Raw genomic sequence first — 115,343 nt, 5'->3', positions numbered from 1 at the left:
GATCGCGGCCAGCGAGTCGTCGTCGACCGGTTTTCCGGCCCAGCCCCACAGCACGGTCCGCAGCTTGTCGTCGGTGTGCAGGCTCACACCGTGATCCACGCCACGCACGCTGCCGTCGACCCCGGCCAGGATGTGGCCGCCCTTGCGGTCGGCGTTGTTGATCAGCACGTCGAAGATCGCCATCCGGCGCAGCCGGTCGTCGTCGGCGTGCACCAGGGTGACCGGGTCGCCGGCGTAGTCGTAGGCCTGCAGGATCGCCAGGTAACCGGGCGGCACATGGCCGGCGGGCAGCAGGTCCACCAGGTCGGGTTCGCCCGGGTCGTCGTCGGCCCCCGCCTCGTCGTCCTGGACGTCTTCGGTGAGCGCGTCGCCGGGCTGGTCCACCCAGCGTTGCACCATCCCGGGCCCGGCCGGTCCTTCACGGATGATGGTGTGCGGCACGACATCCCACCCCAGCGCGGCCGACACCAGATAGGCGCTGCGCTCGCGGCCGGCCAGCGTGCCGTCGGGGAAGTCCCACAGGGGGGCCTCGCCGGCGATCGGCTTGTAGACGCAGTGCACCTGCTGGTCCCCCACCTGCGCCTCGCACAGGAAGGTGGCATTGCTCGCGGAGCGGATACGGCCGATGACGGTGAGGTCGCCGTCGGTCAGTACCTGCTCCTCAGAACGGGGGTTCATCTTCTTCGACCGCACCGAACGCGCCGCGCCGGTAGCCGTTGGTGCGGACGCAGATGTGCCCCTCGGGGTCCAGTGGCTCATCGCACAGCGGACACGGTGGCCGGCCCGCCGAGATGACGCGGTTGGACCGGGTGGCGAACTCGCGCGCCGATTCCGGGCTCAGGAACACCCGGACCGCGTCCGGACCGTCTTCGGCATCATCGAGCACCACGGAGGCGTCGAACTCGGTTTCGGAGACCGCGAGCAGTTCGACCACCACGGTCTGTGCCTCGGAGTCCCAGCCGAGCCCCATCGTGCCGACCCGGAATTCGGAATCGACCGGGGTGAGCAGCGGATGCAGGTCGCCGACCTCGCCGGTGTCGGGCGGGATCGGGGTGCCGAATCGCCGGTTGATCTCCACCAGCAGCGCCGAGATCCGTTCGGCGAGCACCGCCACCTGCTGTTTTTCCAGCATCACCGACACCACCCGCTTGTCGTGTACCGCCTGCAGGTAGAACGTTCGGTTCCCGGGCTGCCCGACGGTCCCGGCCACGAAGCGGTCGGGTGTGCGGAAGACGTGGATTGCGCGGGCCATGGCACCTTTCAAAATACCGGTAGCGGGGCTACCTCAATCGGTGGAGCCGCCGACAACCGCATCCGATTCCGGAGCGGCGGCGGGCTTGGCGCTCAATGCCGCGGTCAACCCGCTGCCGGTGTGGTTGACATGCAGCACGAACGGACGGGTGTCGGTGTAGCGGATGACGCTCATGGAGGCGGGGTCGGCGGTGATGCGCTGAAAGGTGTCCAGGTGGGTCCCCAGCGCGTCGGCCAGCACCGCCTTGATCACGTCACCGTGCGTGCAGGCCACCCACAGCACGTCCCCGCCGTGTTCGGCGGCCAGATTGCGGTCGTGCTCGCGGATCGCGGTGACCGCCCTGGCCTGCACCTGCGCCAGTCCCTCACCGTCGGGGAAGACCGCTGCGCTGGGTTGCTGCTGAACCACCTTCCACAACGGCTCCTTGACCAGTTCACCGATCGTGCGACCGGTCCAGCTGCCGTAGTCGACCTCGATGATGCGGTCCTCGACGACCGGCTGCACCCCGAGTGCCGCCGCCAACGGCTCCACGGTCCGCTCGCAGCGCAGCAGCGGCGAGCGGACGATGGCCTTGACCGGCAGGTCACCGATCCGGGTGACCACGGTCTGGGCCTGTTCGCGGCCCTTGTCATCGAGATCGACGCCTTCGGAGCGGCCGGCCAGGGTGTGCGCGGTGTTCGATGTCGAGCGGCCGTGCCGCAGCAGGATGACGGTCATGAAGGTCCTTTTTCCGTTACTGCGCGGCCAGCACGCCGGTGGCGAGCAGAACCAGGACGAGCGTGCCGAGGATGATCCGGTAACCGACGAACCAGTACATGCTGTGGCGCACCAGGAACCGCAGGAACCAGGCGACCGCGGCATAGCCGACCACGAACGCGATGAGCGTGCCGACCACGATCTGGGCAACCGTGGCACTCATTCCCGAGGCGCCGGGTTCGAAAACGTGACGCAGTTCGTACAGTCCGGACCCGAGCACCGCCGGGATGGCCAGCAGGAAGCCGAAACGTGCCGCGGCCTCGCGTTTCTGGCCCAGGAACAGCCCGGCGCTGATGGTGACCCCGGACCGGGAGACGCCCGGGATGAGGGCGAGTGCCTGCGCCGACCCGATGATCAGGCTGTCGCGCCAGGTGAACTGCTGGATGTCGCGGGTCTGCTTGCCGAGATATTCGGCCGCGGCGATGACGAATGAGAAGACGATGAGTGCGGTGGCGATGATCCACAGATTCCGGATGTCGTCGCGGATGAAGTGCTGCAGGGTGAAGCCGAACACGCCGATCGGCACGGTGCCGATGATCACCCACCACCCGAGCCAGTAGTCGGGGGTCCGCCGCGCCGCGTCGGTGAGTCCGGCGAACCAGGCCGTCAGGATGCGGCCGATGTCCCCGGCGAAATAGATCAGGACCGCCACCTCGGTGCCGATCTGCACGACCGCGGTGAAGGACGCGCCCGCGTCCCCGCCGAAAAAGGCCTCCGACACGATCGCGAGGTGGCCCGACGACGACACCGGCAGGAACTCGGTCAGCCCTTGCACCACGGCAAGCACGACGACCTGCAACCACGACATCTCCGCCACGCGGACGACCGTACCGTGGGGTTGTTGTCAGCGTGCTGTGCGTACCGGCTCGGCTCCGGCGACGGCATCGCGGACGGCGGCGGCTACGCTGCGCTCATCGGTGACGTCGATATCGGTCAGGCTGCGGGTGGCGATGGCGACGATGTCCTCGTCCTGCGGGACCGGTCCGCTCAGCCGCGGGCGATACACCTCGACGACCAGGAATTGCCGGTCTTCGACGTGAAAGGAGAAGCTACGGCCATCGCCGAGCGCGCCGAATCCGCTGGCATGCACGCCTGTCGAGATGTCCTCGATGGCAAAATCGTCTGCCGTCAGATCCGTTCCCGGGGCCAGGGTCATATTTCGCACCCTACCGTCAATTTGATGTCGGTGTCCGGCTTGGGTTTGTTTGCCTAAAATTTGAAAACGGAATCACCGCAACAACGAAATCAGGAGTTTTTGGGGCCATTGCATACGAAATCCGGATTCCAGCTCCTGACGGCTGGGGTATTGGCCCTGGTGACCGCATGTGCTTCGGCATGCTCATCGCACCCCGCCGATTCGCCACCACCGACGATTCCCGTTGCACAGCCCGCCGCATCGCCGCCGGTCACCGGCGTGTCGGACGGTGTGGTGAAACCGCTTTCCGCACCGGGAACCGCGGCCTTCTTCGATATGCGCACCTCCGCGCTCGTCGTGCTCGGCCCCGCCGATCAGCTCACGGTGCTGCCGACCGACGGGCCGACCCGCACCCTCGCCCTGCCCGCGGAGGCCACCGCACTCACCGGTGACGGCAGCGGTGAGGTCTGGCTGTCCACCCGGGGTGGGTATCTGCGGGTGAACGTCGCCGCGGCGGCCGCCACCCCGGTGGAGGTCGACGGCCACGCCGATACCGAGTTCACCGCCATCGCCCGGCACGACGACGGCCGTCTGGTGCTCGGCAGCGCCGACGGCACCCTCTACACCCTGCGCTCGGACACCGAGGTCGGCGCCACGCTGAAGAAGTTCGCGCGGGTGGACGTCCTTGTCGCACAGGACGACTCGATGGTGGTGCTGGACCGCGGCCAGACCTCGGTCACCGAGATCGACGGTGACGGAGCGGCCTCCGAGCAGGCGCTGCGGGCCGGTGAGGGTGCGACCTCGATGGCGACGGATCCGGCCGGCCGGGTGCTGGTCACCGACACCCGGGGCGGCGCGCTGCTGGTCTACGGCACCGAGCCGCTGATCCTGCGCCAGCGCTACCCCGTGCACGACGCGCCGTACGGGGTGACCGGGTCGCCGGACCTGGCGTGGGTGTCACAGACGGCGACCAACACCGTCGTTGGTTACGATCTGGCCACCGGAATACCCGTCGAGAAGGTGCGTTATCGAACTGTGCAGCAACCCAACACCCTGGCCTTCGACGGCGCCACGAACACCCTCTATGTGGTGTCGGGCTCCGGTGCCGGAGTGCAGGTGATCACCGGGGCGACGCCCCGATGATGCCCGCGGCGAGGAGGAGAATCTCATGAGCACAGTGCAGCGCGGACGGATGCCGGCCGGATGGGCCTCCGATCTCTCCGACGAGTACGACTGGGTACCGCTGCGGCTCCCTCCCGACGTCACCCGCCTGTCGGCGTCGGTGCGGTTGTCGATCGAGGCGCAGTACCGGGGCTGGGAGCTGACCCGGGTGCGTCTCTACACCGACGGCAGTCGCCGGGTGCTGTTGCGCCGCAAGAAGTCCGTCCTCGGCGATCAGCCGGCACTGTGATCTATCGGCTGCTTCGACAGGCTTTCTTCCAGGTCGACCCCGAACGCATCCACACGTTCGTGTTCGCGGCGCTGCGCCTGGCCACCCGGCCCGGTATCGCGCGCCGCCGGTTGTCCGCCGGCCTGGCGCCGCAGGACCCGGTGCTGGCCAGCACCGTCTGGGGGGTGCGTTTCCCCGGCCCGCTCGGGCTGGCCGCCGGTTTCGACAAGGACGGCCACGGCCTGGCGGCCTGGGGTGCGCTGGGGTTCGGGTACGCCGAGGTCGGCACGGTGACCGCGCAGGCGCAGCCGGGAAACCCGAAACCGCGGATGTTCCGGCTGGCCCAGGACCGCGCCCTGCTCAACCGGATGGGTTTCAACAATCACGGCGCCGGCGCGCTCGCGGTGCAGCTGACCCGGCACACCGCGGACGTCCCGATCGGCGTCAACATCGGCAAGACCAAGGCAACACCGGCCGAGCGGGCCGTCGAGGACTACGCCGAGAGCGCCCGGCTGGTCGGCCCGCTGGCGTCCTATCTGGTGGTGAACGTGAGTTCGCCGAACACCCCGGGACTGCGCGACCTGCAGGCGGTGTCCTCGCTGCGGCCCATCCTGGCCGCCGTCCGGGAAGCGACCTCCACGCCGGTGCTCGTCAAGATCGCGCCGGATCTCTCGGATGCCGATATCGACGAGATCGCCGATCTGGCAGTCGAACTGGATCTGGCCGGCATCGTGGCGACCAACACCACCGTGTCCCGCGAAGGCCTGCGCACCCCGGGGGCCGCCGACCTCGGAGCGGGCGGCGTGTCCGGCGAACCGGTCGCCGCCCGGTCCCTGGAGGTGCTGCGCCGCCTCTACGGGCGCGTCGGTGACCGCCTGGTGCTGATCAGCGTCGGCGGTATCGAGACGGCCGACGACGCCTGGGAACGCATCATGTCCGGTGCCACCCTGCTGCAGGGCTACACCGGGTTCATCTACGGCGGTGGCTTGTGGGCCAAGCAGATTCACGACGGCGTCGCCCGCAGGCTGCGTGAGGGCGGTTACGCCTCGCTGTCCGAGGCGGTCGGCGCCGCGACCCGCTAGTTCTGCTCGTAGGTGGCGTGGATGACCGCGCGGGCGATCGCCTGGCCGAACAGGTTGAAGCCGAGGTAGGCCGGGGTGGCGCCGTCGGGCAGTTCCAGGCTCTCGACGGGCAGTGCATGCAACGCGATGTAGTAACGGTGCGGTCCGTGCCCGGCCGGTGGCGCGGCACCGATGAACCGCTTCTGGCTCGCGTCGTTGGCAAGGGTGACCGCGCCACCGGGCAGCGGGTCACCGTTGCCGGCATCGGCGGGCAGCGACGTCACGTCGACCGGCAGGTCGGCGACCGCCCAGTGCCAGAAACCGGATGCGGTCGGGGCGTCCGGGTCGTACACCGTCACCGCGAAGCTGCGGGTCTCCTCGGGAAAGCCCGACCAGCTCAGCTGCGGCGAGATGTCCTTACCGCCGGCGCCCATGATGCCGCTGACCTGATCGTTGCCGAGCGGCTGTCCGTCGGTGACGGTCTCCGAGGTCAGCGTGAATGTCGGCAGTTGCGGCAGGTTGTCATACGGTGAGGAAGTCACGGCGCTCATTTTGCCTTTCGCTCAGCAGTTGGTCAGAAAGTGTTCGAGAACCTTCGCCCCGAACTCTAGTGCGTCCACGGGTACCCGTTCGTCGACGCCATGGAACAGCGATGCGAAATCGAGGTCGGCGGGCAGCCGCAGCGGAGCGAATCCGAAACAGCGAATTCCCAACCGCTGGAACGACTTCGCGTCGGTACCACCGGACATCATGTACGGCACGGTGCGTGCCTCCGGGTCGAGCGTCAGCAGCGAGGCGTTCATCTGATCCACCAGATCGCCGTCGAACGACGTCTCATAGGACGGCAGGTCGCGCTCCCAGCTGCGCACCACGTTCGGGCCGATGAGCTCGTCGACCTCACGCTCGAAGGCCGCGCGCCTACCCGGCAGCACCCGGCAGTCCAGCACCGCCTCGGCGGTGGCCGGGATGACGTTGGCCTTGTAACCGGCCTTCAGCATGGTCGGGTTGGCGGTGTCGCGCAGCGTGGCCCCGATGATGCGGGCGATACCGCCGAGCTTGGCGATGGTGCCGTCCAGGTCCGGCGAGTTCAGGTCGAACTCGTAGCCGGTCTCCTCGGAAATCGCGGTGAGGAACTGCTCGACGGGCTCGCTGAGAATCAGCGGGAACTGATGTCGGCCCAACCGGGCGACCGCCTCGGCCACCTCGGTGACGGCGTTGTCGTCGTGCACCATCGAGCCGTGCCCGGCCCGCCCGCGGGCGGTCAGCCGCATCCAGGCCAGGCCCTTCTCCGCGGTCTCGATCAGGTAGAGCCTGCGTTCGCCGCCGTCGCGGCGCGGCACGGTCAGGGAGAACCCGCCGACCTCGCCGATGGCCTCGGTGACACCCTCGAACAGGTCCGGCCGGTTGTCGACCAGCCACTGGGCGCCGTAGGTGCCACCGTGCTCCTCATCGGAGACGAAGGCGAACACCAGATCGCGCGGCGGCACGATGCCGTGGCGTTTGAAGTGCCTGGCGACCGCGATCATCATGCCGACCATGTCCTTCATGTCGACCGCGCCGCGTCCCCACACGTAGCCGTCCTTCACCGCGCCGGAGAACGGGTGCACGCTCCAGTCGGCGGGTTCGGCGGGCACTACGTCCAGGTGGCCGTGGATCAGCAGCGCGCCGCGGTCGGGGTCGGCACCGGCCAGTCTCGCGAACAGGTTGCCGCGGCCCGGGGCGCCCGCTTCGAGGTATTCGGTCTCATAGCCGACCTCGCGCAACCGGTCGCCCACCCACTGCGCACAGTCGGCCTCGCCTTTGGTGGTCGCCGGGTCGCCGGTGTTGGACGTATCGAATCGGATCAGGGCGCTGACGAGGTCGACGACCTCGTCCGCGCTTGTCGGGGGCACGCTCACAGTCACCATTCGTACCACCGCCGCGACTCCCCCGGGCGGGGTGGCGCACCGCCGGCGACAGTCTGGTTTGGGCCAGACCGCCTCCATCCGTTAGCCTTAGTCGCTCCGTGCCGATGGCACGGCGCAATGTCCGAGTGGCGGAATGGCAGACGCGCTAGCTTGAGGTGCTAGTGCCCTATTAACGGGCGTGGGGGTTCAAGTCCCCCCTCGGACACACAACCTCACACGTGCTTCGCCAGGTAAGGCGCAGTACGGCTTCCCTTGGCTGCCGCGACCTGTCGGGGTGTACCGGTGGCCACCACGGTGCCACCGTCATCGCCCCCGCCGGGCCCGAGATCGATCACATGATCCGCCCCGGCCACCACCCCCATGTCGTGCTCGGCGACCACCACGGTGTTGCCGGCATCCACCAGGCGGTGCAGTTGCGCGACGAGCAATTCGACATCGGCGGGGTGCAGTCCGGTGGTCGGCTCGTCGAGCACATACAACGTGTGCCCGCGGCGGGCGCGCTGCAACTCGGTGGCCAACTTGATCCGCTGGGCCTCCCCACCGGACAGTTCGGTGGCGGGTTGGCCCAGCCGCAGATAACCCAGGCCCACTTGGCGCAGTGTGGTCAGACTTCTTGCCGCACTGGGGATCTCAGAGAGAAAATCCGCCGCCTCGTCGACGGTCATCGCGAGCACCTCGGCGATGTTGCGCCCCCGGTAGCGCACCTCAAGTGTCTCCTCGGAGTAGCGGGCGCCGCCGCAGGTCGGACAGGAGGCGTAGGTGCCCGGCAGGAACAGCAGTTCGACGGCCACGAAACCCTCGCCGTGGCAGGTCTCGCAGCGGCCCTCGGCGACGTTGAACGAGAACCGGCCGGCACTCCAGCCGCGTCGGCGCGCCTCCGCGGTATCGGCGAAGGCCTTGCGGACGGCGTCGAACATGCCGGTGTATGTCGCCAGATTGGACCTCGGCGTCCGCCCGATCGGACGCTGGTCGACGGTGACCAGACGGTCGACGACCTCGACGCCTGTCGCGACGACACCGACGCTGGCATCCGTGTCGATGTCCAGCAGCTCGCTCTCGGCGTCGGTCACCTCCACGTCGGAGACATCGGCCGCGCCGCCGCCGAGGTGGCGCGCCACCACATCGCCGAGCACCTTGCAGACCAGGGTCGACTTCCCCGAACCGGACACACCGGTGACCGCGATGAAGCTGCCCAGCGGTAGGGCCACCTCGACATCCTGCAGATTGTGAAAGGAAATATGCTGCAGGCACAGCATTTCCGACGATTTCCTGGGTGCGCGAGCGGCCGGGACGGCGCTGTCGAACAGGTGACGTCGGGTCACCGACGATTCGACATCGGCGAGTCCGGCCACCGGCCCGCTGTAGAGCACCTCACCGCCGAGTTCACCGGCACCGGGCCCGACGTCGACGACCCAGTCCGCGCGGCGCACCACATCCATGTCGTGCTCGACGACGAACAACGAGTTGCCCGCCCGCCGGAGCCGGTCGAGTACCTCCAGCAGCGGCTCGGCATCGGCGGGATGCAGGCCCGCCGACGGCTCGTCGAGCACGTAGAGCACGCCGAACAGCCCCGCCCGCAGCTGGGTGGCCAATCGCAGCCGCTGCAACTCCCCCGGCGATACGGACGGGGTGCGCCGGTTCAGGCTCAGGTACCCGAGGCCGAGATCGACCAGGATGGCGATGCGCGCCACCAGATCGGCGGCGATCATCGTGGCAACCTCGGTGAACTCGCCGGATTCGGTGGACTCGTAGGCGGCCTCGAACTGGGTGCGGGTGGCCGCAGGCGTCAGCACCTCGGCGAGCACGGTGAGCGGCATCGCGGTGAGCTCGGCGATGTTGCGGCCGGCGAAGGTCACCGCGAGCGCTTCGGGGCGCAGTCCCGAGCCCCCGCACACCGGGCAGTCGGCGCTGTCGACGTACTGCAGCACCCGTCGGCGCATCATCGCGCTCTGCGAGTTGGCCAGGGTATGGCGGACGTGTCGTTCGGCGCTGGAATAGGTGCCGTTGTAGTAGTAGTCGGCGGTGACCGGGTGCTGGCTGGGATCGATCTCGACCGTCGGCTGCTCTTCGGTGAACAGGATCCAATTCCGTTGGTGTTTACTGAGTTTGCGCCACGGCTTGTCGATGTCGTAACCCAGGGTGATGAGGATGTCGCGCAGGTTCTGGCCCTGCCAGGCACCGGGCCACGCGGCCACCGCACCCTCACGGATGGTCAGCGTCGGGTCGGGCACCAGAGTCTCCTCGGTGACACGGTGGATCCGGCCGAGCCCGTGGCATTCCGGGCATGCCCCCGCCGTCGTGTTCGGGGAGAAGGCATCGGAGTCCAGCCGCACCGTCGCACCCGGCGGGAACGTGCCGGCGCGCGAGAAAAGCATCCGCAACAGATTCGACAAGGTGGTCACGGTGCCCACCGTCGACCGTGAGCTGGTCGACCCGCGGCGCTGTTGCAGCGCCACCGCCGGTGGCAGGCCGGTGATGTCATCGACTTTCGGCGCATCACTGGGCAGCAGCAGCCGACGGGCATACGGGGCAACGGATTCGAAGTAGCGGCGTTGCGCTTCGGCATAGATGGTCCCGAACGCCAGCGAGGACTTCCCCGACCCCGACACCCCGGTGAACGCCACGAAGGAGTTGCGGGGTGCGGCCATGTCGACCGCCCGCAGGTTGTGCACCCGGGAGGCGTAGACGCGCACCTGCGGGTCGATCGCGTCCTGCTCCATGTCTACCCCCTGCTCTCGGACTGGCTGATCAACTGTGTCAAGCGTTCGGAGGCACTGCTTCCCGGCAGCGGTAGGTACGCGACGATCTGTATCCCGGGTGCGTCCGCGGGAGTCAGCTGATGATGTTCGAGGAGCAGTTCGCCGACGCCGGGGTGGAAGAATCTGCGCTCCCGGGACGCGAAGCGCTCGACACTGCTCGCCATCCACTCCGCGCTGAAATGCGCACTTCCTTCGCGGAGTCGTTCGACCAGCTGGGTGTAGGAGGGTTCCCCCACCCGCGACCCGGCCTCGGCGCGGAACTCGGCCAGGAACCGTCGGCTGTCGGTTTCCCAGTCCGGCAACAGCTCCCGAATGGCGGGATCCATGAACACCAGCCAGAGCAGATTGCGGTCGGCAGGGTCGGTGAGGGCGATGTTGGGGTACAGGGCCGCGTACGCCGCGTTCCAGGCTGCGATGGTCCACGTGGGTCCGATCGCAAAGGCCGGGTAGCCGGCAAGAGCGTCCAGAAATCGTTGGATGTGTGGTGGCGTGGGGCCCGAGGCGACGGTCGGGTCGGACGTGTGGCCGCCGAGGGCGAGCACGTAGTCCTGCTCGGCCCGGGTCAGTCGCAGCGCACCGGAGATCGCATCGAGCACCTGTCTGGAGGGATTGATATCGCGTCCCTGCTCCAACCAGGTGTACCAGGTGACGCTCACCCCGGCGGACAGTGCGACTTCTTCGCGGCGCAGCCCGCTGGTGCGCATCCTGGGCACCTCGGGAAACCCCAGCTCGTCGCGCGGCGCGGCCTCTCTGCGGGCACGCAGGAACGCGCCGAGGGCGAGCCGCTGCTGCGCGCGCTTGTCCATAACCGCCAGCCTATTCCCGGCCTCAGACTGGTAGTGCCGGTACTAGCATCGGCGCCGTCTTCTCTGTGGCCCCGCTCGCTGCGACTGTAGGTGCCATGCCTGAATTGAGGTCGCGTACGGTCACCCACGGTCGCAACATGGCCGGAGCGCGTTCGCTGCTGCGCGCCGCCGGTGTGGCCGGTTCCGATATCGGCAAGCCGATCGTCGCGGTGGCCAACAGCTTCACCGAGTTCGTGCCCGGACACACCCATCTGCAGCCCGTGGGCCGGATCGTGTCCGAGGCCATCTCGGCCGCCGGTGGGGTGCCGCGCGAGTTCAACACCATCGCCGTAGACGACGGGATCGCCATGGGGCATGGCGGCATGCTCTATTCGCTGCCCTCGCGCGAACTGATCGCCGACTCGGTGGAGTACATGGTCAACGCGCACTGCGCCGACGCCCTGGTGTGTATCTCCAACTGCGACAAGATCACTCCCGGCATGCTGATGGCGGCGCTGCGACTGAACATCCCCACCGTCTTCGTCTCCGGCGGCCCGATGGAGGGCGGCACCGCGGTCCTGGTGGACGGCACCGTGAAGACCCGGCTGAACCTGGTGTCCGCCATCGCCGATGCCGTCAACACCGATGTCTCCGATGACGACATCGCCCGCATCGAGGAAGCCGCCTGCCCGACCTGCGGTTCGTGCTCGGGCATGTTCACCGCGAACTCGATGAACTGCCTCACCGAGGCACTCGGCCTGGCCCTGCCCGGCAACGGGTCGGTGCTGGCCACCCATACCGCGCGCCGCGCCCTCTACGAGAAGGCCGGCAGCACCGTGATGGACATCGTCCGGGCCTACTACGACCGCGACGACGCGAGCGTGCTGCCGCGCGCCATCGCCACCCGCGACGCCTTCGACAACGCGATGGCGCTCGACATCGCCATGGGTGGCAGCACCAACACGGTGCTGCACCTGCTGGCCGCCGCCCGTGAGGCCGAACTGGACTACACCCTCGAGGACATCGAGAAACGCAGCCAGATGATCCCCTGCCTGTGCAAGGTCGCCCCCAACGGCCACTATCTGATGGAGGACGTGCACCGCGCCGGCGGTATCCCCGCGATCCTCGGCGAACTGTGGCGGGGCGGGCATCTGCATGAGACCGTGCACACCGTGCACGCAGGATCGGTGGCGGAGTGGTTGCGCGCGTGGGATATCCGGGGTGGTTCCCCCTCGGCGGAGGCCGTCGAACTGTTCCACGCCGCGCCGGGGTGTGTGCGCTCGGCGACCGCGTTCTCCCAGTCCGAGCGGTGGGAGAGCCTGGACACCGACGCCGAAAACGGATGCATCCGCGACCTCCAGAACGCCTACTCCGCCGACGGCGGGCTGGCGGTGCTGCGCGGCAACCTGTCGGTGGACGGCTGCATCGTCAAGACCGCGGGCGTCGACGAGAGCATCTGGAAGTTCTCCGGACCGGCCGTGGTGCTGGAATCCCAGGATGATGCGGTGGACGCCATCCTGAACAAGCGGGTGCAGCCCGGAGATGTCGTGGTGATCCGTTACGAGGGGCCCAAGGGCGGCCCGGGTATGCAGGAGATGCTCTATCCGACAGCCTATTTGAAGGGCCGTGGGCTCGGCGCCCAATGTGCGTTGATCACCGACGGCCGGTTCTCCGGCGGCACGTCGGGCCTGTCCATCGGCCACGTCTCCCCCGAGGCGGCTGCCGGCGGCACCATCGCGCTGGTGGAGAACGGTGACCTGATCACCATCGACATCCCGCACCGCAGCATCCAGGTGGATGTGCCCGACCAGGAACTGCAGCGCCGGCGCATCGCGCTGGAGGCGGCCGGTGGCTACAAGCCCAAGAACCGCCAGCGCACGGTGTCCGCGGCGCTGCGCGCGTATGCGGCGCTGGCGCTGTCCGCGGACAAGGGCGCCGTGCGGGATGTCGACGCGGTCTAACCGGCCAGCGCGACATCTCCGCGGTGCACGTGCACGCACGCACGTTTGGGGCCCCACACGGTGGGGACGTCGAAGCAGACCACCTTGGGCTGCCCAAACATGGTCGTCTCCTCGACCGTGCCGGCCGCACCCTCGGGAACCGTCTGAACGTCCATTTCGTCGATCTCGCGACGGGCGGTCACCACGTCACCACTGTGCCAAGCCATTTCTATCGTCTCCCTGACCCAAATCTGCTTTCGCCTACGGCGGAACAACGCCGAAGCGGCGATTTTTATTCGCAGCGATCAGTAGACGTCGCGTACGTACCGTTTGGTGGCGACGAGTTCCTTCTTGTAGTCGTGGGCGGCCTCGGTCGACATCGAGCCGTACGTGCGGATGATCTTCATCAGGGCGTCATCGACATCGCGGGCCATCCTGGTGGCATCACCGCACACGTAGAAGTGCGCACCGTCCTCCATCCAGCGCCACAGCTCGGCGCCGGCGTCGAGCATCTTGTGCTGCACGTAGATCCGGCTGCCCTCATCACGGGAGAACGCCAGGTCGAGATGGTTGAGCAGGCCGTCGGCGACCATGTGTTCCAGTTCGTCGCGGTAATAGAAGTTCTCGGCGCGGTGCTGATCTCCGAAGAACAGCCAGTTGCGCCCGGTGTGACCCAGCGCCCGGCGTTCCTGCAGGAAGCCGCGGAACGGGGCGATCCCGGTGCCCGGGCCGACCATGATCATCGGGGTGGCCGACTCGGCGGGCGGCCGGAAGTTCGGGGAGCGCTGCACGAAGACCGGCACCGAGGACGCCCGGTCGGCCAGATACGTCGAGGCCACACCGCCGCGGTTCTCTCCGCGTGCGCTGCGGTAGCGCACCACCGACACCGTGAGCTGCACCTCGTGGGGGCTGACCAGTGGGCTGGACGAGATCGAGTACTGCCGTGGGGTCAGCCGCACCAGCGCGTCCTGCCATTCCTGCGGCTCGGCGCGCAGCGCGAACTCCTGCACGATGTCGAGGCCGTTGCGGCCGGCCAGCCACGCGGTGTTGTCACCGGATTTGCGCAGCTTCTTGGCATCGCGGCTGCGTTCGGCGACAAAGCTCAGCAGATTCGGGGTGACCCGGCAGATGTCATAGGACATGGTGAGCGCGCCGCGCAGGTCGGTCTCGGCGCCGTCGACCTCGATGATCTCGTTGCCGGACAGTCCCGTCGCGGCGAGCCACGCGGACACCGACTCATCGGAGTTGGTGACGAACACCCCGAGCGAGTCGCCGACGGCGTAGCCGGCACCGTGTTCGGCGACATGCTCGGAGATGTCGAATCCGAACTGACGTACCTCTTTGGCCGCCGACTGCGGCGTGAGACGGGTGTTGCGGCACAGCGGTGCCTGCACCGGGGCGTTACGGCTCAGGGGTACCGGGGCTTTCGGCGTGGCCGGAGCGATCGCCACCGGCGCCACATCCAGTCCGGCGACCACCTCGTCGGCCCACGCCGCCATCGGCGCCTCGTCGTAGATCTCGCAGTCAGCGCGATCGACCGAGCGGACGGCTCCGAGCTCCGCCAGCCGGGCATCCAGCGCCTTGGCATGTCCGCAGAAGTTGTCATAGGACTGGTCCCCGATGCCCAGGACCGAGTACCGCAGACCGTCGAGGGTGGGCGCGTCCGCCGACGTCAACCGGTCCCAGAACTCGGCGCCGTTGTCGGGCGGGCCGCCGTCACCGAAGGTGCTGGTGACGATCACCACTTCGCCCGCCGCGGCAAGGTCCTCCAGGGCGGCGTCGTTCATGGTGATCAGCCGGGCACCGGACAACCGGGCGGCCACTTGGGCGGCGAACTCCTCGGCGTTCCCGGTCTGGGAGGCCCACAACACCATCGGTCCGGTCCCGGTGGGCTGTTCGGGTTCCGCGCGGGAGTAGGTCCCGGCCAGCAGGCCGTCCACCCACAACCGGACCTGTGCGCGCACCGGTGCCGATGACGGGAGTACCGGTACACCAACGGGGTTGGCGTCCATACCGGCGAAGAACCCGGACAGGTAGTACTTTTCGTCCTCGCTGAACTCCGGTGCGACCGACGCGAGTCCGAACGGGTCGGGTCGCTGCACCGGGATGGGCCGTAGCCGCACCGCGCACACCTTGAGTTCGGGTTGCAGCGAATCTGGGTCGACGGCGTCGTTGGTCAGGGCGTTGACCGTCAGGTACTCGCCGTGTTCGTCGTTCCAGTGGAACGGAACCCACACATTGCCGGGCTGCACCCGGTCGGTGATCTGCACGGGCAGCACGGCCCGACCGCGCCGCGAGGTGAGCTCCACCTGATGCTGCTTGGTGATGCCTTGTGCGGCAGCGTCATCCGGGTGCACCTCCACGAAGGGTGCGCTGTTGAGCTTGTTGAGTTTGTCCACCCGGCCGGTCTTGGTCATGGTGTGCCACTGGTGCTGCAACCGGCCGGTGTTCAGCACCATCGGGTAGTCGTCGTCGGGCAGCTCGCGGGCATCCATGTGCGGGCGGGCCAGGAACTTCGCCCGGCGTGACGGTGTCGCGAACGCCAGGCGCGGCCGGTGCCCGTCCTCATCGATGTGCAGGGTCTGGGACACCCCGTCGTTGAGGTAGCGGATCGGGTGGCGGTCGTGCTCGTCTCCGGGCGGGCAGGGCCACTGCAGCGGGGTCTCCCGCAGCCGATCGTAACTGGCCCCGCGCAGGTCGTATCCGGTGCGGGGGTTGGCGAACCGGCGGATCTCGTCGAAGATCTCCGAGCCCGACTTGTAGGCGAAATCCGCACCGAAACCCAAATATTCGGCGACACCGCAGATCAGTTCCCAGTCCGCCCGGGCGTCCCCGACGGGCGGGACCGACTGTTGCAGCAGCGTGAGGTTGCGCTCGGAGTTGATCATGACGGCATCGGTCTCGGCCCACAGCGCGGCGGGCAGCATGATGTCGGCGTAGCGGTTGGTGGCCGTGTCGACGTAGGCGTCCTGGGTGATCACCAGTTCGGCCGTCTCGAGTCCGGTGATGACGGTCGATCGATTCGGCACGGTGGCAACGGGATTGGTGCAGATGATCCAGCAGGCCTTGATATCGCCCGCGGCCGCCTGCTCGAACATCGCGATGGTGCCGGGGCCGACGTCGGAGCGGATGGTCCCGGGGTCCAGCCCCCACTGCTGCTCGCAGAACTCCCGGTCCTCGGCCGACAGCACGGCACGCTGGCCGGGCAATCCCGGCCCCATGTAGCCCATCTCGCGACCACCCATGGCGTTGGGCTGTCCGGTCAGCGACATCGGACCGCTGCCGGGTCGGCAGATGGCGCCGGTCGCGAGGTGCAGATTGCAGATGGCGTTGGTGTTCCAGGTGCCGTGTGTGCTCTGGTTGAGACCCATCGTCCAGCACGTCATCCACTCGCCGGATTCCGCGATCATCGCGGCGGCGGTGCGGATGTCGGCCTCGGCGATTCCGGTGATCTCGGCGACCCGGTCGGGCGGGTAGTCGGCCAGGAAGGCCGGCATGGCGTCCCAGCCCTCGGTGTGTTCGGCGATGAAATCGTGGTCGATATCACCGTTCTGGACGAGCAGATGCAGCAGTCCGTTGAGCAGTGCCAGATCGGTGCCGGGTTTGATCGCCAGGTACAGGTCGGCCTTGTCCGCGGTGGCGGTACGCCGCGGGTCCACCACGATGAGTTTGGCACCGGACTTGAGCCGGTCGGCCATCCGCAGGAACAGGATCGGATGGCAGTCGGCCATGTTCGCGCCGATGACGAAGAACAAATCGGCCGAGTCGAAATCGGTGTAGGACCCGGGCGGGCCGTCCGAACCCAGCGACTGTTTGTAGCCGGTCCCCGCGCTGGCCATGCACAACCGGGAGTTCGATTCGATGTGCACCGTGCGCAGATAGCCCTTGGCCAGTTTGGTCGCCAGATACTGCGCCTCGATGGACATCTGACCCGACACGTACAGCGCGACGGCGTCTGGTCCGTGCTCGTCGATGATCGCCCGCAGTCGCCGGCCTGCCTCGGCGACGGCCGTATCCACCGGCACCGGTTCGGGTTCGGCGCCGCGTGCCCCACGCACCAGGGCCGTCGTCAACCGGCCGTCGGTGGCGGCCATCATCTCGGCGTGCGTGGCACCTTTGGTGCACAGCCTGCCGAAGTTGGTGGGGTGCAGCTTGTCCCCGCTGACCTTCGCGATGACCGGGAGCCCGGTGACCGCATCCGGCGCGGTGGTGATCTCGATGCCGCAGCCCACACCGCAGTACGAACACGCGGTACGTGTCGTCTCCCCCGCGGCCGCTGTCATACGACCATCGTGGGCGGGCACTGTTCCGGTTCCTTTGAGCCGACGTTATCGCGAAGAAAACTCGACCTCACAGCGGGCTCACCCCCTCGGTGAGCCCGCTGCGAGGCGGTGTGTTGGCGATGGAACTCCCAGGTCAAGCGGTGACTGCCTGCTCGGGCAGCAGATCGTCCCTGGCCGCCTGGCGGGCGGCTCCCATCCGCAGGAAGACGAACCAGGTGACGATGGCGCACACCACGTAGAAGCCGAGGAACACCCAGAACGCGTTGGTGGCCGACTTCGCGTCGCTGACGTAGGACATCCGCAGCACGATGTTGATGAACACCCCGCCCAGGGCTCCCACCGCGCCGGCGAAGCCGATCAGGGCACCGGACATGCTGCGCGACCAGGCTGCCTTCTCGTCCTTGCTCCACTCGTCGTGGTTCTGGGCCTTGGCCTCGAAGATCGACGGGATCATCTTGTAGGTGGATCCGTTGCCCAACCCGGACAGGATGAAGAGCAGGATGAATCCGGCGACGTAGGCGCCCATCTGGGTGCCGGTGGGTGCGCCGGCGGCCGAGTCGTCGAGCACACCGGCGGCCACCAGTATGCCCGCGGCGAAGATCATCGCGACGAACACGTAGAGGGTGATCTTGCCGCCACCGATCTTGTCGGCCAGCTTGCCGCCGAACGGCCGTGAGATGGAGCCGAGTAGCGGTCCCAGGAAGGCGATCTGGGCGGCATGCAGCGAAGCCTGCGCCGGGGTGTCACCACCGGCCAGGAAGTTGATCTGCAGCACCTGACCGAAGGCGAACGAGAACCCGATGAACGAACCGAAGGTGCCGATGTACAGGAAGCTCATCACCCAGGAGTGCTTGTAGCGCATCGCCTCGACCATGGCTCCCAGGTTGGAGCGCTGATTACCCAGGTTGTCCATGAAGACGGCCGCACCGAGGGCGGCAAGACCGACGAGCACCAGGTAGATGGCGCAGACCAGGTAGGGCGCGGTGTTGCCGATGGTGGCGATCACCAGCAGTCCGATGAGCTGGATGACCGGCACCCCGATGTTGCCGCCGCCGGCGTTCAAGCCGAGCGCCCAGCCCTTGAGTCGCTGCGGATAGAACGCGTTGATGTTGGTCATCGACGAGGCGAAGTTGCCGCCGCCGAAGCCGGCGAAGGCCGCGATGATCATGAACGTGGTGTACGACGCGCCGGGTTGAGCCATCACCCACAGGGTCAGCACCAGCGGGATCAGCAGCAGCAGCGCGCTGACGATGGTCCAGTTGCGGCCACCGAACCGGGCGGGCGCAATGGTGTACGGGATGCGCATGAACGCGCCGACGAGCGTCGGGATCGCGACGAGGTAGAACTTCCCGGCGGGGTCGATGCCGTACACGTCCTGCGGCATGAACAGCACCATCACCGACCAGATCGACCACACCGAGAAACCGACGTGTTCGGCGAAGATCGACCAGATGAGATTCCGCTTGGCGATGTCTTTGCCCCCCGCGTCCCAGGCGTCGACGTCCTCGGCATCCCAGTGAGCGATGTCACGGTTGCGGCTTGTTGTAGGCACTAGTTCCTCCCAGAAGCGGAATCGGTTGAGGAGAAACTATGTTTCGGCCATTCCGCCTCGGTTGCCCCACCGTGTCGGGTTTGTCAACACCTACTCACATCGGGCGTATCCCGCTCGGTGCGCCACGGTATTCATGGGCGACGCACTTCTGAAACGAATCCGAAACAAACGCCCCTTAGCTTCGCTGAAGCATGAGCGATGGCAGCACACCACAGTTCCTGCAGGGCGCCTTTCCCTTCGAAGGGGCCGGTTTGGACAAGCCGGTGCCGATCCACGACACGTTGAAATACGTCGTGCCCGCGGGCATCGTCACCCAACCGGTCTACTTCCGCGGCGGGAACTCGACCAAACAGATGGTCTCGGTGGTGCTGGTCCGCGACGGTGTCCCGATGCGCTACTTCCCCATTGCCGCCAGGGGCGCCACCCACGTCGCACTGCGCGTCGTCGAGGATCTGCTGGCCGACACGGTGCTCGAGTTGCACATCTCCGCGCCCGAGGGATGCTCGGGCACAGTCATTCTCGATCTCGGCCTGGTCGAGGTGTAGATGACCGTCACCGAAGCAGTCATTCGCACCGGCCGTCCGGCGTCCACCGCGAAGGCGCGCCTGGTGGTGGTCGGCAACGGTATGGCCGGCATCCGCGCCATTGAGGATGTGCTGGCTCGGGGCGGCGGCGAGAAGTTCGACATCACGGTGTTCGGCGACGAACCCTACGGCAACTACAACAGGATTCTGCTGTCGAATGTTCTTGCCGGTAAGGATGATCCGTCCGAGATCTACCTCAACGCGCTGGACTGGTACACCGACAACCACATCGACCTGCGGGCCGGGGTGCGGGTGGTGCGCATCGATTCCTTCGGTCACATGGTGCTCGCCGACGACGGCTCCCGGGTGCGATACGACAAGCTGATCCTGGCCACCGGCAGCCGGTCCTTCTTTCCGCCGATGACCGGCCTGTGGGCCGACGACAAGAACATGGCCGACGGCGTCTTCGGTTTCCGCACCCTCGATGACACCTCGGCGATGATCGCCGAGGCCGCCCACCGCACCAAGGCCGTCGTCATCGGCGGCGGACTGCTCGGGCTCGAGGCCGCCCGCGGGCTGCAGAGCCGCGGATTGGCAGTGGATGTGGTGCATGCGGCGTCCACGCTGATGAACGCCCAACTCGACGACCCCGCCGGCAACATCCTGCGCAAGTCGGTGGAGGGCCTGGGTATCGGCGTGCACACATCGAAGCGGACGACCGAGGTGCTGGTCGAGGATGGCAAGCTGACCGGCATCGTGTTCGCCGACGGTGAGCGGCTGGAGTGCGACATGCTGGTGATCGCGGCGGGCATCCGGCCCAATGTCGGACTGGCGCAACGCGCCGGGCTCACCGTCGAGCGCGCCATCGTCACCGACGACCACATGCGTTCGGTCGACGATGACGATATCTACGTGGTCGGCGAATGCGCACAGCACCGCGGGCAGGTCTACGGTCTGGTCGCACCGCTGTGGGAGCAGGCGAAGGTCCTGGCCGACCATCTGACCGGCACCGACAGCAAAGCCGCCTACCACGGTTCGCGGGTGGCGACCAAGCTGAAGGTGGCCGGTGTGGACGTCGCGTCGATGGGGGTCAAGGGACCCGAACATCCCGACGATGAGTTCGTCCAGTACTCCGAACCCAAGCACGGTGTGTACAAGACCATCGTCATCCGGGATGGGAAGCTGGTGGGCGCCACGCTGATCGGCGACGTCAGCAAGGTGTCGTTCCTGACCCAGGCCTTCGACAACGGGCTGCCGTTGCCCGACGAGCGGGTGGCGCTGATGTTCGACATCGGCACACCGGATATCGCCGTCGGCGTGGCCGAACTGGCCGAGGACGCGCAGGTGTGCAACTGCAACGGCGTGTCCAAGGGTGCGCTGGTGGCGTGCGTCAGGGCCGGCACCACCTCGGTGACCGGCGTCATGGCGCAGACCAAGGCCGGCAAGGGCTGTGGGTCGTGCAAGGAACTGGTCGGGCAGGTCGTCGAATGGGCCGCGGACGGTGCGGTCACCGAGGATCCGTCGGCGTCCTGGTACGTACCCGGTGTGCCGTACGCCAAGCCGGAGCTGATGCGGTTGATCCGCGAATTGCAACTACATTCGGTCTCTTCGGTATTCAACGCGCTGGCACCCGACGGGAAACACGACGCCGGATCGAAGATGGCGCTGGCGTCGCTGTTGGAGATGATGTGGGCCGACGAGTTCGTCGACGAGCGGGATTCGCGGTTCATCAACGACCGGGTGCACGCCAACATCCAGCGGGACGGTACCTTCTCGGTGGTCCCGCAGATGAAGGGCGGCGTGACGAGCGCGTGGCAGTTGCGGCGCATCGCCGATGTGGCCGACAAGTACGCCATCCCGATGATCAAATGCACGGGCGGACAACGCATCGATCTGCTGGGTATCCGCAAAGAGGATCTGCCCGGGGTATGGGCTGATCTGGAGATGCCATCCGGCTACGCCTACGGCAAGAGCTTCCGGACCGTGAAAACCTGTGTGGGCAGCGACTTCTGCCGGTTCGGTGTGGGCGATTCGACCGCGCTCGGCATTGCCCTTGAGGAGCGGTTCCAGGGTCTGGCCAGCCCGGCCAAGATGAAACTCGCCGTGACCGGGTGTCCGCGCAACTGCGCCGAGTCGCTGTGCAAGGACCTCGGTGTGGTGGCTGTCGACGGGGGACGCTGGGAGATCTACGTCGGCGGTGCTGCGGGCGCCCATATCCGCAAGGGCGATCTGATGGCCACCGTCGACTCCGCCGACGAGGTGATGACACTGACCGGCCGCTTCCTGCAGTACTACCGCGAGGATGCGAACTGGCTGGAGCGGACCTACGCGTGGGTGCCGAGGGTGGGCATCGATCACATTCGGGCGGTGGTGGTCGAGGACACCGAGGGGCTCGCCGAGGGACTGGATGCGCGGATGCAGAAATCGATTGACGCATACCGGGATCCGTGGTTGGACGGACGGGAACCCGCGACCGAGGGGCAGTTCCGGACGTCGCTGCCGTTGTTGCCGCTGCCGCAGGTGCCGGTGCGATGAGTGATCTCGGGCCGGTCTCCCAGGTTCCGGTGGGTGAGGGCCGGACGTTCGCCGTGGCGGACAGCCAGATCGCGGTGTTCCGGTTGCGCGACGGGTCGTTGCGCGCGCTGGACGCGGTGTGCCCGCACAAGGGGGGCCCCTTGGCGGACGGGCTGGCTGACGAATCCGTGGTGGTGTGCCCGCTCCATGGCGCGACCTACGACATGTGCACCGGTGTCGAGGCCGCCGGTGGCGCACCGGTGCGCAGCTATCCGGTTTCCGAGGTCGACGGCCGGATCCAGATCAGCACGTAGCTGCTGCGCGTACTCCTCGAAGTGGTTGCGCGCCAATACTTTTTCTGGATCTGTGGATAGGCATTCTGCCTGTGGACAACGTCTTTGCGTGCCGGCATTTCTCGATAGAATTCGAACATGCTTGCGAATCGGGTAGCGGATCGGGAGGACGTGCTGGCGGCCTTCGATGCCTACGATTCGGCGTGCGAGCAGTTGGCCGCACTGGATTTCGCGCGGATGACGCCGGCCGAGTTGTTCGAGTTGCAGTCCCGGCGCGAGCATCGGGCGCGGACCACCGCCGTGGCGGATCACCGGATCCTGGCGGCACTACAGGCCCAGGCGACCCCGAAAGACATTGGTGCGCGGTCCTGGCCGGAGATCTTGTGCACCCGGATGCGGATCTCCAAGGACGAGGCCGACCGCCGCATTGCGGATTCGCGCGACCTCGGGCCGCGCCATGGGATGGACGGCGAGCTCTTGGAGGCTGCGTTGCCGGCCTGTGCGGACGCACTGGCCGCCGGGGCCATCAACCGCGATCACGTGCGGGAGATCCGCAAGGCGCTGACCACCGCCGCCAAACACGCCGACCCGGCTGCGTGCGCCGAACTGGAAGGCGTGCTGGCCACCGCCGCGGCCGGGATCACCCCGCATACGCTCCGTGAACTCGCGACGTACGCGCTCAACACCCTCAATCCGGACGGGGACGGTCCGGACCTGGCCACGCGCAAGCGCGGAATCACCTTCGGGCGTCAGGATGTCGATGGGATGATCCGGGTCAGCGGCCACGTCGACGCCGAGTTGGGCGCCTATCTGAAGACCATCACCCAGGTCTGGGGTGCACCGGGAGTGAACAATCCCGCCGACGCCGAGCCGGTGAACAATCCGGTGCCGAATCCGCTGATGGATGACGCCGGGGTGTCACCGGCCGCGGAGCCGATGCCGCCGGAGGCGCCGGCCGAACCAAGGCCAGCCGAGCCGACTCCGGTGCCGCCCGAGGAGAATTGGTTTCCCAACGACGCCAGCGTGCTTGCCGAGTTGATCGACCATCCGCCGGAGCCCTTTGCCGAACGCCGGACCGCACTGGATGACGCGATGGCTGACGCAGGGTTGTCGACCGACGAGCTGGCCGAGCGCCGTTCGGCGTTCGATGCCGTTCCCGACAACCTGACCGCAGCAGCCCGCGACACCCGCACCAAAGCCCAGCGCAACCATGACGCCCTCAAAGCGGTGATGCGTGATGCCTTGATGTCCAAGCGGCTCGGCCAGCATGGCGGTCTGCCGGTGACCGTCGTCGTGTCGACCACCTTGGGCGAATTGCAGGATGCGGCCGGAATTGCCAGGACTTCTGCGGGGACGACGATGCCCATCCGCGACCTGATCCGGCTGGCCGCCCATGCCCACCATTACCTGATCGTGTATCGGGAGCACACGGCTGAACCGTTATACCTGGGACGAACCAAGCGCCTGGCCTCCAAAGCGCAGCGCTTGGTGATGATCTCCCGTGACCGCGGGTGCACCATGCCGAACTGCCCTGTCGCGGGTATCGATTGCGAGGGGATGCATGCCGACCTGGACTGGGCCCGTGGGGGCCGCACCGATATCACCGGTCTCGGACTCGGGTGCGGGTCGGACAACCAGCTGGCCTTCGAAACCGGATGGACCAATTCGATCGGCAACGATGGCCGCGTCCACTGGCACCCGCCACCGTTGCTCGATGTCGGTCAGGACACCCTGAACCATTTCCATCATCCGGAGGAACTGCTCAGACCCCCTGATGAGGATCCCTAGGCCGGTCAGCTGTTGCGGCGGAACCACCGCGGCTTGCGGAATCGTTCGCCGAGGCTCTTTGTCTCCCTGCTGGATTCGGCAGGTGCGGCTTCGGCAGGTGCGTCGGCCGCGGAATCCGTAGCAGCGGAGTCCGGCTCGCTCTCAGTCTCGGTCTCGTCGGCCGATGGTTCATCGGCCTCGGTCAGCTCGTCGCCCTCAGCCTCCTCCACCTCAGGCTCTGCCGGCTCATCTGCGGCAGGCTCCTCTTCGGCGTCGGCGTCGGCGGCGGGCTCTTCGGTCTCGGCGGATCCCTCAGCTAGAGCAGGATCGTCGCCGGCAACCGATGCGTCGGCCGCCTCAGCCTCGGGTGACTCCTCAACGTCAGCGGACTCAGCCTCGACAACAGGCTCTTCGGCCTCAGCCTCGTCAGCAGCAGCGGATTCCCCAACCTGCGCCGGCTCATCGGCGGCCACAGGCGGCTGTGCGGTCAAGACCTCGGAAACCGCGGCTTCCGATGTCACCTCCGCGGCGGGGGGCTCTTCAGTCTCAGCCTCAGACACTGCCGCTTCATCGGAGTCGGTCTCAGCCACCTCGGCCTCGGCCTCGGTCTCGGCAGCAACCGATGCGTCGGCTGCCTCAGCCTCGGGTGACTCCTCCACCTCAGGCTCTGCCGGCTCATCTGCGGCAGGCTCCTCTTCGGCGTCGGCGGCGGGCTCTTCGGTCTGAGCCTCAGACACTGCCGCTTCGTCGGAGTCGCTCTCAGCCAACTCGGCCTCAGCCTCGGCCTCGGTCTCGGCAGCAACCGATGCGTCCGCTGCCTCAGCCTCGGGTGACTCCTCAACGTCAGCGGACTCAGCCTCGACAACAGGCTCCTCGGCCTCAGCCTCGTCAGCAGCAGCGGATTCCCCAACCTGCGCCGGCTCATCGGCGGCCACAGGCGCCTGTGCGGTCAAAGCCTCAGACACCGCGGCTTCCGAGGTCACCTCCGCGGCCGAGGTCTCCAGTGCATCGCCATCGGCATCGGTCACGGTCGCTTCGACCGGTTCTTCGACTGCTGCCTCGGCAGCAGCCACAGAGTCACCCTCGGGCTCGGGCTCGGCGACCACGAGAACTTCCGTCTCGACCGGCTCTTCCACCTCGTCAGCCTCGTCGGCGGCGTCGGCCACCTTGGCTTCCTCGACGGGATCGGCTTTGTCCGAGTCCTCGACTTCGGCAGCACCAGCGACCTTGGCGGCAGCGACCACACCCGCGCCGGCACCCACCGCGATCACCTCGGTGGCCACCTCGTCAACCGCCGACTCCTCGTCGTCGTTGTCCTTGCCACGCAGCGATTCCGGATCCTCGCGACCCTTGGGCGCCACCATGACGTAGACCACGGCCGCAATGAAGATGAACGTCGAGGTGAACGAGTTGACCCGGATCCCGGCGATCAGCGTCGCGGTATCACTGCGCATCAACTCGATCCAGAACCGGCCCAGGCAGTACCCGGCGACATACAGCGCGAACACCTTGCCGTGGCCGAGCTTGTAGCGCCGGTCGATCCAGATCAGCAACGCAAAGATCAGCAGATTCCACAGCAGTTCGTACAGGAACGTCGGATGGACGACACCGACCAACTCCCCTGTCGACACACCGTTCAGAGAGTCGCGGAACCCAGCGGCGTCACGGCGTTCGTAGATCTCCAGACCCCACGGCAGGGTCGTTGCCCGCCCGTACAGCTCCTGGTTGAAGTAGTTACCCAACCGGCCGATCGCCTGCGCCAGAATGATTCCCGGTGCAATCGCATCGCCGAACGCGGGCAACGGAATTCCGCGCTGCCGGCAGCCGATCCACGCGCCGACGCCACCGAGGGCCACCGCGCCCCAGATACCCAGGCCGCCGTCCCAGATCCGGAACGCCGCACCCAATCCCGCGCCACCGGCGCCGAAGTAGGTCGGCCAGTCGGTCAGCACGTGATAGATCCGCCCACCGACCAGGCCGAAAGGCACCGCCCACAACGCGATGTCGTAGATGACGCCACGTTCGCCGCCGCGGGCCTCCCACCGGCGGTCACCGATGACCAGCGCCGCGACGATGCCGATGATGATGCACAGCGCGTATGCGCGCAGCGGGACGGGACCGATGAACCAGACACCCTGCGCCGGGCTGGGGATGTAGGCCAGCGTCGTCACCGTCATGCACGCACCGCCTGGCGCACGCCCTCGGCGAGCTCGGCGGTCAGGGCCCGCACCGCGGGCAGACCATCGTCGAGGGCCGACACCAGCGCCGAACCGACGATCACGCCGTCCGCGTAGGCGCCGATCTCGGCGGCCTGCTCACGCGAGCGCACACCCAGGCCGACACCGACCGGGATATCCGAGATCGCCTTGACCCGGCTCACCAGTTCCGGCGCGGCGTTCGACACGGCATCGCGCGCACCGGTGACACCCATCGTCGACGCCGCGTAGATGAACCCGCGCGAAGCCTCGACCGTTGCGGCGAGCCGCTCCGGGGTGGACGACGGCGCGATCAGAAAAATCCGGTCGAGGTCGTGCTGTTCCGACACCCGAATCCAGTCCTCTGCTTCGTCCGGGATGAGATCAGGAGTGATGAGGCCGAGTCCGCCCGCGGATGCCAGATCCCGCGCGAAGGTGTCAACACCCTTGCGCAGCACCGGATTCCAGTAGGTCATCACCACGGCGTGACCCCCGGCGTTGCTGATGGCCTCCACGGCCCGCAGCGCGTCGTAGACCCGGACCCCTCCGGCCAGCGCCGCCTCGGTGGCCCGCGCGATGGTCGGTCCGTCCATGCCGGGATCGGAATACGCCACCCCGACCTCGATGATGTCGGCGCCGGATTCGACCATGGCCGTCATCGCCGCGATCGACGTTTCGACATCCGGATAGCCGGTCGGCAGATAGCCGATGAGCGCCGAGCGGCCCTCAGCGCGGCAGCCGTCGAACACTCCGGCGAGCCGACTCACGAATCACCGTCCAACAACCCGAACCACTTTCCTGCGGTCTCCACGTCCTTGTCGCCGCGCCCGGACAGGTTCACGACGACGATCGCGCCGGGCCCGAGTTCAGCAGCCAGCTTCATACCGCCGGCCACCGCGTGCGCCGACTCGATCGCCGGGATGATGCCTTCGGTCCGGCACAGCAGCAGGAACGCATCCATGGCTTCGGTATCGGTGATGGGCCGGTACTCGGCACGGCCGGAATCCTTGAGCAGCGCATGCTCGGGGCCGACACCGGGGTAGTCCAGACCGGCTGAGATGGAATGGGATTCGAGGGTCTGACCGTCCTCGTCCTGCAACAGGTAGGAGAACGACCCCTGGAACGCACCCGGTGACCCGCCGGTGAAGGTGGCGGCGTGCTTACCGGTCTCGACGCCGTCACCGGCCGCCTCGAACCCGACGAGCCGGACGTCCGGGTCATCGATGAAGGCGTGGAAGATGCCGATGGCGTTGGACCCGCCACCGACACATGCGGTCACCGCATCCGGCAGCCGACCGGCCTGATCACGGATTTGCACCCGGGTCTCCATCCCGATGATCCGCTGAAAATCGCGGACCATCAGCGGGAACGGGTGCGGGCCGGCGGCCGTACCGAAGCAGTAGAAAGTATTGTCCGCGTGGGCAACCCAGTCGCGGAATGTTTCGTTGATGGCGTCCTTGAGGGTCTTGGACCCTGATTCCACCGACACCACCCGCGCGCCGAGCAACCGCATCCGGGCCACGTTGAGCGCCTGGCGTGCGGTGTCGACGGCACCCATGTAGATGATGCATTCCAGCCCGAGCAGCGCACACGCGGTAGCGGTCGCCACGCCGTGCTGCCCGGCACCGGTCTCGGCGATGACCCGGGTCTTGCCCATCTGGCGGGCCAGCAGCGCCTGCCCCAGCACGTTGTTGATCTTGTGAGAACCGGTGTGGTTGAGGTCTTCTCGCTTCAGGAAGATTCGCGCACCACCGACGTGCTCGGTGAGCCGTTCGGCTTCGTACAGCGGCGACGGGCGCCCGCTGTAGTGCCGCTGCAGACGGTCGAGCTCATCGAGGAAGGTCTGGTCGCTGCGCGCCTTCTCGTAGGCCGCGGTCACCTCTTCGATGACGGCCATCAGGGCCTCGGGGACCAGGCGGCCGCCGTAGGGCCCGAAATGCCCCTTGGCATCCGGATCATGACTGGTGGGTTCGGCGAGGGCTGCGCTGGTGTGTGGCAGCTGGGGGCCGGCGATGTCGCCCATCGTTATCTGTTCTCTTCGCGCAAGCGGCTCATCGCCGATCAGCGGGCGGGTTTCGGGCATGACGGGTGAGCGCCTGCGGTGACCAGGTCGGACACGGCACTGCGCGGGTCACCGCTGGTGACCAGGCCCTCCCCGACCAGCACGGCATCCGCGCCCGCACCGGCGTAGGCCAGCAGGTCGGCGGTGCCCCGGACACCGGACTCGGCGACTCGGATGACCTTCGACGGTAGCCCCGGCGCGATCCGCGCGAAGCAGTCGCGGTCGACCTCGAGGGTCTTGAGGTTGCGGGCGTTGACACCGATGACGGTCGCGCCCGCCTGCAGGGCGCGGTCGGCCTCCTCCTCGGTGTGCACCTCGACCAGCGCGGTCATCCCGAGCGATTCGGTGCGATCCAGCATCGACTCCAGGGCGCGCTGTTCCAGCGCCGCGACGATCAGCAGCAGCATGTCCGCGCCATGCGCGCGGGCCTCGTGGATCTGATACGGGCCGACGATGAAGTCCTTGCGCAGCACCGGGATCGACACCGCCGCACGCACGCTGTCCAGATCGTCCAGCGATCCCTTGAAGCGACGTTCCTCGGTCAGCACGCTGATGACGCGGGCGCCACCGTCTTCGTAGGCCTTCGCCAGTTCCGCGGGATCCGCGATCGACGCCAACTCACCACGTGACGGGCTGGCACGCTTCACTTCGGCGATCACAGCGATGCCGGGCACACGGAGCGCGGCCATCACATCCAGTGGCGGCCGCGCATCTTTGGCCCGTTGCTTGATGTCGGCGAAGCTCACGGCGGCTTCACGGGTGGCAACGTCGGCGCGGACTCCTTCGATGATGGAGTCGAGCACGGTCGCCGAACTCATTGGCCATCGTCCTTTTCCGTAGGCCGGGATCCCCCCGGAGTGGTCTGTATCGACCCAGTTGATATCTGAAAGGTTAGTCGCCAGCGCCACACGTTCTGTCACCGACCCTGGTTGTCCGGATCCGGGGAGTTCGGCTCGCGGGTGGGATCGCTGCCCTCGTCCAGCGCGTCCCACATCATCCGCTCCGACATTCCCTCCGGACCCGCCCCGTCGGCCGTTTCCGAGCGCACCGCGTCGCGGCGCGCCGCCGGCGCCACATAGCGGGCCGTCGATGTCCGTGCGGTCGCCGCCGAACGCATCAACAATCCGGCCGCCACCAGCGCAATCACCGCTGCCACCAGGGCCACGCCGGCGCCCCAGTAGAAGCGCTGGGAACCCACCAGCGCGGAGACCGGGACCTCCGCCAAGCCCGCGCCGCGCACCGCGACATCGTGGACCACCCACTGGCTGATGCCCAGATAGGCGATTCCCGCCCCCGACACCGCCACCAGCACCGCCACCACACGCAACAGCAGCCCGCGGACCGCCAGGGCGGCCACCGCCGCCGCCAGCAGCACCAGCGCCAGCGGCACCAGTGCCGTCGACCAGGCCGCGCCCGACAACGTCGAGGTCTTGGGCTGTCCGAGACCGTCGAATGTGCTCACCTCGACCCAGGGCAGGCGCGAGGCCCCCCACAGCGCCAACGCGCTGAGAGCCAGCAGAGCCTGCGCGATCCGGATCACGGTTGACCCAGCGTCTCGGCCGCGGCGATCGCATTCAGCACGGCCTTGGCCTTGTTGGCGGACTCGTTGTACTCGTAGGGCCCGTTGGAGTCGGCCACGACTCCCCCACCGGCCTGGACGTAGGCGGTGCCTGCGCGCATCAGAGCGGTCCGGATCGCGATCGCGAAATCGGCGTTGCCGGCGAAGTCCAGGTAGCCGAGCACCCCGCCGTAGAGACCGCGCCGGGTCAGCTCGACCTCCTCGATGAGCTCCATGGCGCGCACTTTGGGCGCCCCGGACAGCGTGCCCGCCGGGAAACACGCCGTGACGGCGTCCAGCGCGGTCTTCCCGTCGGTCAGATGCCCGGTCACCGTCGACACCAGATGCATGACGTGGCTGTACCGCTCGATGTGGCTGTAGTCCTCGACCCGCACCGTGCCCGGCTGGCACACCCGACCCAGGTCGTTGCGGCCCAGATCGACCAGCATCAGGTGCTCGGCACGCTCCTTCTCGTCGGCCAGCAGCTCCTTCTCCAGGAGCACGTCCTCCTCCTCGGTGTCCCCGCGCCACCGGGTCCCCGCGATCGGATGCGTGGTGGCCTTGCCGTCCTTGACGGTCACGAGCGCCTCCGGGCTGGACCCGACGATCGAGAAGTCAAGCCCCCCTTCGGCATCCGGCACATTGAGCAGGTACATGTACGGGCTCGGGTTGGTCGCCCGCAACATCCGGTACACGTCGAGTGGATCGGCGCTCGTGTCGATCTCGAACCGCTGGGAGGGCACCACCTGGAACGCCTCACCGGCCTCGATGTCGCCGACCAGCTTGTCCACGATCGTGCTGTACTCCTCGACGGTGCGCTGCGCGCGGAACTGCGGCTGCGGTCGGCTGAAGGTGGCCACGGTGGAATGCAGCGGCTCACCGAGCGCGGCGGTCATCACGTCGAGGCGGGCCACCGCATCGTCGTAGGCCTCGTCGACCCGTTCGTCGGTGCCGTTCCAGTTCACCGCGTTGGCGATCAGGGTGATGGTGCCCTCGTGGTGGTCCACGGCGGCGATATCGGTGGCCAGCAGCAGCAGCATGTCGGGCAGCAACAGATCGTCGACGGCGATCTCCGGGAGCCGTTCCAGCCGGCGCACCATGTCGTAGGCGAAGTAGCCGACCAGCCCCGAGGACAACGGCGGCAGGCCGGGCAGCGCGGCGGTGGCCAGCAGGTCCAGGGTGGTGCGCAGCGCGACGAGCGGGTCACCTCCGGACGGTGCGCCCTGCGGCGTGGCGCCCAGCCAAACCGCCTCGCCGTCGCGGACCGTCAGCGCCGACGGCGCGCCGGCGCCGATGAACGACCACCGCGACCAGGACCGGCCGTTCTCGGCGGATTCCAGCAGGAACGTGCCGGGCCGGTTGGCGGCCAGCTTCCGGTACGCCGACAGCGGTGTCTCGCTGTCGGCCAGCACCTTGCGGGTCACCGGAACCACCCGGTGCCCGGCGGCAAGTTCCCGGAAGTCCTCGCGCGGCGTGGTGACGGCCAGCGTGGCGGTGTTGGATTGCACGGACCCAATCCTCCCAGACGCCGGAAAGGCGTTCGGCGTAGCGTGGGCAGCCGTGACGCTAATCAAGACCGGTGACCGCGTGGCCGAGTTCGAACTGCCCGACCAGACCGGCACCAGGCGCAGCCTGTCCGCGCTGCTCGCCGACGGACCGGTGGTGCTGTTCTTCTACCCCGCCGCGATGACACCCGGTTGCACCAAGGAGGCCTGCCACTTCCGTGACCTGGCCGCCGAGTTCGCCGCGGTGGGCGCCTCCCGGGTGGGTATCAGCACCGACGCGGTGGAGAAGCAGGCCAAGTTCGCCGATCAGCAGCGTTTCGACTACCCGCTGCTCTCGGACGCCGACGGGAAGGTCGCCACCGAGTTCGGGGTCAAGCGTGGCCTGCTCGGCAAGCTGATGCCGGTCAAGCGGACGACGTTCGTGATCGACACCGACCGCACCGTGCTCGAGGTCATCTCCAGTGAGTTCAGCATGGACACCCACGCCGACAAGGCGCTCGAGGTGCTCAGGGCGCGTTGACCGCCCGCAGCACCGCCGCCATCGAGGCGCCCAGCACCGAATCGCTGCGCCCGCACGCCCACCCGGACCGCGCCTCCAGATAGGTGATGGCGGTGGCGCCGATCGACTGCTGGGTCAGGCCGAGGATCTCCACCGGATGCCCGGCCGCGGCCAGCGCCCGGACGAGCGCCTCGACGGGTCCGATGTCGCGGTGCGAGCTGGTGTGGACGTCCCCGTCGACGATGAGGCTGATCTCGGTGACATCGTCGCTGCCGGTATGCCAGTCCTTCAGCTGCACCGGACCTTCGGAGCTCAGGTAGGCCGCCTCGAACAGCTCGTACAGTTCGGCCGCGCCGATCTCGGCGCCGCTGTCGTCGGTGTGCGCCTGCACGCGCCGGGCGAAGTCGATCTGCAGCCGCCGCGGCAGTTCCAGTCCGTGGTCGGCGTGCAGCAGATAGGCGATGCCGCCTTTGCCGGACTGTGAATTGACCCGGATCACCGCGTCGTAGGTGCGGCCGATATCGGCCGGGTCGATGGGCAGATACGGCACCCGCCAGTCGATTTCGCTCTCCGCTCGACCGGCCGCGGCGGCCCGGGCGCGATGCTCGGCCAGCCCCTTCTTGATGGCGTCCTGGTGTGTGCCGGAGAACGCGGTGTGCACCAGATCGCCCACGTAGGGGTGCCGTTCGTGAATCGGCATCCGGGTGCAGTGCGCGACGGTGCGGGCGATCGCGTCGATATCGGAGAAGTCGATCTTCGGGTCCACCCCCTGGGCGTACAGATTGAGTGCCAGGGTGGCGATGTCGACGTTGCCGGTGCGTTCGCCGTTGCCGAACACGCAGCCCTCCACCCGCTGGGCGCCGGCCAGCACCGCCAGTTCGGCGCAGGCGACCCCGGTGCCGCGGTCGTTGTGCGGGTGCACCGACAGGATGACGCTGTCGCGGCGGGCGATGTTGCGGTGCATGTATTCGATCTGATCGGCGTAGACGTTCGGGGTGGCCACTTCGACGGTGGCCGGCAGGTTCAGGATCACCGGTCGCTGCGGTGTCGCCTCCCACAGACCGGTCATGGCATCGCAGATCTCCAGCACATAGTCGGGTTCGGTGAGGTTGAACACCTCCGGGGAGAACTCGAACCGGATGTTGGGCCGGTCGCCGGCGAATTCGAGCACGTCGCGGCCGCCGGCGGTGATCAGCTCACGCAGCTCGTCGCGGTCCTTGCCCAGCACCGTGTTCCGCCACACCGGCGCGGTGGCGGTGTACAGGTGGACGACCACGTCATTGCCGATACCGCGCACAGACTGCACGGTGCGTTCGATGAGGTCGCGCCGGGCCGGGGTGAAGACCACGATGGTGACATCGGCCGGCGCGATGTCGGATCCGGCGATGAGCCGGACGAAGTCGTAGTCGGTCTGCGACGCCGACGGGTAACCGACCTCGATCTCCTTGTAGCCCATGCTCACCAGCAGTTCGAAGAACCGCCTCTTGCGGGCGGGGTCCATCGGTTCGGCCAGTGCCTGATTGCCGTCGCGCAGGTCCACCGGCACCCACAGCGGCGCCTCGGTGAGCCGGGCATCGGGCCAGTGGCGTTGTCGCAGAGGCACTTCCACCCGGTCGTAGACGCCGGCGTATCGGTGCCACGGCATCGGTGAGCGTTGTTGACGATTCCAGTTCACGATTGCTTCCCATTCGGTCGATGAAAATCCGACCGGCACGACGTGGCCCCACGACAGGGGGCCGGTCGGTCAGGCCCTGCCGAGGCGGCGAAGGAGAAGCTGGCGCGTCATGATGGCTAGACTGTACCTCAACTCCTCAGACAAGTAGAGAGGTTGGGGTCACGATGGCCGCTCAGGTCCAACGCCACCCGCTGGCGGCCCAGGCCGCGGAACTGCTGCTGACCCGCATCCGCGACGGCGAGTGGCCGCTCGGGCACCGAATCCCCGGCGAGACCACGCTGGCCGCCCAACTCGGCGTCGGACGCTCCACCCTGCGTGAGGCCATCCGCGAACTCGCCGGCCGGGGGGTCCTGGAAAGCCGGCAGGGTGCGGGGGTGTTCGTCACCGCGGTAGATGCCACCGAGGACTGGGATGCCGTGCTGCGGCGCACCACGATCGCCGCGGTCATCGAGGCCCGCATCGCCATCGAGGCCGAGGCCGCGGCGCTGGCCGCCACCCGCCGCACCCCCGCGGACCTGCGCGTCATCCGGCGCACCCTGGCCGCCCGCGGCGTCCGGGGTCAGTCGGTGCCCGCACACGTGGACGCCGATATGGCGTTTCACCGCGCGGTGATCGCCGCCGCGCACAACGACGTGCTCTCCGGACTCTTCGATGCCTTCCTGCCGCGACTGCGCACCGCCATGATCGACATGCTCAAGATCGCACCGGTGGCCAGCGAGCCCGCTGACCACGCCTGTCACCAGGAACTGGCCGCCGCCATCGCCGCCCGATCCCCCGTTGCGGCGGCCGCGGCCAGCCGCACCCACCTGAGCGCACTCAAGGAGTCCTTCGCATGACCCCCGTCTTGGAGATCACCGATGTCACCTTCCGTCGCGACGGCAAGCAGATCATCGACGGCATCTCGTTGACGGTGCAGGCCGGCGAACATTGGGCGCTGCTGGGACCCAACGGCGCCGGTAAGAGCACGCTGCTGGGTTTCTGTGCGGCGGTGACGTTTCCGAGCAGCGGCACCGTGCGCATCCTGGGCGGCCAGATGGGGCGCACCGACCTGTCCGTGTTGCGCCGATCCATCGGGCACGTCAATCCGCGGCACCGGCTGCAATACCCGCTGACGGTGCGCGAGGTGGTGCTCACCGGATTCACTGCCACCGTCGACACCGCGGCACGCTGGACCCCCAGCCCCGAGCAGGTGCGCCGCGCCGATGAACTGATCGACACGGTCGGACTGTCGGCGCGCGCCGACGCCACCTGGCCGACGCTGTCGCAGGGCGAGCGCGGAAGGTCGTTGATCGCGCGCGCCCTGATCGCCGAACCGCAGCTGCTGCTGCTGGACGAACCCAGCACCGGCCTGGATGTGGCCGCCCGCGAGCAACTGTTGGAAACCATTGACACCCTGGATGTCACCCATCCCGAGATGGCGTCGATCCTGGTGACCCATCACCTGGAGGAACTGCCCACCAGCACCACCCATGCACTGCTGATCGGTGAGGGCCGCACGGTGGCCATCGGACCGGCGCAGAGCACCGTCACCACCGAGCATGTCAGCGACGCGTTCCGGCATCCGGTGACGGTGGGTTTCGCCGACGGCCGGTGGAGCGCACGGGCGAAAGCCAGCTCGCGGATGATCTAATCGACCGGCGCCTGGTCGCGGCGGCGGCGCGCCTCCCGGTGCCGGGTCACCGGCGAGGTGTCGATGACCCGGTTGGCCATGATGGCCAGGAACCTGGCCGGCTGCAGTTGCGGTGGCACCACATCGTGGCGGATCGCGATGTCGGGCAGCGCCGCGAGCGCCTCGTCGACCGCGGCGGTGGCCACGTCGACGATCTCGAAAAGCATTTCCGATTCTGCCTTTTCGACGCTGTCCACCTCGTCCTCGGGGGACTCGACGCCCTCGGCCTCGTAGTCGATCATGACCAGTGCGGTGGCGTGATAGGCGTCGTCCTCGGTGCCCAGCTTGCCCAGCAGGTCGATCAGCCATTCGGCCTTGTCCGGTTCGGAGGTCAGGATGGTCGACCGCAGCCCGTAGACGAAACCCAGCGCCGCCAGCGGGTGGCGCAGCCGCAGGTTCTTGGCGTCTCCGTAGCTCTCCTCGACGCGGTTGGCGGCGTTCTTGCCGAAGCTGGAATCCATCCGCTTGGTGCTGATCAACAACTCCGGTCCGGTATCCCAGTCCGACATGACCACGTCGACCTGTTTCATGTAGTGCTTGCCGAGCACGCTGGCGCTGGAACCGACGGTGCCCTTCATGGAGCGCCCGAGCCGCGCCTCGATGAGCTGACGTTCCCGCTGCGGCAGCGCCTCGAGCAGACTGGCGATCGCGCCCGGCATGATGCGCGGGTCGGTGGGCCGCGGCCACACCGCATCCGGTTCGAAGCCGGCGCGGCGCAGCTCGTAGGACATCCACACGTCCAGGGCCAGCGCGGGCACCCCGGTGGTCGACGGCGCGTCCAGATACAGCGGCACCCCGAGCAGTTTGCGCAGCACCTTGAAGTCGGGACGGAAGGTCAGCGTGTCGGCGACCCGCAGCCACGGGTTGGTGTGCACCCCGGCGGGCGCGGCGTCGGCGACGATCCGGTCGAAGATGGCCCACGCGGTGGCTTTGGTGGAAGGCTCAGCGGGCACGCCGCGACCTTACCGCCCTTCTGGAGGCCAGCGAATGGCGCGCGGCCTGAACCGATTCCAGGTCGGTCTCCAGGTCCAGCGCTTCGTCGATGACGCCGACGGCATCGAGCAGCCTGCCGCGGGCCAGCAGCGCGGCCACGGTGCGCCGGGCGGCCCGCAGTTCGGTGGCGCGGGCGGCGATCAGCTCCGGGGCGGGCACCAGCCAGCGATCCGCTTCGCGCGGTTCGATTTTCAGCACACCGCCGCCGTAGGCACGGCCCACCATCTCCGCGTGCAGCACGGTCACCGAGTTCAGTGCGGCCAGCGGCAACAGATCGCGGCCCAGTGCGGCCACCTCGTCGCGCAGGTACACCCCGTGCACCGAATTGAGGTGATGCGCGGCGGCCCGGTTGGTGACCAACCGCGGGGTGTCGGCATTCATGCACGTCAGTAACAGGTCGGCGGGTTTCACCAGCGGCACCTGGTACCAGGGCGTGCGGACCCGGCATTTGTAGGCCAGGTGCACCCCGGCGGCATGGCCGGCCTCGACGTAACGCTGCGCCGGGGCCGAGAGCCGCCCGGTGGGCCGGAACATGTGCACCGAACGTCCGTCGGCACCCAGCGCCGCGAGCTGGTTCGTCGACAAGGTCAGCCCACGCAGGTGCGCGCTTCCCGGCGGGGACAGGCTGAGCAGATCGGACGGGCGCAGCCCGAGCTCGGCCACCCGGGCCGGGGACAGCGCGAAGAAACCGTTGTTGCCGGTCACCATGCCCAGCGTGGTGTCACCCCAGTCTTCGAGCGTGCTGAACCGGCCATCGTCGTGCAGGCCGTGCAGAATCTCGACGGGCCGGTTGCCGATGAGGCCGCTGACCCACTTGTCTGCCGGATCGACCGGAGACCAATGCCGTTGCACCAGTTCGGAAGTCAGGGATTCGGCATTGCGGGCCCGGTGGATGACGGCATGCCCGGACGGTCCTGCCCCGAAACCGTCGGCCAGCAGCAGCACCACATCGGCCTCGGCCCCCGGGAAGACCTGCTCGTCGAACATCACCAGTTCCACGCTGGCGAACCGGTCGAACAGGAACTTGCGCACCGCGGCGGCGTAATTGACGCTGAGCAGCTCGGCGGGCAGCACCAGCGCCATCCGCCCGCCGGGACGCAGGAACAACGCGGCGTGCACGGTGAAGGCAGCCCAGCTGGAGGCCAGCGCGGACAACGTGACGCCGGCCTTGAGCGCCGCGCGCCGGGACTGGGCCCGCTGGGTCCCGCGGAAATCCTGATAACGGATATAGGGCGGGTTGCCCAGCACCGCCGAATAGGTGGGTTTGGGCGGGATATCGAAAAAGTCCGCGGTGCGGACCCGTGCCCTGCCACCGGCCTCGGCCACCCGGCGCCGCGCTGTCGCGACGCTGGCGGGATGGATCTCCACACCGTCGAGATCCGGGTGGTCGGCGCCCAGACGGCGTAACCGTTCGGTGGCCGCGACCAGGAAGGCGGCATCACCGGCCGACGGTTCGAACACCGCGTCCTCGGGTGAGCGCACCGCCCAGTCGGCCAGGTACCGGGTGATCTGCGGTGGGGTGAAGAACGCACCACGCGCCTTGCGGGTGGCGGCGGTATCGATCGCCGGGTCGTTCTGCACCCGGTCATTGTGGACGACGGCACCGACAACTCGGCGCATGACCACGCCATGGCGGTCACCGCCATGCGGTATCAGCTGCTCACGGTCGCCTCGGAGACCGGGCCGCACACTTGAGGTTCCAGCAGCGGCCGGCGCGCGAACCGCTCGAACCAGATTCGCCGCACCGCCAGGATGAAAAAGCTCAGTGTGCCGATCAGCAGCAGGGCCAGCACCCCCACGACCGCCATGGCGAGGTAGCCGCCCACCAGCTGCTCACCCGGACGCGGGTTCGGCACGAGCAACAGCGCCGACACGACCGTCATGACGTTCTGCAGTCCGTGCGCCAGTATCACCGGCCAGAGCCTGCGGGTGCAGTACACCAGGAAGAGGCTGAACCCGGACCAGATTGTGCACCAGAGGATTACGACTCCCACGGCGGCGGCAGTGTCGGCTCCGGCGCCCGCCGCGTAATAGAGATGGATACCGGCGCGTGCCAGCGAGCTCAACCAGAGCGCTGCCAGAAAGTTCGGCAATGTCAGCCGCGGCCACAACAGCACTGCCGCACCGACGAACACCGGCTCCTCGGCGACACCCGCCAAGCCGACCTCGACGGCCGTGAGGAACCACTGCTCGGCGCCCTGCGCGCCGAGCGGGTAATCCACGTCGGGCACTTCGAGTAGCCCGATCAACGTGTGTTTGGTGAGATTGGCGGCGATCAACACCACCAGGAAGGCCAGCGCCGCCGCACAGCCCAGGCTCAGACCGCGCCACCAACCACGAAAGCCCGCCCTGGCCGGCACCGGCTCGTCGCGCGACACCCAGGCTCTGATCACGAAGAAGGTCCACACCGCCAGCGCCGGACCGCCGAAGACCATCACCATCAGGTCCCAGAGACGCATCGGCGGAGGCGAATACGGCGCACCCGCGGTCAGCTCGTCGAGTGCGACGAACACCCAGGCCGCCTGGGTGGCCGCGAACGCGCACAGGTAGGCGCCCACCCGGGTCCAATTGTTCAGCGGTTGCCGCCGCAGCACCAGCACGATCAGCACTGCGGCGGCAAAGGCCGCCAGCACGATCACCGGAATGCTGAACCGCTGGGGAAAGCCCCGCATCGACAGGGCGGTCAAGGCCGTGGCCGCACCCCACCAGGCGGCCAGCGCGGCCGGCGCGGTGAGAATCGCATCCGTGCGAGGCGTCGATTCGGACATGACCCATTGTCGAGCTGCGACGGATCAGGCCATGGAGTACCGCGGTACTCGACTTTCCTACTTTTCGGACGGCAGCAGCAGGTCCGCGTCGAAGCAGCTGTGATCACCGGTGTGGCAGGCTCCGCCGACCTGATCGACCACGAGCAGGATGCTGTCGCCGTCGCAGTCCAGCCGGACCGAATGCACGTACTGGGTGTGCCCGGAGGTGGCGCCCTTGATCCACTGTTCGCCACGCGAACGCGAGAAGTAGGTCGCCTCGCGGGTTTCCAGGGTCCGGGCCAGCGCGTCGTCGTCCATCCAGGCGACCATCAGCACATCGCCGCTGCCGTGTTCCTGCACCACCGCGGTGAACAGACCGGCCTCGTTGCGTTTCAGGCGGGCCGAGATGGCGGGGTCAAGTGACATCATCGGACCTCTATCCCGTCGGCGGCCATGGCGGCCTTCACCTCGCCGATGGTGAGCTCACCGAAGTGGAACACGCTGGCGGCCAGCACCGCATCGGCCCCGGCCTGCACGGCCGGTGCGAAATCGCCCACCGCGCCCGCGCCGCCGCTGGCGATCACCGGCACGGTGACCGCGGCGCGCACCGCGTGCAGCATCGGCAGATCGAAACCGGCCTTGGTGCCGTCGGCGTCCATCGAGTTCAGCAGGATCTCCCCCACCCCGAGTTCGGCTCCGCGGCGGGCCCATTCGACGGCATCGATCCCGGTGCCGCGACGGCCGCCGTGGGTGGTGACCTCCCAGCCCGACGGGGTCGGTTCGGACCCCGCGGGGACCGTGCGGGCATCCACGCTCAGCACGATGCACTGGGAACCGAACTGCCTGGAGAGCTCGGCCAGCAGTCCCGGTCGCGCGATCGCGGCGGTGTTCACCGACACCTTGTCGGCGCCGGCGCGCAGCAAGGTGTCCACATCGGCCACCGAGCGCACCCCGCCGCCGACGGTGAGCGGGATGAACACCTGCTCGGCGGTGCGGCGCACCACCTCGAGCATGGTGGAGCGTCCCGCCGAGGAGGCGGTGACGTCCAGAAAGGTCAGCTCATCGGCGCCCGCGGCGTCATAGGCGGCCGCCAGCTCGACGGGATCGCCCGCATCCCTCAGGTTCTCGAAATTCACGCCTTTGACGACGCGGCCGTCATCGACGTCCAGGCACGGAATGACCCTGACCGCCACACCCATCTCAGTAATCCTCCGGGGAACCCGCGGCGGCCACCAGCGCCAGAATCTGCTCGTGGATGCCCGGCGCGCCGGCCAGCGCCGACTTCGATTCGGCCGTCCACGGTTGCCCCGCGAGATCGGTGACGATGCCGCCGGCGGCGCGCACCAGCGCCACCCCGGCCGCGTGATCCCAGATGTGGTGCCCAAAACTGATCGCGCCGCCGAGCACTCCGGCGGCGACGTAGGCCAGATCGACGCCGGTGGCGCCGTGCATGCGCACCCGGGACGACACCCGGCTCAGGTTGGCCAGCACCTCGGCCCGGTAGCGGCCGGGGAACCGGCCACGCGAGTCGATGTTGTAGGTCTGGATGCCGACGATCGAGTCGGTCAAGGTGGACTGCTTCAGGGCGGGAAGCTCGGTTCCGTTGTCCCGCACGGGCCCACCGGCCGCCGCGATGTAGCGGTTGCCGGTGAACGGCAGCCAGGTCAGCCCGCCGACCGGCTCACCGTCGGCAAGCAGGCCGAGCAGGATGGCGGCCATCGGCGAACCCGCGGCGTAGTTGAAGGTGCCGTCGATCGGGTCGAGCACCCACACCAGCTCGGAATCGATGGGGGCTCCGCCGAACTCCTCGCCGTGCACCCCGATACCGGTCTGTTCGGTGAGGGCCGCCACCACGCGTCGTTCGATGGCCAGATCCACTTCGGTCGCGAAATCGTTGCCCTGCTTGCGGACTGCGGAATCGGCCCGGTGTCCGTCGATGAACGCCGCCGACACGTCGTCGAGGACTTCTGCGGCGGTCGCGAGCAGAGCGGCGAGCTTCCCGGGCTCGACCATCAGCCGCTGACCGCGCTGAGCGCCTCGGGCAGCGTGAACCGCCCGGCGTACAGCGCCTTCCCGACGATGGCTCCCTCGACGCCGCGGTCGGTCAGGGTGGCGATGGCCCGCAGGTCGTCCAGGCTGGACACCCCGCCGGAGGCGATCACCGGTGCGTCGGTGCGCTCGGTCACCGAGGCCAGCAGTTCCAGGTTCGGCCCGTTGAGGGTGCCGTCCTTGGTGACGTCGGTGACCACGAAGCGCGAGCAGCCTTCGCCGACAAGACGTTCCAGGACCGGCCAGAGGTCACCGCCATCGGTCTCCCAGCCGCGGCCACGCAGCCGGTAGTCGCCGTTCTCCAGCTTCACGTCCAGCCCGACGGCCACCTTGTCGCCGTGCTCGGCGATCGCTGCGGCGCACCACTGCGGGTTCTCCAGGGCCGCGGTGCCGAGGTTGACCCGCCGGCATCCGGTGGCCAGCGCGGCCTTCAGCGTCTCGTCGTCACGGATACCGCCGGACAGCTCCACCGCGACATCGAGTTGCCCGACCACGTCGGCGAGCAGTTCGCGGTTGGAACCGCGCCCGAACGCGGCGTCCAGATCGACCAGATGGATCCATTCGGCACCGTCGCGCTGCCAGCCCAGCGCGGCGTCCAGGGCGGAGCCGTACTCGGTTTCACTGCCGGCGACGCCTTGAACCAGGCGTACGGCGCGGCCCTCGACGACGTCGACGGCGGGAAGAAGAATTAGGGACACGTGCGGTTACCTTACTTGCCTCGTCAGCCGAGGCTCTCGACCCAATTGCGCAGCAGCGCCGCACCGGCGTCGCCGCTCTTCTCGGGGTGGAACTGGGTGGCCGCCAGCGGCCCGTTCTCCACCGCGGCCAGGAACGGCACCTGGTGCGTCGCCCAGGTCAGCCGCGCATCGGCGTCACCCTCCCAGGTCTGCGCCGCGTAGGAATGCACGAAGTAGAACCGGGTGTCGGCGTCGAGACCGCGGAACAGGGTGCTCTCGGCGGGTGCGTCGACGACGTTCCAGCCCATGTGCGGAATGACCGGCGCATCGAGCCGGGTCACCGCACCCGGCCACTGGGCGCAGCCGTCGGTCTGGACACCGAACTCGACCCCGCGGGTGAACAGGATCTGCATCCCGACGCAGACGCCCAGCACCGGGCGTCCCGCCGCGAGGCGCTTGGCGATGATCTGCTCGCCACCGATATCGCGCAGGCCCGTCATGCAGGCCTCGTAGGCCCCGACCCCGGGGACCACCAGACCGTCGGCCTCGAACGCCGCGGACGCGTCCGCGGTGACCTCGACATCGGCACCGGTGCGCTCCAGGGCGCGCTGCGCCGAACGCAAATTGCCGGATCCGTAGTCCAGCACGACAACTTTTCGCGAACTCTCCACGTCTACAGGGTGCCTTTGGTGGACGGCACCCCGGACACCCGCGGATCGAATTCCACGGCCTGGCGCAGCGCGCGAGCCACGGCCTTGTACTCGGCCTCGGTGATGTGGTGCGGATCGCGGCCGTAGAGGGTGCGCACGTGCAGCGCGATGCGAGCGTTGTAGGCCAGCGATTCGAAGACGTGCCGGTTGATCACGGTGTGGTACGGGGTGCTGGAACCGGCAATGGTGAACTCCACCATGTAATCCGGTTCGCCGGTGTGCACGAAGTAGGGCCGGCCGGAGACGTCGACGGCGGCGTGCGCCAGTGTCTCGTCCATCGGGATGTAGGCATCGCCGAACCGCCGGATGCCCTTCTTGTCCCCCAGCGCCTGACCGAGGGCCTGGCCCAGCACGATCGCGGTGTCCTCGACGGTGTGGTGTCCCTCGATCTCGACGTCACCGCGCGCCTGCACGCTGAGATCGAAACTGGCGTGGCTGCCCAGCGCGGTCAGCATGTGATCGAAGAACGGCACGCCGGTGTCGATGTCGACCTTGCCGGTGCCGTCGAGGTCGATCTCCACGACGATGTCGGACTCCCTGGTCTTGCGTTCGACTTTCGCGCGGCGGGTCATGAGGCTCCTTGGATGTGGGCTGTGCTGGTCGAGACGGTACCGAGGACGCCCGATTCGGCGATCTTGGCGCTGACGTCGAGCAGCAGATCGTTCTCGTCGATCAGGCCGATGGTGGTGCGCAGGTATCCGGGGATGCCGACATCGCGGATCAGCACCCCGGCGTCGAGGTAGCTCTGCCAGACCGCCGGCGCATCGTCGAATCCGCCGAACAGTACGAAGTTGGCATCGCTGGGGATGACCCGGAAACCCAGGCCGGTCAACGCCGCGGCGACGCGTTCACGCTCGGCGATCAGGGTGGCGACGCTGCCCAGGGTGTCATCGGCGTGCCGCAGCGCCGCCCGGGCGGCGGCCTGGGTCAGCACCGAGAGGTGATAGGGCAGCCGGACCAGCAGCAGGGCGTCGATGACCGCGGGATCGGCGATCAGGTAGCCCAGCCGGCCGCCGGCGAAGGCGAAGGCCTTGCTCATGGTGCGGGTGACGATGAGCTTGGCCGGGTAGTCGGCGACCAGCTGCACCGCGCTGGGCTGCGAGGAGAACTCGCCGTAGGCCTCATCGACGATCACCACGCCGGTCGCGGCGTCGAGCACCCGGCGCAGATCGTCGAGTGAGACGCTCTGTCCCGATGGGTTGTTCGGGCTGGCCAGAAACACCACATCGGGTGACTCGGCCGCCACCGCGGTGACCGCGGCATCGGTGTCCAGACCGAAATCTCCGGCGCGGGAGGCTTCCAGCCACGACGTCTGGGTGCCGTCGGAGATGATCGGGTGCATCGAGTAGGACGGCACGAACCCCATGGCACTGCGGCCGGGCCCGCCGAAGGCTTGCAGGATCTGCTGCAGGATTTCGTTGGAACCGTTTGCGGCCCAGACATTCTCGACGGTGACCTCGACACCGGTTTGGCCGGCCAGGTAGGTGGCGAGGTCGGTCCGCAGCGCGACGGCGTCCCGGTCGGGATACCGGTGCAGATCGGACGCGGCGTCACGGACCGACTCGGCCACATCATCGATGAGGGCCTGGGTGGGCGGGTGCGGGTTCTCATTGGTGTTGAGCCGCACCGGCACCGACAGTTGCGGTGCACCGTACGGTGTCTTGCCGCGCAGGTTGTCCCGCAACGGCAGGTCATCGAGCGTGATCTTCGAGATGGTGCTCACCTTTCGAACCGACGTCGGACAGCTTCGCCATGCGCCGGCAGGTTCTCCGCCTTGGACAGCGTGATCACATGACCGGCAACATCTTTGAGTGCGGCCTCGTCGTACTCGACGACATGGATACCGCGCAGAAAGGTCTGTACCGACAGCCCGCTGGAATGGCGCGCACACCCGGCGGTGGGCAGCACATGGTTGGAACCGGCGCAGTAGTCACCGAGGCTGACCGGCGACCAGGCGCCGACGAAGATCGCGCCCGCCGAACGGATCCGGCCGGCGACGGCGGAGGCGTCCTCGGTCTGGATCTCCAGGTGTTCGGCCGCGTAGGCGTTGACGACCTTGATTCCGGCGTCCACGTCGTCCACCAGCACGATCGCGGACTGCCTGCCGGTCAGCGCGACGGTGACCCGCTCGCGGTGCGTGGTGGTCTCGAGCTGCGCGACCACCTCGCGGTCGGAGGCATCGGCGAGTGCGACGCTGTCGGTGACCAGCACGCTGGCGGCCATCTCGTCGTGTTCGGCCTGGCTGATCAGATCGGCGGCGATGTGCCGGGGATCGGCGGTGTGATCGGCCAGGATGGCGATCTCGGTAGGACCGGCCTCGGCGTCGATGCCCACCTGGGAGCGGCAGATGCGCTTGGCGGCGGTCACGTAGATGTTGCCGGGCCCGGTGATCATGTCCACCGGGGCAAGTTCGGCCCCGTCGGTGTCGGTGCCGCCATAGGCCAGCAGGGCGACCGCCTGGGCACCGCCGACGGCCCACACCTCGTCGACGCCCAGCAGTGCGGCCGCGGCCAGGATGGTCGGGTGCGGCAGGCCACCGAACTGGGCCTGCGGCGGGCTCGCGATCACCAGGGACTCGACCCCGGCGGTCTGGGCCGGCACCACGTTCATGACGACGCTGGAGGGATAGACGGCGTTGCCGCCCGGTACGTACAGTCCGACCCGCTCGACCGGCACCCAGCGCTCGGTGACGGTCGCGCCCGGGGCCAGCGTCGTGGTGGTGTCGGTGCGGCGCTGATCCGCGTGCACGATGCGGGTCCGGTCGATCGCGACCTCGAGGGCGGCGCGCACGTCGGGGTCCAGCTCCGCCAGCGCGGCCTGCAGTTTCTCGCCTGATACCCGCACCGTCGCGGGACGCACACCGTCGAACGTCTCGCCGTACTCCAGCGCTGCGACGGCACCGCGCTCGGCGATGTCGTCGACGATCGGACGGACCTTCGGGACCACCGAGTCCACATCGACACCGCCGCGCGGCAACGTCGTCCGCAACCGGGCTGCGGACAGGTCCGCGCCCCGCAGATCGATGCGGGTCATGAGGGATCGTGGTGACGTCACGGGTCTATTGTCCCAGAGCAGGCCAAATCGAATTCGGGAGCCATCATGTCCGCGTCACCGTCACGTAAAGAGCACCCCAACAACGCCTCCGGCGTGCCGATGCTGGTGCCGCCGGCGCTGGAGAGTTTCCAGATCAAGTACATCAACCCGCTGATGACGCCGATCAGCAAGAAGCTGCCCGGGCTGAGTGTGATCACGCACACCGGGCGGACCTCGGGGAAGCGGTACGAAACCCCCGTCACGTCCTACCGCAAGGGCAACACCCTGGCCATCGGACTGATCCACGGCAAGACGAACTGGGTGAAGAACGTCCTGGCGGCAGGGCAGGCCGACGTCCGGGTGTCGGGGAACGATCTGCACCTGGTGAACCCGCGGGTCCTGCCCGCCGGGACGGCGGATCCGTCTCTGCCGTTCCTGGCTCGCCTCATGCTCCGCAAGTCCGGGGTGTTCGTCGCCGACATCGCCTGAAATCTCGGTTGACCGGGCCTGCCACACTTTCTCCCATGACCTGGCAGGTGTGGCTGGCTTTCCTCGGTGCGGCGATCGTGATCAGCGTGGCGCCGGGCCCCGGCGCGGTGCAGTCGATGGCCACCGGTATGACCGAGGGGTTGCGGCGCGGCTGGTGGAGCGTGTTCGGCCTGGAGATCGGCCTGATGCTGCAGCTGGCACTGGTCGCGGCCGGCGTCGGTGCGATCGTCGCGGCGTCGGCGCTGGCCTTCACCGTGATCAAGTGGCTCGGGGTGGCCTACCTGGCGTACCTGGCGATCCGTCAGTGGCGCACCGCCCCGCGCGACCTGCGCGAACAACTCGGTTCTTCGACCGGCAGCAGCCGCCGCGGCCTGGTCGCGCGCGGATTCCTGGTCAATGCCACCAACCCCAAGGGACTGGTGTTCTTCCTGGCGGCACTGCCGCAGTTCGTCGTGCCGTCCGCGCCGCTGCTGCCGCAGTACCTGGCCATCGGGCTGACGATGATCGTCGTCGACATCGTGGTGATGGGCTTCTACACCGGGCTGGCCGGACGGCTGATGAACTGGCTGCACAACGCTCGGCAGCAGACCGTCCTGAACCGTGTCATCGCCGCGATGTTCGCGGCCGCCGCCGTGGTGCTCTCGCTGGTGCGTCGCGGCGCAACCGCCTGAGCGGGGCTTATCGGCCTCAGGTGTCCAGGCCGATATCGAGCACCCGCACCGAGTGCGTCAGCGCCCCTACGGCCAGGTAGTCCACGCCGGTGCCGGCGTAGTCGGCCGCCGATTCCAGTGACAGTCCGCCCGAGGATTCGAGCAAGGTCGCGGGTGCGCGGGTGTCGCGGCGCTGCACCGCGATCTGGGTCTGCCACACCGGGAAGTTGTCCAGCAGAATCAGTTCCACCCCGGCGCCCAGCACATCGTCGAGTTGCTCCAGTGAATCGACCTCGACCTCGCAGGGCAGGTCCGGCGCGGCGGTCCGCACGGCGTGCAGGGCGGCCAGCACCGAGCCGGCCGCCGCGACATGGTTGTCCTTGATCAGCGCGGCATCACCGAGCCCCATCCTGTGGTTCACCCCGCCGCCGACCCGGACCGCGTACTTCTGCAGGAATCGCAACCCGGCCAACGTCTTGCGGGTGTCCCGGATCTTGGCTCCGGTGCCCTCGACGGCATCCACCCAGTGCGCCGTCGCGGTCGCGATACCGGACAGATGGCAGACCAGGTTGAGCATGGTGCGCTCGGCGGTGAGCAGTCCCTGCGCGGGCGCGGTGACGCGCAGCAGCGACTGACCGGCCTCCAGACGGGCACCGTCCTGCACCCGGTCCAGCACGGTGTAGCCATCGGCGCCCAGCACCTCGTCGAGCACCAGCAGTGCCAGGTCGACACCGGCGATGACGCCGGGTTCGCGGGTCGCCATCGAGGCGGTCGTGGTGGCGTCGGCGGGCACTGTCGCCAGGGTGGTGACATCCGGCCCGTAGCGCAGATCCTCTTCCAGAGCGCGGGCGACGACGGCCCTGGCCTCGACGAGTTCGGCTGCCGACAGTCCTGTCGTGGTGGTCACCTGCGCTCCTTCGGTCATGTGCGTCATCAGCCGGCCCCGACCGGGGCGGCGACGGCGGGGGCACCGGCGGCATCGGTGCGCACCGAGATGCTGACCGCCTGTGCGGCATCGGTTTCGGGATGGTCACCGCGGTGATGGCAGCCGCGTGATTCGGTACGCGCGAGCGCGGCCGCGGCGATGGCGCGTGCCGTCATGGTGAGCGCGGCGTCCTCGGCGGTGCCGCGGTCGGCGACGGCACGCTGTGGCGCGTCCGCCAGCATCGCGGTCAGCTGGTGCAGGCCATCGGCGTCGCGCACCACCGAGGCGTGCCGGCTCATGGCGTGCTGCAGCGCATCTCGCGCCAGCACGGGCAGTCGCACCGCGGCCGGTGCGGCCGCTGTGGTCGGTCCGGACTCCTGGGAGTGCATCGAGGCGGCACGCCCGGCCCGGCCGCCGACGACGAGGCCTTCGAGCAAGCTGTTGGACGCCAACCGGTTTGCGCCGTGCATACCGGTGCGCGCGACCTCACCGGCGGCGAAGAGCCCGGCCAGTTCGGTGCGCCCGTGCACATCGGTGCGCACCCCGCCGCAGCTGTAGTGCGCGCCGGGCACCACCGGGATCGGCCGTGCCGCCGGGTCCACGCCGGCGGCCAGACACGCCGCGGTGACGGTCGGGAAACGCCGACGCACATCGTCGATACCGGTGGCATCGAGGTACACGCAGGGGTCCCCGGTCTCCCGCAGTCGTGCGTCGATCGCGGCCGCGACCACATCACGCGGTGCCAGGTCGCCCAGCGGGTGCACCCCGGCGGTGATCGAATTGCCCTGGCGGTCCACCAGAACGGCACCCTCACCGCGCAGCGCCTCGGAGATCAACGGGCGGCGCCCGCCGGCCGGCCCGGTGTACAACATCGTGGGATGGAACTGGACGAACTCGATATCGGTGACGCTCAGCCCGGCCTGCAACGCGAGCGCGACACCGTCGCCGGTGGATCCGTCGGGATTGGTGGTGGCGGCGTAGAGATGGCCGAGCCCACCGGTGGCCAGGATGACCGACGGCGCATGCACGATGCCCGGCCCGTCACCGCTGTGCACCAGCACGCCGGTCACCTGGTCGCCGTCGTGACAGACCTGTAGGGCGACGTGGTTGCGCCGGATATCCAGGTGGGTGGCAGCGTGATCGAGCGCGCGCTGCACTTCCGCACCGGTGGCGTCCCCGCCGGCGTGGATGATCCGGCGCCGGCTGTGCCCGCCCTCGCGGGTCAGCGACCAGTGCCCCGGTGCGGACTCGTCAAATCGGGCCCCGGCATCGACGAGGTCGGACACCGCCAGGTAGCCGTCGGCGATGATGGAACGCACGGCGTCCACATCGCACAGCCCACCACCGGCCGCCACGGTGTCGGCGACATGCGCCTCCACGGAATCTCCGCCCTCGCGGAAGGAATCGGGCAGGACGACGGCGATACCGCCCTGGGCATAGAACGTGGCGGTCTCGGCAATCTTGGAGAGCACCACGACCTTGCGGCCCTCCCGGACCGCGGCCAGCGCGGCCACCAGTCCGGCGACACCGGTGCCGATGACCACGACGTCAGCGCGCTGCTGCCAGTACCCGGCTCCCCCACAGGATGCCGAGACGGCGGTCATTCCCCGCCGCCGGGCTGCCCGATCTCGATCATGCGCTGCACACTGGCCTGCGCCAGCTCGGCAGTCTCCAGGTCGACGTGCACCTCGTCGGCGCCTTCGACCAGGCAGCGCAGCAGCGCGGCCGGGGTGATCATCTTCATGTAGCCGCAGGAGGCCCGGTCGTTGACCGCGAGGAACTCGACATCGGGTGCGGCGCGGCGCAACTGGTGCAGCATGCCGACCTCGGTGGCCACCAGCACCTGGCGGGCGTTGGTCTCGCGGGCGGCGTCGAGCATGCCACCGGTGGACAGGATCTTCACCCGGTCCTCCGGGACCGCTCCCTCACCCGCGAGGTACAGAGCCGATGTGGCGCAACCGCATTCGGGGTGCACGAACAGCTCGGCGTCCGGATGGGCACGGGCCTGGTCGGCGAGCTCGTCACCGTTGATCCCGGCGTGCACGTGGCATTCGCCGGCCCAGATGTGCAGGTTCTTGCGGCCGGTGACGCGCCGGACGTGGGCGCCGAGGAACTGGTCCGGGCAGAACAACACGGTGCGGTCCTCGGGGATCGAGGCGACCACCTCGACCGCGTTGGACGAGGTGCAGCAGATGTCGGTGAGCGCCTTCACCGCGGCGGTGGTGTTCACGTAGGACACCACGACGGCGTCGGGGAACTCGTCCTTCCACTCGCGGAGCTGGTCGGCGGTGATCGAGTCGGCCAGTGAGCAGCCGGCGCGCTGATCCGGGATCAGCACCGTTTTCGCGGGCGCCAGGATCTTGGCGGTCTCGGCCATGAAGTGCACACCGCAGAACACGATGGTGTCCTCGGAGGCCTCGGCCGCGATGCGGGACAGCGCCAGCGAATCGCCCACGTGGTCGGCGACGTCCTGGATGGCGGGCAACTGGTAGTTGTGCGCGAGCAGCGTGGCGTTGCGCAGGTTCGCCAGCCGGCGGACCTCGGCCGCCCACTGGCCGTCGCCCACCACACCGGCGTAGCCGCCGGGGCCGTCGACGATGCGTGCGGCGAGAACGCTGTCGTGCGCTGCAGTGCGATCCAGGACCGTCATGGCAGTCTCCTTTGTGCCAACAGAGGTTTTCGACTTACAATCGAAAACATGCCATATGGTAGCACCGACCACGAAGTGCTCGCCGTCGTCCTCCAGGTTCGTCAGCTGACCACGAAAAACCCGCAGCTCAGCGTGTTGCTGTGGGAACGGGCCATGGATCCGGAGCGCGGCGCCTGGGCGCTACCCGGCGGACAGCTGCGACACGACGAAGACATGATCAGTTCGGTCAGGCGTCAACTCGCCGAGAAGGTCGACCTGCGCGAGCTGACACATCTCGAGCAGTTGGCGGTGTTCTCCGACCCGCACCGGGTACCGGGTCCGCGCACCATCGCCTCCACCTTCCTGGGGCTGGTGCCCTCCCCCGCCACCCCGGAACTGCCACCGGACACCCGCTGGCACCCGGTGTCCGCCCTGCCGCCGATGGCCTTCGACCACGGCACCATGGTGGCCAACGCGTGCTCGCGGTTGATCGCCAAGCTGTCCTACACCAACATCGGATTTGCGTTGGCGCCCAAGGAGTTTGCGCTGTCAGCGCTGCGCGACATCTACAGTGCCGCGCTCGGGCATCCGGTCGATGCGACCAATCTGCAGCGCGTGCTGGAGCGGCGCAACGTCATCACCAGGACCGGGACCACCGCACGCTCGGGGCGCAGCGGGGGCCGGCCCGCGGCGCTGTACCGGTTCACCGAATCCCGTTACCGGGTCACCGACGAATTTGCCGCATTACGCCCGCCGGGGTGAGTCGGACTGGATTCTTAGACCCTTCTTAGGCAACAATGCCCGGATGGACTTTGGCAGCACTGCGGCCGCGCCCGACGCCGAATGGATCGGAGCCGTCCCGCACGAGGCGCTGGACCGCTCCGCGCGCCCACAGCTGCCCAAGGATGATCCGTTCTACCTCGCCCCGGCCGGCTTCCAGCACGCCACCCCGGGCACCGTGCTGCGCAGCCGGGACGTCGAACTGGCCTTTCTCGGACTGATCCCCCAGCAGGTGCGCGCGGTACAGCTGCTGTACCGGACCACGGATATGAACGGCAACCCCGAAGCGGCCGCCACCACCGTGGTCATGCCCGCCGAACGGGGACCGGAGCGCATCTGTCCGCTGGTCTCCTACCAGTGCGCCATCGATGCCATCTCATCGCGCTGCTTCCCGTCCTATGCGCTGCGCCGGCACGCGGTGGCACCCGGCGCGGTGCCGCAGTTCGAGATGCTGCTGGTCGCCGCGGCCGTCGCCGAGGGCTGGGCGGTGTCCGTCCCCGACCACGAAGGCGTCAACGGCAACTGGGGCACCCCGTACGAACCCGGCTACCGCGTGCTCGACGGGGTGCGTGCGGCCCTGGGCTCCGAGCAACTGACGCTGTCGGACAAGGCGCCCATCGGGTTGTGGGGCTATTCCGGTGGCGGTCTGGCCAGCGCATGGGCCGCCGAGATGAGCGGCACCTACGCACCCGAACTCAACATCGTCGGCGCCGTCCTGGGTTCGCCGGTCGGCGATCTGGGGCGCACCTTCCGCAAGCTCAACGGCACCTTCGCCTCGGCGTTGCCCGCGTTGGTGGTCGCCACTCTCGCCGACGTCTACCCGGGACTTCAGCGGATCATCGCCGAGCACGCCAGCGAGAACGGCCGGGCCCTGCTGGACCGGTTGCACCACATGACCACCGTCGAGGCCATCGTGCGGCTGTGGCGCACCGATATGGGCGACATGCTCGATCAGCCGCTGGAACAGATCCTCTCGACCCCAGAGGTGCAGCACGTCTTCGCCGACATCAAGCTCGGTGTCGCGGTGCCCACCCCGCCGGTGCTCATCATCCAGGCCGTGCACGACGAGATCATCTCCGTCGACGGGATCGACGAGCTCGCCGAAACCTATGCTTCCGGCGGCGCCCACGTCACGTACCATCGCGACGCGTTCAGCGAGCATCTGCTGCTGCACCCGATGTCGGCGCCGATGGCGCTGCGCTGGCTCTCGGATCGCTTCGCCGGCCGCCCGCTCGGCGAGCACCTGGCCCGCACCAAGTGGCCGACCATGTTCAACCCGTCGACCTACAAGGGAATGGCACGGCTGGCCGTGATCACCGCCAAGGTGCTGACGGGGCGCACAGTGCATCGCCTGCCGCTGTCGGTGCTCGACCGCTGAACGGCGCGGCCAGGCTCAGGGCCGGCCGCGCTGCACGTCCTCCAGCGTCGGCAGTTTCCACTGCAGGCCCTGCTCCAGGTCGAAGCTCATCGGCTTGTAGCGCAGCAGACCGCTGCCCGGGTACGGGGTGTATTCGCCGAACCACACCTCGCCGTCGACGGCATACAGGTCGACGCGGATGAAGTCCCAGCCGGTACCGAGGGTGCTTGCGATCTCCATCATCTTGTCCAGTTCGGCGGGCCGCTGCTCATCGGCCACCGGCTGAATCCGCCAGCGCACCGGCAGTTGCCGCCAGTCGGCGTCCAGGAAGGTGGCCGTCTGGTGCTTGCCGAACCGGCCCCGATTGACCTGGATCAGCTCGATACGGCCGTCGAAGACGAAGAATTTGTAGTCGACCGGCGCCTGGCCGTCCGGCGTCGGGATGCGCTCCTCCAGGAGCAGGTGCGGGCGGGCTTCGCTGTAACCCCACTCGCCGAGTTCCAGCGGTGTCTCGTCGAACCAGGTGCTGGTCTGCTGCAGCAGACTGGCCAGATCCGTCTGCGGATCGGGCCCGAACAGCGCGCGCCCACTGCTGGCATTGGGCTTGAGCACCCACGGTGGAAGCGACGCCAGATCGGGGGCGTCGCGCAGGTCCGTGCCGGACCAATAGGTGGCCGGGATACGCAGATCGGGACTCGGGTAGGCCTCCCGGGCCATGTCCTTCATCCACATCTTGTCGCACGCCTTGACGATCCGGTCCCGCCGGTCGTTGAAGATCCGCCAGTTCACCTTCTCGTTGAAGGTCTTCGGGTCGGTGAAGTTGCCGCGTTTGCGGATCATCGACAGGTACAGAAACTGCCGCATGGTGGTGACCGGAATCCTGTCGACCATCTTGCGGCGGGAGGCCTGCAGCCACGCGGGCGTCGTCTTGTACTCCAGCATCGGCATAGCTGACCTCACTCACCCGTAATTATCGCAGCAGCCATTTTGCTGTGACGCAGCTGTGCGCGCGTCAATCTACCGGTGTGAGCACGATCTGTGGGGGCTACGTCTGCGCGGGACCGGCAACCTCGGTGGCCGGTTCCGCGGCCACCGGAATAGGCGGGTACACCCCGGCGTATTCCACCGGTGGCCAGGCGCCGAGATCATCACGAGAGGTCGAGGCGGTCATCAGCGCGTAGGTCAGGGCGGCCACCGCGGCGGGCAACAGGATGCCCGCGGCGATCACCAACGGTCCGTGCCCGAAGAACACCGCAGGTGCTTCGCTCACGTAGTGCACCCGATTGGCCTCGGAGACCGGCGCGGCATCCACATCGATGCTGCCGTAGCGCCAGTGCACCAGGGCCGCACCGACACCGGCGGAGGCACCGGCGGCAGCGGCCATACCGGCGGCAAGCGCGGCCACCTGAACCGGACCGCGGTGTGCCCGCCACTGCCACACCAGGACGGTCGCGACGACGGCGAGCACCCCGAGCAGACCGACCTGGAGAAACGCGCCGAGGAAGAAATGGTCGGAGTCATTGCCCAGGTAGGCCCGCACCCGGTCGCCGGCCCGGGTCAATGCGACGACGCCCTGGATAGGGGGCGCCAGCCAGGCCCACAGGGCACCGACCACCGCGCCGGCGGCGAGCAGACCCAGGAACACCCGGATGGCCGCGGTGCGCCTGGAAACAGCAGGTGCACCAACAGAATTCGTCATCGCTGGGTGTCCAGATCGGTGGAGTCCACCTGACCGTGCCGCGAACACTTCGCCCACCATCCGGTCGGGCGGACCTGGACGATCATCCGGCGGCCGCATTCGGCGCAGAACCGCGGCGGCTCCAGCCCGAGCTGAGCGGCGGTGGGGATGACCGTGCCCGCCGCGGCCCCCAGCTCGGCACCGGTATAGACGTTGTAGACACCGGCGCCCACAGGCGCGGGCAGGGCCGGCAACTCGCTGATCATCACAACTGTCAGTCTTACCGCGCGCGCTACAGCGTCGCGTTCAGGGCCTTGATCGGCATCTGCAGATCGTCGAGCAGCTCCAGGTCCGCCTCGGCCGGACGGCCCAGCGTGGTGAGGTAGTTGCCGACGATCACGGCGTTGATACCGCCCAGGATGCCCTTCTTGGCGCCCAGGTCGCCGAGGGTGATCTCGCGCCCGCCGGCGAACCGCAGCATGGTGCGCGGCAGCGCGAGCCGGAACGCCGCCACGGCTCGCAGCGCGTCGGCGGCCGGCAGCACCTCCAGGTCACCGAAGGGGGTGCCCGGGCGCGGGTTCAGGAAATTCAGCGGCACCTCGTGGGGGTCCAGCTCGGCCAGGTTGGCGGCGAACTCGGCGCGCTGCTCCAACGTTTCGCCCATGCCCAGGATGCCGCCGCAGCAGACCTCCATACCGGCCTCGCGGACCATGCGCAGGGTGTCCCAGCGCTCTTCCCACGAGTGGGTGGTCACGACGTTGGTGAAGAAGGAGCGCGCCGTCTCCAGGTTGTGGTTGTAGCGGTGCACGCCCATGTCGGCCAGCCGCTGCACCTGCTCCTCGGTGAGCATGCCCAGCGAGCACGCGATCTGGATGTCGACCTCGTTGCGGATGGCTTCTATGCCCGCGGCGACCTGCGACAGCAGCCGCTCATCCGGTCCGCGCACCGCGGCGACGATGCAGAACTCGGTGGCACCGGTCTTGGCGGTCTGCTTGGCGGCCTCCACGAGGCTCGGGATGTCGAGCCAGGCGCTGCGCACCGGTGAGGCGAAAAGGCCCGACTGCGAGCAGAAGTGGCAGTCCTCGGGGCAGCCGCCGGTCTTCAGGCTGATGATGCCCTCGACCTCGACGTCGGGACCGCACCACTTCATCCGGACATCGTGCGCAAGCTCCAGCAGAGCGTCGAGCTGATCATCGGGCAGCTGCAGCACCTGCAGGGTCTGGTCCTGATCGAGGCCGACGCCGCGTTCCAAGACCTGCTCGCGCGCCTGAACCAGAATGTCCGTCACCGGTACGTCTCCCTACCTGTCCGTGCAGTGCCGACCACCGGAGCGCTCGACTTGAACACCGTTCAGGTTAGGCTACCTCCGTGCAGCTGCACAAACGTGACCTCGTCGACGCCGCCACGGCGATCCTGGACAACTTCGGGATCGCCGATCTGACCATGCGCCGGCTCGCCCGCGAACTCAGCGTCAGCCCCGGTGCGCTGTACTGGCATTTCGCCAACAAGCAGCAGCTGCTCGGCGCGGTGGCCGACCGGATTCTGCAGCCCACCCTGCAACCGGCGCCGACCGGAAGCTGGCGCGAGCAGATCTCCGGGGACTGCCAGCGCCTGCGGGATGCGCTGCTGTCGCACACCGATGGTGCCGAACTGGTCTCGGCCAGCTTCGCCGCCGGACAGTCCGAGGCGATGACCCAGGTGGTCGAGCGGCTGTCGGCGGCGGCGGCCGAATCCGGCGTCGAGGGTCTGCATTCCGCGCTGGCGGCTCGCACCGTCGTCTACTACGTGCTGGGATTCACCGTCGATGAGCAGTCCCGGCTGCAGTGGGACGCCGCGGGCGCCGATCTGCCGGAAAGCCAATCGGCGCTCGCCGAGGACGCCGGCCGGCGTTTCGCGTTCGGGCTCGGCCTGCTCGTCGACGGTATGGCGGTGCACAGTGCCACCGGCCACCCAAGCTCACACCCCGCAAAATAGCCAGTACGGGTGACCCAATGCGCCACTTCGCGCAGAGCCGGTTCCCGAGCATGGCAAAATGGCCTCGTCAGTGAGGGGTTCATGGATGTGCCGGTCGGATGCGCGGGCGTGGGTGATCGTCGCCTGGGTGTTCGCTGTAGCCGCCCTGAGTGGATGTTCACCGGAGGTGACGAACCTAGCCGCCGAGGTCGTGACCGTTCACAACGCGCAGGTCGCCCCCGGTCAACCGATAGCCACTGCCGGCAAGCCGGTCCTGTCCGTCTACGACGGTTCGGACCGCACCGTGTTCGACCTGGCCGGACTGGAGAAGCTGGGTACCGCGCGGTCGCGACTCTACGAGCCCTACGTCAAGCAGAACATCACGTTCGAGGGCGTCCCCGCCCAGAATCTCGCGACCTATCTGGCTCTGGACCGAGCCGACCGCATCGACGTGGTGGCTCTGGACGGGCTGGAACTGACCATCGGCGTCGGCGACCTGCTGGACTCCAAGGCCTTGTTCGCCACCCGCACCGATGGGCAGGAGATCCCGATAGCCGACGGCGGCCCCACCCGCCTCGTCTTCCCCGGTGACCCGTTGGCCTCCGATCTGAACCAGTGGATCTGGAGCCTCGCGACCGTGACGATCCTGCGTGCCTGACCCATGACCGAGCTCGAGACCCGATGGTCCCGTATCGAAATGGCCACCGCGACGGCCATGCTGATCGCGCTCGTCCTGTTGCTCGGTGCAACCTTCAACGCCTATCAGAACAGCGCGCGCCTGCAGGACACAATCCAGTACACCGATATCGCCTCCGGCAACGAGGGAGATATTGCACCGGCGGCGGGGCACCTCGCGTACGCACTGGAACGCTGGGCGGACGGTGCGCAGGTCCTGGACACCATCGACGTCAACCGCGGTGTCCTCATTCGCCAGCTACACACCGCCGCCGCCAATGCGCCCACCAGCGACGTCCGGGAACGCTATGAGGATCTGCTGGCCCGTGCGCAGCGACTGAGCGGCGACATCGACGATCAGAAGACCCGGGCCCCGGTGTCCGCGCCCGAACCAGGCCTCATCCGGGCCCTGGCGGCCGAAGCCGACAGCATCGTCACCGATGCCCAACTCAACCGGCAGCGCAGCAATCGAGCGGTGTTCGACCAGACCGTCGCCTCGCAGCGATTCGACGACCGCAACCGTCGGCTTGCGGTCGTCGCCGGTGTCCTGACCTTTGTGTTCGGCACGGCGACCATCGGACTGTTCCGCAGGCGCCTGCGCGTCAACCATCACAACGCATTGAAGGATCTGGCCTGTGAGGACCGGCGCCGTCAGGCCGCGGTCGAGCTGGCCAACGATCAGGCATCGATCCTGGAACAGGTTGCCGCGGGTGCGCCCACGGGTGAGGTTCATGCGGCGATCGATGCGCTCGCCGATCACGAACAGTCACTGGAGACCAGCTCACGATTGATGAACATCGTGAGATCCAGGGACAACATCCTCGGTGTGCTCGCACACCAGGCGACTCATGACGGTCTGACGGGTCTGCTGAACCGGGTCGCCCTGGTGGACGCTCTCGAAGACGCGCTCGGCCGCAGCCGTGCCGACGGAAGCTGGGTGGCCTTCCTGTTCTGCGACCTCGACCGGTTCAAGTTCATCAACGACACCTTCGGTCACGACGCCGGCGACGACCTGCTGTGCCAGGTCGCGACGCGCCTGGAGGTGGAGGTCGGTGACCGCGGGCAGGTGGGCCGGATGGGAGGCGACGAATTCGGCGTCGTCCTGACAGGCCCCGCCGACGGCGACCGGCCCCGACAAGCCGCGCACCGGATGGTCGGGGCTGTGGACCGGTTGTACGAAGTGGCGGGTCGCTGGGTGGATATCGACGTATCCGTCGGTGTGGCCGTCGCCCCCGATGACGGAATCCCCGCCGACGAACTGCTGCAGCGGGCGGATATCGCCCTGTACGCCGCGAAGGACCAGGGTCGTTCGCACGTCGCGGAATTCGATCTGGGACTCGCTGCCGAAGCCGACCATCGGCGCGGTGTGGAACATGCCCTGCAGGAGGCGGTGAGCATCGGCGGCCTGGAGGTGCACTACCAGCCGGTGGTGCCGACACGGGGTGGACGACCCACCGATATCGAAGCACTCGTGCGGTGGCGGCGTGACGGTGTGCTGCTGGAGCCTGCGGCATTTCTGTCCATCGCCGAGGACGCGGGCCTGATCGCCAAGATCGACGAGGTGGTCCTGGCCCAGGCCTGCCGGGACGGCGCCGCGCTGGTCGAGGCCGGCGCCGCGATCGGTGTCGCCGTCAACGTGTCGTCCGCAACGCTGGGCCGGCCAGATTTCGTGGAGCTCGTGGCAAAAGCGGTGCAGGACGCCGGCTTTTCGTTCGATCTGCTGCGTCTGGAGGTCACCGAGGCGACCTTGCTCAACGACACCGCCGACGCGGGACGCAAGCTGGAGATCGTGCGCGGCCAGGGCGCGAAGATCGGGATCGACGATTTCGGCACCGGCTACTCCTCGCTGCAGTACCTCAGCGAACTACCGCTGGACGCCCTCAAGATCGACCGACATTTCGTGAACCAACTGGACACCACCTCCGGCGACGCGATCGTGGAGATGATCATCAACCTCGCGCGCGCTGAAGTTGCACACCGTCGCCGAGGGAGTCGAAACCGCTACGCAGCGTGAGCAACTCGCGGCACTGGGCTGCGACCTGATTCAGGGCTACCGCACCGGGCGGCCGCAGCCGATGGCCGAACTGCGTCCGCGCCTGCTCAGCACCGCGACCTGGTAGCCGTCAACTCATCCAATGTTCTTCACGGGCATCGCCATCCCAGTGCCGCAGCCCCACGAACTCCCCCTCGATATCGGTGCCGGTGCCCACCACGGCCAGCGCCTGCTCCAGCAGCTCGGCGGGCACCCGGCGCGCCAGTGTGACGTGCGGGGTCCACTGCCCGGACAGGGTATGCCGAAGCGGTCCGGACTCCATGTGCGGCAAGCAGATACGGTTCACCTGGGCATGCAGGTCCAACAGCTCGACAGACGGGATCACCAGCAGCACCAGGGTGTACGGACCACGCCCGAAGACCATCGGCGCACCGAGCCGGCACGGCAGCGGCAACCGGTCCAGCAGCGGCACCAGATCCGCCTCGGCATCGGCGGACATCTGTGCCGCGACGGTGACCGTGACGTGCGGGCGATTGGTCGGCGAGCGGTGACCGGCCTGGCTGGGCACCCCGGCGTCGGCGAGCGCCTGCCAGAGCCCACGGACGGCGGCATCGGCGCCCGCATCGAGAGTCAGCTCGATCGAGTGCACCATCGCTACACCAGGCTCGCGATCCAGTTCGGGTCGAAGGCCGACGTGCTGAGCATCTGGAACCCGTCGATGCTCAGCGGCGCCGCACCAGCCGGCAACACTGCGCGCAGCTCGGCCAACTGCGCCAGCGCCTCGCGGTTGTCCTGTTCGGCGACCCCGGGCAGCTCCGGCCAGGCGCCGATCACCAGTCCGGCTATCGGAACCCCCTTTGCCGCAAGCGATTCCAGAGTCAGCGCGGCGTGATTGAGGGTGCCCAGCCCCGGGGACACCACCACCAGGACCGGCGCGGACAAGTCGGTTGCCAGATCGCGCAGCGTCACGCCGTCGGCGCCCAGCTGCACCAGCAGGCCGCCGGCGCCCTCCACGATCGTCAACCGTCCCGGCGCGTCGGCGGCCCGCACCGAGGCCAGCAGTTCGTCGCGGTTGGGCAGCGGCAGGCCTGCTCGCCCAGCTGCAGCCACCGGGGCCAGCGCTTCGGGATAGCGCCAGCCGCCGTGCAGCGCGGTCACCCCGGACAGCCTGCCGACCTCGCGGAGATCGTCATCGCCGTCGGCGCTTCCGGTCTGCACCGGTTTGCAGACGGCGACATCCAGTCCGGCCAGGCGCGCGGCGCACGCCAGCGCGGCCGTCGTCACGGTCTTGCCCACCCCGGTATCGGTGCCCGTCACCACCAGCACGCTCATCGTGGCAGGCCGAGAACATCGGCGAGAACCCTTGCCGCCAGCGCGATCTCATCGTCGGTGAGGGCGGCACGGGCGGTCAGCCGCAGCCGCGAGGTGCCGGCCGGGACGGTCGGCGGCCGGAAGCAGCCGACCCGCACCCCGCGTTGCAGGCAGGCCGCCGCGGCGGCGACCGACACCTCGGGATCACCGAGAATCACCGAGACGACCGCCGAGGTGGGTTCCTCGGCCACATCGCAGATCCGGGCCAGTTCGCCCGCGCGGGCCAGCACCGCGGCGGCCAGCTGCGGCTGATCGATCAGCACCCGTAGGGCGGCCAGCGCGGCACCCACGGCGGCCGGCGCCAGACCGGTGTCGAAGATGAAGGTGCGGGCGGTGTCGATGAGGTGCGCGCGCACCGCGGCCGGGCCCAGCACCGCGCCGCCCTGGCTGCCCAGCGACTTGGACAAGGTGGTGGTCATGACGACGTCCGGCGCGCCGGCCAGACCGACCTCGTGCAGCAGACCCTGCCCGCCGGCGCCGCGGACCCCGAGCCCGTGCGCCTCGTCGACCAGCAGCAGCGCACCGAACCGGCGGCACACCTCGTGCAGTTCCCGCAGCGGAGCCAGCGCGCCGTCGGTGCTGAACACCGATTCGGTGGCCACCACGGCGCGGTCCTCGGCGCGGCCGGACAGCGCGTCCTCGACGGCGGCCACATCCAGATGAGGCGTCACCGCGACCCGGGCCCGTGACAGCCGGCAGGCATCCACGATGGAAGCGTGGGTGAGCGCATCGGAGACCAGCAATGTGCCCGGACCGGTCAGCGCGGTGACCGCGCCGATATTGGCGGTGTATCCCGAGGAGAAGACCAGTGCCGATTCGGCACCGGTGAACGCCGCCAGTTCGGATTCGAATTCCTCGTGCAGTTCGGTGTTCCCGGTGACCAGTCGCGAGCCGCTCGCGCCGGCACCCCAGGTGCGCAGCGCCTCGACGCCGCCTTCGAGCACGGCCGGGTGCTGGGACAGCCCGAGGTAGTCGTTGGAGGCCAGGTCGAGCTCGGTGCCCACCGGCGGGCGCACCCGCAACGATCGGCGCAGCCCCTGCGCACGGCGCTGTGTCTCGACCTCGGCGAGCCAGGCCAGCGGGGAAAGACCGGTGCGTGTCAATGGACGTCCTTTCGACACTTGAACACCGTTCAGGTTAATGCACGCGCGACGGCGACCATGCCCGCACCGATCTGGGCGACCTCCTCGGCGGTGCAGATGAACGGCGGCATCGCGTAGACCAGCCTGCCGAACGGTCGCAGCCACAGACCGTGCTCGATCGCGGTTCGGGTGGCCACGGCCATATCGACGGGTTCACGCATCTCGATGACGCCGATGGCGCCGAGCACCCGCACGTCGGCCACCGCAGGCAGCGTTCGCGCCGGTTCGAGTCCGTCCCGCAGACCGGCCTCGATCTTGCCGACCCGTCCCCGCCAGTCACCCTCCAGCAGCAGTTCGACGGCGGCCACCGATACCGCGCAGGCGAGCGCGTTGGCCATGAAGGTCGGCCCGTGCATCAGGGCCCCCGGCTCGCCGGCGCTGATGGTCGCGGCGACGTGCGCCGTGCACAGGGTGGCGGCCAACGTCACGTATCCGCCGGTGAGCGCCTTGCCGACGCACATGATGTCGGGGCTGACGCCGGCATGGTCGGCGGCGAACAGTTCCCCGGTGCGCCCGAACCCGGTGGCGATCTCATCGAAGATGAGCAGCACACCGTGCCGGTCGCACAGCCGTCGCAGGTCGTTGAGATAGCGCGGGTCGTGGAACCGCATGCCACCGGCACCCTGCACCACCGGCTCGACGATCACCGCAGCCAACTCGCCGGCGTGCTCGGCGAGTTGGCGTTCGAAGGCGGCGACGTAGGACGGGTCGTACTCGCCGGGCACCTGCGGGGCGAACACCTGCCGGGCCAGGACGTCGGTCCAGATCGAGTGCATGCCGCCGTCGGGGTCACACACACTCATCGGGGTGAAGGTGTCGCCGTGGTATCCGCCGCGCCACGTCATCAGTCGGTGCTTGGCCGGCCGGCCGCGGCTGCGCCAGTACTGCAGCGCCATCTTGGCGGCCACCTCCACCGACACCGAGCCCGAATCGCTGAAGAACACCGAGTCCAGGCCCGCCGGGGTGATCTCGACCAGCAGCTGGGCCAGTCGGGCCGCGGGCTCATGGGTCAGGCCTCCGAACATGACGTGGTTCATGGTGGCCAGCTGAGCGCTCATGGCCGCATCGAGCCGCGGATGGCCGTGGCCGTGCACCGCGGTCCACCACGAACTCATGGCGTCGAGGACATCGACGGACCTGCCATCGTGCACGAGGGTCAGCCAGGCGCCCTTGGCGGCCACCGCCACCACCGGCGTCAGCGCCTGGGAGCCGATGGTGCTGTAGGGGTGCCAGATGTGCGCGGTGTCGATCGCGCTGATCTCATCCGGTGTCAACGCGGGCATGGCACCGGACACTATCGCTTTGCTCAGCAGGTGTGACGTCGCGCCCGTGGCCTGAGGCACCCAGGGTTCTTAGGTAGATTAACTCCCCGACCATGATGACCCTTGCTCCCGCCCGGCCCTCCACCCGCGGTAAAGCCGAAGCGCGTCCCGCGTCGCCCGTCGGCACGCAGATGGGTACTCGCGCATCGGGCTTCTACCGGCACGACCTCGACGGACTCCGCGGGGTCGCGATCGCCCTCGTCGCGATTTTCCACGTCTGGTTCGGCCGGGTTTCCGGTGGTGTGGACGTATTCCTGGCGCTGTCCGGGTTCTTCTTCGGCGGCCGGTTGCTGCGGGCCGCAATCGACCCGGCCACCGCGCTGCGCCCGGTTCCGGAGATCGTGCGGCTGGTGCGCCGACTGCTGCCTGCATTGATCGTGGTACTCGCCGCCGCCGCGGTGCTGACCATCCTGATCCAGCCGGAAACCCGCTGGGAAACGTTTGCTGACCAGAGCCTGGCCAGCCTCGGCTACTACCAGAACTGGGAGCTGGCCAACACCGCTGCGGACTATCTGCGCGCCGGCGAGACGGTGAGCCCGCTGCAGCACATCTGGTCGATGTCGGTGCAGGGCCAGTTCTACATCGCGCTGCTGGCGATCATCTTCGGCCTCGCCTGCCTGCTGCGCCGACCGCTCGGCAGGCACGTGCGCTGGGTGTTCATCGTGCTGCTCACCGCGCTGACCATCGCGTCGTTCGTCTACGCGATCATCGCGCACAACGCCGATCAGGCCGTCGCGTACTACAACAGCTTCGCCCGCGCCTGGGAGCTCACCCTGGGCGCGCTGATCGGCGCGCTGGTCCCCTATGTGCGCTGGCCCATGTGGGTGCGCACCATCGTGGCGACGGTATCGCTGGTCGCCATCCTGTTGTGCGGCTGGCTGATCGACGGGGTCCGCGAGTTCCCCGGCCCGTGGACGCTGGTGCCGGTCGGGGCCACCGTGCTGTTCATCCTGTCCGCGGCCAACCGGGTCGCCGACCCGCACACCGGCGGCAAGCTGCCCGCCCCCAACCGGCTGCTGGCCACCAAACCGTTCGTCGCGCTGGGATCGATGGCCTACTCGCTGTACCTGTGGCACTGGCCGCTGCTGATCTTCTGGCTGGCCTACAGCGGGCGCGACCACGCCGGCTTCACCGACGGCGCGATCGTGCTGCTGGTGTCCGGCGTGCTGGCCTGGCTGACGACCAGATACGTGGAGACCCCGCTGCGCTACAAGGCACCGGCGCAGCGGCCCGTCGGTGTCCCGTGGCGCACCCGGTTGCGCCGCCCGACGATCGTGCTGGGCTCGGTGGTCACCCTGCTGGGTGTCACGCTGACCGCGACCTCGTTCACCTGGCGTGAGCATGTCACCGTCGAGCGGGCCAGCGGTAAGGAATTGTCCGGCCTGTCGGCGCGCGACTACCCCGGATCGCGCGCACTGCTCAACAACGCCAAGGTGCCCAAGCTGCCGATGCGGCCCACCGTGCTGGAGGCCAAGAACGACATCCCGGAGTCCACCAACGCCGGTTGCATCAGTGACTTCGACAACGTCGACGTCATCAACTGCACCTACGGCAACAAGGATTCCCAACGCACCATCGCCCTGGCCGGCGGCTCACATGCCGAACACTGGATCACCGCGCTGGACCTGCTGGGCCGGCTGCACGACTTCAAGGTGGTCACCTACCTGAAGATGGGTTGCCCGCTGACCACCGAGGAGAAACCCCTCGTGATGGGCGACAACCGCCCCTATCCGAAGTGCCGGGAATGGAATGAGAAGGTGATGCCGAAGCTGCTTGCCGACAAGCCCGACTTCGTGTTCACCACCTCCACCCGGCCGTGGAACATCAAACCCGGCGATGTCATGCCCAGCGCGTATCTCGGTATCTGGCAAGAGTTCTCGGATGCCGGCATCGATGTGCTGGCCATGCGCGACACGCCCTGGCTGGTGCGCAACAACAAGCCGTATTTCCCGGCCGATTGCCTGGCCGACGGCGGCGATGCCATCTCGTGCGGCATCAAGCGCTCTGAGGTACTGTCCGACGACAACCCGACTTTGAATTATGTGCAACGGTTCCCGAACCTGAAGCCACTCGACATGACCGATGCGGTGTGCCGACCGGACTTCTGCCGAGTAGTGGAGGGAAATGTGTTGATGTATCACGACTCCCACCACCTGTCGACCACGTACGTGCGCACCATGACGAACGAACTCGGGCGTCAGCTCGCAGCCGCCACCGGCTGGTGGTGACATGGACGTCACGGTCTGGCCCGGCACCGCGTATCCACTGGGTGCCACCTATGACGGGGCCGGCACCAACTTCTCACTGTTCTCCGAGGTCGCCGACGCGGTCGAGCTCTGTCTGATCGCCAAAGACGGTACCGAACAACGGATTCCGCTCGAAGAGGTCGATGGCTACGTCTGGCACGCCTACCTGCCCACCGTGAGTCCCGGCCAGCGCTACGGATTCCGGGTGTACGGGCCGTGGGATCCCACGGCCGGACACCGGTGTGACCCCAGCAAGCTGCTGCTCGACCCGTACGGAAAGTCATTCCACGGCGACTTCGAGTTCACCCAGGCGCTGTTCTCCTACGACCTGGAATCCGACGATCCCGCCGTCACCCCCGCCGATCCCCCGGTGGACTCCTTGGGCCACACCATGACCAGCGTGGTGATCAACCCGTTCTTCGACTGGGGTTCCGACCGGGCACCGCGCACCCCCTACCACGAGACCGTCATCTACGAAGCCCACGTCAAGGGCCTGACCCAGCTGCACCCCGACATCCCCGAACAACTGCGCGGCACCTACGCCGGCCTGGCGCACCCGGTGATCGTCGAGCATCTGAAGTCGCTGAACGTCACCGCCATCGAGCTGATGCCGGTGCACCAGTTCCTGCACGACCACCGGCTGCTCGACTTGGGACTGCGAAACTACTGGGGTTACAACACCTTCGGATTCCTCGCCCCGCATGCCCAGTACGCGGCCAGCCGCCACGCCGGTGGCGCGGTGGCCGAGTTCAAGGCGATGGTGCGCTCCTTCCACGACGCCGGTATCGAGGTCATCCTCGACGTGGTCTACAACCACACCGCCGAGGGCAACCACCTGGGCCCGACACTGAACTTCCGCGGTATCGACAACGCGGCGTATTACCGGCTGCTCGACGGCGAGGAACAGTTCTACAAGGACTTCACCGGCACCGGCAACAGTCTCAACGCCCGTCACCCGCACACCCTGCAGCTGATCATGGATTCGCTGCGGTACTGGGTGCTGGAGATGCACGTCGACGGCTTCCGCTTCGACCTGGCCTCGACCCTGGCCCGCGAGTTCTACGATGTCGACCGGCTGTCGGCCTTCTTCGATCTGGTGCAACAGGATCCTGTGGTCAGCCAGGTCAAGCTGATCGCCGAACCCTGGGACGTCGGCGAGGGCGGCTACCAGGTCGGCAACTTCCCCGGGCTGTGGACAGAGTGGAACGGCAAGTACCGCGACACCGTGCGCGACTACTGGCGCGGTGAGCCCGCGACGCTCGGTGAGTTCGCGTCCCGGCTCACCGGTTCCTCGGATCTCTACGAGAACACCGGCCGACGGCCCGGCGCGAGCATCAACTTCGTCACCTGTCATGACGGGTTCACCCTGGCCGACCTGGTGTCCTACAACGAGAAACACAACGAGGCCAACGGCGAGGACAACCGGGACGGCGAAAGCCACAACCGGTCCTGGAACTGCGGTGTCGAGGGCCCGACCGACGATCCGGACATCCTCGCACTGCGGGCGCGACAGATGCGCAATGTGATCGGCACGCTGATGATCTCGCAGGGCACCCCGATGATCAGTCACGGCGACGAGATCGGACGCACTCAGGGCGGCAACAACAACGCCTACTGCCAGGATTCGCCGGTCGCCTGGGTGGACTGGTCCCGGCTCGAGGACAACGCCGAACTGCTGGAGTTCACCCGCAAGGCGGTGGCGCTGCGCAAGAAGCACCCGGTGTTCCGCCGGCGCCGCTTCCTGGCGGGCAATCCGATTCGCAGCGGCGAACAGGAGCGCGACATCGCGTGGCTGACGCCGGCAGGCGCCGAGATGACCCCGGAGGACTGGGGATCGGGCTTCGGCAAGAGTGTCGCGGTGTTCCTCAACGGCGACGCCATCCCCGAACCCAACGCCCGCGGCGAGCGCGTCCGCGACGATTCGTTCCTGTTGTGCTTCAACGCACACGACGAATCGCTGGATTTCGTGCTGCCACCGGATGATTACGCCGAAAAGTGGGTAACCGCGTTGGACACCGGCGATCCCGCCGGTCCCGACGAGGTGACGATTTCTGCGGGCGAGAAGATCTCGCTGCAGCCGCGTTCGCTTCTGGTGCTCCGGAAAACGACCTAGGCGGTAACGGCTGATGGGTGTCCCGCTCTCCACGTATCGGCTGCAGATGCGCGGTGATTCCTTCACCTTCGCCGACGCGGTCGACCTGCTGGACTATTTGGACGATCTCGGGGTCTCACACCTGTACCTGTCCCCGATCCTGACCGCGGCCGCGGGGTCCACCCACGGCTACGACGTCACCGACCCGACCACGGTGTCCCAGGAACTCGGCGGACCCGAGGGCCTGGCCGAATTGTCCGCCCAGGCCCGGGCCCGCGGGATGGGCCTGATCGTCGATATCGTGCCCAACCACGTCGGCGTCGACGATCCCACGCAGAACCCCTGGTGGTGGGACGTGCTCACGCACGGCCGGGATTCGGCGTACAGCACCTACTTCGACATCGACTGGGATCTCGACCACGGCCGGATCGTGTTGCCGGTGCTGGGATCCGACGACGACATCTCCGACCTGACCGTGGACGGAGATCGGCTGCGGCTGGGCGATCGGGTCTGGCCGATCGCTCCGGGTACCGCGCAGGACGGCGCATCCGGTGCCGAGGTGCACGACCGTCAGCACTACAAACTCATCGGCTGGAGGAACAACCTCTGCGGCTATCGCCGGTTCTTCTCCATCACGTCACTGGCCGGCCTGCGCCAGGAGGACCCCGCTGTGTTCGACGCATCCCATGCCGAGGTGGGCCGCTGGTTCACCGAGGGGATGGTCGACGGGTTGCGCATCGACCATCCCGACGGGCTCGCCGAACCCGCCGCCTACGTGACGGACCTTCGCGACCTGGTCGGCGAGAAGGCCTGGATCGTCATCGAGAAGATCCTGGCCCCCGACGAGCCTCTCGACACCGGGCTGCCGGTGGACGGCACCACCGGTTATGACGCCTTGCGCGAGATCGGCGGGCTGTTCGTCGACCCGTCGGCCGAACCGACGCTGACCGCGCTCTACGAGCGCAGCGGTGTCGACCGCGGCACCATCGAGCACCAGACATCGGAATTGAAGACCGCCGCCGCCACCGTCACCCTCGCCAGCGAGCTGGCCCGGGTGTGCCGGTCCATCGTCGCCGATATCGGTGCCGACCATCCCCTGCTGCCGGATGCGGTCACCTCCTTGCTGACCCACGTGCACGTGTACCGGTTCGACTACCTGAATCTGACCGCTGTCGGACCGACCGCGATCGCCGAGGCCGTGCGCACCCGGCCCGAACTGGCCGAACCGCTGCAGCTGGTGGCGGCGGCCCTGGCACACGACGGCGAGGCCGCGGTCCGCATCCAGCAGCTGTGCGGTGCGGTGACCGCGAAGTCCGTCGAGGACTGCCTGTTCTACCGGGACGCCCGACTGGTCACCCTCAACGAGGTCGGCGGTGAGCCGTCACTATTCGGGGTGAGCGCCGCCGAGTTCCACGAGCGGGCGGCCACCCGGGCGCGGCTGTGGCCGCACGCCATGGTGACGCTGTCCACCCACGACACCAAACGCAGTGAGGACGTGCGGGCCCGCATCGGTGTGCTGTCCCAGCTGGCCGACGAGTGGGCCGAACGTGTCGAACGCTGGTCTCATATCGTACTGAGCCCGGACCCGGCGACCACACTCTTCCTGTGGCAGAACGTCTTCGGCGTGTGGCCGGTCGACGGCGAGGTATCCGAGTCCCTGCGGGCCCGGCTGCACGCCTACGCGGAAAAGGCGATCAGGGAAGCGGCGCTGCACACCTCGTGGAACGACCCGGACACCGCATTCGAATCGGCGGTACACGACTGGGTCGATGCCGTCATCGACGGCCCGGTGTCCAAGGAACTGACCGCACTGGTGGCTCGCGCCGATGCGCACGCCCACAGCGACAGCCTCGGCCAGAAACTCCTGGCGCTCACCGTGCCCGGCATCCCGGATGTTTATCAGGGCACCGAACAGTTCGACGACAGCCTGGTCGATCCGGACAATCGCCGGCCGGTGGACTATGCCGTGCGGCGCGCCGCATTGCAGGCCCGCACCGACCCCAAGATCCGGGTGGTGGGCGCCGCGCTGCGGCTGCGCAGGGAACTGCCCGACACGTTCCTCGACGGCGGCTACCGACCGGTGCCGGCGTCGGGATCCGCGGCCGCACACCTGGTCGCCTTCTTGCGCGGCGATGACGTGCTGGTGGCGGTGTCACGGTGGACGGTCAAGCTTGCCGAGATCGGCTGGGGGGACACCACAGTGACATTGCCGGAAGGCATCTGGACCGACCGGCTGACCGGGCGCACCCATGCGGGCAGTCCGGCGGCGACCGAGTTGTTCGCCGAGCTGCCGGTGGTACTGCTGGAGCGCACCGATGTCTGACCGTGAATTCGCGGTGTGGGCGCCGCGTCCCGACCGGGTGCAGCTCGATGTCGACGGCGCCCGGTATCCGATGGAGCGCGGCACCGACGACTGGTGGCGGGCCACCGTGACAGCCGGACCCGACAGTCGCTACGGATTCGTCCTCGATGACGACGACACCGTGCTGCCCGACCCACGGTCGGCCCGCCAGCCGGACGGGGTGCACGCACCTTCGCAGCTGTGGACCCCCGCCGCGGCCCCCGAAGACTGGCCGGGACGCTCGATCGAGGGCTCCACCATCTACGAGCTGCACGTCGGGACATTCACCCCCGCAGGCACTTTCGATGCCGCCATCGAAAAGCTGCAGTACCTGGTCGATCTCGGTGTCGACTTCGTCGAACTGATGCCGGTGAACGCCTTCAGCGGCACCCACGGCTGGGGTTATGACGGTGTGCTCTGGTACGCGGCGCACGAGCCCTACGGCGGCCCGGATGCCTTGCTGCGTCTCGTCGACGCCTGTCACGCCGTGGGCCTCGGCGTGCTGATCGACGCGGTGTTCAACCATCTCGGCCCGTCCGGCAACTACCTGCCCAGGTTCGGGCCGTATCTGTCCAGCGGCAGCAACCCGTGGGGCGAATCGGTCAACATCGGCGATGCCGGCGCCGACGAGGTGCGCCGCTACATCTTGGACTGCGCGCTGCGCTGGATGCGTGATTTCGGGGCCGACGGTCTGCGCCTCGACGCCGTACACGCACTGGTGGACACCACCGCCATCCACATCCTGGAGGAATTGACCACCGAAACCGATGCTCTGGCAGCCGAGTTGGGCCGCCCGCTGTCCCTGATCGCCGAGAGTGACATGAACGACCCCCGGCTGATCACCCCGCGCGATCAGGGCGGCCTCGGACTCACCGCGCAGTGGGACGACGATATCCACCACGCCATCCACACCGCGGTCTCCGGCGAACGGCAGGGCTATTACGGTGATTTCGGCACCGTGGAGACGCTGGCGCAGACCTTGACGCACGGCTACTTCCACGCAGGCACGTACTCGTCGTTCCGCGGCCGCCGGCACGGCCGCCCCCTGGACACCGCCACCATTCCCGCGACCCGACTGCTCGCCTACACCCTCACCCACGATCAGGTGGGCAACCGGGCCACCGGTGACCGGCCGTCACAGAACCTGACCACCGGCCAGCTCGCGGTGAAGGCCGCGCTGGCACTCGGATCTCCCTATACGGCAATGCTGTTCATGGGTGAGGAATGGGGTTCGAGCAGTCCGTTTCAGTTCTTCACCTCCCATCCGGAACCGGAACTGGGCCGTGCCACCGCGGAGGGACGCAAGGCAGAATTCGCTGCGCACGGCTGGGATGCCGATGAGATTCCGGACCCGCAGGATCCCGAGACCTTCACCCGGTCCAAGCTCGACTGGGACGAGGTCGCCGAGGGTGAGCACGCCCGGCTGTTGGAGGCCTACCGGCAGCTGATCGCGTTGCGGCACAACGAACCCGACTTCGCCGACCCGTGGCTGGACCACCTGCGGGTGGAGTACGACGAGGATGCGCGCTGGATCGTCCTGCACCGCGGCTCGCTGGCGGTGGCGTGCAATCTCGGCGACTCCGCGGTGAGTGTTCCGGTCACCGGCGAGGTCGTGCTCGCGTGGGATGACCCGTCGGCCGACGGTGCAGCCACCGTGATGCCCGGGCATTCTTTCGCGATTCTGCGCGCTGTCAACTGACCGTCCACAGGCTGTGGATGGCCGTTTGCCCCGCCCACTGGGTTGCCCGACGATGCGGATATGACTGCGATCCTGCCCATTCCGCCGCTCGACACCGCCACCGATCCGGTGCGGTCACCCGCTGACATCGGCCAGCGCTGGCGCGCCCTGATGGGACCGGTGGCATTCGCCAGTCCCCTGCTGGACTTCGTGTTCGTCGGCCCGGACCGGTGTTTCGTCACGGTGCTCACCGAAGTCGAGGTCGATCCGGAACCCGATACGGCACATGTCGCGAGGCTGATGGCGATCATCGCCGAGTTGTTGGAGGACGGCCCGCCAGGGACCACGGTGGCGTTCCTGTTCGCCCGGCCGGGCCGCGACGGGGTATCGGCGACGGACAGACGCTGGGCCGCGGTGATCAGCGCGGAGGCCGCCGCGCTCGGTATCCCGATCGAACCGATCTAACGGGCCAACGACGATGCGCTGGTCGAAGTGCCGTCGGCCTGAGATCAGGTCAGGTAGCGGTAGGTCGGCGAACCCGGTTCCAGCAGTTCGACATGCGCCTCGGAGTCGTGCATCCGTTGCAGCAGCCCGTCGAGGTCGGTCGACGAGCCCAGCTCGATACCGACCAACGCCTCACCGGTTTCGCGGTTGTTGCGCTTGACGTACTCGAACAGGGTGATGTCGTCGTTGGGTCCGAGCACGCTGTCCAGGAATCCGCGCAGGGCACCCGGCTCCTGCGGGAAGTCCACCAGGAAATAGTGCTTGAGCCCGCGGTGCACCAGCGACCGTTCGAGGATCTCGCCGTACCGCGAAACATCGTTGTTGCCACCGGAGATGATGCACACCACGGTGGAGCCGGGCTCGATGGCGGCCTCCATCAACGCGGCCACCGACAATGCTCCCGCCGGCTCGGCGATGATGCCCTCGCTCTGATACAGGTCGAGCATCGCCGAACACACCGCGCCCTCGTCGACCGAGGTGATCGACAACATGTCGCCGGCCGCGGCCAGCGCCGCGTACGGGTGCGCGCCGGCCTTCGCCACGGCGGCCCCGTCGACGAACTGGTCCACATGCTCCAGCGTCACCGGGGTGCCCGCGGCCAGGGCGGCCATCATCGATGCCGCGCCGGCCGGCTCGGCGCCGAGCACCGCCGAGTTGGTGGTGCGCTCGGACAGATAGGTGGTGATACCGGCGATGCACCCGCCGCCGCCGACCGGGACGATCACCACGTCGGGCTCACCGGGCAGCTGCTCGAGCAGCTCGACGGCGATGGTGCCCTGCCCGGCCATCGTGCGCGGATCGTCATAGGGCGGCACCAGGGTGGCGCCGGTGCGGGCCACGTCGTCGAGTGCGGCCTGCGCGGCCAGGTCATAGGTCTTGCCGCCAACGATCAACTCGATGAACTCGCCGCCGTGATAGCGGATCCGGTCGCGTTTCTGCTTGGGCGTCTTGGCCGGCACGTAGACGCGGCCGTGCACGCCCATGGACCGGCAGGCCAGCGCGAAGCCCTGGGCGTGATTGCCTGCCGAGGAACAGACCACCCCGGCGGCGAGCTCGTCGGGGGTCAGTTGCATCAGCAGGTTGTAGGCGCCTCGGAGCTTGTAGGAACGCACCGCCTGCAGGTCCTCACGCTTGAGGTACACCTGGGCGCTCGTGGCCTGGGACAACCGGTCGCTGAACTGCAAGGGGCTCTGGGTGACGACGCCGGCGATTCGCGCAGCGGCCTCGTCGATGTCGGCCGCGGTGAGCGGCGATACCTGGGGGCCTCGAATCAGATCAGCAGACACCGCTCAATGGTGCCATCACCTGCTCTCCAGGCGAAAACGGTTAATCCAACTCATACAGGGTTTCGGTTGCCCGAACTCTAGGTTGCGAGTTATCGTGTAACCGTGACCACGCACACCGAAATCAGCGTCGCCGGCGTCCCTTGGCCGATGTACAAGGCGCTGGCGCTGATCATCGGTGCCCTGGTGCTCGTGGTGGTCGGTGTCGCCACCGCCAGCCTCGGCCCGGCCGTGCTCACCGCCGCCGGCGCGGCGACGCTGGTGTGGCTGGCCGGCGGTATGTCCGCCCGTCGCTGACCGCGTCGACCCTTGCCGCGCCCCGTCGAGGCTCTGATCAGGTAAGCATCGTGTAGTGGATGCCGCACGTGCACTCGCCGATCGTCGGGCATTCACAGCTCATCCCCCACTGGATGATCTTCCTGGCGCGCACCAGAGCCGCCATCTGGGCGTCGATCTCGGCGAGTTTCAGCTCGGCCAACGCGCGGGCCACCGGTTTCCCCGCGGCGTCGTCACCCAGCAGTGCCGTGATCTCGTGCAGCGCGAAGCCCGCCACCTTGCAGGCACGTATCACCTCGAGCCGGGTCAGGATGGACTCCTGATAGCGGCGCCGGCCACCCACCCGATCCGGGGCGGGCAGCAACCCGACCTGCTCGTAATAGCGCAACGTCGTCTGGGCGACACCGGTGCGATGCGCCACCTCGCCGATGGACAGCAGTGCGGCCACCGAGACACCTCCCCTTGACTTAGAGTCAACTCTAAGTTGTTCACTGGCGATCATGTCATCCATCGAGACCGACCTCGCCGCCCTGAGCCGTTCCCGCTACGCAATGTTGCGCACCTATCGCCGCGACGGCACGCCGGTCGACACCCCGATCTGGTTCGTCGTCGACGGCCGAACCCTACTGTTCCGCACCAAGATCGGACCCAAGACCAGACGGCTACAGGCCCACCCGGATGTCGTGTTGAGACCCAGCGACCACCGTGGCGACCGGCTGGGTGCCGCGGTGACCGGACGGGCCCGGACACTTGCCGGTGACGATGCCCAACGCGGCAATACCGCGTTGCGCCGGCGCTACGGATGGCAGTGGAACGTCGTCCCGTTGCTCAAGATCCCCGGTGTCACGAATGTGCACAGCGATTTACCGCTCCGCGAGAAGCTGCGTCGAGCTCGCCACCGCGGTCTCTGGCCGGACAGCGCGATCATCGCGGTGGATCTCTAGGGTCAGCCGCCCAGGCAGCCGGGACCGAGCAGCGCCTTGAGGTCCCCCATCAGCGCCGACGACGGCGTGACCCGCAACGACTGATCGAGCTCCAGGGTGGTGATGCGCTCGCCGCTGATCAGTCGCAGATGCACCTGCGAGGTCCCCGGGTGGCGGGCCAGCACCTGCTTGAGCGCAGTGACCTTGTCCACCGTGCACTGCCGTGTCGGCAGGCTGACAGCCACCGGCCGGTCGCCCTGGGCGTTCGAGAAGTCGGGCACGATGAGGTCATTGGCGATCAGCGAGATCCGGTCGTCACGGATGGCCACCTTGGCGCCGACCAGCACCACCGCGTCATCGGCGATGTCGGCGCCGAACGCCGTGTAGGTCTGCGGGAAGAACAGCACCTCGATCCCACCCGTGAGATCTTCCAGTTGGGCTGAGGCCCAAGGCAATCCGTTCTTGTTGACGCGGCGGTTCACCGACGCGAGGATGCCGCCGATGCGCACCTGGGTGTCGTTGGGGATATCGCCTTCCAGGATCGCCGGGATCTGGGTGTCGACCTGGGCAGCCAGCAGGTGCGCCACACCGTCCAACGGATGGCCGGACACGTAGAGCCCCAGCATCTCCCGTTCCAAGGCGAGCTTGTGCTTGTCCTCCCACTCGCCCTCGGGCACGGGAATGGTGAAGACGGACTCCATTCCCGAATCGGCGTCGCCGCCGCCGAACAGATCGAATTGGCCGATGGCCTCGGCCTTCTTGGTGCCCAACACCGAGTCCACCGCATCGGCGTGCACGAGGAACAGGCCCTTACGCGGATGACCCAACGAGTCGAAGGCGCCGGCCTTGACCAGCGATTCCGTCACCTTCTTGTTGCAGGCGCCGATGTCGATCTTGTTGAGGTAGTCGGAGAAGTCGGTGTACTTGCCTTTGTCGTTGCGCGCGTTGATGATCGACTGCACGACATTGGCGCCGACGTTGCGCACACCGCCCAAGCCGTACCGGATGTCCTGCCCGACCGAGGCGAAGTTGTGCACCGATTCGTTGACATCCGGCGGCAGCACCGTGATCCCGAGCCGGCGGCAGTCCGACAGGTAGATCGCTGCCTTGTCCTTGTCATCGCCCACCGACGTGAGCAGACCCGCCATGTATTCGGCCTGATAGTTGGCCTTGAGATACGCGGTCCAGAATGACACCAAGCCGTAGCCGGCCGCGTGCGATTTGTTGAACGCGTAACCGGCGAACGGAAGAATGGTGTCCCACAACGCCTTCACCGCGGCCTCGGAGAAACCGTTGGCGGTCATACCTTCTTTGAAGCCCTTGTACTCTGCCTCGAGCACCTCAAGCTTCTTCTTGCCCATCGCCTTTCGTAGCGCGTCGGCCTTACCCATCGAATAGCCGGCGACCTTCTGGGCGATGAACATGATCTGCTCTTGGTAGACGATCAGACCGTAGGTCTCGGCCAGGATCTCCTTGAGCGGTTCTTCGAGCTCCGGGTGAATCGGTTTGATCGCCTGGCGGCCGTTCTTACGATCGGCGTAGTCATTGTGGGCGTTCATGCCCATCGGGCCCGGGCGGTACAGCGCCAGCACCGCGACGATGTCGTTGAACCCGGTGGGCTGCATCCGGCGCAGCAGGTCACGCATCGGCCCGCCGTCGAGCTGGAACACGCCCAACGTGTCACCGCGGGACAGCAGCTCGTAGGTCGCCGGATCCTCCAGCGGGAGGTGGTCCATGTCCAGGTCGATACCGCGGTTGGCCTTGATGTTCTCCAGGGCGTCACCGATGACGGTGAGGTTGCGCAGACCCAGGAAGTCCATCTTGAGCAGCCCGATGGACTCGCAGGACGGGTAGTCCCATCCGGTGATGATGGCGCCGTCCTGCGGGCGTTTCCACAGCGGAATCGCGTCGACCAGCGGCTCGGAGCTCATGATCACCGCACAGGCGTGCACACCCGCGTTACGGACCAGGCCCTCCAGACCGCGGGCGGTCTCGTAGATGGTGCGGACATCGGGATCGGTGTCCAGCAGGCCGCGCACCTCGGCGGCTTCCTTGTAGCGTTCGTGCTTGGGGTCGGTGATACCCGAGAGCGGAATGTCCTTGGCCATGATCGGCGGCGGCAGCGCCTTGGTGATCCGATCGGCGATGGCGAACCCTGGCTGCCCGTAGTTGACGCGGGCCGAGTCCTTCAGAGCGGCCTTGGTCTTGATGGTGCCGAAGGTGATGACCTGGGCGACACGGTCACTGCCCCACTTGTCCGACGCGTAACGCACCATCTCACCGCGGCGGCGGTCGTCGAAGTCGATATCGATATCGGGAGCCGACGGGCGTTCGGGGTTCAGGAACCGCTCGAACAGCAGCCCGTGCGGGATCGGGTCGATATTGGTGATGCCCATCGCGTAGGCGACCAGGGAACCTGCCGCCGAACCACGACCCGGGCCGACCCGGATGTTCACCGACCGGGCGTAGTTGATCAGATCGGCGACGATCAGGAAGTAGGCCGGGAAGCCCTTGTCGCAGATGACCTTGATCTCGTACTCGGCACGGTCGTGGTAGTCCTGGGTGGCACCACCGGGGAAGCGGCGCTTGAGGCCCTCCTGGACCTCGTGACGCAGCCACGTTCCCTGGTCGTGGCCCTCGGGCACCGGGAACACCGGCATCCGGTCGCGTGGGGTCCACACATCGGCGTAGGACTGCACCCGTTCGCCGATGAGCAGGGTCGAGTCGCACGCTCCCGGCACCTGGGTGTCCCACAGCGCGCGCATGTCGGCGGCCGATTTCAGGTAGTAACCGTCACCGTCGAACTTGAACCGGGCCGGATCCGACAGCGTCTTGCCCGTCTGCACACAGAGCAGCGCCTCATGGGTCTGGGAGGCCTCGCGGGTCACGTAGTGGCAGTCGTTGGTGGCCAGCGGGGGGATGCCGAGCTTCCGGCCCACCTCCAGCAGCCCTTCCCGGACCCGGCGCTCGATTTCGATGCCGTGATCCATCAACTCCAGGAAGAAATTCTCCTTGCCGAAGATGTCCTGCCATTTGGCGGCGGCGGCCACCGCTTCATCCATGTGACCCAGCCGCAGCCGGGTCTGTACCTCACCCGACGGGCAGCCCGTCGTGGCGATGATGCCCTCGGCATGCTCGGCGATCAGTTCGGCGTCCATGCGTGACCACTTGCCGAGCTGTCCCTCGAACGAGGCCATCGAGGACAGCTTGAACAGGTTGCGCAACCCGGTCGCGTTCTCGGCGACCATCGTCATATGGGTGTAGGCACCGCTACCGGAGACGTCATCGCCCTTCTGGCTGCGATCACCCCACAGCACGCGCTTGGTGTCGAAGCGCGACGCAGGCGCGATGTAGGCCTCGATGCCGATGATGGGCTTGATCCCGGCATCGGTGGCGACGTTGTAGAACTCGCTGGCCCCGAACATGTTGCCGTGGTCGGTCATCCCGATGGCCGGCATCTCGAGGCGCTGCGCCTCGGCCACCATCGGTTTGACCTTCGCGGCACCGTCCAGCATCGAGTATTCGGTGTGGTTGTGCAGGTGCACGAACGAGGCGCTCATAGGGTGGCCAGTCTATTGGTGCGCTCCGACAGTTCCGGGCGTGTCGCGTGACGTGTCTTCTCCCCCGGCACAGATGCACCGCACAGACGCGTCGCGACCGTGCGACCGAAGGTCTCACTTGACCGATGGCGGCTGTATCGTATGACTCCGTGATCGAGCTCAACAACGTCGCCAAGACATTCGCTGGGGGCATTCCCGCCCTACGCGACGTGAGCTTTTCGGTACCGATCGGGACGGTCTGTGCATTGCTCGGCCACAACGGTGCCGGCAAGACCACCACGGTGAGCATCCTGTCGACCCTAATGACACCCACATCGGGGACGGCCACCATCGCCGGTTACGACGTGGTGCGGGACGCGGCGCAGGTGCGCCAGAACATCGGGGTGACAGGCCAGGAGGCCGCCCTCGATTACCGGCTCACCGGCCGGGAGAACCTGGTCCTGTTCGGTCGGCTCCGCGGAATGTCGCGCGGCGAGGCGCGCAGCCGGGCAGCGGAGCTGATCAACCAATTCGATATGGAGCACGCCGCCGACCGGCAGGTGAGCGGATACTCCGGCGGTATGCGCCGACGGATCGATATCGCAGCGTCCCTGGTGATTCCTCCCAAGGTGCTCTTCCTCGACGAGCCGACCACCGGCCTGGATCCCCGCAGCCGCCGCGACGTGTGGAATCTGGTGTCCTCGTTGAAGGCTCAGGACATCACCGTGCTGCTGACCACCCAGTATCTGGAGGAAGCCGACATCCTCAGCGACTCGATCGTCATCCTCAACGCGGGCCAGGTCGTCGCCAGCGGCACCGCCGACGAGCTGAAGAGCCAAACCGGCTCCAGCTACTGCCAGATGACCCCGTTGAATGTCGACGAACTGCCACGGATCGCGGCGCTACTTGCCGATTTCGGCGAACTCGAGGTCGATGCCAGCTCGGTATCGGTACCCGCCAGGCACGGCGTGGCAACGCTGTCCGAGGTCTTTCGACGAGTCGAGGATGCCGGCATCGAACTCCTCGACATCTCCCTGCGACGCCCGTCGCTGGACGAAGTGTTCCTCCACCTGACCAGCCGGGCCACCACGACGTGAGCCCGGCAGTCATCCTGACAGCTCGGATCCTGGAACGCAGCCGGGTGGACCTGTCCTTCGGGGTGTTTTCTGCATTGGTCGGCCTGATCGGTCTGACGGTCGCGCTGCGCGATGTGATCGCCACCGGTGCCGTGAGCTACGCGGACTATGTGCTGCCCGCGGTCGTCGTGCAGGCCATGCTGTTCGGTGCGCTCACCACCACCGATCGCGCGGCGGCCGAGACCATGAATGCCATGGGTTTCCGGCTCCGCACCATGCCCATCTCCCAGTACGCACCGCTGGCCGCCAGGATGAACTACTGCCTGCTCCGTGGGCTTCTCGCCATCGTCGCCGCGATCGTCGGCGCGTTGATCTTCGGATTTCGCTTTACCGGCGGGATCGGCTACACCGTGGCGTTCTTTGCCTTGGCCCTGCTCCTGACACTGGCGTTGTCTCTCGGGGCCGACACGATCGGGGTCCGGGCCAAACGCGGCGAGGTGGCCAGTCAGCTCCTGCTGGTACCGCAGACCCTGATAGTCCTGTTGTCCACCGGTATCGCTCCGCTGGAAGCCTTTCCGACCTGGCTCCAACCTTTCGTGCGCTATCAACCGATCTCCCAGATCACCGAGACCCTGCGTGGTTTCACCACCGGGCAGGTGGACCCGACCAACCTGATGGTCACGATGATCTGGTGTGTGGGCATGCTGGTCGTCTTCGGCATAGCGGCTCTGCGGTTACAACGGCGGACCCAATGACCGCGCACACTCCCCGACGCCAATCGGTCGCGCTCGAGAGCTGGATCTTCGCCGGCAGACTGTTCATCCAGTGGCGGCGTTATCCGACCGTGCCCCTGCAGGCGCTGCTCTTTCCGACGATTCTGCTCGTCATCTACAGCGTGTTGGTCGGCAAGTCGATGGTCCGAGTCACCGGTGAGACCGGATTGGACCTTCTCATACCGGTCTGCGCGGTGGCCGGAGCAATGCAGGGGTCGATCAGTGCAGGCTTGGCCATGACACACGACCAGGAAAGCGGTCTGCTCGCCCGACTCTGGAGCATGCCGGTCCATCGCGCCAGCGCATTGGCCGGCACCTTGCTCGCCGAGGCGCTGCGCACCTGGGTGGGCACCGTCCTGACGCTCGCACTCGGCTATGTCCTCGGGTTTCGTTTCTACGGCAACGTATTGGAACTGCTTGGCTACCTGCTCGTCCCGAGCGTCATCGTCGTCATCTATTCGATGATCGTGATCACACTGGGCTTGCGACCCGATGGGCGAACGATTTTGGCCTGGTTCGGGACCGCGAGCATGGGTATGGCCTTCGCCGCCTTTGTCCCTGCCGAGAAGCTGCCCTCGCTGGCACGCCCACTAGCCGAGTATCAGCCCATCTCCGCCGCTGTGCAGTCGATGCGGCTTTTATCCCTGGGCGCCGACGGAGTGTGGTTGCCGCTGGCGGTGACCGCTGGATGGTGCGGCGTGCTCGCGGCCATATTCGGTGTTCTCGGCGTTCGCAGTTACCGCAACGCCGCCGAAACCGGAAAGACCGGTAACTGACCCGAGGGCGTCGCCGGGCGCCTCAGATCACACACGTCAGTGGCGCGAATCGTCCTCTGCCGCATCGAGTGTTCGCAACGGAATCCGCTCGGGCCGTGCCTTGCGTAAGTTACGCGTCGCCGACCAGCCGTAGAGCCGCCCCAGCGCCAACTCCATGCCCACACCCGCCTTGAAGAGGTAACGTTGCCTGCCGACAGATTCAGTCGCACTGACCATGCCCGCATGGTCCAGGTACGAACGCTCCGAGGCATAGACGCCGAACCCCGCCGCGGTTGCACGCATCGAGAGATCGATATCCGCGCCCCACCCGAAACGTCCGAAACTACGCTCGTCCAGACCTCCCACCGCCTCCCAGGCGGGCGCGGAGATCATCAGGGCCGTGCCGTCGACCATCGGAACACGCCGGACATAGTCCAGCGGCTCGTACTGTCCGACCGGACCCGCATACGACGAGGCCTGCACAGTCCAATAGCCGTTGTATACCGGCGCGATGATTCCGGCATCTGCCGGCATTCGCGGATCGAGCAGGCCGGCGAAGAAGCCGGGCGACAGGCGGGTGTCGTTGTTCAGGGTGAGGGCGAACTCGTAACCGCGGCGGAAGGCCATCCGGAAACCGAGGTTGGACGCCCCCGCCCAGCCCAGATTCCGTCCTGGCCGCTCTACCCACTCGTCGGCTACCGTCTCGTAATGCCCGCCGTTGTCGATGATCAGTAGATCGACGAGATCGGACTCTGCGAGCACATCGGGCAGCACAGCGTGAGTCAGTTCATTGCGCCCGTATGCCGGAATCGTCACCAAGCACTTTCGGATCATTGTCACGGTAACCTCCCCCTGGTAGGGCTTCCCCGTCAAACCCTCCATCAACGGACCGATCCGGGCCGCTGACGATAGTGACCGAGCTGAATACGACACAGCGCAGAAGATGACGCCCGATGATTTTACACTTGAGTATCGCGACTCAGTTTGCCGCACTGCCCACGATGGTCCAAGTCGGGGAAACCAGGGAATAGCGACGCAGTCCGTGTATGCGGATGAAATAGCGGACGGCGGTGGACTGCTCATCACTAGGGGACCCGCACGTCCACGTCAAAAATCGGAGGCAAAGCCCCGATCAGCCGACTGTCACCAACCAATTAGCCGAGTACATCTAGACGCCGTGTTAGACCACGCACCGATCTCCGCCGCCCACGGCGCGCCTGGCGAGTGCCGGAGAGGCCATCGGCCACGACGCAATTCTGCTCGGCCAACTCGGACCCGTCGTTGCGAGGCAGCAAGTAAGGATTGAAAAGGCTACGGCGACAGCGCTGTTGGGTAGGGCGTCAGTAGCCGGGCACTAGATGGATGGCGGGGGCTGATCACACCAGGTAGGTCCAACCGCACTTGACCCACCACACCTTGTCCAGGCAGAGCCTGCCGTCGATCACCGTCTTGTTGCGCACGATCGCGCTCAGATCGGATGGGTTGATCTGGACGAACTCCGACCACTCCGTCAGAACCATGACCAGATCAGCGTTCTCGCAGGCCTCGTTCACTGACGTCGCGTAGGACAAGGTCGGGAAAACCGCGCGTGAGTTCTCGATCGCCTTTGGGTCATACACCGTTACCGAAGCACCCTGCAGCTGAAGCTGTCCCGCCACATTGAGGGCGGGTGAATCGCGGACGTCATCGGAATCGGGTTTGAAGGCGGCACCGAGAATGGCAATGTTGGCGCTTTGCAAGCCGACCGGGCAGGCGTTGCGGGCCACCTCGACCATCCGGGTGCGGCGCCTCATGTTGACGTTGTCGACCTCGCGCAGGAAGGTCAACGCCTCCGATGCCCCGAGTTCACCAGCGCGCGCCATGAAAGCCCGAATATCCTTGGGCAGGCAACCGCCGCCGAAACCTATACCTGCGTTCAAGAACCGGCGGCCGATCCTGGCGTCGTAACCGATCGCATCGGCGACGGCCGCAACATCGGCGCCGACCGCGTCGCACACCTCAGCGATCGCATTGATGAATGAAATCTTGGTCGCCAGAAACGCGTTGGCAGCGACCTTCACCAATTCAGCGGTTTCCGGGTCTGTCAAGATGAAAGGGGTCTCCCGCTCCAGAATCTCCGCGTACACCTCTCGTGTCAGAGCTTCGGCTCGGCCACCGTCGTGAAAACCCAGTACCACTCGGTCCGGTTGCAAGGTGTCTTTCACGGCGTACCCTTCGCGCAGAAACTCAGGATTCCACGCGATCTCGATCGTTGCCCCCCGGGCGAGCTCCGTTGCACGGGTTATGAGGTTGGCACACGTGCCCACGGGAACCGTGGACTTGCCCAGAATCACCACATCGCGATGAACGAGTGGCGCGAGGTTGTCGACGACGGCCTCGACGTAGCGCAGATCAGCCGCGGACTCGCCCTTCTTCTGGGGCGTCCCTACCGCGATGAAATAGAGCTCGCTCCATTCTGCGGCGACGGCGTAGTCGGCTGTGATGGTCAGCTTGCCGGTCTGCAGGTGCTTACGAAGCAAATCAGCGATGCCAGGCTCGTAAAACGGCACTTCCCCGTTCTGCAGCTTGTCTATACGCTTCGCGTCGATCTCCACACCGAGGACCTCGTGGCCCATTTCCGCCATACAGACCGCATGAGTGAGTCCGAGATATCCCAAGCCGAACACTGTCAGACGCACTCGACGAACCTTTCTCAGCATTACTCATGCCAGGTTGCACTTCAAGCTTGCGGGTACAGCAACATAATAAATGAATCTGAACAGACCACAGCGGGGAAGTGACCAGTCATGCGCGCGGCGTATCGATCAGCGATCCCGCCACGCTGCCGCGACCATCGAAGCCTTGGCCACCGCGACACCGTAGCCGATTTCGGTGTCGTCATCAGCGGGTTCATCGTCGACGGGAAAGGCGATCGGGTCGCGCTTATGCTCAGCGGGCTTGGCCGCACCACGTTGACTCTTCAAGAACGCAAGGTGGTTGTGCAGGTCGTTCGGAACCTTCGAGGGCCACCAGTTCTTCTCTCCCAACAGCACAGCCACCGCAGGCACGGTAATGGTCCGCACGATGAAGGTATCGAGCAGCAGGCCGACGCCGATGATGAAGCCCGTCTGAACAATCGCGGCAATGCTGCTCACCGTGAGCGCGAGCATCGACGCCGCGAAGATCAGACCCGCCGAGGTAATCACGCCGCCCGTCGCACCGACCGTGCGGATCACTGCCACCTTGGTCCCTCGATGCGCCTCCTCCCTGATCCGAGAAATCAGCAGCAGGTTGTAGTCCGCACCCACAGCCACCAAAACGAGAAACGTCAAACCTGGCGTGTTCCAGAAGATCGGCTGGCCCAGGATGAACTGGAAGAAGATCACTGCGATTCCCAGTGCGGACGCGTAGGACAGCACCACCGAGAGCATCAGGTACAGCGGTGCCACGATGGCTCGCAGCAACGCCGCCAGAATCAGGAAGACCACGATCAGGGTGACCAGCACTATGTATTGAAGGTCGCTGTCGTGATAGCCGCGAACTTCGTTCTGATAAACGCTGGTGCCGACCATGGTGATGTCCGCGTCAGCCAGAGTCGTGTTCGGCCTGGCACTTTGGGCCGCGGCGATGATGTCGTCCACCTGGTCCATCGCTTCCCTGCCGAATGGGTCCAGCGCGGTCTGCACCAGGTACCGCGCCGTGTGACCGTCCGGCGAGATGAACAGCTTCGCCGCCTTCTCGAATTCCGGCCTGGTCAGAATCTGAGGCGGAATGTAGAACCCGGACATCGAGGGGTCGGAGGCATCTCGCTTCATCGCGAGTAGGAAATCAGAGGCCTGATTCAACCCGCCGCCCATCTGGCGGGTCTGATCGACCAGTAGTTGCACACCCTGGGCCAGCAGGGCACTGGAATCAGCCAGCTTGTTCATACCGTCGACCAGTTCGTTGATCTGCTGTTCGATGGCGACGGGATCATCTAGGCCGATCTCCTCAGCCGCATTGAGCGCCTCTTCCAGGTTGCCGGTAACCCCGGTCACCGAACGCGCCAGGTTGTCGCCGGGCTGGGTGTTCTCCAACTGCTTGGACAGCTCGTAGAGCTGCTGAATAGTGCCGTCGTCGTACGCAGCGAGAATGCTGCCCATATCGGTGCGCACGGCCTTACAGACCGGGTCGAGGGTGCACAGTGGGCTGGAATTGAGCAGTGCCACCATGGGCTGCAACCAAATGGTGTGCAGCACAACCTGTTCCAGCCCACCGCCGGACGCCTTGCCCAGCCCACGAAGGAGATCTATTAAGCGGGCATTGACATCGATACTGCGCAGTGTCTCCACACCACCGAATTCCTGCTGCGTTTCCGCCAGTGCGAGCAGAATGGTGCGGACTCCACCAGCGGAGGCCACCACTTGATCGCGAATCTGGTCCAGAGCATCGGCGAGAGTGTGTGCTCCCTCGGATAACTGGGTGAGCCGAGAATCGTTCTCGTCGATGAGATCGGTGGCCTCCCCTAATTTGCTGCCGACCTCACCAGCCTGCTGGGTGGCGCGCGCCTCGCTGAGCATCTCACCGTTGGGCCTGGTGATACCGCGGATAGCGGCGATGTCGTCGAGCTGACTGACTCGGTTCGCCATCTGCTCCATATCGGCCAACGCACGCGGTGAGCGCAGATCCTCGTTCGGGTTATGGATCACAATGAACTGCTGTATCGAGGTACTGACCGGGAAGTGCTCATTCATGGTGTCGTAGGACTGGTTGCTCAAAGAGTCGCTCGGTAGGTTCTTGCGGTCGTCGTAGTTGAAGTCGACCAGCAGCGAGCAGGCCGCGAGCGACAACAGCACCACAAGGCTGACCCCCAGGTTCAATTTGGGTCGCCGGACGATACTGACACCCATACTGCGCCACAGTCGGCCGGTGATGTCCTTTCGGGGATTCACCCAACCGCGGCGCCCGGCGAGGGTGATGAACGCCGGCAGCAGCGTTATCGAGCCGAGAAAGCCGACCGTAATCGTTGCCGCCAGAGCCGGGCCGACGGTGGAGAAAACCGCCAGGGTGGCAAAGGACAGACCCAGGAACGTCAGTGCCACGGTGCCGGCGGAGCCGGCGATGACCTCGCCGATGGTCACCATCGCCTTCATGATGGCGTCGTCGGATTTCATCCCTTGCCGGAGATGCTCTTGATAGCGACTGAAAAAGAAGACCGCGTAGTCCACTCCCGCACCGAGCATCATGCCGGTGATTAGCACGATCGTCTGCGGGGCGAGGCCCAGCCCCAACAAGCCCAGACCGGCAACCACCTGTTGGGCCACCGCCAGCGATATGCCGATCGTGAGCAGCGGGATCAGCATCGCCACCAGATTTCGGTACACGATGATCAGGATCAGCAGCACGGTGACGACCGTCGACACCTCGATGATCAGCTGATCACGCAGGGCGATCTCGGTGACGTCGTCCATCGTTGCCGCGGCACCGACAATGGCCGTATGAAGAGGCGTACCGGCCGTGGTGTCCTCGACGATCTTCTTTACATCGCGGTAGTCAGCCTGTCCATCGCCGGTTCCTATGCCGCCGGAGAGCCCCACCGGCAGCGTGTACGCCTTTCCGTCCTTGCTGACCATCCCCTGTTTGAGTTCGGGAATATCGACGAAACTCTGCAAACCCGATACGGCGGGGTCCGCCCTGAGATTCTTGACCAGCTCGCGGTAGGTTGCTTCATCGTCGGGCGTCAGGCCGTTATCGTTGATCAGGACGACGGCAACCAAGTTGCCCAGATTTTCGGCTTCCTCGTCCTCCTGCTCGAAGGCGTCGTTCATTTGCTGGGCGGCGATAACCACCGCCGAGTCGCTGGGGATGAAGTCCGGCGGGTTCTGCGCTGCCACCGTGAGCAGTGGTGGCAGCGCCGCGAAAAGGGAACCTGCGATGACCAGCCAAGCGGCAATGACGAGCACCGGATGGCGAACGATCATCTGACCGTTTGAGGCGAGAAGTCCGCGCACGGACATCTTCGGACGTCTGGACATTGGCGACAAGGCTACATGGTGTTGCTGTTAACTCGGCCCGCCGCAAGTGACCTGCGCATCGGGTGTCGGGATGCTCATCACGGCTCTGCGCCGATGCGCTTACGCGCGACAGCGATGCGGTCCGACCTGGTACGGAACAGAGCATCGACGGTGAAGACGGCCAAAGCGATCCAGATCAGCGCAAATCCCAGCCATCTGGCGGCCGGCATCGGCTCGTGTCCGACCAGAACACCCCAGGACAACTGCATGATCGGTGTCATATAGAACAGCAGCCCCATCGTCACCATTGGCAACCGTTGTGCGGCGGCGGCAAACAGCAGCAGCGGCACCGCTGTCAGCACGCCGGCCAGCACCAGCAGCACCACATGTCCGGTGCCGTGCCCGACGAACTCCGCGTGCCCACCGGCCTGCAACACGATCAGATAGCCCAGCGCGAACGGGGCGGCCAGTGCGGTCTCGATTCCGACGCTCACCCGGGGGTCGACCGGCACCACCTTCTTGACCGCGCCGTACAGACCGAAGGACAACGCCAGCCCGAGTCCGATGTAGGGCGGCGCGCCGACCTGCACCGTCAACACCACCACCGCGGCGACCGCGATGACCAGGGCCGCGCCCTGCGCGCGGTTGAGGCGCTCACGGAACACCACCATCCCGAGCAGGACCGTGACGAGCGGGTTGATGAAGTACCCGAGTGCCGCGTCGACCACATGGCCGTTGTTGACCGCATAGACGTAGATCAGCCAGTTGACCGATATCAGGGCGGAGGCCAGCGCCAGCAACAGCCAGGTGCGGCCACCGATGGCCCGCACATCCCGCAGCCGGTGCACCGCGGCGACGACCACAAAGAGAAAGAGGAAGCCCCAGACGATCCGATGCGCCAGGATCTCCACCGAGCCCGCCGGTTTGAGCAGCGGGAAAAAGGCCGGGAACAGCCCCCATGAGCCGTACGCGCCGATGCCGAAGAGCAGTCCGGACCGTTTCACTGGTCGCGGCGTAGTTGATCCAGGGCGTGCTGAAGGTCAGCCGGATAGGGACTCGTGATCTCGATCCGCCGGCCGTCCGCGGGATGCGCGAAGGCCAGCGACCGGGCGTGCAGCCATTGCCGCTCCAGTCCGAGTTTCTTGGCCAGCGTCGGGTCCGCGCCGTAGGTGAGATCGCCGCAGCAGGGATGGTGCAGTGCCGAGAAATGCACCCGGATCTGGTGGGTGCGGCCGGTTTCCAGGTGAATGTCGAGCAGGCTGGCCGCGACGTGCGCCTCGATGGTGTCGTAGTGGGTGATGCTGTCGCGGCCGTTCTCGGTCACCGCGAACTTCCAGTCCTGGCCGCGATGACGACCGATGGGCGCGTCGATGGTGCCGCTGGACGGATCGGGATGCCCTTGCACCAGTGCGTGGTAGCGCTTCTCCACGGTGCGCTCCTTGAACGCCCGCTTGAGCACGGTGTAGGCCCGTTCCGAGATGGCCACCACCATCACCCCGGAGGTCCCCACGTCCAGGCGCGACACGATGCCCTTGCGCTCGGCCACGCCGGACGTGGTGATCCGGAAACCCGCTGCGGCCAGCCCACCGAGCACCGTCGGCCCGGTCCAGCCGACCGACGCGTGGGCGGCGACGCCCGCCGGTTTGTCGACGGCGACGATGTCGTCATCGGAGTACAGGATGTTCATGCCCTCGACCTCGACGGGCGTATTCTCCAGGGGCGCAGCTGGTTCCGGGAGCCGAACCTCCAGCCAGGCGCCGGAGACGAGTTTGTCGGATTTGCCTGCGGTCGCGCCGTCGAGCTCGACACCGCCCTCTTCGGCGATCGCCGCGGCGACGGTGCGGGACAACCCGAGCAGACGGGCCAGTCCGGCGTCGACCCGCATTCCGGCCAGGCCCTCGGGCACGGGCATCGAACGGGTGGTCATCAGGTGGACGCGTCCGGTTGCTCATCGGCGCCCGGCTTCGCCGGCGGTGGCGTCGCGGGCTCGGCCTCGGGCCTGCGCCGGCCGGCGGTGTCGAAGTCGAAACCGAACAACGAGAGCACCACCAGCAGGATGGCGCCGCCGACGACGGCCGGGTCGGCGACGTTGAACACCGGCCACCAGCCGACCGACAAAAAGTCCACCACGTGGCCGCGCAACGGTCCGGGTGACCGGAAGAACCGGTCGACCAGATTTCCGAGGGCGCCGCCCAGAATCATGCCCAACCCCAGCGCCCACCACGGCGACACCAGCCGGCGTCCCATCCAGATGATGCCGAACACCACGCCGGTGGCGATCAGGGTCAGCACCCAGGTGTAGCCGGTGGCCATCGAGAAGGCCGCACCGGAGTTGCGCACCAATGTCCAGGTCACGGTGTCGCCGATGATCGACACCGGCTGACCGGGCACCAGCAGGCGCACCGCCAGCACCTTGGTGACGATGTCGAGCGCCAGCACCACACCGGCGATCGACAGCAGCAGGCGCAGGCGCTTACGGGGCTGCGGTTGCGCTTCTTGGTCCGCGGCCACCGGCTCGGCCGAGCCTGTTGATTCCTCAGTCACCCGCCCATCATCCCAAACATTCGAGCGGTCCCCGCGCAGCCGCCCGGGTGGGTGAACAATTGCGGGCATGCATCGCCTCGTCGTGATCAGCACCGGCGGCACCATCGCCACCAGTTCCGGAGCCGATGGCGTGGCCCGGCCCACCCGCAGCGGGGCCGACCTCACCAGCGGTCTGGATGTCTCCGTCATCGAGCTGATGACCGTGGACAGCTCCGCGCTCGGCCCGGCCGAATGGGACCGGATGGGCGTCGCCATCGCCTCCGCCGCCGCCGGCGGCGCAACCGGCATCGTGGTCACCCACGGCACCGACACCATGGAGGAAACTGCGCTGTGGCTGCAGCTCACCTGTGCCGGCACGGTGCCGGTGGTGCTCACCGGGGCGCAGCGCAGCGCAGACGCCCCCGATGCGGACGGCCCGGGCAATCTGCGCGACGCGCTCGCGGTGGCCGGCAGCACCGAGGCCCGTGACGCCGGTGTGCTGCTGAGCTTCGCCGGCACCATCTGGGAGCCGCTGGGCCTGCATAAAGTTGCCACCGACGACCTGCGAGGATTCGCCGGATCCGCGGTGGGATCGGTACAGCACGGGGAGGTCCGATTCGACACGGCGCCGCGCCGGCCGAACCTCGGTGCACTCAGCGCCGCGGGAGCGCCGCGGGTCGACATCGTCGCCGCCTACCCCGGGGCCGATGCCGTCGCACTCGACGCCTGTGTGGCTGCCGGCGCACGCGGTCTCGTGCTCGAAGCCCTCGGATCGGGCAACGCCGGGGACGCCGTCATCGACGGAGTCCGGCGCGCCTGCGCGGCCGGGGTCACCGTCGCGGTATCCACCCGGGTGCCCGGCGGGCGGGTGCGCCCGGCCTACGGTCCGGGCCGCGCACTCGTGGACGCCGGTGCGGTGGTGGTGCCGACGCTGCGCCCCGCGCAGGCCCGGGTGCTGCTGATGGCCGCGCTGGCCGCGGGCTCCCCGGTCGCCGACGTCGTCGCCGAGTGGGGCTGACGGGTAGCCGGCTACTCGTCGCTTCGGTAGAGCGCGTCCAGGTACTCCCGCCAGTCCAGACTGTCGATCGGATTGGCGCGGCTGATCTCGGGAAGGTCGGCGCGGAAGGTGCGCGCGATGCCGGGCCCGGACGCCCGGGTCTCGAAGCGGATCGTCATCACACCGTGCCCGGCGCCCTGCACCCAGCCGTGTCCGTGCTCGGGATGCATCACGTCGTCGCCGATGCGCCACGGAGTGGGACCGGCCGCCACCGGCGCGGGGGCCGGACCCTCGGACCCGGCGATCGGACCATCCTCGGCACCCTGATCCAGATCCGGGAACAGCGATTCCTGCTGCACATCGGACAGGCCCGAAAAGCCCACCCCGACAAGACGAATCGGGCCGATCTCGATGGGATCGAGCAGCAACCGCCGTGCGGTGGAGATGAGCAGGGCCACATCGGTGGAGGCGTAGGGCAAGGTCGCCGAACGCGTCAGGGTGCTCATGTCCGATCGCTTCAGCTTCACCGTCACCGTCCGGGCGCCCCGCCCGTCCTTGAGCAACCGTCGGTGCGCGTGCTCCCCGATCGACCCGGCGGCGTCGCGCAACTGGTCCAGGGTGCGCAGGTCTTCGGCGAACGTGGACTCGGCGCTGATCTGTTTGGCGTCGGCCCGTTCGGCGACCGGCCGGTCGTCGATACCGCGCGCCAGCCGGTGCAGCGCCGGCCCGATGGTTGCGCCGAGCACATCGGCGACCTCGTTGTCGGTCAGTTCCGCGAGCGCCCCGATGGTCTCGATGCCGAGTCGGCGCAGCTTGTCCTCAGCGACCGGCCCGATCCCCCACAGCGCGCGTACCGGTAATCCGGCCAGCACCTCGCGCTCCTCTTCGCGGCCGATCACCCGGACACCGTCCGGTTTGGCCAACCCGGAGGCGATCTTGGCGACCTGCTTACCGGATCCGGCCCCGACCGAGGACACCAGTCCCGTCTCGGCAAAAACCTTTGCGCGCAGCGCTTCACAGAAATCCACTACCTCAGCGGTGGTCGATCCCGCGATCTCGGCGGGTTCGCCGAACGCCTCGTCGAAGGAAAGCTGTTCCAGCACCGGGACCACGGTGCGGATCGTCTCGAACACCCGCCCACTGGCCGCGCCGTAGACCACCCCGCGCGGTGGCAGCACCACCGCGGCGGCGCCCACCATCCGCCTGGCCTGGTGCATCGGCATCGCCGAGCGGGCACCGAAGACCCGGGCCTCATAACTGGCCCCGGCCACCACGCCGCGGCCCCCGAGACCGCCGACCAGCACCGGCCTGCCGCGCAGCGTCGGGCGGGTCAACTGTTCCACGGACGCGAAGAACGCGTCCATGTCCAGATGTAGCACCCAGCGCTCCACCCGGGAAATGTTAGGTGGCTACTCTGACCGACATGGATGACGTGCCCATTCGCGACGAATCGATCCGGCTCGGGCAGTTCCTCAAGCTCGCCGGACTGATCGATTCCGGCGCCGACGCCAAGGCGGTGATCGCCGACGGGCAGGTCAGCGTCAACGGCGATGTCGACCTGCGCCGCGGACGCCAGCTGCACCCGGGCGACGAGGTGTCCATCGCCGGACAGTCCGCGCGGGTGGTGTCCGAGTTTGCTGAACCCACCGGCGACGGGCCGCGCTGACACAGCACGCCAGCGCACGACCGTCGCGGGGACTGCTGACACCCTACTGTCCAGGTTCGCCAGAAACGCGTTCTGGCGTCACGTTCAATTTCGCCAAATTGATTGTGCTGTAGGGTTTTCCAGTTTCCGGTGATTCGACGAGGCCACTGACTACGCTGCAGGCATGGGGGCATTGGACGGTCAGCACAAACACGCACGAGTGGTCAGAGCACTGCGAAAGCTGCGATTGCCAGGGGTCATCGGCGGTGGCCTGCTCGATTGGTACTGCGCCGCGCTGGGCAGATGGGCGCCGGAGCAGGATGGCGTCACCTATTTCGGTGCGACGCTTCGCTGCGACCCGGCCGACACCATCCAACGAATGATCTTGTTGTTCAAGGTGTGGGAACCCGGAGTGTCGAAACTGATCGAGGAGAATCTCGAGCCGGGCCAGGTGTTCGTGGATGTGGGCGCCAACGTCGGCTACGACTCGTTGTTGGCGGCCGACCGCGTCGGTGAACACGGCACGGTCATCGCACTTGAAGCGTCACCACGGACCTACGGTGCTCTGCAGCGCAACCTGAGCCGAAATCCGCGCCTCTCCAAGTCGATACGGACCGCGAATGTCGCGGTCTCCGACCGGTCGGGCACCTTGGACCTATACGAGTTCGGGCGCAGCAACGTCGGCGCCACCACGACGTTGGCCACCCGGCAGGGCACGCGCTGCGCCACCGTCACCTCGGCCCCGCTCGGGGATGTGCTCACTGCCGACGAGATATCCCGAGTTCGTTTGATCAAGATGGACGTCGAAGGTGCTGAGCCCGAGATCCTTTCCGACCTTCTCGATCACCTCGATGACTATCCCGACGATATGGACGTCATCATCGAGGCGAACCCCGAGGACGACCCCGCCCGGTTCCGCGCCGTGTTCGAGCGCCTGCAAAACGCCGGATTCACGGCTTGGTCCGTCGACAACCGATACAGCAACGGGTGGTACCTGCGGTGGCGTGAGAACTGCCCGACGCGCCTGGACACGCCGCCGCGTAAACGGCGCGACCTGTTGCTCACACGGCGCGGAGGAATGACCTCGCTGCCGGCCTGAATCTGTTTCAGGCCTTGGCGATCGTCACCCGCACGCCGTCACCGATGTCCGAACCGTCCGCCGCGCTGCCGAACTCGAATGACGTGGCCAGCACCTCGCCGGAGATCAGGCCGGCGTGGGTCTGCGCCCACGCCAGCTTCTCCGCCGGAACATCGATGACCACGCTGATCCGGTCGGACACCTCCAGCCCGGTGGTCTTGCGCAGCTCCTGCAGTTCCCGGATGCGGTCCTTGGCCCAGCCCTCTGCCTCGAGCTCGGCGGTCACCTCCCCGTCGAGCACCACCAGACCGGCGCCGTCGGCCAGCGCGGCCGTCCATTCCGGGTCGGCGGCCACCAATTTGGAGGTGTACTCGGCGGGCAGCAGCGTCGCGGGCCCCGCGGTCAGGGTGCCGTCAGCGTTGACCACACCCTCGCCGGCCTTGACCGCCTTGATCGCGGCCTGCACATCTTTTCCGATGCGCGGGCCCGCGACCCGGGCATTCACGGCCAGTTCGAACCGGCCGTAGCTGTCCACATCGTCGGACAGTTCGACCGCCTTGACGTTCAGCTCGTCGGCGATCAGATCGACGAAGGGCCGCAAACTCTCCGGGTTGTCCACCGCCACCGTCAGTTTCGGCAGCGGCAGGCGCACCCGGAGCTTCTTTGCCTTACGCAGCGACGATCCCGTCGAGCAGACCTCGCGCACCTGATCCATCGCGGCCACCAGTTCCGGATCGGCGGGCAGATCGGCAGCATCGGGCCAGTCGGTCAGGTGCACCGAACGCTCCCCCGTCACACCCCGCCAGATGACCTCCGAGACCAGCGGCAGCAGCGGCGCGGCCAGCCTGCCGGTCACCTCGAGCACCGTGTGCAGAGTGTCGATGGCATCGCGGTCCTCCTCCCAGAAACGCGAACGCGACCGCCGCACATACCAGTTCGTCAACGCCTCGGTGAACTGACGCAGCTGATCGCACGCTCCGGAGATGTCGCAGGTGTCCAGTGAGAGGGTCAGATCATCGCGCAACGCGGCCAGCTTGGCCAGGATGTAGCGGTCCAGCACGTGCTGGGAATCGGTACGCCAGGTGCCCTTCTGAGGCGCGTACAGGGTCAGGAAGGTGTAGGCGTTCCAGAACGGGAGCTGCACCTGCCGCACACCCTCGCGGATGCCCTGTTCGGTGACGATCAGGTTGCCGCCGCGCAGGATCGGCGAGGCCATCAGGAACCACCGCATCGCATCGGACCCGTCACGGTCGAACACCTCGGACACATCCGGGTAGTTGCGCAGCGACTTGCTCATCTTCTGGCCATCGTTGCCGAGCACGATGCCGTGTGCCACGCAGGTTTTGAACGCCGGCTTGTCGAACAGCGCGGTGGCCAGCACGTGCATCGTGTAGAACCAACCGCGGGTCTGGCCGATGTACTCGACGATGAAATCGCCGGGGAAGTGTGCCTCTGCCCCGCCGTCACCGGTCACGCCGTCGAACCACTTCTGGTTCTCGAACGGATAGTGCACCTGCGCGTAGGGCATCGACCCGGAGTCGAACCACACGTCGAGCACGTCCTCGATGCGCCGCATGGTCGAGTTACCGGTCGGATCATCGGGATTCGGCCGCGTCAGCTCATCAATGAACGGCCGGTGCAGGTTGTCGGGACGGACCCCGAAATCGCGCTCCAGTTCGTCCAGGCTGCCGTACACATCGGTACGCGGGTAGGCCGGGTCATCGGAGACCCACACCGGGATCGGGGTGCCCCAGTACCGGTTTCGTGAGATGGACCAGTCACGGGCGTTCGACAGCCACTTGCCGAACTGGCCATCCTTCACATGTTCGGGGTACCAGGTGATCTGCTGGTTCAGTTCGACCATGCGGTCCCGGAATTGGCTGACCTTCACGAACCAGGACGACACCGCCCGGTAGATCAGCGGGTTACGGCAGCGCCAGCAGTGCGGATAGGAATGCTCATAGGTCTCGTGGCGCAGCAATACCGGGGCGTTGACCGCCGCCGGGCCGGTGCCGCTCTTGAGATCACGGATGATCTGGGTGTTCGCGTCGAACACCTGCTGACCGGCGTAATCGGGCACCGTCGCGTCGAACCGGCCCTTGGAGTCCACCGGCGTGACGGCGACGATGTCGGCGGTATCGGCGGTCGCCTTGTCGTCCTCGCCGTAGGCCGGCGCCATGTGCACGATCCCGGTGCCGTCCTCGGTGCTGACGAAGTCCGCCCCGAGCACCTGGAACGAGTTGACCGCATCCGGAAAATACGGGAACGGCGGGAGGTAGTGCGTACCCAGCAGCTGCTCACCGAGATGGGACGCGACGACGACGGGTTCCTCGCCGAGTTCGCGTGCGTAGGCACCCAGCCGTGCCTCGGCCAGCACGAACCGGTGTCCGTCCGGACCCTCCACGGTGACATAGGAGACCGCGGGGTTGACCGCGACGGCCTGGTTGGAGGGCAGCGTCCACGGTGTCGTGGTCCAGATCAGCAGGTAACTGCCGGCCACCGGACCGTCGGTCGCCTTGAATCCCACCGTGAGTGCGGGGTCCTGGCGGCTCTGGTAGACGTCATCGTCCATCCGCAGCTCGTGATTGGACAGCGGCGTCTCGTCGTTCCAGCAGTACGGCAGCACCCGGTTGCCCTCATAGGCCAGCCCCTTGTCCCAGAGCTGCTTGAAGGCCCCGATGGTGGACTCCATGAAGTCCAGATCCAGTGTCTTGTAGTCGTTTTCGAAGTCGACCCAGCGTGCCTGACGAGTCACGTAGGCACGCCATTCGCCGGCGTACTTCATCACCGAGGCACGGCAGGCATCGTTGAACTTCTCGATGCCGAGCTCTTCGATCTGAGCCTTGTCGGTGATCCCGAGCTGGCGCTGCACCTCGAGTTCGGCGGGCAGACCGTGAGTGTCCCAGCCGAATCGGCGTTCCACCTTGTAGCCGCGCATGGTGCGGTAACGGGGAACGATGTCCTTGACGTAGCCGGTGAGCAGATGCCCGTAGTGCGGCAGCCCGTTCGCGAACGGCGGGCCGTCATAGAAGACGTATTCGGGTGCGCCGTCACGGCGCGCGATGCTCGCGCGGAACGTGTCGTCGGCGCCCCAATAGTCGAGGACCTCGGATTCCAGCGCCGGGAAGTCAGGTGCTCCGGCGGCGGGCTTGCGGTAAGCGGCCGGCTCGGGAGGTGGGGTCACTGCGTTGTCTCCTGTGCCCAGAGATTCAGGCACGGGGACGAACGTCGCGACAGGTGCGCGAGCCCGCGGTACCACCCCGCTTGCGTACCGCGCCGACATCAGCGTGGTGCGCCGCTCGATTGGGCGATGACGAGCCCGGCCGTCCGGTTCTACTGAGCGCCGAGACGCCGTTCTTCCGGAGGCTCCCCGGTGATGGCCGGATCAAAGCCTGTGCGTAGCAGTCTAACGGTCAGGCGGCGTCGGTGAATCCGGGGATCGCTTCGGAGGTGATCTCGATCAGCGCCTGCGGGAACTGTTCGGCCAGTTCCTCGATGGTGTAGGCCTCGAACCGGCGAGCATCGAACCACAGGTCCAGCTGCACCACGCCGTCGCTGCGGTAGGCCCGCAGTTCCAGTGCGTGCCCTTCCAGCGGCTCCTCGGACGAGACCGGGCCTGCGCAGCGGAAGGCCAGCTCGGCCAGTGTCTGACCGGGGCGCCGGACGGTGGAACCAGCCAGGGCCGAGCACACGTGCGCGAGCAGCTGGGTGGCATCCAAATCGGACGGCATGACGCAGTCCAGAGCGATGATGTGGGTGTCGACGTCGACCGCGACGACACCACTGCCGATGGTGCGCGCAACGGCCCGGCCGAGCGCGGCCAGCAGCAGCTTGCCGTTGAGGACGCCCAGGTGGGCGGCGGCGCCGTCGAGTTCGGCGCTGAGTACCGCAGGCAGCGGCACGGACACCCGCTGCAGGTCGGACTCGGCGGGAACACCGTCGACGTCGTAGTCGGCCAGCGTCAGGGAGGTGGCGATGTCGTGCGCATGCCCGATGACGAGCTCGAAGCCCGACGCCGCGAAGTCGTCGACGTAGACCCGGTCCTGGAATAGCGGAGCAACCATGTAGCTGAGAATACAATGAGTGTCCCAAAATTGGGACATCACTCCCGAAAGTCTGACACCCCTGTCAATTAAGGCGTTGATGTCCGCTGATCGGTTGCTAGCCCCCAAAGCCGGGATAACGCTATTGTGAGCGGGTGCCACGTACTGATGAGAACGGCAGACAGCTGAAAGCCCTGCTCGACTACCTCCTGGACGGAGAAGTCGAAGCCAAGGACATCTATGACGCGCTCGACATCTCCAGCAGCACCTACTACCGGCGGATCAAGGAGAGCAGCTATCCCGATGCGGAGGAGCTGCGCCGGGTCGCCGACCGCTTCGCCCTGAGCTACCCCGACCTGCAGATCCGCTTTGGGCTCATGAGCAGGCAAGAGGTGTGGAACTACATCGAATCGACGCCGTTCACCGTGACGGCCGTGCAGGAAGCGGTCCGCGTGCAGGCCGAACCGCAGCAACAGACCAGACGACCCCGACTGTCCGAATTGACGCCGCGTAGCGACGCACCGCCGCTTTAAGCAGTAGTATTTGCTGGCAGGGATTCAGCTCACAGGCCTCGAAGGCGAAGCGCGATGGAACTAACCGTACTGATCGTGATCACACTTATGTGTATCGCGTGGAGTCTGTGGATTCGCCGTGTGACGTGGTCATGTCGCTGGGAGGTCGCGGCCACCCTGAACATTGCGTTACAAGGCGGTGCGATCTTGTTAATGTCGCCGCTGGCATCGGAAACGCTCGGCAAGGCCCTGCACTCGGTGACCGGGATGTGGAACCTCGAGGATTTCGTCGGCCACGACATGTACATCGTGGCGGCCTCGGCCATCGTCTACAACGCGGTCGGCCGCCTGCAGGACGACCACCAGATGCAGCGTGCGTTCCGGCAGTACGTGGAACTTCCGGCCACGCTCTGCATTCCCCTGCTTCTGGCAGCCTTCTCATTGAGCAGCGCGCACGACGTGTACGCCCGCGACTTCTTCGCCTCCCCCACCGACAGCTGGCTGAGCCTGTACTGGGTGATGCTCTGCGGCATGCTGATCTACCTGCTGGGCTACGGCGCCCGTGCCCTGCTGGTGCTCCGTAAGGACCCCCGCTCACGGCGGATCGCCAACGTGTACCTGGTCGCCTGCGGCAGCGGCATCATCGCCTGCATCATCCGCATCATGTCCGCGATCTTCCCCGCGTTCCTCGCCTGGGAGCGCGGCGTGTTCGTGTGGATCTTCGCGTGTGCCTGCGGCGCCGGTTTCGCGCTGTCCTCGGCGCACTCCTGGCGCATCAAGACGAGATGGTTCTCCAAGGTCGATCGCTGAGACTGCGCGACCTGTGTTGTCCAACGCTCGCACGGCACGACGCGAACAACCCAGAGACTCTGACAATCACGTCAACCGCGATTACATCGGGACCGGCGCGCCGAAGCCGGGGATGATGCCCATCGGTATCAACGCGAGGACGATCGCCACAACCGTCAGTACCCTGACTGAGCGGCGGGTCGGCGGTTGGTCGATGTCTGGGCGTACGCCTGCGAACAGGAGAAACACGATTCCGAGGTCGTACGCGATTATGACCCACCAGCGGATCCAATCCACTCCGGACAGGAAGACCGGCAGAATCAATACGACACCGACAACAATGGCCGCTCGTCGTGCCATCAATGCGTCCCTGAACCGTGCCACCGGAACGCCGGACACCTCTCCGATCGCGTACATCGACACAGCCAACAGGACAAGTCCGTAGACGGTCGATCCCAACAGCGCCACGACGCCGATACTGCCGACGAAGCGGAGTGCGTCACTGAAGCTCTGGTCGAACAGCGGCAGGATCGCCCGGCACATCCACTCGTGATAGTCGACTTCGTAGTAAAAGCCTCGCAGCAGCTGTTCGGGAGTCGGGTTACCGGCCATCGGATGGTTCATTCCCCCGTGCGGCACCATTTGGCACAGTGCAGCCGACTTCCCGCGACCACCGAAGACCGTCACCGCCAGCGCCGCCACGATGCCCGGCCCCACGGCCAAAGCAGCGCACACGCGAAACGCACCAGTGCTGAGTCCGCGTGCCAGCACTGTCAGCGCCGCGATGGTGCCCAGCCCGAACAAGAACACCGTCGCTTCGTGGATCAGGGGCAGGACCGCCGTGGCAACGCCGTAGATCGAACAGACGATGAGGGTTGCCCGACGAGTGTTGACCGTGGCCACGGCGATTGCGAAAACCGTCAATGCCGTGGCACCCAGCAAATCGGTGCGCGCAGAGAACAGGCCGAACGCGAACCCGAAGGGTAGGACCGGAATCAGTAGCGCCAGCAACCAGCTGCGTTCGGACCCGCCGGTGCGCACCGTGATCGACCACGCCACAGCGGCCAACCCAAGAGTGAAGAGCAATGTCGGAATCCAACGCAGCACGGCCAAACCGACGAAATACTGATCGTCTGGGAACAGACCCAGGATCTCGCCGGCCAATCCACGCCGAATGAAACCCTGCGTGTAGTCGACAGAAAAATAGGAGTACCAGTAGCCATCTGGGACGATCATCGTCGCGACGTACATGAGCACGGCCACCCACAACACCAGGAGCAGCACGAACTTCACGTAGTAACTACGGCTGGGACCAGCGCTGACCGCGGTGCTCGTCATCTGGCCCCTTCTGAACTTATGGTGGCCCGTAGACCTGACGCGGCGAGTATATATTCTCTTCGCGTGCATGCTGGACCGACGTTGACCGGCAGGACCAGCTACGCCGGGAGGGTGGCGAATCCCAACCGGTCATCTGCCCATAAGAGAGCCGAGTGATCTCGATGCGAACCCACGATAAAGGCGACCTATGAAGATCGCGGTCGCCATCCATGGCACCCGCGGCGACGTCGAACCGTGTGCGGCAGTGGCACTCGAGCTACAGCGCCGCGGGCACGAGGTGCCGATGGCGGTGCCACCCAATCTGGTCGGATTCGTCGAGTCGGTGGGGTTGCGGGCCTTCGGCTACGGTCCCGACTCGCAGAAGCAACTTCAGGGCGACGTCTTCGAACGGCCGGATGCTCTCACCGCAGCGGGCCCGGCGGACTGGGTGCGGCTGGGTAATCCCCTCAATGCGCTGCGCAAAGCGAGAATTGCCGCCACCCGTGGCTGGGACGAGATGAGCCAATCGCTGCTGTCGATGGCAGAGGGCGCAGACCTGATCGTGACCGGTACGGCTTATCAGGAGATCGCGGGCAACGTCGCAGAGTTCCGTGGACTTCCGCTCGCCGAGGTGCATTACTTCCCGGTGCGTCCCAGCAGGCACGTTCTGCCGGTACGGCTGCCCCGGGCGATGGTCGCAGCCGGGTATGCGGCAGGGGAACGGGCGCATTGGCAGCTGCTCAAACCAGCCGAGGCCCAGCAGCGGCGCGCCCTCGGTCTACGGCCGGCGACTACTACCCCTGTGGCACGCATCGTAGCCAGTGGTGCCTTGGAGATCCAGGCCTACGATCCGGTGTTCTTTCCCGGGCTGGCAGAGGAATGGGGTGATCGGCGTCCCCTCATCGGGTCGATGACGCTGCAGATGCCCACCGAGATCGACAAGGAGGTGGCGTCCTGGATCGCCGGAGGTACCCCACCGATCTACTTCGGTTTTGGCAGTATGCCACTGGAGTCACCCGCGGCCGCTGTGCGCCTGATCAGTGATGCCTGCGGCGAACTCGGTGAGCGCGCGCTGATCTGCGCCGGTTTCTCCGCGTTCGACGAAACCGCAGCCACCGACAATGTCAAGGTCGTGGCCGCGGTCAACCACTCCGCGGTGTTCCCGGCCTGTCGCGCCGTCGTACATCACGGCGGGGCAGGCACCACCGCGGCCGGCATCCGCGCCGGTGTGCCCACCCTGGTGCTGTGGGTAGCCGCCGAGCAACCGTTGTGGGGCAAACAGGTCCGACGGCTCGGCGTCGGTACCTACCGACGGTTCTCCGCCACGACGCCGGATTCTCTACTCGCCGACCTCCGAGCGGCGTTGGCGCCGGACACCGCCCGGCGGGCGCGTTCGCTCGCCGGGAGAATGAGCCGGCCGTCCGACAGCGTCACGCGAGCCGCGGACCTGCTGGAGGAGGCCGCGCGTAACGGCGGCGCCTGGTGAGTGAAGTTGCCGGTCACCGACCGAAACGGTACGGTTCCGCTCGTGTGGACGACGGTGGCACTGCTCGGCCTCATGGTGAGTATCCAACCCGTACGCCTTGGTCCGATCGCACTGCTGATGACAAGACAGCATCCCGTCCGGCACCTGATCGTCTTACAGTGCGCCGGCATGGCGGTCAGCCTCAGCGTCGGATTGACCGTTCTGTTTGTCTTCCGCCGGAGTTTTCTGGGCAACAGCAATGTCCATCCTGCTCCCCTCCAGGTGGCCTTCGGCCTAGTTCTGGTGTTGATCGGCGCGGTGCTCGCCTCCAAGATTCCCCTTGACCGGTTCGCCCGCAAGCCGAAGGACGTAGTTCCCGCCGGCGGCGGTGACGGGTTCGTGGACGACGGTGCCCGGTCACCGAGTCGCCGCACGCGGTTCTTCGCGCGGGCACGCGGATTGCTGAAGTCCGAGTCGTTCGCTTTTTCCGCATCCATTGGCGCGGCGACGTCGCTACCCAGCGTCGACTATTTCGCCCTACTGGCAATCATCGTTGCGTCCAAAGCCTCGCCACTCGAACAGGGTTTGGCGCTGCTCATCTTCCTGGTATTGGCCTGGGCGTCCGCGACGATCGCGATCCTGAGCTTCATCGTGGCGCCGGTGAAAACGCGGTTGTGGGTGCAACAAGTGAACCTGTGGATTCGAGGCCGCACCCGCAAACAAGCAGGGTTGTTCGTGGGAATCGTCGGCAGCGTGCTGGTAGTGGTCGGCCTCATCGGGATGTGAAGCCCGCGCGCAGGTCTAGTCCGAGGGGCCCTCGACCACGCCGCTCAGTCCGAAATCGGCGAGTGCCTCGCACACCACCTCACGCAGCGCCTCTTTAGAATTGTGCCGCCCCACCGACCAGGAGCTGACCGACACGGCCACCCGGCCGCGCGAGCGGCAGCCGCCCAGCACCAACTGCCCACCGATCCGGTTCAATACCCGGCTGGTGGTCTGCGGCTCCGCGCCCCGCATCATCACGTAGTCGGCATCGGTCCCGTCGGGCCTGGCGAACGCCGGGCCCAGATCACCCATGTTGGAACAGCCGATGGGGCTGTTCACCGACAGCACCATGCCTTCCAGCCGGCGAAGCACGACGCGGGGGGTCAGCGGCGTCAGCGGCAGCGGGCCGGTCATCCGCACCGAGGTTTCGGCGGACTCCGACAACGCCGTCTTCATGTCCGATCGCACGACGCTCAGATCCGTCAGAACCTGATCGGGGTCCGCCGTCATCGTGGCAGCCACCAGCGCATTGGCTCGGGTGTCACCCTCGGTACGTTCACTGACCGGCCAGGACAGGTTCACCCGGCCGTCGGCACCGACCCGCCCCAGCAACTGACCCAACCGGGCGGCCATCCCGCAGAACAGCGAATTGCTGGTGCCGCCGAGGCGTTGCGCGCACTCGTCCCAGTGCTCGGCATCGACGAAGACCACGACCGACGGGGCGACCATCGGCACGTCATCGCCCGGCGGCACGTCGCCGGCGGCCTTGAACGAGGTCGCCAGCTCACTGCGCTCGGCCCGTGCCACCCGCGCCGACGCCGCCACCGCGGCGGCCATCTCCGGCACCGCGGCCAGGGTCTGCCGGGCATCCTGGGTCAGCGCCGCCCGCCGCGTCCGGGAACGCGGTGGCGGATAACCGAGGTCCCGGTCGACGCCGTTGACGGCATCGGTGACCGCGATGACCAGACCGTGACCGTCGGCGATCGAATGCGAGACAACCAGGCTGACCGCCGCCGCTCCGTCGCTCAGCGGTTGTACCGCCAGCCGCCAGCCCGGCCCGTGCTCCGGATCGATGGGCGTGCCCAGGCATTTGTCGGCCCAGTTCCACACATCCGACCGTGGACGTTCTTGCGCCGACAGGTCGAGGGACTGCGGGTCGCCGTCGGCCACCCAGCGATGCCGCCCGAACGGCAGTGCCGAGCGCTCGATCCGGCGTCCGAACAGTCCCTTGGCCAGGTTGCGACGGAACCGGCGCAACCCGTCCATGTCGACTCCGCGGTCATACACCCAGACGGCCTGCACGATGGGCCCACGCCCTAGTGCCCGCAGGCCCAGGAAGGACCCCTGATCGATATAAGCGAGGGTGTTGTCCACCCTCACATCGTAATTGCGTGTGTGCACCGATCAGCTGACTCGCATGTCAGGCGGTGGGCACCTTGTCGTCCAGCCGCGAGAACTCCTGCTTGTTGTACTTCTCCACACAGGACTGCCTGCGGATCTTGCCACTGGTCGTGATCGGGATGGCACCGCGGGGCACCAGCACCAGGTCGGCCGCGCTGATGCCGTGCGTCTGCGACACCGCCGAGGCCACATCTCGCTTGATGGTCAGGAGGTTCTCCACGATGGCCTCCTCGGTCTCGCCGCGCTTCTTCACCTCGATGATCGCCACCAGCTGCTCGCTGCGGTGCCCCTCGACCGCGATCGCCGCGACCCGGCCACCGGTGATCTCCTGGATGGTGGCCTCGATGTCGTCGGGATAGTGGTTGCTGCCGCGCACGATCAGCAGATCTTTGATCCGCCCGATGATGAACAGCTCACCGTCGGACAGGAACCCGAGGTCGCCGGTCCGCAACCACGGACCCTCCGGCGTGCCCTCGGACGGATTCTCGATGCGCCCGTTGAAGGTGTGCTCGGTCTGCTCGTCCTTCTGCCAGTAGCCCAGGCAGTTGTTCTCACCGTAGGACCAGATCTCCCCGATACCGCCGGCCGGCACCTCCAGGCGGGTCTCGGCGTCGACGATGCGCACCACCGGGTCCTCCGGGTGGCCGTACCCGACCAGCTTGGTGCCGCTGCCGTCGGTGGTGCGCTCGGCCAGCCCGGCGGACAGCTTGTCCGGGTCGAAGGCCACCACGCTCGGCGGGCCGGGCACGCCGGTGCCGACGAACAGCGTCGCCTCGGCCAGCCCGTAGGAGGGCCGGATGACCCCCTCGTCGAAGTTGAACTTGGCGAACCGCTGGGAGAAGCGCTTCAGGGTCGTCTCGTGCACCCGCTCGGCCCCGCTGTACACCGCGATGACATCGCCGAGGTCGATTCCCTCGAGATCCTCGTCGGTGGTCCGGCCTGCGGCCAGTTCGAACGCGAAGTTCGGCCCACCGGTGACCACCCGCGGGAAGCTGCCCATCAGCTGGATCCAGCGCGCGGGCCGGGCCAGGAACGACAGCGGTGTGGTGAACACGGTGCTCCAGCCGCCCAGCACCGGGGCGACGATGCCGAGCAGCAGACCCATGTCGTGGTAGAAGGGCAGCCAGGACACCACATGGGCGCCCGAGGGCGGGACCTTGCCGAAATGCGGGAAGAACGCGCACATCATCTGCTCGAAGTTCGAGGTCAGATTCCGGTTGGTCACCATGACGCCGGCCGGGGTGCGGGTCGACCCGGAGGTGTACTGCAGGTACGCAGTCTCCGGCTTCTCCTCGCGGCTGGACAGCGACTTGCGCCGAGCGTCCAGATCCAGGGTGTCGACCTCGATGACAGCGGCAGCTGCCGCGCCATCGTCGGTCTTCGCGTATTCGGCGACGGTGGCGGCGACCGCGGAGGTCGTCAGGATGATCGACGGGGCCGAGTCCTTGATGACCGCGGAGACCCGCTCGTCGTGCTGGCCGACGATCGGTACCGACAGCGGCACCGCGATGATGCCGGCCTCCAGCGAGGCCAGGAAGCCGATGACGTACTCCAGGCCCTGCGGCGCGAGGATGACGGCGCGATCACCGAGCTCACCGATGGCGCGCATCTCGACGGCCAGGCTGCGCACGCGGCGGTTCAACTGCGCCCAGGTCAGAGTGGTGGCCACCCCGTCCCATTCGTGGTCGTAGTCCATGAAGGTGTACGCAATGTCCTCGGGCTGCAGGCTCGCGCGTTCGCGGAGCACGCCAATGAGGGAGGTATCGGACATCGGGGTGAGCCTTTCTCAGCCGTGCAAATCGAAATGCAGTATCAAACGAACACGCCGGTGAGGTCGAATTCGGCCAGTGTGTCCGCGGTCATTTCCCGCAGACGGGTCTTCGTGTTCTCGGCCCCGGACTGATAGGCGACGATGCCGATGATGATCTTGCCACTGATGCGCCCGGACACCACGACCAGCTGACCGTCGCCCTGTTCCAGTTCGCCGCGCGGCGTGGCCTGGTCGACGCCGTAGAACGACGTGTACTCGGCCTCGGTACCGTCCACGCTGGTCAGCACCGGCGGGAGATCACCCATGTTGGAGCACACCACCGGCATGTCATCGGAGGCGATCATCATGTCGGCGACCTTCTTGACCAATCGCTTGGGCACCAGCGGTACCAGCGGCATTAGTTCCAGGATCTCGTCGGGCTGATCCTTGGCCGATTTCAGCGCAGAGCGCAGGGTCGTCCGGGTGACGCTGAGATCCTTGGTGACCTCGGTCGGATCGACCTTGGCGTTGACCAGCGTCATCGCGTTGGCGCGCACATCGGTCTCGGCGGTGCGGTCGCTGATGGCGATGAGCAGCGAGACGTTGCCGTCCGCGTTGCGGCGCCCCATCCGCTCACCCAGCTTGGCGCTGATGGCCGCGAGCAGCGAATAGCCGTTACCGCCCAGCGCCGCGGCCCGGGCATCCCATTCGGCGAGGTCGACGTAGGTGGTGATCGCCGGGACGATGACCAGCTCGTCGGGGTTCGCGACCGGCGGGCGGGCCGGCTTCGGCGACGCGGCGGCCTCCTCGCCGCCGGCGCGCAGCACCTTGACGGCCTTACGCGCCGCGCGGCCGATCTCGGGGAGCCCGCGGATCGTCTCGCGCAGGTCGGCGGCGATCGCGCGGCCGGTGCGCCGCGACAGCGGCGGCGGGTAGCCGATGTCGATATTGGCGCCCGCCACCGCGGTGCCCACCGCGAGCAGCGCGGCGACGCCGTCACCGAGACAGTGCGAGCCCACCACCGAGATCGCGGTCACGCCCTCGGAGAACGACTGCACGGCCATCTGCCAGCCGGGCCCGGTCTCCGGGTCGATCGGCACCTGGGCCCACTGATCGGCCCAGTCACTGATCTGCTCGCGCGGGAGCGGGTCGGTGTTGATGTGCAGCGCGGCGGCCGGGCCCAGCGCGGACACCCAGCGGTAGCGCCCGAACGGCAGCGGTGAGCGCTCGACCCGGCGGCCGGCCATCCCGTAGCCGAAGTTGCGGTGGAATCGCCGCACGGCATCCATGTCGACGGGGTGCTCGTAGACCCACACCACCTTGATGAGCTGAACCCGGCCGGTCGCCCGGTTCGCGCGCACCAGCGCCTCGTCCCACAGCGTCAGCTGGTTACCCACAGCTTCGCCATTAGTGAACTCCAAAAGACTTGTCCCCCATCACTATTCGATAACGCCGGACAGCTCGAACGCCGCGAGCGTCTTTTCGAGTTCGGCCTTGAGCCACGCCGTGGTGTTCTCCGCGCCGGGCGCGTAGGCGGCGAAGGTGAGTGTCTCGGTGCCGTTGATCCGGCCGGCGACCACGGTCAGCAGACCGCAGCGCTCTTCCAGAGCGTGCTTGGTCGCGACCCGGTCGATACCGCGCAGGAAGACGAAGTCGGCCTCGGTGCCGTCGAGGTTGGGCAGGCCCTCGGGCACGTCACCCATGTTGGAACAGGACACCGGCAGCTCGGTGCTGAAGCCGAACGCCACATCGGCCATCTTCTTGACGACACGCTTCGGGATGAACGGCGTCAGCGGCAGCAGCGCCAGATTCTCGTCGGGCACCTCTCGGGCGACCCGCAGCCCTTCCCGCAGCGCTGCGCGCGCCTCGGTGAGATCCGTGGTCACCTTCGCCGGGTCGATCGCCAGGTTGACCAGCACCACCGCGTTGGCGCGGGTGTCCTCATCGCCGGGCAGCCGGTCGCCCTGCGGGATGTTGAGGGTGACCAGACCGTCCTCGGCGCCGACCCGGCCGATCTGCTGGGCGAGCTTGGCGACGAACCCGGCGACCAGCGAATGCCCGTTGCCGCCGAGCTCGGCGGCCCGCCGGTCCCAGTCGTCGAGCTTGACGCAGACGGTCGCCGACGGAGTGAACACCTGATGGTCCGGCCCGCTCACGACGGGTTTGGCGGCACCGGAGGTCGACAGTTCCCCGCGCCGGCGGAAGACCTGTCGGGTGGCCTCGACCAGGGTGCGGCCCACCTCGGGCAGCCCGCGGACGGTGTCGCGCAGGTCGGCTCGCAGCGCGTGCGTACGGGTGCGCGACGCCGGGGGCGGATAGCCGAAGTCGAGGGTGCGGCCGTTGATGGCGTTGACCATCGAGGCGAGTGCGCCGCCGCCGTCACTGACGCAATGCGAGATCACGATGCTGATCGCCGTCGAACCGTCGGTCATCGGCAGCACCCCGACATGCCAAGCCGGGCCGAATTCCGGATCCAGCGGCAGCGTGGAGCGCTCGTCGATCCAGCGCCCGAGCTCGCTGCGATCGCGCGGCTCGGTGAAGTCCAGGTCCGATTGCGGGCCCAGCGCCGACACCCAGCGGTGCCTGCCGAAGGGCAGCACCGAACGTTCGATGCGCCGGCCCAGCAGACCGTGCCCGATGCATTCGTGGAAGCGCCGCACCCCGTGGAGGTCGACGGGGCGCTCGTAGATCCACACCACCTGCATGACGGCTTCCTGGCCGGTGGCGCGCAGCCCGAGGAACATCGCCTGATCGGTGAAATCGAGCCGGTTGTCGGCACGGGTCATCGCGGCGGCACCTCCGATAACAACAACGGCGATCAGGCCGTCTTGAGATCCAGGTCGACGGTGTCCGCAGCGATGGCGGCGACCGCGACGCTACGGCCCTCGACGACGCTCAAGTAGACGGACTTCATCGCCTGCAGATAGCGCAGCACCGATTCCCGGGCGATCGGGTTGCTCGGGAAGGCGGCGGTGACTGTAGTCTCCTGCTCGACCCGGTTCACCCACATGCCGACCTGGTAGGCCGACCGGGAATCGCTGTAGATGGTGCCGTTGAGGCGCTGCCATTCGGCGATCACACCGGGCGACAACAGGCCGGCGTCCAGGTAGGACAGCATTGGCACACCGGACTCCGGCGGCCGCAGGCCGTGCGACTCGGCACCCAGCTCCAGCACCCGTTCGACCGGCACATGGGCCAGATCCAGACCGCTGTCGAAGGACTCCTGGGCCGCACGGGCGGTGTCACCGAACGCGTCGACGTCGACGGGCACGGTGATCGGGACCAGACCGGTGAACCAGCCCGTGGTCATGAACTCCGCCGGGGTGCGACGGGTGGTGGTCGGGGTGATCACCCGGTAGGTGTCGGTGCCGGTGAGCGCGGCGTTGGCGATCGCCCCGCAGGCGAACACGCCGCCGCTGAAGCGGGCCCCGGCCGTGATGCAGGCTTGCTCGAACTTGTCGCCCTGCTCCTTGTTCAGTAGCTGCACGGTGATGACGTCGCCGGTGTAGGCCACCGACGGGTCGCCGAGCGGCAGCGGGAAGGTCGGCAGTGTGCCGCCGTTGTGCTGCAGGAATTCGATCCAGTTACGGACCTCCGGCGAATCGGTGGTCAGCGCGGACACGTACTCGTGCTGTTCACGGCAGTAGGTGTCATAGCTGCCCGGCTCGGGCAGTTTCAGCGGCGCCGCACCCTCGACCAGCGTGTTGTACATCATGTGGATCTCGACGAAGGCCAGGCCCATGAACATGGCGTCGGTGTGCACGTGGTCGACGCTGATGTAGATGGTGAAGTGATCCTTGCGCTGGATCATCCCGATATGGAAGCAGTCCCACACCCACGGGCTCGCGGTGCCCAGCACGTGGTCGCGCCACTGCGACGCGGTCATCTCACCGTGCTCGACGGGAGCGAACTTGATGTCGCGCGGGTTGGTCAGCGTGTGCCGGATGATCTTATCGGCACCGGATTCGGTCTCGGCGTACTCGAACCAGCTGTGGAAGGTGTCGTGCCTGCGCAGGTAGGCGTTGATGACGTGGGTCATCGCCCGCACATCGCAGCGGCCCGGGATGTCCCAGGAGGGGATGTTCAGGCGGGCCATGTCGGTGCCGGAGGACTCGTGCTTTCGATAAGCGAGCAGGTGCTGAGCCTGCTGGTAGCTCACCGGGACGTCGCTGACCGGTGCATCCTTGACCTTCGCAAGCGTCGCCCGCGACGGATGCCAGGAAGTCACAGCACCCGGTTCGCCGACCCAGTCGTGGATCGGTTTCATGGAAACCACTATTCATCTCCTGTTTCGACGACGTCCGACCCCGTGCTGAGCGACGCTGCGCAACCCGTGATCACGACGGAACCGATACTTCGTCAGGTGCCAGCACATCGCACAAGCGATCCGCGAGCACCCTGATCGTGGAAATATCTGTCGATCCGATACGAATACCTGTCTCCGCTTCGATGCGGGTGCGTACTTCGAGCGTGCCGAGCGAATCGAGCCCGTACTCGGCGAGCGGGCGGTCCGGGTCGACCGACCGGCGCAAGATCAGGCTGATCTGCTCGGAGATCATCCGGCGCATCCGCGCCGGCCACTCGTCCCGCGGCAGCTCATGCAACTCTGCAAGGAATACGCTGCCGGTGTTGCGCTGCCCCGACGATTGGAACGCCTCGGCGAACTTGCTCGTCTGAGCGAACGCGGCCAGCCACGGTGTGCCGACCACGGGCGCGTAACCACTGTAGGCACGATCGTGCCGCAGGAGGGTCTCGAACGCAAAGGCACCTTCCTCCGGTGCGATCGCTGCCTCGCTGCTTTCGGCCAGTGCCACACCCGCGCCGATCTCGGCCCACGGGCCCCACGCGATCGACGTGCTGGGCAGGCTCTGGCTGCGACGCCAGTGCGTGAACGCGTCCAGCCAGCTGTTCGCGGCGGCGTAGGCACCCTGGCCCGGGGAGCCGACCAGTGCGGCCGCCGAGGAGAACACGCAGAACCAGTCCAGGGTCTGCTTGGTGGTCGCCCGGTGCAGGTTCAGCGCACCGTAGACCTTCGGCGCCCAGTCGCGTTCCACCAGCTCATCGGTGATGTTGGGGATCGCGGCATCCTCGATGACGGCGGCGCCGTGCAGCACACCGCGCAACGGCAGGCCGGTGGCACAGGCCGCCACGACCAGTCGCTCGGCGGTTTCGGGCTCGGCGATGTCCCCGAGTTCGACCTCGACCTCGGTGCCGGCACGACGGATCCGCTCCACGACCTCCTTGGCGGCGGCGGACGGTGCCGAGCGGCCGTTCAGGATGATCCGTCCGGCGCCGGAATCGGCCAGCTTCTCGGCGAGGAAAAGACCGAGACCGCCGAGACCACCGGTGACGACGTACGCGCCGTCGCGACGGACCGCCTGCGCCTCCTCGGGCGGCACGACCGCGTTGATCTGACCGCCGTGCGGAATGTCGAGCACCAGCTTGCCGGTGTGCTCGGCGGCACCCATCACGCGGATGGCGGTGGCGCCGTCCTCGAGCGGGTAGTGCGTCGTCTCCGGGAGCGGCAGCACGCCGTCGGCGATCTGCTGGTAGCAGACCTCCAGCAGGCGCCGCAGGGTGTCGGAGTTGGTCAGCGACAGCAGCGCCAGGTCGACGGCGTAGAACGACAGGTTGCGGCGGAACGGGAACAGCCCCATCCGGGTGTCGCCGTAGATGTCGCGCTTGCCGATCTCGACGAACCGGCCGCCGAAGGACAGCAGTTCCAGGCCGGCCTTCTGGGCCGCGCCGGTCAGCGAGTTCAGCACGATGTCCACGCCGTAGCCGTCGGTGTCCCGGCGGATCTCGTCGGCGAAGGCGGTGCTGCGCGAGTCGTAGACATGCTCGATGCCCATGCCGCGCAGCAGTTCCCGCCGGGCTTCGCTGCCCGCGGTGGCGTAGATGTCGGCGCCGGCGGCCCGCGCGATGGCGATGGCCGCCTGTCCCACACCGCCGGTGGCGGAATGGATGAGCACCTTGTCACCGGCGGTGATCCGGGCCAGGTCGTGCAGGCTGTACCAGGCGGTGGCATGGGCGCTGGGCACCGCGGCGGCACGATTGGTCGGCAGCCCCGGTGGCAGCGTGACGGCCAGGTTGGCATCACAGGTCACGAACGTCGCCCAGGCGCCGTCGGCGGAGATGCCACCGACCCGGTCGCCCACCTTGTGGCCGGTGACACCCGGACCGACAGCGGTGACCACACCGGCGAAGTCCGCACCCAGCTTGGGCATCCGGCCCTCGAAGCTCGGGTACTTGCCGAATGCCACCAGGACGTCGGCGAAGTTCAGGTTGGACGCGGTGACCGAGACCTCGATCTGCCCGGGCCCGGGCGCGACCCGCTCGAAGGCGGCCAGCTCCAGGGACTGGATGTCACCGGGCGTGCGGATCTGCAGACGCATCCCCTCACGGGCCGGGTTGACCACCGTGGTGCGCCGCTCCTCCGGGCGCAGCGGCCCGGGGACCAGACGCGCGACGTACCACTTGGATCCGCGCCAGGCGGTCTCGTCCTCGTCGGAACCCGACACCAGCTGCGCGGCGATCTGCGCGGCGTCGGTGTAGTCATCGACGTCGATCTGGGTGGTCTTCAGCTGCGGGAACTCGGTGCCGATCACCCGCACCAGACCACGCAGACCGGCCTCGTCGAGGTTGGCCGAATCGTCGGACAGCACGGTCTGGGCGTTGCGGGTCAGGACATGCAGCCGCGGCGCCTCCCCCGGCGTCTCCGGCAGCTCGCGCACGATCTTCACCAGGTGGCGCACGTTGTCGCCGCCACGCACACCGGACTGCTCGTCGGTGACACCGTGCCGCGGCGGGGTGACCACCAGCACGTCGCCGAACTGCTGCGCGGCCAACTGCTCACGCAGGCGTGCCGCATGTGCGTCGTGGTCGGAGTGCTGCGGCCACACCATGGTGGTGACGTCGATGTCGTGGCTCTTGAGCGCGTCGGCCAGCTTGGTGGCCAGCAGATCGGCGGCATCGGAGGTGCTGATCAGCAGCCAGCGGCCGGCATCGTGGTAGTCCACCTCGGGCAGTTCCTGCTGACGCCACTCGATGGTCAGCAGCCGGTCGCTGAAGGTGCGATCACGCTGGCCGCTGTCGGAGACGCCGGTGCCGACGCGCAAACCACCGACGGCGAGCAGCACAGCGCCGTTCTCGTCGAGCAGGTCCAGGTCCACCTCGACCGCGGCGGGGGTGACGCTGACGATGCGGGCGTAGCAGTAGTGCGCGTTGCGGGTGGAGCCGTAGGCGCGCAGGCGCCGCACACCCAGCGGCAGCATCAGGGTGCCGGTGGTGTCGCTGCGCAGCACCGGATGGGCACCGACGGCCTGGAAGCAGGCGTCCAGTAGCGCCGGGTGCACCCCGTAAGCGCCTTGCTGGGACCGGATGGATCCGGGCAGCGCCACCTCGGCGAGCACCGAGTCGGAGGGACCACCGGCGTTGTCGCCGGTATTGGTGTCACTGACGTTGACCGCCACCAGACCGGCGAAGGCCGGGCCGTACTGGACGCCACGCTGGTTGTACCAGCCGCGCATCTCGGCGCCGTCGATGCGCAGCGGGTGCGCAGCGATCACGGCATCGATGTCCACCGCGGCGGGCGCGTTCTCGTCCTCGCCGGTACGCAGCGCGGCCGAGGCCCTCTTGACCTGCTCGCCCTGCAGGTAGGTTTCCACCGCAAAATGGGCGCTACCGGCCCCGGTGACCGTGGCGGCCGCGGAGACCTCGGTGGTGTCCTCCAGCAGCAGCAGCTGATCGAAGCTGATGTCGTGCACCTCGCCGGTGTCACCGAGGACGGTGCGCGCGGCGGCCAGCGCCATCTCGCAGTAGGCGGCACCGGGCAGCGCGGCAACGTTGTGCACCTGGTGGTCGCCCAGCCAGGGCTGGGTCTCGGTGCCGATGTCGGCTTGCCAGGCGTGGCGTTCGGGCTCCTCGGGCAGCCGCACGTGCGCACCCAGCAGCGGATGCACGGCGATGGTGGCGCCGCCGGGGGCCAGTTCGTGCGGATCGCGCACGAGCATGAGCTCGCGGTGCGTCCAGGTCGGCAGCGGGGCGTCGACGAGGTTGCCGGACGGGTACAGCACCGAGAAGTCGATCTGGGCGCCCGCGTTGTGCAGGTCGGCGAGCACCCCGCGCAGGCCGTACGGCATTTCCTGTTCGCGGCGCACGCTGGCCAGCGCGGCGTGGCTGATGTCGAGGCTGCTGGCCGTCTGGTCGACGGCGTGGGTCAGCAGCGGGTGCGGGGACAGCTCGGTGAACACCCGGTAGCCGTCTTCCAGGGCGGCCTGCACGGCAGCGGCGAAGCGCACCGCGTGGCGCAGGTTGTCCACCCAGTAGTCGGCGTCCCAGTCGGCGATGTCGCGCGGGTCGTACAGCGTGGCCGAGTAGTACTCGACGTTCGGCTCGGACGGGTCCAGATCCTCCAGCGCGTCGGCCAGGTCATCGAGGATCGGATCGACCTGAGGCGAGTGCGATGCCACGTCCACGGCGACCTCACGGGCCATCACGTCGCGGCTCTCCCAGTCGGCCACCAGTTCGCGGATCGACTCCTTGGCGCCACCGACGACGGTCGACTTGGGCGACGCGACCACCGACAGCACCACATCGTTGATGCCGCGCGCGGCCAGCTCGGAGAGCACCTGCTGGGCGGGCAGCTCCACCGAGGCCATGGCGCCGGAACCGGCGATGGTGGCCATCAGCTTGGACCGCCGGCAGATCACCTTGACGGCGTCCTCCAGCGTCAGCACACCGGAGACGAACGCCGCGGCGACCTCGCCCATCGAGTGGCCGATGACCGCGCCGGGCAGCACGCCGTAGGCCTTGAGCGTCGCGGCCAGCGCCACCTGCATGGTGAAGACGGTGGGCTGCACCTTGTTGATGCCGGTCACGGTGACCGAGGAACGCAGCTCCTCGGTGACCGAGAAGCCGGACTCGGCGGCGATCAGCGGTTCGATCTCGGCGACGGCCGCGGCGAAGGCGGGTTCGCTCTCGAGCAGGCCGGCACCCATCGCCGCCCACTGGGAGCCCTGGCCGGAGAACACCATCACCGGGCCGCGATCGTCCTTGGCCACCGCACCCTGATAGGGCGTCTCGCCGTCGGCGACCTCGCGCAGCGCCTCGATGAGGGAGGCGTGATCGTGGGCCAGCACGGTGGTGCGCACCGGGCGGTGTGCCCGGCGGCGGGCCAGGGTGTAGGCCAGGTCGTGCAGGTTCAGCGTGTCGGTGCGCTCGGCGACCCAGTCGGCCAGCCGTCCCGCGGTACTGCGCAGTCCCTCGGCCGAGGTCGATGACAGCACGAAGATCTGCGGTCCCTCGGCGGCGGCGCTGGTGTCCGCGGCGGCCGGGGCTTCCTCCAGGACCGCGTGCACGTTGGTGCCGGACAGACCGTAGGCGGAGACCGCGGCGCGGCGGGGCTGCGCACCGGCCGGCCACGGGGCGGGGGACGTCGGGACGTAGAGGTCGGTCTTGATGCTCGCGAGCTCGTCGGGCAGCCGGGTGAAGTGGATGTTCGGCGGCACCGTGGCGTGCTGCAGGGCGAGCACGCTCTTGATCAGGCCGATGGTGCCCGATGCGGACTGGGAGTGTCCGAAGTTGGTCTTGGACGAGCCGAGTGCGACGGGCCCGCTGGCGCCGTAGACCGCGGCCAGGCTGGAGAACTCGATCGGGTCGCCGACCGGGGTGCCCGTGCCGTGCGCCTCGATCAGCCCGACGGTCGCCGGGTCGATCGCGCCGGCGGCCAGCGCTTCCTGGTAGACGGCCACCTGCGCGTCACGCGACGGGGTGGCGATGTTGACGGTGTGGCCGTCCTGGTTGGCGGCGGTGCCGCGGACGACCGCAAGGATGCGGTCGCCGTCACGCTCGGCATCGGCGAGTCGCTTCAGCAGCACCACGCCGGTGGCCTCGCCGGGGACGAAGCCGTCCGCTGCGGCGTCGAACGCATGGCAGTGGCCGGTGGGCGAGAGCATGCCCTGGGCCGAACCCGAGGACAGCTTGCGGGGCTCCAGCACGATGTTCACGCCACCGGCGAGCACCATGTCGCTCTCGCCCTCGTGCAGGCTCCTGGCGCCCATGTGCAGGGCCAGCAGACCCGAGGAGCAGGCCGAGTCCACCGAGAAGGCGGGGCCGCGGGCACCGAGGTGATAGGAGATGCGCCCGGAAGCCAGGCTGAAGTTGTTGCCGGTGAAGCCGTAGGGGCCCTCGATGGCGTGGGCGTCGGCCGCGACGAGTTGGTAGTCGCCATGGGTCAGGCCCATGAACACGCCCGTGCGAGAGCCCTCCAGGGACGCCGGATCGACACCGGCGTGCTCGATGGCCTCCCAGGCCGTCTCCAGCAGCAGCCGGTGCTGCGGGTCGACCGCGGTGGCCTCGCGGTCGCTGATGCCGAAGAAGTCGGCGTCGAAGCCCGCTACGTCGTCGAGGAAGGCGCCCCACTTGGACACCGAGCGGCCGGGGACACCGGGCTCGGGGTCGTAGTACTCGTCGGCATCCCAGCGGCTCTCCGGGATCGTGGTGACAAAGTCCTGACCGTTCAGCAGCGCCTGCCACAACTGGTCAGGTGAGTCGATTCCGCCAGGCAATCGGCACGCCATCCCGATGACGGCGACCGCTGTGACAGGTGTCTCAACCACGTAGTTCAAACCTCTTCCAGGCGGGTACTGCTGGACCGAGCAAGCAAGTCTGCGGCGTGGGGACTACCTTGGGCGCCTTTGCGCGCAGGCCCTGTTTCCCTTCCCGCACCTTGCTGAGACTCGTCCGTGAGTCGGTAGCGTAGTCGTCTCCGTTGACGATGGCGTTAAAAACTGAGCAAATCCACTGAGGACTCTACAGCTTCAAGAGCCGCGACGCGCAGGCTACACCAGCTACATCCTCGACATCCAGCAACTTCCCGATAGTGCCGCAACCTGCGGATCCATTGTCTTATTGACGTTTTAGTAAATGTGACGCGGCTCACCTTGTCAAGTCGGGTATTAGCCAGACCTCAGCTCAGCAAACAAGTTTGGCAAACTTATCAACCGCTGTGACGTCAGCCCGGAGGCCCACATCGCCGTCCAGCCGACTCACAGGTTCACCTCCTCGGCGTCACTAGCACTGGAAACACGCGTAACAACTACCCCAGAGTAAGGAAGGCCGCCTTCGCGCGGGGCGGTTTCGCGGCGGCCGCCCAGGACGTGACGGGTCTTTTGGCAATTCAAAGATGGGTAACGGAAACCACGCGTGCGGGTGCGGCGACCATTCCTTGCGCGACCAGCCGGAGTTCCGCTTCGGGAGGCGTTGCACAGCAATGGCACAGCCAACTATCGAGACCCCCAGCAATATCCTGCAACCGGCGGTACCACCTGCATATTTGCGGGGGCA

The 115,343-nt window shown here is 67.4% G+C and carries 94 protein-coding genes, 1 tRNA gene and 1 pseudogene (1 of these 96 cut by a window edge); 36 read left to right on the top strand and 60 right to left on the bottom strand.

From position 1 onward, the window contains the following. The 5 genes in view from ASE48_RS01500 to ASE48_RS01480 are tightly spaced (at most 36 nt apart) and all read right to left on the bottom strand, a layout consistent with a single transcriptional unit that may run on beyond the window. Positions 1–678, bottom strand: partial view of an SCO1664 family protein gene (locus tag ASE48_RS01500; protein ID WP_057165227.1) — the 5' portion only. It extends 165 nt beyond the left edge of the window; 678 of the gene's 843 nt are visible here — the first part of the coding sequence; the start codon lies at positions 676–678; the stop codon falls past the left edge of the window. Beyond that, positions 662–1,252 (bottom strand): DUF3090 domain-containing protein, encoded by a 591-nt coding sequence (locus tag ASE48_RS01495; RefSeq protein WP_057165226.1) that lies wholly within the window; start codon positions 1,250–1,252, stop codon positions 662–664. The genes ASE48_RS01500 and ASE48_RS01495 overlap by 17 nt, the downstream gene beginning before the upstream one ends. A gap of 33 nt (positions 1,253–1,285) precedes the next feature. Continuing rightward, entirely contained in the window at positions 1,286–1,969 is a 684-nt protein-coding gene (locus ASE48_RS01490; RefSeq protein ID WP_057165225.1) for a histidine phosphatase family protein, read from the bottom strand. Between the two features lie 16 nt (positions 1,970–1,985). Next, positions 1,986–2,816: an undecaprenyl-diphosphate phosphatase gene (locus tag ASE48_RS01485; protein WP_057165567.1), complete on the bottom strand. Its 831-nt coding sequence runs from the start codon at positions 2,814–2,816 to the stop codon at positions 1,986–1,988. A 36-nt stretch (positions 2,817–2,852) separates the two neighbouring features. Continuing rightward, positions 2,853–3,164 carry a hypothetical protein gene (locus ASE48_RS01480; protein WP_057165224.1) on the bottom strand — a complete coding sequence of 104 codons (312 nt, stop codon included), beginning with the start codon at positions 3,162–3,164 and terminating at the stop codon, positions 2,853–2,855. Between the two features lie 108 nt (positions 3,165–3,272). Between ASE48_RS01480 and ASE48_RS01475 the strand changes: the two genes are divergently transcribed. Genes ASE48_RS01475 through ASE48_RS01465 form a run of 3 tightly spaced genes read left to right on the top strand, consistent with a single transcriptional unit; the run spans position 3,273 to position 5,615 of the window. Next, on the top strand, positions 3,273–4,286 hold the full coding sequence (locus tag ASE48_RS01475; RefSeq protein WP_057165223.1) for a YncE family protein: 1,014 nt from the start codon (positions 3,273–3,275) through the stop codon (positions 4,284–4,286). A 25-nt stretch (positions 4,287–4,311) separates the two neighbouring features. Further along, entirely contained in the window at positions 4,312–4,554 is a 243-nt protein-coding gene (locus ASE48_RS01470; RefSeq protein WP_057165222.1) for a DUF5703 family protein, read from the top strand. Then, positions 4,554–5,615, top strand: coding sequence for a quinone-dependent dihydroorotate dehydrogenase (locus ASE48_RS01465; protein WP_057165566.1), 1,062 nt, complete (start codon positions 4,554–4,556; stop codon positions 5,613–5,615). The genes ASE48_RS01470 and ASE48_RS01465 overlap by 1 nt, the downstream gene beginning before the upstream one ends. Here ASE48_RS01465 and ASE48_RS01460 read toward each other — a convergent pair. Further along, entirely contained in the window at positions 5,612–6,145 is a 534-nt protein-coding gene (locus ASE48_RS01460) for a YbhB/YbcL family Raf kinase inhibitor-like protein (protein WP_057165221.1), read from the bottom strand. The two genes, ASE48_RS01465 and ASE48_RS01460, sit on opposite strands and share 4 nt — an antisense overlap. Before the next feature lie 12 nt (positions 6,146–6,157). Beyond that, complete coding sequence (locus ASE48_RS01455; RefSeq protein WP_057165220.1) at positions 6,158–7,501, bottom strand: M20/M25/M40 family metallo-hydrolase; 1,344 nt, start codon at positions 7,499–7,501, stop codon at positions 6,158–6,160. Between the two features lie 119 nt (positions 7,502–7,620). Here ASE48_RS01455 and ASE48_RS01450 point away from each other — a divergent pair. Next, positions 7,621–7,706: transfer RNA gene (locus tag ASE48_RS01450), tRNA-Leu, on the top strand. A 7-nt stretch (positions 7,707–7,713) separates the two neighbouring features. On the opposite strand, the gene ASE48_RS01445 is transcribed toward ASE48_RS01450, so the two are convergent. Together ASE48_RS01445 and ASE48_RS01440 are read right to left on the bottom strand one after the other, a co-directional pair. Continuing rightward, on the bottom strand, positions 7,714–10,221 hold the full coding sequence (locus tag ASE48_RS01445; RefSeq protein ID WP_057165219.1) for an excinuclease ABC subunit UvrA: 2,508 nt from the start codon (positions 10,219–10,221) through the stop codon (positions 7,714–7,716). Between the two features lie 2 nt (positions 10,222–10,223). Then, positions 10,224–11,066 (bottom strand): helix-turn-helix transcriptional regulator, encoded by an 843-nt coding sequence (locus ASE48_RS01440; protein WP_057165218.1) that lies wholly within the window; start codon positions 11,064–11,066, stop codon positions 10,224–10,226. Between the two features lie 95 nt (positions 11,067–11,161). Between ASE48_RS01440 and ilvD the strand changes: the two genes are divergently transcribed. Then, positions 11,162–13,006: a dihydroxy-acid dehydratase gene (gene ilvD / locus ASE48_RS01435; RefSeq protein WP_057165217.1), complete on the top strand. Its 1,845-nt coding sequence runs from the start codon at positions 11,162–11,164 to the stop codon at positions 13,004–13,006. Here the strand turns inward: ilvD and ASE48_RS01430 are convergent. The 3 genes from ASE48_RS01430 to ASE48_RS01420 all read right to left on the bottom strand — a co-directional run bounded on the left by ASE48_RS01430 (position 13,003) and on the right by ASE48_RS01420 (position 18,820). After that, entirely contained in the window at positions 13,003–13,212 is a 210-nt protein-coding gene (locus ASE48_RS01430; RefSeq protein WP_156408996.1) for a hypothetical protein, read from the bottom strand. The two genes, ilvD and ASE48_RS01430, sit on opposite strands and share 4 nt — an antisense overlap. A 78-nt stretch (positions 13,213–13,290) precedes the next feature. Beyond that, the gene (locus tag ASE48_RS01425; protein ID WP_057165215.1) at positions 13,291–17,268 is read right to left on the bottom strand and encodes a bifunctional nitrate reductase/sulfite reductase flavoprotein subunit alpha; all 3,978 of its coding nucleotides are present in this window, start codon (positions 17,266–17,268) and stop codon (positions 13,291–13,293) included. 133 nt (positions 17,269–17,401) lie between these two features. Beyond that, the gene (locus ASE48_RS01420) at positions 17,402–18,820 is read right to left on the bottom strand and encodes a nitrate/nitrite transporter (RefSeq protein WP_057165214.1); all 1,419 of its coding nucleotides are present in this window, start codon (positions 18,818–18,820) and stop codon (positions 17,402–17,404) included. A gap of 191 nt (positions 18,821–19,011) precedes the next feature. On the opposite strand from ASE48_RS01420, the gene ASE48_RS01415 reads away from it, so the two are divergent. The 4 genes from ASE48_RS01415 to ASE48_RS01400 all read left to right on the top strand — a co-directional run bounded on the left by ASE48_RS01415 (position 19,012) and on the right by ASE48_RS01400 (position 23,939). Beyond that, a complete protein-coding gene (locus ASE48_RS01415; RefSeq protein ID WP_057165213.1) occupies positions 19,012–19,365 on the top strand; it encodes a hypothetical protein in 354 nt (117 codons plus the stop codon). Beyond that, the gene (nirB, locus tag ASE48_RS01410; RefSeq protein ID WP_057165212.1) at positions 19,366–21,879 is read left to right on the top strand and encodes a nitrite reductase large subunit NirB; all 2,514 of its coding nucleotides are present in this window, start codon (positions 19,366–19,368) and stop codon (positions 21,877–21,879) included. Continuing rightward, positions 21,876–22,172, top strand: a complete 297-nt coding sequence (locus ASE48_RS01405) for a Rieske (2Fe-2S) protein (protein WP_057165211.1) — start codon at positions 21,876–21,878, stop codon at positions 22,170–22,172. The genes nirB and ASE48_RS01405 overlap by 4 nt, the downstream gene beginning before the upstream one ends. 117 nt (positions 22,173–22,289) lie before the next feature. Beyond that, on the top strand, positions 22,290–23,939 hold the full coding sequence (locus tag ASE48_RS01400; RefSeq protein WP_082613930.1) for a DUF222 domain-containing protein: 1,650 nt from the start codon (positions 22,290–22,292) through the stop codon (positions 23,937–23,939). A 5-nt stretch (positions 23,940–23,944) separates the two neighbouring features. On the opposite strand, the gene lgt is transcribed toward ASE48_RS01400, so the two are convergent. From lgt to ASE48_RS01370, 6 genes are all read right to left on the bottom strand, one after another. Beyond that, on the bottom strand, positions 23,945–26,095 hold the full coding sequence (lgt, locus tag ASE48_RS01395) for a prolipoprotein diacylglyceryl transferase (RefSeq protein WP_057165209.1): 2,151 nt from the start codon (positions 26,093–26,095) through the stop codon (positions 23,945–23,947). After that, the gene (gene trpA / locus ASE48_RS01390; RefSeq protein WP_057165208.1) at positions 26,092–26,880 is read right to left on the bottom strand and encodes a tryptophan synthase subunit alpha; all 789 of its coding nucleotides are present in this window, start codon (positions 26,878–26,880) and stop codon (positions 26,092–26,094) included. The genes lgt and trpA overlap by 4 nt, the downstream gene beginning before the upstream one ends. Next, the gene (trpB, locus tag ASE48_RS01385; RefSeq protein ID WP_057165207.1) at positions 26,877–28,136 is read right to left on the bottom strand and encodes a tryptophan synthase subunit beta; all 1,260 of its coding nucleotides are present in this window, start codon (positions 28,134–28,136) and stop codon (positions 26,877–26,879) included. The genes trpA and trpB overlap by 4 nt, the downstream gene beginning before the upstream one ends. A 38-nt stretch (positions 28,137–28,174) precedes the next feature. Next, positions 28,175–28,993 carry an indole-3-glycerol phosphate synthase TrpC gene (gene trpC, locus ASE48_RS01380; RefSeq protein ID WP_057165206.1) on the bottom strand — a complete coding sequence of 273 codons (819 nt, stop codon included), beginning with the start codon at positions 28,991–28,993 and terminating at the stop codon, positions 28,175–28,177. 98 nt (positions 28,994–29,091) lie between these two features. Next, on the bottom strand, positions 29,092–29,715 hold the full coding sequence (locus tag ASE48_RS01375) for a TIGR02234 family membrane protein (RefSeq protein WP_057165205.1): 624 nt from the start codon (positions 29,713–29,715) through the stop codon (positions 29,092–29,094). Then, the gene (locus ASE48_RS01370; protein ID WP_057165204.1) at positions 29,712–31,241 is read right to left on the bottom strand and encodes an anthranilate synthase component I; all 1,530 of its coding nucleotides are present in this window, start codon (positions 31,239–31,241) and stop codon (positions 29,712–29,714) included. The genes ASE48_RS01375 and ASE48_RS01370 overlap by 4 nt, the downstream gene beginning before the upstream one ends. A gap of 61 nt (positions 31,242–31,302) precedes the next feature. Between ASE48_RS01370 and ASE48_RS01365 the strand changes: the two genes are divergently transcribed. After that, entirely contained in the window at positions 31,303–31,758 is a 456-nt protein-coding gene (locus ASE48_RS01365) for a peroxiredoxin (protein ID WP_162264176.1), read from the top strand. Here ASE48_RS01365 and ASE48_RS01360 read toward each other — a convergent pair. After that, positions 31,745–33,382, bottom strand: coding sequence for a 2-isopropylmalate synthase (locus tag ASE48_RS01360; protein ID WP_057165202.1), 1,638 nt, complete (start codon positions 33,380–33,382; stop codon positions 31,745–31,747). The genes ASE48_RS01365 and ASE48_RS01360 overlap by 14 nt on opposite strands. Before the next feature lie 194 nt (positions 33,383–33,576). On the opposite strand from ASE48_RS01360, the gene ASE48_RS01355 reads away from it, so the two are divergent. Further along, positions 33,577–34,248 (top strand): FadR/GntR family transcriptional regulator, encoded by a 672-nt coding sequence (locus ASE48_RS01355; protein ID WP_057165201.1) that lies wholly within the window; start codon positions 33,577–33,579, stop codon positions 34,246–34,248. After that, entirely contained in the window at positions 34,245–35,042 is a 798-nt protein-coding gene (locus tag ASE48_RS01350) for an ABC transporter ATP-binding protein (RefSeq protein WP_057165200.1), read from the top strand. The genes ASE48_RS01355 and ASE48_RS01350 overlap by 4 nt, the downstream gene beginning before the upstream one ends. On the opposite strand, the gene ASE48_RS01345 is transcribed toward ASE48_RS01350, so the two are convergent. From ASE48_RS01345 to hisD, 11 genes are read right to left on the bottom strand one after another with little or no spacing between them, the layout of a single operon-like run. Continuing rightward, complete coding sequence (locus ASE48_RS01345) at positions 35,039–36,034, bottom strand: hypothetical protein (protein WP_057165199.1); 996 nt, start codon at positions 36,032–36,034, stop codon at positions 35,039–35,041. The genes ASE48_RS01350 and ASE48_RS01345 overlap by 4 nt on opposite strands. Beyond that, a complete protein-coding gene (locus ASE48_RS01340; protein ID WP_057165565.1) occupies positions 36,024–37,694 on the bottom strand; it encodes an HsdM family class I SAM-dependent methyltransferase in 1,671 nt (556 codons plus the stop codon). The genes ASE48_RS01345 and ASE48_RS01340 overlap by 11 nt, the downstream gene beginning before the upstream one ends. Before the next feature lie 32 nt (positions 37,695–37,726). After that, positions 37,727–38,842 carry a CPBP family intramembrane glutamic endopeptidase gene (locus ASE48_RS01335; protein ID WP_057165198.1) on the bottom strand — a complete coding sequence of 372 codons (1,116 nt, stop codon included), beginning with the start codon at positions 38,840–38,842 and terminating at the stop codon, positions 37,727–37,729. Positions 38,843–38,899: 57 nt separating this feature from the next. Further along, a complete protein-coding gene (gene hisI / locus ASE48_RS01330; RefSeq protein ID WP_057165197.1) occupies positions 38,900–39,247 on the bottom strand; it encodes a phosphoribosyl-AMP cyclohydrolase in 348 nt (115 codons plus the stop codon). Then, the gene (gene hisF, locus ASE48_RS01325) at positions 39,247–40,020 is read right to left on the bottom strand and encodes an imidazole glycerol phosphate synthase subunit HisF (RefSeq protein WP_057165196.1); all 774 of its coding nucleotides are present in this window, start codon (positions 40,018–40,020) and stop codon (positions 39,247–39,249) included. Before hisF ends, hisI begins: the two co-directional genes overlap by 1 nt. 1 nt (position 40,021) lies before the next feature. Next, positions 40,022–40,834 carry an inositol monophosphatase family protein gene (locus tag ASE48_RS01320; RefSeq protein WP_057165195.1) on the bottom strand — a complete coding sequence of 271 codons (813 nt, stop codon included), beginning with the start codon at positions 40,832–40,834 and terminating at the stop codon, positions 40,022–40,024. Then, entirely contained in the window at positions 40,834–41,568 is a 735-nt protein-coding gene (gene priA / locus ASE48_RS01315) for a bifunctional 1-(5-phosphoribosyl)-5-((5-phosphoribosylamino)methylideneamino)imidazole-4-carboxamide isomerase/phosphoribosylanthranilate isomerase PriA (protein ID WP_057165194.1), read from the bottom strand. The genes ASE48_RS01320 and priA overlap by 1 nt, the downstream gene beginning before the upstream one ends. Positions 41,569–41,591: 23 nt before the next feature. Then, positions 41,592–42,218: an imidazole glycerol phosphate synthase subunit HisH gene (hisH, locus tag ASE48_RS01310; protein WP_057165193.1), complete on the bottom strand. Its 627-nt coding sequence runs from the start codon at positions 42,216–42,218 to the stop codon at positions 41,592–41,594. Between the two features lie 2 nt (positions 42,219–42,220). Further along, on the bottom strand, positions 42,221–42,829 hold the full coding sequence (hisB, locus tag ASE48_RS01305; protein WP_057165192.1) for an imidazoleglycerol-phosphate dehydratase HisB: 609 nt from the start codon (positions 42,827–42,829) through the stop codon (positions 42,221–42,223). Next, positions 42,826–43,980 (bottom strand): histidinol-phosphate transaminase, encoded by a 1,155-nt coding sequence (locus tag ASE48_RS01300; RefSeq protein WP_057165191.1) that lies wholly within the window; start codon positions 43,978–43,980, stop codon positions 42,826–42,828. Before ASE48_RS01300 ends, hisB begins: the two co-directional genes overlap by 4 nt. Then, on the bottom strand, positions 43,977–45,290 hold the full coding sequence (gene hisD, locus ASE48_RS01295) for a histidinol dehydrogenase (protein WP_057165190.1): 1,314 nt from the start codon (positions 45,288–45,290) through the stop codon (positions 43,977–43,979). The genes ASE48_RS01300 and hisD overlap by 4 nt, the downstream gene beginning before the upstream one ends. Positions 45,291–45,356: 66 nt before the next feature. Here hisD and ASE48_RS01290 point away from each other — a divergent pair, with 66 nt between their 5' ends. Together ASE48_RS01290 and ASE48_RS01285 are read left to right on the top strand one after the other, a co-directional pair. Then, the gene (locus tag ASE48_RS01290; RefSeq protein ID WP_057165189.1) at positions 45,357–45,779 is read left to right on the top strand and encodes a nitroreductase family deazaflavin-dependent oxidoreductase; all 423 of its coding nucleotides are present in this window, start codon (positions 45,357–45,359) and stop codon (positions 45,777–45,779) included. 35 nt (positions 45,780–45,814) lie between these two features. Then, positions 45,815–46,450, top strand: a complete 636-nt coding sequence (locus ASE48_RS01285) for a LysE family transporter (protein WP_057165188.1) — start codon at positions 45,815–45,817, stop codon at positions 46,448–46,450. Positions 46,451–46,466: 16 nt separating this feature from the next. Here the strand turns inward: ASE48_RS01285 and nadC are convergent, their stop codons facing one another. Genes nadC through nadA form a run of 3 tightly spaced genes read right to left on the bottom strand, consistent with a single transcriptional unit; the run spans position 46,467 to position 50,004 of the window. Next, positions 46,467–47,336: a carboxylating nicotinate-nucleotide diphosphorylase gene (nadC, locus tag ASE48_RS01280; protein ID WP_235570585.1), complete on the bottom strand. Its 870-nt coding sequence runs from the start codon at positions 47,334–47,336 to the stop codon at positions 46,467–46,469. Between the two features lie 26 nt (positions 47,337–47,362). After that, on the bottom strand, positions 47,363–48,958 hold the full coding sequence (locus tag ASE48_RS01275) for an L-aspartate oxidase (protein WP_057165187.1): 1,596 nt from the start codon (positions 48,956–48,958) through the stop codon (positions 47,363–47,365). Beyond that, positions 48,955–50,004 carry a quinolinate synthase NadA gene (gene nadA, locus ASE48_RS01270; RefSeq protein ID WP_057165186.1) on the bottom strand — a complete coding sequence of 350 codons (1,050 nt, stop codon included), beginning with the start codon at positions 50,002–50,004 and terminating at the stop codon, positions 48,955–48,957. Before nadA ends, ASE48_RS01275 begins: the two co-directional genes overlap by 4 nt. 48 nt (positions 50,005–50,052) lie before the next feature. Here nadA and ASE48_RS01265 point away from each other — a divergent pair, with 48 nt between their 5' ends. Further along, positions 50,053–50,745 carry an NUDIX hydrolase gene (locus ASE48_RS01265; protein ID WP_057165185.1) on the top strand — a complete coding sequence of 231 codons (693 nt, stop codon included), beginning with the start codon at positions 50,053–50,055 and terminating at the stop codon, positions 50,743–50,745. 43 nt (positions 50,746–50,788) lie between these two features. Next, entirely contained in the window at positions 50,789–52,141 is a 1,353-nt protein-coding gene (locus ASE48_RS01260) for a lipase family protein (RefSeq protein WP_057165184.1), read from the top strand. Between the two features lie 15 nt (positions 52,142–52,156). On the opposite strand, the gene ASE48_RS01255 is transcribed toward ASE48_RS01260, so the two are convergent. From ASE48_RS01255 to bioB, 4 genes are all read right to left on the bottom strand, one after another. Further along, positions 52,157–53,068 carry an ATP-grasp fold amidoligase family protein gene (locus ASE48_RS01255; RefSeq protein ID WP_057165183.1) on the bottom strand — a complete coding sequence of 304 codons (912 nt, stop codon included), beginning with the start codon at positions 53,066–53,068 and terminating at the stop codon, positions 52,157–52,159. A 97-nt stretch (positions 53,069–53,165) separates the two neighbouring features. Then, a complete protein-coding gene (locus ASE48_RS01250; protein ID WP_057165182.1) occupies positions 53,166–53,819 on the bottom strand; it encodes a DUF2567 domain-containing protein in 654 nt (217 codons plus the stop codon). Continuing rightward, on the bottom strand, positions 53,816–54,064 hold the full coding sequence (gene bsaP / locus ASE48_RS01245) for a biotin synthase auxiliary protein BsaP (RefSeq protein ID WP_156408995.1): 249 nt from the start codon (positions 54,062–54,064) through the stop codon (positions 53,816–53,818). Before bsaP ends, ASE48_RS01250 begins: the two co-directional genes overlap by 4 nt. Positions 54,065–54,090: 26 nt before the next feature. Then, entirely contained in the window at positions 54,091–55,086 is a 996-nt protein-coding gene (gene bioB / locus ASE48_RS01240; protein WP_057165180.1) for a biotin synthase BioB, read from the bottom strand. Between the two features lie 80 nt (positions 55,087–55,166). Here bioB and ASE48_RS01235 point away from each other — a divergent pair, with 80 nt between their 5' ends. The 3 genes and pseudogenes from ASE48_RS01235 to ASE48_RS01225 all read left to right on the top strand — a co-directional run bounded on the left by ASE48_RS01235 (position 55,167) and on the right by ASE48_RS01225 (position 58,546). Further along, positions 55,167–55,772 (top strand): TetR/AcrR family transcriptional regulator C-terminal domain-containing protein, encoded by a 606-nt coding sequence (locus ASE48_RS01235; RefSeq protein ID WP_057165179.1) that lies wholly within the window; start codon positions 55,167–55,169, stop codon positions 55,770–55,772. Between the two features lie 166 nt (positions 55,773–55,938). Beyond that, positions 55,939–56,409, top strand: a complete 471-nt coding sequence (locus ASE48_RS01230) for a molybdopterin-dependent oxidoreductase (RefSeq protein ID WP_156408994.1) — start codon at positions 55,939–55,941, stop codon at positions 56,407–56,409. Positions 56,410–56,412: 3 nt separating this feature from the next. Further along, positions 56,413–58,546, top strand: a pseudogene (locus tag ASE48_RS01225) (putative bifunctional diguanylate cyclase/phosphodiesterase). Positions 58,547–58,549: 3 nt separating this feature from the next. Here ASE48_RS01225 and ASE48_RS01220 read toward each other — a convergent pair. Genes ASE48_RS01220 through ASE48_RS01205 form a run of 4 tightly spaced genes read right to left on the bottom strand, consistent with a single transcriptional unit; the run spans position 58,550 to position 62,215 of the window. Further along, the gene (locus tag ASE48_RS01220; RefSeq protein ID WP_057165176.1) at positions 58,550–59,071 is read right to left on the bottom strand and encodes a 2'-5' RNA ligase family protein; all 522 of its coding nucleotides are present in this window, start codon (positions 59,069–59,071) and stop codon (positions 58,550–58,552) included. A gap of 2 nt (positions 59,072–59,073) precedes the next feature. Then, the gene (bioD, locus tag ASE48_RS01215) at positions 59,074–59,751 is read right to left on the bottom strand and encodes a dethiobiotin synthase (protein WP_057165175.1); all 678 of its coding nucleotides are present in this window, start codon (positions 59,749–59,751) and stop codon (positions 59,074–59,076) included. Next, the gene (locus tag ASE48_RS01210) at positions 59,748–60,893 is read right to left on the bottom strand and encodes an 8-amino-7-oxononanoate synthase (protein WP_057165174.1); all 1,146 of its coding nucleotides are present in this window, start codon (positions 60,891–60,893) and stop codon (positions 59,748–59,750) included. The genes bioD and ASE48_RS01210 overlap by 4 nt, the downstream gene beginning before the upstream one ends. A 29-nt stretch (positions 60,894–60,922) precedes the next feature. Further along, positions 60,923–62,215: an adenosylmethionine--8-amino-7-oxononanoate transaminase gene (locus ASE48_RS01205; RefSeq protein ID WP_057165173.1), complete on the bottom strand. Its 1,293-nt coding sequence runs from the start codon at positions 62,213–62,215 to the stop codon at positions 60,923–60,925. 92 nt (positions 62,216–62,307) lie between these two features. On the opposite strand from ASE48_RS01205, the gene ASE48_RS01200 reads away from it, so the two are divergent. From ASE48_RS01200 to ASE48_RS01180, 5 genes are read left to right on the top strand one after another with little or no spacing between them, the layout of a single operon-like run. Further along, positions 62,308–64,482: an acyltransferase family protein gene (locus ASE48_RS01200; protein WP_057165172.1), complete on the top strand. Its 2,175-nt coding sequence runs from the start codon at positions 62,308–62,310 to the stop codon at positions 64,480–64,482. A 1-nt stretch (position 64,483) separates the two neighbouring features. Beyond that, the gene (gene glgX / locus ASE48_RS01195; protein WP_057165171.1) at positions 64,484–66,613 is read left to right on the top strand and encodes a glycogen debranching protein GlgX; all 2,130 of its coding nucleotides are present in this window, start codon (positions 64,484–64,486) and stop codon (positions 66,611–66,613) included. A 13-nt stretch (positions 66,614–66,626) separates the two neighbouring features. Continuing rightward, positions 66,627–68,915 carry a malto-oligosyltrehalose synthase gene (treY, locus tag ASE48_RS01190; protein WP_057165170.1) on the top strand — a complete coding sequence of 763 codons (2,289 nt, stop codon included), beginning with the start codon at positions 66,627–66,629 and terminating at the stop codon, positions 68,913–68,915. Further along, a complete protein-coding gene (treZ, locus tag ASE48_RS01185; protein WP_057165169.1) occupies positions 68,908–70,632 on the top strand; it encodes a malto-oligosyltrehalose trehalohydrolase in 1,725 nt (574 codons plus the stop codon). Before treY ends, treZ begins: the two co-directional genes overlap by 8 nt. A 60-nt stretch (positions 70,633–70,692) precedes the next feature. Beyond that, positions 70,693–71,076: a hypothetical protein gene (locus ASE48_RS01180; RefSeq protein ID WP_057165168.1), complete on the top strand. Its 384-nt coding sequence runs from the start codon at positions 70,693–70,695 to the stop codon at positions 71,074–71,076. Positions 71,077–71,120: 44 nt separating this feature from the next. Here ASE48_RS01180 and ilvA read toward each other — a convergent pair whose 3' ends face one another. Beyond that, the gene (ilvA, locus tag ASE48_RS01175; protein ID WP_057165167.1) at positions 71,121–72,401 is read right to left on the bottom strand and encodes a threonine ammonia-lyase IlvA; all 1,281 of its coding nucleotides are present in this window, start codon (positions 72,399–72,401) and stop codon (positions 71,121–71,123) included. A gap of 102 nt (positions 72,402–72,503) precedes the next feature. On the opposite strand from ilvA, the gene ASE48_RS01170 reads away from it, so the two are divergent. Continuing rightward, entirely contained in the window at positions 72,504–72,695 is a 192-nt protein-coding gene (locus tag ASE48_RS01170; protein ID WP_057165166.1) for a hypothetical protein, read from the top strand. Positions 72,696–72,732: 37 nt separating this feature from the next. On the opposite strand, the gene ASE48_RS01165 is transcribed toward ASE48_RS01170, so the two are convergent. Beyond that, the gene (locus tag ASE48_RS01165) at positions 72,733–73,113 is read right to left on the bottom strand and encodes a MerR family transcriptional regulator (protein ID WP_200962047.1); all 381 of its coding nucleotides are present in this window, start codon (positions 73,111–73,113) and stop codon (positions 72,733–72,735) included. Between the two features lie 61 nt (positions 73,114–73,174). Between ASE48_RS01165 and ASE48_RS01160 the strand changes: the two genes are divergently transcribed. Continuing rightward, positions 73,175–73,618: a PPOX class F420-dependent oxidoreductase gene (locus tag ASE48_RS01160; protein WP_057165164.1), complete on the top strand. Its 444-nt coding sequence runs from the start codon at positions 73,175–73,177 to the stop codon at positions 73,616–73,618. Between the two features lie 2 nt (positions 73,619–73,620). Here the strand turns inward: ASE48_RS01160 and dnaE are convergent, their stop codons facing one another. Beyond that, positions 73,621–77,157: a DNA polymerase III subunit alpha gene (dnaE, locus tag ASE48_RS01155; RefSeq protein WP_057165163.1), complete on the bottom strand. Its 3,537-nt coding sequence runs from the start codon at positions 77,155–77,157 to the stop codon at positions 73,621–73,623. Positions 77,158–77,306: 149 nt separating this feature from the next. On the opposite strand from dnaE, the gene ASE48_RS01150 reads away from it, so the two are divergent. The 3 genes from ASE48_RS01150 to ASE48_RS01140 are packed head-to-tail and all read left to right on the top strand — an operon-like array spanning position 77,307 to position 79,761. Further along, positions 77,307–78,233 carry a daunorubicin/doxorubicin resistance ABC transporter ATP-binding protein DrrA gene (locus ASE48_RS01150; protein WP_057165162.1) on the top strand — a complete coding sequence of 309 codons (927 nt, stop codon included), beginning with the start codon at positions 77,307–77,309 and terminating at the stop codon, positions 78,231–78,233. Beyond that, on the top strand, positions 78,230–78,967 hold the full coding sequence (locus tag ASE48_RS01145; protein ID WP_057165161.1) for an ABC transporter permease: 738 nt from the start codon (positions 78,230–78,232) through the stop codon (positions 78,965–78,967). Before ASE48_RS01150 ends, ASE48_RS01145 begins: the two co-directional genes overlap by 4 nt. Beyond that, positions 78,964–79,761 (top strand): ABC transporter permease, encoded by a 798-nt coding sequence (locus ASE48_RS01140; RefSeq protein WP_057165160.1) that lies wholly within the window; start codon positions 78,964–78,966, stop codon positions 79,759–79,761. Before ASE48_RS01145 ends, ASE48_RS01140 begins: the two co-directional genes overlap by 4 nt. 36 nt (positions 79,762–79,797) lie before the next feature. On the opposite strand, the gene ASE48_RS01135 is transcribed toward ASE48_RS01140, so the two are convergent. The 6 genes from ASE48_RS01135 to lspA form a co-directional block, all read right to left on the bottom strand. After that, complete coding sequence (locus ASE48_RS01135; RefSeq protein WP_442928660.1) at positions 79,798–80,556, bottom strand: glycosyltransferase family 2 protein; 759 nt, start codon at positions 80,554–80,556, stop codon at positions 79,798–79,800. A 560-nt stretch (positions 80,557–81,116) separates the two neighbouring features. Further along, positions 81,117–82,418, bottom strand: a complete 1,302-nt coding sequence (locus tag ASE48_RS01130; protein ID WP_200962032.1) for a UDP-glucose dehydrogenase family protein — start codon at positions 82,416–82,418, stop codon at positions 81,117–81,119. Positions 82,419–82,544: 126 nt separating this feature from the next. Further along, positions 82,545–85,733, bottom strand: coding sequence for an MMPL/RND family transporter (locus ASE48_RS01125; RefSeq protein ID WP_235570584.1), 3,189 nt, complete (start codon positions 85,731–85,733; stop codon positions 82,545–82,547). Positions 85,734–85,810: 77 nt separating this feature from the next. Then, positions 85,811–86,716, bottom strand: coding sequence for an EamA family transporter RarD (rarD, locus tag ASE48_RS01120; RefSeq protein WP_057165157.1), 906 nt, complete (start codon positions 86,714–86,716; stop codon positions 85,811–85,813). Then, complete coding sequence (locus tag ASE48_RS01115) at positions 86,713–87,639, bottom strand: RluA family pseudouridine synthase (RefSeq protein ID WP_057165156.1); 927 nt, start codon at positions 87,637–87,639, stop codon at positions 86,713–86,715. The genes rarD and ASE48_RS01115 overlap by 4 nt, the downstream gene beginning before the upstream one ends. Next, complete coding sequence (gene lspA, locus ASE48_RS01110) at positions 87,639–88,256, bottom strand: signal peptidase II (protein WP_057165155.1); 618 nt, start codon at positions 88,254–88,256, stop codon at positions 87,639–87,641. Before lspA ends, ASE48_RS01115 begins: the two co-directional genes overlap by 1 nt. Before the next feature lie 67 nt (positions 88,257–88,323). Here lspA and ASE48_RS01105 point away from each other — a divergent pair, with 67 nt between their 5' ends. After that, on the top strand, positions 88,324–89,253 hold the full coding sequence (locus tag ASE48_RS01105) for an asparaginase (RefSeq protein WP_057165154.1): 930 nt from the start codon (positions 88,324–88,326) through the stop codon (positions 89,251–89,253). 11 nt (positions 89,254–89,264) lie between these two features. Here ASE48_RS01105 and ASE48_RS01100 read toward each other — a convergent pair whose 3' ends face one another. Next, positions 89,265–90,623, bottom strand: coding sequence for a DNA polymerase IV (locus tag ASE48_RS01100; protein WP_200962031.1), 1,359 nt, complete (start codon positions 90,621–90,623; stop codon positions 89,265–89,267). A gap of 32 nt (positions 90,624–90,655) precedes the next feature. On the opposite strand from ASE48_RS01100, the gene ASE48_RS01095 reads away from it, so the two are divergent. After that, on the top strand, positions 90,656–90,898 hold the full coding sequence (locus ASE48_RS01095) for an RNA-binding S4 domain-containing protein (RefSeq protein ID WP_057165153.1): 243 nt from the start codon (positions 90,656–90,658) through the stop codon (positions 90,896–90,898). Between the two features lie 163 nt (positions 90,899–91,061). Then, positions 91,062–91,976: an FkbM family methyltransferase gene (locus ASE48_RS01090; RefSeq protein WP_057165152.1), complete on the top strand. Its 915-nt coding sequence runs from the start codon at positions 91,062–91,064 to the stop codon at positions 91,974–91,976. Between the two features lie 7 nt (positions 91,977–91,983). On the opposite strand, the gene ileS is transcribed toward ASE48_RS01090, so the two are convergent. Continuing rightward, positions 91,984–95,238 carry an isoleucine--tRNA ligase gene (ileS, locus tag ASE48_RS01085; protein ID WP_442928653.1) on the bottom strand — a complete coding sequence of 1,085 codons (3,255 nt, stop codon included), beginning with the start codon at positions 95,236–95,238 and terminating at the stop codon, positions 91,984–91,986. A 130-nt stretch (positions 95,239–95,368) separates the two neighbouring features. Continuing rightward, on the bottom strand, positions 95,369–96,019 hold the full coding sequence (locus ASE48_RS01080; protein ID WP_057165150.1) for a hypothetical protein: 651 nt from the start codon (positions 96,017–96,019) through the stop codon (positions 95,369–95,371). Between the two features lie 134 nt (positions 96,020–96,153). On the opposite strand from ASE48_RS01080, the gene ASE48_RS01075 reads away from it, so the two are divergent. Both ASE48_RS01075 and ASE48_RS01070 read left to right on the top strand, forming a co-directional pair. Further along, the gene (locus ASE48_RS01075) at positions 96,154–96,531 is read left to right on the top strand and encodes a hypothetical protein (RefSeq protein WP_057165149.1); all 378 of its coding nucleotides are present in this window, start codon (positions 96,154–96,156) and stop codon (positions 96,529–96,531) included. A 54-nt stretch (positions 96,532–96,585) separates the two neighbouring features. Further along, positions 96,586–97,320 (top strand): hypothetical protein, encoded by a 735-nt coding sequence (locus ASE48_RS01070; RefSeq protein WP_057165148.1) that lies wholly within the window; start codon positions 96,586–96,588, stop codon positions 97,318–97,320. Between the two features lie 81 nt (positions 97,321–97,401). Here the strand turns inward: ASE48_RS01070 and ASE48_RS01065 are convergent, their stop codons facing one another. Then, on the bottom strand, positions 97,402–98,637 hold the full coding sequence (locus ASE48_RS01065) for a hypothetical protein (protein WP_057165147.1): 1,236 nt from the start codon (positions 98,635–98,637) through the stop codon (positions 97,402–97,404). A 187-nt stretch (positions 98,638–98,824) separates the two neighbouring features. Between ASE48_RS01065 and ASE48_RS01060 the strand changes: the two genes are divergently transcribed. Continuing rightward, positions 98,825–100,102 (top strand): glycosyltransferase, encoded by a 1,278-nt coding sequence (locus tag ASE48_RS01060; protein ID WP_057165146.1) that lies wholly within the window; start codon positions 98,825–98,827, stop codon positions 100,100–100,102. Between the two features lie 42 nt (positions 100,103–100,144). Further along, on the top strand, positions 100,145–100,867 hold the full coding sequence (locus ASE48_RS01055; RefSeq protein WP_057165562.1) for a GAP family protein: 723 nt from the start codon (positions 100,145–100,147) through the stop codon (positions 100,865–100,867). A 15-nt stretch (positions 100,868–100,882) separates the two neighbouring features. Here ASE48_RS01055 and ASE48_RS01050 read toward each other — a convergent pair whose 3' ends face one another. From ASE48_RS01050 to pks2, 6 genes are all read right to left on the bottom strand, one after another. Further along, positions 100,883–102,220: a hypothetical protein gene (locus tag ASE48_RS01050; RefSeq protein WP_235570583.1), complete on the bottom strand. Its 1,338-nt coding sequence runs from the start codon at positions 102,218–102,220 to the stop codon at positions 100,883–100,885. Between the two features lie 46 nt (positions 102,221–102,266). Continuing rightward, positions 102,267–104,018 (bottom strand): AMP-binding protein, encoded by a 1,752-nt coding sequence (locus ASE48_RS01045; RefSeq protein ID WP_057165144.1) that lies wholly within the window; start codon positions 104,016–104,018, stop codon positions 102,267–102,269. Positions 104,019–104,059: 41 nt separating this feature from the next. Beyond that, positions 104,060–105,394 carry a hypothetical protein gene (locus ASE48_RS01040; RefSeq protein ID WP_235570582.1) on the bottom strand — a complete coding sequence of 445 codons (1,335 nt, stop codon included), beginning with the start codon at positions 105,392–105,394 and terminating at the stop codon, positions 104,060–104,062. A gap of 42 nt (positions 105,395–105,436) precedes the next feature. Beyond that, positions 105,437–106,783, bottom strand: a complete 1,347-nt coding sequence (locus ASE48_RS01035) for a hypothetical protein (RefSeq protein ID WP_057165142.1) — start codon at positions 106,781–106,783, stop codon at positions 105,437–105,439. Between the two features lie 32 nt (positions 106,784–106,815). Continuing rightward, positions 106,816–108,273 (bottom strand): condensation domain-containing protein, encoded by a 1,458-nt coding sequence (locus ASE48_RS01030; RefSeq protein WP_082613926.1) that lies wholly within the window; start codon positions 108,271–108,273, stop codon positions 106,816–106,818. A 61-nt stretch (positions 108,274–108,334) separates the two neighbouring features. Beyond that, positions 108,335–114,616: a sulfolipid-1 biosynthesis phthioceranic/hydroxyphthioceranic acid synthase gene (gene pks2, locus ASE48_RS01025; RefSeq protein ID WP_057165561.1), complete on the bottom strand. Its 6,282-nt coding sequence runs from the start codon at positions 114,614–114,616 to the stop codon at positions 108,335–108,337. Positions 114,617–115,343 lie beyond the last annotated feature (727 nt).

This window comes from Mycobacterium sp. Root265 (assembly GCF_001428895.1).
Lineage (GTDB): Bacteria > Actinomycetota > Actinomycetes > Mycobacteriales > Mycobacteriaceae > Mycobacterium.
This window is presented reverse-complemented; position numbering and strand designations above follow the sequence as displayed.

Bases quoted from the DNA above. Each gene is read 5' to 3' on its own strand.
- ASE48_RS01355 (WP_057165201.1), top strand. From the start codon at position 33,577: ATGGCCGCTCAGGTCCAACGCCACCCGCTGGCGGCCCAGGCCGCGGAA.
- ASE48_RS01425 (WP_057165215.1), bottom strand. From the start codon at position 17,268: ATGACAGCGGCCGCGGGGGAGACGACACGTACCGCGTGTTCGTACTGC.
- ASE48_RS01220 (WP_057165176.1), bottom strand. From the start codon at position 59,071: ATGGTGCACTCGATCGAGCTGACTCTCGATGCGGGCGCCGATGCCGCC.
- ASE48_RS01070 (WP_057165148.1), top strand. From the start codon at position 96,586: ATGGAACTAACCGTACTGATCGTGATCACACTTATGTGTATCGCGTGG.
- ASE48_RS01350 (WP_057165200.1), top strand. From the start codon at position 34,245: ATGACCCCCGTCTTGGAGATCACCGATGTCACCTTCCGTCGCGACGGC.
- ASE48_RS01205 (WP_057165173.1), bottom strand. From the start codon at position 62,215: ATGCCCGCGTTGACACCGGATGAGATCAGCGCGATCGACACCGCGCAC.
- ASE48_RS01045 (WP_057165144.1), bottom strand. From the start codon at position 104,018: ATGTCCGATACCTCCCTCATTGGCGTGCTCCGCGAACGCGCGAGCCTG.
- ASE48_RS01290 (WP_057165189.1), top strand. From the start codon at position 45,357: ATGTCCGCGTCACCGTCACGTAAAGAGCACCCCAACAACGCCTCCGGC.
- ASE48_RS01440 (WP_057165218.1), bottom strand. From the start codon at position 11,066: ATGGACAAGCGCGCGCAGCAGCGGCTCGCCCTCGGCGCGTTCCTGCGT.
- hisD (WP_057165190.1), bottom strand. From the start codon at position 45,290: ATGACCCGCATCGATCTGCGGGGCGCGGACCTGTCCGCAGCCCGGTTG.
- ASE48_RS01065 (WP_057165147.1), bottom strand. From the start codon at position 98,637: ATGACGAGCACCGCGGTCAGCGCTGGTCCCAGCCGTAGTTACTACGTG.
- glgX (WP_057165171.1), top strand. From the start codon at position 64,484: ATGGACGTCACGGTCTGGCCCGGCACCGCGTATCCACTGGGTGCCACC.
- trpB (WP_057165207.1), bottom strand. From the start codon at position 28,136: ATGGGCGACATCGCCGGCCCCCAGCTGCCACACACCAGCGCAGCCCTC.
- ASE48_RS01265 (WP_057165185.1), top strand. From the start codon at position 50,053: ATGCCATATGGTAGCACCGACCACGAAGTGCTCGCCGTCGTCCTCCAG.
- treY (WP_057165170.1), top strand. From the start codon at position 66,627: ATGGGTGTCCCGCTCTCCACGTATCGGCTGCAGATGCGCGGTGATTCC.
- ASE48_RS01105 (WP_057165154.1), top strand. From the start codon at position 88,324: ATGCATCGCCTCGTCGTGATCAGCACCGGCGGCACCATCGCCACCAGT.
- ASE48_RS01035 (WP_057165142.1), bottom strand. From the start codon at position 106,783: ATGACCCGTGCCGACAACCGGCTCGATTTCACCGATCAGGCGATGTTC.
- ASE48_RS01485 (WP_057165567.1), bottom strand. From the start codon at position 2,816: ATGTCGTGGTTGCAGGTCGTCGTGCTTGCCGTGGTGCAAGGGCTGACC.
- ASE48_RS01160 (WP_057165164.1), top strand. From the start codon at position 73,175: ATGTCATCCATCGAGACCGACCTCGCCGCCCTGAGCCGTTCCCGCTAC.
- ASE48_RS01320 (WP_057165195.1), bottom strand. From the start codon at position 40,834: ATGGTCGAGCCCGGGAAGCTCGCCGCTCTGCTCGCGACCGCCGCAGAA.
- ASE48_RS01470 (WP_057165222.1), top strand. From the start codon at position 4,312: ATGAGCACAGTGCAGCGCGGACGGATGCCGGCCGGATGGGCCTCCGAT.
- ASE48_RS01495 (WP_057165226.1), bottom strand. From the start codon at position 1,252: ATGGCCCGCGCAATCCACGTCTTCCGCACACCCGACCGCTTCGTGGCC.
- trpC (WP_057165206.1), bottom strand. From the start codon at position 28,993: ATGAGTTCGGCGACCGTGCTCGACTCCATCATCGAAGGAGTCCGCGCC.
- ASE48_RS01095 (WP_057165153.1), top strand. From the start codon at position 90,656: ATGGATGACGTGCCCATTCGCGACGAATCGATCCGGCTCGGGCAGTTC.
- ASE48_RS01400 (WP_082613930.1), top strand. From the start codon at position 22,290: ATGCTTGCGAATCGGGTAGCGGATCGGGAGGACGTGCTGGCGGCCTTC.
- dnaE (WP_057165163.1), bottom strand. From the start codon at position 77,157: ATGAGCGCCTCGTTCGTGCACCTGCACAACCACACCGAATACTCGATG.
- ASE48_RS01125 (WP_235570584.1), bottom strand. From the start codon at position 85,733: ATGTCCAGACGTCCGAAGATGTCCGTGCGCGGACTTCTCGCCTCAAAC.
- ASE48_RS01115 (WP_057165156.1), bottom strand. From the start codon at position 87,639: ATGACCACCCGTTCGATGCCCGTGCCCGAGGGCCTGGCCGGAATGCGG.
- treZ (WP_057165169.1), top strand. From the start codon at position 68,908: ATGTCTGACCGTGAATTCGCGGTGTGGGCGCCGCGTCCCGACCGGGTG.
- ASE48_RS01180 (WP_057165168.1), top strand. From the start codon at position 70,693: ATGACTGCGATCCTGCCCATTCCGCCGCTCGACACCGCCACCGATCCG.
- ASE48_RS01255 (WP_057165183.1), bottom strand. From the start codon at position 53,068: ATGCCGATGCTGGAGTACAAGACGACGCCCGCGTGGCTGCAGGCCTCC.
- lgt (WP_057165209.1), bottom strand. From the start codon at position 26,095: ATGACGGTGACGACGCTGGCCTACATCCCCAGCCCGGCGCAGGGTGTC.
- ASE48_RS01080 (WP_057165150.1), bottom strand. From the start codon at position 96,019: ATGGTTGCTCCGCTATTCCAGGACCGGGTCTACGTCGACGACTTCGCG.
- hisB (WP_057165192.1), bottom strand. From the start codon at position 42,829: ATGACCCGCCGCGCGAAAGTCGAACGCAAGACCAGGGAGTCCGACATC.
- ASE48_RS01200 (WP_057165172.1), top strand. From the start codon at position 62,308: ATGATGACCCTTGCTCCCGCCCGGCCCTCCACCCGCGGTAAAGCCGAA.
- nadA (WP_057165186.1), bottom strand. From the start codon at position 50,004: ATGACGGTCCTGGATCGCACTGCAGCGCACGACAGCGTTCTCGCCGCA.
- bsaP (WP_156408995.1), bottom strand. From the start codon at position 54,064: ATGATCAGCGAGTTGCCGGCCCTGCCCGCGCCTGTGGGCGCCGGTGTC.
- ASE48_RS01335 (WP_057165198.1), bottom strand. From the start codon at position 38,842: ATGTCCGAATCGACGCCTCGCACGGATGCGATTCTCACCGCGCCGGCC.
- ASE48_RS01415 (WP_057165213.1), top strand. From the start codon at position 19,012: ATGAGCGATGGCAGCACACCACAGTTCCTGCAGGGCGCCTTTCCCTTC.
- ileS (WP_442928653.1), bottom strand. From the start codon at position 95,238: ATGTCGGCGCGGTACGCAAGCGGGGTGGTACCGCGGGCTCGCGCACCT.
- ASE48_RS01140 (WP_057165160.1), top strand. From the start codon at position 78,964: ATGACCGCGCACACTCCCCGACGCCAATCGGTCGCGCTCGAGAGCTGG.
- hisI (WP_057165197.1), bottom strand. From the start codon at position 39,247: ATGTCACTTGACCCCGCCATCTCGGCCCGCCTGAAACGCAACGAGGCC.
- ASE48_RS01340 (WP_057165565.1), bottom strand. From the start codon at position 37,694: ATGCGCCGAGTTGTCGGTGCCGTCGTCCACAATGACCGGGTGCAGAAC.
- ASE48_RS01250 (WP_057165182.1), bottom strand. From the start codon at position 53,819: ATGACGAATTCTGTTGGTGCACCTGCTGTTTCCAGGCGCACCGCGGCC.
- ilvD (WP_057165217.1), top strand. From the start codon at position 11,162: ATGCCTGAATTGAGGTCGCGTACGGTCACCCACGGTCGCAACATGGCC.
- ASE48_RS01445 (WP_057165219.1), bottom strand. From the start codon at position 10,221: ATGGAGCAGGACGCGATCGACCCGCAGGTGCGCGTCTACGCCTCCCGG.
- ASE48_RS01405 (WP_057165211.1), top strand. From the start codon at position 21,876: ATGAGTGATCTCGGGCCGGTCTCCCAGGTTCCGGTGGGTGAGGGCCGG.
- nirB (WP_057165212.1), top strand. From the start codon at position 19,366: ATGACCGTCACCGAAGCAGTCATTCGCACCGGCCGTCCGGCGTCCACC.
- ASE48_RS01090 (WP_057165152.1), top strand. From the start codon at position 91,062: ATGGGGGCATTGGACGGTCAGCACAAACACGCACGAGTGGTCAGAGCA.
- hisF (WP_057165196.1), bottom strand. From the start codon at position 40,020: ATGGGTGTGGCGGTCAGGGTCATTCCGTGCCTGGACGTCGATGACGGC.
- bioD (WP_057165175.1), bottom strand. From the start codon at position 59,751: ATGAGCGTGCTGGTGGTGACGGGCACCGATACCGGGGTGGGCAAGACC.
- ASE48_RS01360 (WP_057165202.1), bottom strand. From the start codon at position 33,382: ATGCCGTGGCACCGATACGCCGGCGTCTACGACCGGGTGGAAGTGCCT.
- ASE48_RS01060 (WP_057165146.1), top strand. From the start codon at position 98,825: ATGAAGATCGCGGTCGCCATCCATGGCACCCGCGGCGACGTCGAACCG.
- ASE48_RS01260 (WP_057165184.1), top strand. From the start codon at position 50,789: ATGGACTTTGGCAGCACTGCGGCCGCGCCCGACGCCGAATGGATCGGA.
- ASE48_RS01480 (WP_057165224.1), bottom strand. From the start codon at position 3,164: ATGACCCTGGCCCCGGGAACGGATCTGACGGCAGACGATTTTGCCATC.
- ASE48_RS01460 (WP_057165221.1), bottom strand. From the start codon at position 6,145: ATGAGCGCCGTGACTTCCTCACCGTATGACAACCTGCCGCAACTGCCG.
- ASE48_RS01430 (WP_156408996.1), bottom strand. From the start codon at position 13,212: ATGGCTTGGCACAGTGGTGACGTGGTGACCGCCCGTCGCGAGATCGAC.
- ASE48_RS01490 (WP_057165225.1), bottom strand. From the start codon at position 1,969: ATGACCGTCATCCTGCTGCGGCACGGCCGCTCGACATCGAACACCGCG.
- ASE48_RS01455 (WP_057165220.1), bottom strand. From the start codon at position 7,501: ATGGTGACTGTGAGCGTGCCCCCGACAAGCGCGGACGAGGTCGTCGAC.
- ASE48_RS01275 (WP_057165187.1), bottom strand. From the start codon at position 48,958: ATGACCGCCGTCTCGGCATCCTGTGGGGGAGCCGGGTACTGGCAGCAG.
- ASE48_RS01285 (WP_057165188.1), top strand. From the start codon at position 45,815: ATGACCTGGCAGGTGTGGCTGGCTTTCCTCGGTGCGGCGATCGTGATC.